Here is a 115,343-nt window from a genome sequence, read left to right on the forward strand (position 1 = left end):
GCAAGCGCCTGCATTCAAGCCTGGATTACCGCAGCCCTGCACAAACCGAAGAATTATTAATAACCCAACAGCAACAGGCCGCATGATCACCCTTAACTCACTGTCTACTTTTTTGTTGCAATTCCAACTCAGCATTGAGGGGTAGTCAGGGTGGGAGGCAATGAGTTTTTTACAGTATTTTTTTGCAATGGGGATATCAAGATCCGCCAGATATTTAACTACAATATTCTCCATAGCTCATTTGATGATTATGACAGCAATTACTTAGCTTCTGCTGTAAAATGGGGTTCATATTGAATCAACTGTTTGTACTATAAAAAATTCCCCCTTCCCTCGCTTAACAAATCACCTTAACATTTTCAGGACTGGCGGCGAAATTCCGACGGCGTGACTCCTTTCCGGCGTTTAAACGTCCGGCTGAAAGCGGAATGGCTGCTAAAACCGACGGCAAGAGCCACATGGAGTATGGGGTATTCTGTCGGTACTCTCTTTAACAGCCTGCATGCAGCGGCTATACGATGTTTTATTATATACTGCTTAGGTGAAAGGCCAACATAATATTTAAAGATTGCAGAAAAATTACCCTCATTAATAATGCACTTTTGTTTCAGCTTTCGAACCGTCATCCCTGCATCAAACTGATGGCTATGAATACAGTTTACCACTCGCTGTACTTTTTGAGGCCAATTAGAATTTGGCTCAGGTAGCTTATCAAAATAGATTGCCAGTATCTTTTCAACGTTATTAAACTCACTCATTATTTCCCTCAGATCATTTCTCTAATGATTTCAAAGATATTGATTACGTAGTTTTGTGTAATGGTCTCTCAATAAATACACTAAATGGCATATAGTATATTAAATATCACTCAAAACAATTTTTATAAAAAATAAAATATATAAAAATTATTTTTTAATACTATATATTTTCATGTAAGGGTATATAATATTTATCTCTTACTAAGAATATCATGCATTAAACCCAAGAACTAATTATTAAATATGTAAAAATTTAATACCATAAGGCAGTACAGAGAGATTACTCTCTCCTCCATTGTTCATAAAAATTTATCCCCACAACTTAAAATTCATACGCTCTTATCTCCGCCTCTTCCGTTACTACAAAAATCCGCTGGCTGTTGAAATCAATATCGAAAATAGGCACCAGATTTACCTCCTCTGATACTAACCGGATCCTTTGGTTAAGTTCTCCTTCATTTGTAAACTCATGGATCCACAGATCGTTGGATGAATCCATCATTCCATTCTTCCCTACCACCAAATATAGATCCCCATCCTCATTGGTTACTCCAGATAGGTAAGTATCAAGTCCTATTCTATTTTTACCACTCATATCAGCTGACACTTCATAAAAATGAGTGAATATAGAATCCATCTCCGCCGTATTGGGAACATCCTGCTCCCAAGTTTTTTCTCCGGATGTATGATATTTCACAATTTTCGGAAAGGCGGTGTAGATAAAATAAAACTCATTATGGTTGCTCCTATCATTGACCGGAAATACGTTGGGTCTGTAATAAGCCGGAACCTCGCCCTCGTCCACAGTCGCTTGGTATTGCTCGTAATCTAACACAAACGTACTTCCGTCTGGGATATCGCCTATCTCAGCCTTCTGATTTCCTTGCCAGTCCACTAAGGTATACAATTTATTGAAATCTTCTCCCGGAGCGATAGCCGACACCATTACCTGTCCGCTGGATGTTACAAAAGGTTGGTTAGCAATATCTTTTGGTCGCGGAATTAATGACTGCGGAGCCGGGGGCGGCATGGATTGGGAACCTTTCTGTCCATAATCCAGGGTAGCATCCAGCTCCCCGTCAAGTGTAAAGCTGGCAATACGAAATTGTAATTGATCAACTATATAAAGATAGTCATTATTAAGATAGAAGTTATTCACCAAGAGAAATTCTCCCGGTCCGCGACCCTGGCCACCAAATTCGCGTATAAACTGCCCGTTTTGATCCAATGCCAGCACCTGTTTCTTCTTTACATCATATACATAAAGAAGTGAATCGCCGTCATATCTTAGAATAGCCGGATTGATTAACGTACCCTCTTCATACGAAGCTATGGTATCATAGTCTTTAAGCTCAACTATTTCTATATCCGATGATGAATCCGGCATCCCCTGACAACCGAATATACCTATTAACATACATGCCACAGCGAAAATCATCTCCAGACGAATATTACTATACATACATCCCTATTTAGATTAAAATCTTAATGTTGGCCATTTTTTAGCATATAATCAAAAAGTTCTTGCTTATATCACTCACCTAATTTAACGTGATGAGTGGTTAAGATTGGAGTTTACAGGGTGGTGAATACCCGATATCTAAGTTCTAAAGCGGATTGCAATACGATGTCATCCCCCTACTCACGGCAAAAGAACCGTGAGTTTTCTCCCTTCGAAGGGGGACAGGGGGATGTGCCACTCCTAAATACAGCCTAAACCTGCACAATCGATCTTCTCGTTGTTTTTCTAACTGCTTTACACGTTTTACTTAATAAATACGAATTAATACTGCTTCTTTCTTCATATTATCTACCAGTCAAACTTTAACAACCAAATATTATTATTCCCGATGTTGCGTTCCCGTATATAAATATTCCCGTTGCTATCCATGGCTTCAGCATGCCAGCCAATAGTATTACCCCGTTTATGGGCTATCGGAATTCTTTTTATTGGCACGTAGCCTAATGGCTGCATTTGTGTATTAAATAATCCTACCCCAAACACCCGCTCCTCACGGTTATTATCAAACTCACACTGCGTAAAATGATAGATCTTATCTTGATGCATAAGTAGTCCGCGTGACTGATTATGTACCACGAACTCAAGCGGTTTATTGAGCCTGATAGAGCTTAATGTCAGATCAGGATAACGTCCCGAACTATTTTCTAACAGCGTATATGGATAGCGGTCCACATTCCCTTTGTAAGTATTTGTATTCTTCCATCGCCCATTTTCCTTTTCAAACTGATAGAGTTTTCCATTATAAAAATAGGGCGCATAAATAAATGTATAGTCATCCGTCATTAAAAAATGTCCGGGATAGAATTTTAGAACACCTTCCACATCCTCAAGTCCGGGAATAAGTTGAGTAAGCTTTAGAAATGGCTTTCCTCCCGTTGAAAAATCCCTGTCATGCTCTCGAGCATAGGTGGTATTTGAAGGTGATTCAGGTCCTGTATAACTGCTATAAATGCCCAGATGATGGTCTTTCCCCAACGGTTTTAAAATAACAGGTGCGGCTACATTCAAAGAATGCGTTGTTACGGCCTTGCCCGTGGTCGAAAATACGTTCAGTCGCTGCAATTTTTGATCAAAAGCATAAATAGAATCACGATAGACAAAAAAGCCGCTGTTGCTGATGAACTCGCCCGGTCCGCGACCACGGTTCCCCACTATTCGCAGTGGACGTCCCTCTTCAGAAAAAACTTTAATATCCATTTGGGCTTCATCAAATACGTAGACATTACCCGCCGAGTCGGTTTGGAGTTTATCAGGCTCGTAGATTATCATGCTATCTGCGAGGTTGTTATCCAAAAACTGCTCTTTCGTGATTTCCAGTCCATCAGGTGGCCCGGGGAATGACTGTTTTTCTACTTGAGAATGGCATCCCCAGCAGAGCATAACGACTCCTAAAAAAGTTAAAAAACGGATATTTTTCATACCCCCCCTGTTTATCTAATCTATATTCATAGAAAATTTACCACCCATTTATTGCAACCCAAACCGGTAAATATGCTCTTCAAAGATGGATCCGTAATAGACCCTGTTTTCATCCTGATCGATAATAAAATTTGAAATAGTAATGCCATAAGGCCGCTCTTCCCGAGTTTCGGGGTCACTATAGGTGAAAAACTTTGCCCACTCTGCCCGATATTTATCTTCTTCACTATCATAACTCAAATGATAAAGCCTGCTGCCGTGGGAAAAATATAACGAGCCGTCCTCCGTTAGAGAAGGTCTCCCAATCAAGCCCTTCACTCCAATAGCCTCTGATGCCGTTCGTGCCGGCTTATCAACAGGCGTCACCGGCGGATTATCGGGCAAATCCTCTTCAGGGAATTTTACATAGATCACATGCTGTAGTTGATGATTCTTATCATATAGGAAGATATACGGCAGACCCAAATAAGAGACAGCTATATCCCCCATCCTGTTTGAATCTATACTGTAATTATTATAAGGGCCCGGTTGCATGCCCGGGGGAATCAGACGCGGGTGAAAGGTTGCCAAAGAGTCAAAAGGCGGCGTTGCCCTGTAAACCGAAATTAAATTATTCTTTGCACCGGTTGAAAGATACAGCAGGGAATCGGTCACGCTCATCGATTTATTGCCTGATAAGCCAGAGCCATGAATAACATGTTTAAAGGTGGTTTCCAGGTTAAAACGTTGGTCAAACATTTGTAGACGAGCATTTGTTATATCGCCGGCAAAAATAAAGTCTTTATTTTCCATTAGGCCACTTAAATCGCCAAACTCTCTTGGTCCCCGGCCTTCCCGCCCTATTTTACGGCTTATGACTCCCTCTTGGTCGATGGCCCAGATACAGCCTTGCTGCCCGTCGGCTACATATAAACTGTCGCCCACTTTGACCAGCCCCGCTACTCGTCCCAGCCGTCCTGATGGAGACAATAAATCTACGCTACTGTCGGCCATCACATGATCTGGTTCGGCATAAAAAGTATCGACCGGGAGGTCTGCGAGGGGGACAATAGAGGCCGGAGCTGATCCCAACAGCGTATTTAAAGTTTCACTTTCTGTTTTCGGAATTTGCGGTCTCTCTGTTGAACAATTTGATAACAGCAACATACAAACGGATAGAAAACATAGAATGCGGTAATCCATAATCATATATTTAGCTTTATAGGTATCTTAATATGTTCAGCGGTTAGATTTAAATAGTTCTGTGCATGGTTTTTGATTTTAACCCCTATTTCCTGGTGGAATCTGGATGGAGTTGTTACATTTTGATTCTAAGTAATGAAATGGTGACATAGATATAATGACATCTCCCACTCACGGAAAAAGCACCGTGAAGTTGCCCGCTACGTCGCTAAAGCTATGAAGCGTCGGCGACCTTCGAAGGGGGACAGGGGGATGTGCCCATTCCTAAATATAGCCACAACCTCTGAAATCAAACTCCTTACTTGTTTACCCGTCTGACCGCAAGACCAGCGGTCGGACGGGGCAGTTTTGCCAAAGCTTAAAACTACTGTTCAACACATTGCAATTCTTCTTTAAATAAAGATAGCGGAGCTGGCAAAGGATAAACCTCACTCGTTTTATCCCTTGACCTTATCCTTGCTGAAACCGGAGCATTAAAACATCCATCACATCCTTTTCGATAGCTGAGTGCTCCCCACAAATCCCATTCCTTAATATTACTAAGGGTTTGAGGTTCAATCTCTTTTTCCCCAAGCCAGGAATCATCTTCCAAGACTAATTGTATCGGGATATTATTTTCCCGCGCATAATCGTACCATTTCATCAACGATTCTTGGCACTGTGTGCATTTCTCATCAAAAACGCCCTCGGTAAAATAAAAGGTTACCTCCTCATCTTTACATGAACCAATATCTGATAATGCATTTCTTATGATGTCTGCCCCATCCATCGTATAAACAGTATCTCCATCCACGGCCAGAAGCTCACCATTAGCTACTCGCAACTATCAGCTCTCACGATAACGCATGGGCCATGCCAAGATCTCAACATCACTCCATACGCAGAACCCTGAGTAATGGCGTCTCCTCCCTGTCAAATAGATATACGGAATTCCCATTGACCTCATGGATTATCTTATTAGGTGGCTGTATAGAATCAAGAACGGAATAATAGAGCGGCTCACCTTCTCGGCTGAATTTCTTAGCGATAAAGTCTAACCCGTCATCAGAGCTTCTTTCCTGAATTGTAAAGTGCATAAAGGTATCCTGACCGTTCCAAAATAGACCACTCGAGCGAGCATGAAATTGTGCGGCGAAGCGTCCCTCCGGTAACCTAAAAGGAGCATCCACTCGTTCTGCCTGGCTATACGAACTGAAGGTAACTGGATTATCATGCCGACTATACCCCTTGATTGTATCAGCTACTTGCCACTGCTGATTATTTTTTAACACATACTTGTATAAACTGCCTGTATAAATACTGGGCGAAAAAAGTATCACATCTTGTGCGAGAACAAGTATGCTTCCCGGCTGGTATCGGACCCACATCTCTTCTAACCTGTTTCCGGTACTGAGAATGCTCGAAACAGGACCCAGGCTTGTTTCAATACTGCTAAAGCTTGAATCAACAATGTGTATCAGCTTCTTTTCGTGATATCCCAAAAGAATATATCGTCCATCAGGCATTTGTTTTATTTTTCTAACACCTGTCAAAGGTAAATTATGCATAGAAAGAAATTTTCCCTCCAGAGAAAACACACCCACCCTATTCTGCTCTGGATCTAAAACAACCAACTGCTTCCGTTGATTGATAAAAAGTGTGCTAATGTCTTGAAATTCTCCCGGGCCTGATCCCTCTTTTCCAATATATCGCTCAAAAGAGCCCTCTTCGTCATAAACTCGAACCCGGAATTCTCTGGCATCCGCTACATACATCCTGTTCTTTTGATCCGTAACGATATCCACGATGAAGCTAAAAATCTCGTGGTCCTTTACATCCAGGCTATCCGTGCCAATACTCAGCTCCTGCGTTACCGTAATATCTTCCTCAGAAACCGAATGGTCTTCAGTACATTGGATAGTCATGAACGTGATAATGAAAATGATAAATGTCCTGGTAGTTGTCTGCATCATATCCTTTTTTTAAAATCACCTTATATTGTACATAGCCAGGCTCATCTCTAATCCATTGCAATATTATACCGTATAATTGTCGGGAGTTCTTCCGGGATTTGTGATATCCCATAGGCTTTGCCCTTTTGTACGGCATATAATTTGACATGGGTGGGCAGCGCAAACTCCCATCCCGGTTTTCCATCTTCGCTAAAGACAATCCATCTTTGTTGCTGTTTGCCCGGATCCACCAATTGTATCCAAGCCCGGTTGGCACCATCAAGCAAAATATGCTGAAAAGCCGGCCAATGAGTGGGACTTCCAACTTTCTGGACTACTTTACTGAATAGCTCTCCCTTTTCATCTGATATACTATCGATATCCGCTTGGTCAAGGAATGGTCCCTGAAAGGATCCTGTTAAGGTATCAGTAAGTCTTCCAGCATGATCATATCCACGCAACAGTAAGCTATCGCTGGTACCGATATAAAGGTGCCCTTGTCTATCGATCGCTGTCTCATAATCCGGATAAAATGGAGCTGTAAAAACGGACATGCTTGCTCCATCCATATGAATGAGCTTCTGATCCGTCGGGAATAAGGTATCGAATTGCAGGAAATCCTTTTCTACGAACTTCCCGGATTTGTCGATCACTGAAACCGTCGTCTTACGGGTAGCTCCGGTCTCTTTCGGGTCTTTAAGATGAGGCTTCACATATAAAACCATAATATCACCATTCGGCCGGGGCAGTATCTCTTTGGGGGATCCAAGGTCAGCACCATTAACTTTACTTTTGGGAACATCGATAGTGCCAGCCAGCACTTGGTCTGCCAGGCTAAACATCGTAATTCGCCAGTTTCTTCTATCCAGGGCAAATAGCGTATCCGACTGAATTTTTATTTGAGAATCCAGCCAGTTAAACTCTCCCGGCCCCTCTCCCTCCCGTCCAAGAGAATCTATATATTCACCTTCAGGTGAAAACAGATGGATTTTCATCAGTCGACTGTCGGCAGCATAAATATCACCTCTTGCATCAACGGCGAGACCGGAAAAATCACCGGCCAACGCTTCTGCAGAGTTTGCCGAGATCTGGAGCTCTTCTGTTAATTTTATCTGTTCAAGACTATTATTGGGCGACTGACTTTTGGAAGCACATCCTACAGCCAACATTAAGACAAGAACCAAGGTAACTAATGAATTATAACTCACTTTCCGAAAATTTATATTATAAAGAATACTGATGAATAGCTCTTAACTTGCATTATAAAAATGAAGTACCAGACTATATGTCGGTGATAGCAGCTCTATTATAGATCCGAAGAAAGTCATAGCAAGTAAGCCTATTCATTATGGGAATAACCTCAGACAGTATACTAATAATAAAGTATTACTACAATAGTATTTAAGAGCGCCTCATGGATCAATTGCTCTATTAGTCCTTGAATGGTATCACATTTTAATATCATAGCGAACAATCTCTTCCAGTCCGGTCTCTTTATCCCTCTCGCGGGTATAGAGCTTCCCACTTTTTATCACTTCGATCCGTTTTTCCCGCGGCCATTCGAACCGGGTCAGCAACTCTCCATTTTCAGCATCCAGCATCCACCACTTATATATCTTCGGGTCATCGGTAAAGACAGAAACCCATAGACGATGCTCATCATCCGCTTTTATGGTGTTGAAGGCCGGCCAGGTTTCGGGGAGGGTATCATTTCGTATGGCTCGGATGATGTTTTTGCCGGGATCTTGATACTGGGCAAGTGCATCTTCCACATTCAGTGGAATTTCAGGATTTGGATGATAAAATGCTCGCTGATACTCTCCTTCTTCATTACAAGTCTTGAACAGCAGATCTTCTGTCCACCCGTGTATCAGCTCTTGCCTCGAATAGGCGAATCGAGAACTCCGTTTATAGGGTACCCTAAACATTACAGTCATTTCCTCTTGATCTGTAAGTGTTTGTCCTGTCCACACAAAAGAGAGGAGATCATGCTTCAGATATTTTTTCTTTGTTGGATCATAAAGAGATACTTCATAAGTACGTCCTTCCACATTATTCATCGGGCCAACTCCTTCATCACCAAAAAATACCAAATAATTGCCGTCTGAACGGACATAGAAATCAATCGGTTTGTAAGACAGCTTTTTTTTACGGGTCCAATCTAACCAAGGCGGGGATTGATGCATCTCTTCGCTAATGGAAAGTTTCATATCATGGATATGCTTCATTGTTTGGAGATCAAATACCGATATCTTTTGAGAGGCATAGCCCAATACATGCAGAGTGTCGTCAGCAACTCTGATCCTCCAAATCATCTGGAACTCTCCCGGCCCTTTGCCTTCCCGACCGATACTATCAAGGTAGGAACCATCGGCATTATATACATAGATGGTTTTCGCCTGAAAATCGGGTATGTATACCCGTCCCCGGCTATCTACCACAACATTTCCCGAAATTATTCCGCGTGTTACTTCCTCTGTGTCCTCATAAGTAACCTCCTCGTCAAGTACGATCTGCCGGCTTGGTTCTGCATTCGGAGTATGAATGGTGACGTTTTCCAACGATTTGACAGTCTCAGGAACCTCAACCCCCGGTTTGGAGGCACAGCCCAATATTAGTAAAAGCACAACATATTCAATCCATTTTTTTGCCATTCTATTTTTCCTGACCCAAAGTATCTGTTCCTTTTGATTATGATTAAAACCGGCTGACCCGATAACTCACTACTCAAAACTCATTCAATTTGAGGCAGATACTTCTTCCTGCAATTCGAAAACAGGCTCCACCACCTGCAGGTGACTGAGGGCAAAATGGCGATCGGTGGCAATGGTATCGCCGGGAGCAATATTCTCGTGATTAATAATTGCCCACTCACCGTTTTGGGCTTCGGGCTCCACATAGACCCATTCGACCTCGTCATTCTCGGGATTCAATTTAAAAAGCAAGGTACGTCCGCCATCACGGGATAATATAGCTGAACGTGGCACCCGAGCCTTGCCACCCTCTTGCAACGTTTGGATACGCCCCTCTACCGTCATCCCCGGATACAGTAGCTGCTTGCTGTTATCAGCACTCACAATGACCGTACCCGTCTTGGTATCAGCATTAACTACCGGCTGGATCGCCTCCACCTGCCCCTGCAGCTGTTGTCCACCCGGAGCGGTGAGCTGCACGCTCATACCACTGTTTATATTACCCAACTCTGATTCCAGCACATCAAAACGAAGACGCACCGTGCGGTCATCGACCAGTTCTCCCACCGTTGTTCCAGCAGCGACATAAGTCCCCGATGCTAATCGTTTTTGGGTGGAAAGTACCCCTGAAAAAGGAGCGGTCATCACCGTATAGGATAGATCCAACCGGGCGCGTTCCAGCTTTAATTTAGCATTGGCCAGTCCGGAATAAATGCGTACCAAGCTATCATCTCTTGCAATAGCCTGCTCGCCACTGCTCAAACTTTCCATTACACCCTGCGATCGATTCTCGATCTTGTACTCGCTGAGGGCTTGCTTGTAATTATTCTGCGCTTCATCAACGGCCATGGCATATTCCCGCTGATCAAAAGTTAGCAGCTCCTGCCCTTTCTGTACCCGCTTTCCTTCGGTAATATACGACTGCCCCACGTATCCGCTGATCTTCGGCTTCAGCTCTACGGACTGGTTGGCTTCTACTACGCCTTGACTTTCGATATACTGGTAGATAGGCTCATCATCGGCCACGGCAAAAATCACTTCAGGACGTACTTCCGCCGATTCTTGCTCTTCTTCGGAAAGGGGGTTACCATCTTCTGGTTCGCTGCTCTGGCAGGCGCTTAAAAATAATCCCACACAGCATAAAAGAACGGCTACTTGATGAGATAGCGACAAATATTTAGTCATGAAAAATACATTAGGTTTTACCTCAATAGTATTTGTAATGTATTGAGAAGGATCGGATTAGGCAAATGTGAAGCATACCTAGATTACAATCCTGTTCCCCCTGCAACTCCAACTGCTGCCAGTTTTCTACCTGTTGGACTCGCGTCTGTGGCTCAGCGGGAAAAACTATCGGCGGACCACCAGCCCGATAATCACAAGGGCGCAAAGTACCAGTACTCCAGTAAAAGAAAGCGACAGAAGATCTTTAGTTTACATCACTGTTTATTAACTGTTGGAATTAACCTTATAACGCACTACTGACTGAACTCCCTCCTCATCCTCTCGGATGCCATAAGTGTAACCGTCGCTCACTTCTTTGAGCTCCACGGACTTCGGAAGCGTTGTTTGATCTACCAGATCGCCTTCTTGATCATAAATACGCAATGAATAATGTTGCCGGTCTTTCGTATTGACGGCGACCCAGATTCTACTCTTGTCATCAATAACAAACCAGTCGTACACTGGAAAGTTACTCCCATCCAATTTGTTTATAATAGAATCTATCTCCCTCGAGTTATACCCCAATTTTTTTGATTCCACTATCAAATCATTCTTATTTACGGCCTCCCTTTTCACATTTTTATGCACAATCTTTTTTATAGAATCCTTATCCAGCGAATATTTGAATATCTCCAATTTGTTAGTATCCCCATAATAAAACGATTGACGTGAATCATCAATTTGGAAGATTGGCTGCTTTCCAAAAGGTTTGGGACCTACGCCAAAACTTTGCCCCCTCGAAGACACCAAATATTCTTTAGCTGGTTTAACCATTATAAAATCCTGAATAATATTCCCCTCACCGTTTAGCAAAGCCACAACAACTTCCTTTTTTTCGTTCAAGTTCCTGTTTGAATAGGCGGTAGAATATACTCCCAAAAACCGTGTGGAATCAAGAGCAATAAGTTGGTCGGGAGTACCGTGATGTGTTTTTTTAAGAGTGATAGTATCCAGGATTTCTGTTTCATTTCTAACATCAAAAACAGAAATTCTAAGTAACTGATTATCAAAGATATAAAGGGTATTTCCAATAATAGAGAAACTCCTGGGTATTTGAAGCTCTCCGGGTCCCCTTCCTTTTTTTCCTATCTTTTTTTCCAGCGTTCCTGTAGGCAAAAATTGTTTTATATCTCCACCTATAATATCAGACACAAATATATTCCCGTATTGATCTATACCAAGGTCATGAATGTATCCCACTTCCTGAGACTCTATTTGCAGGTCTTTTTCCAGACTTATTTTCTGAGATAAACCAATATTGGTAATCAACAATAACTGAATGGATATTATAAATAAAATCTTATTGCGCATTGCGATGAAGGTTTATTTATGGTTTTTATATAATTGATAGATAGGTCCATCAACAGCCATGGCGAAATAATAACTTCGGAACATATTAGAACATGCCCTCTAGTCTCTGTGAGGGGTATTAAAATTCAACTCCTGCCAACCTGATCTTCTCTATAAATTTAGATTTTATAATTTCTGTTAATTAAGATTATATCTGAAGTACACTGTTCCTGTCATGACTTAGAATTGATTTCCATATCTATTTTGTTAAATCTGCCAAATTTATCCACCTCCCACCTCTTTTAGAGTTTATTCTGCTGCTACAAATTTATATTTAAAAATGGCATTTTCTTCTTCGGAGTAGACAAACAGGTATTCATCATTGGCCGTTATATCTTCGGCTTTAACACCCAAATCATGGGTAGCAACAAATTGCTCCTCTTTGAAATCATATTCGAGCAACTGATCTAATTCATAATCCCGATTCTCACTTTTACCTTTGGCAAGTAATAATATTCGGTTTGGCGAACCGGGAATATAGGCTACATCTTCATTAAGGATATCCACCTTTTCGGGAGGATACATGATTCTGGCCCCTTCCTCATTCGTCATTGCTTCCCTCTCTTTTATTTCCGATTCATCAAAAGTTATTTTTTTCACCATCTTCTTTGATGATAAATTATATACGTAAATCCGGGGATAGTACTTTATAAAGTGTATTAAATTAATTCCCTGGATAGTCATCCAGCCCTCTTTATGAAACGGACCCGGAAATTCCTCTGTAACCTTTGTGGTCCCCATTGTAAGAGGAGTATATGTCTCCTCATCATCCTGAAGATAGAAAACAGCCTTCTTGTTTAATCCATTCATTAAGATTCGATATTTCTCATTACTGACAATTCTTAAGGGTAGTAACGAAGATGGGGTGCGTAGATCCTCTAAAAAATTCCCTGATGCTGTAAGACGGATCAGTTTAACATTTATATTATCCACGAGATGGATAAATTTGCCGGAAATAGACAGCCCCGATATCTGTTGGTACTCATTGGGCCCCCTCCCTTCCTTCAAGTGAACCTCTTTCATATCCTTGTTGGCTATATCATAAATAAACACGGTCCCTGTATACCCTTCATACCAAACCAAAAAATCTTGGGATGTATCGAAAAAATAATAAGCATAATCTTGTTCTAAGGCCACATTAGGGACCTTATGGACAAGGTCCAAGGTTACACTTGCATTTGGCTGAGCGTGTAAATAGCCGTTAATGGATGCCCAAAGAGCAATAATAAACCAGAACTGATAAAGTAAACGCATATCATAAAAGTTAATATGGTAAAGAGCACTATTCCTAATGCTCTTTTACCATAAGTTTTCTTGTTGAACTATAATCATTAAGCCTACCTATTAGGGAGTAACCACAATTGGTTCACGTCCTCTCATTAGAACCTCCTGCACCTATATCCTTTTATCAAAGCTATAATTAGGAATACAGGGGGGGATATATCTATAATCATCTTCTCTTTTGATTGAATGAATTTTTGGTAACCTTTCATTACACATGAGTAAAAAGCGAGCTAATTGTTACAAAATAGTTTTAAAAAACTATTTTTTTCGGCGCGGATGTAGGCGAATTATCGTAAATAATAGCTGTTTTTATGAAAACCTTTACTCTACAATACTTATACCACTCAAAAATTCACCGGGACTATAAACGGGAAGATCACTGCTTTTAAAATCTCGTTGATTCCTGGTAAGAATAGCATCTAAGTTGGCATGGATAGCTGACTGATAAAGTACCGCATCTTGATAATCCTTAAAACCGCTTGTTAAGGCGTCTTCCAACACAACACGATTAATATTTGAAACATAGAAAATTTTAAGCACACTCTTGATATGCTTTTCTGCTTTCTCACGAGAAAGGGCTTTATTCAACAAATAATAAATCGTTGTGACGGTAGTACCACCAATCCATCCTTCTATTTTACCTTTTTCTGTTAGTCCCAAGACTTGGGATGATGACTCAAAGAAAGGGCGCCGTTCCAAGAAAACATCTAATAATACATTGGTATCAAAAAGAACTTTCATTTGAGGTGCTTGTCTTCCAGGTACGATTTGTAATCTTGCTCTTGGATATCTGTGTTCTTTAAAATACCCGTTAAAGAAGAGGTAATAGGAGGTAATTTTTTAGAGGGAGAGGTATCTTCTATTTCGATCAGGGCAAAATAATCGGCAACCATTTGCGATACAGACGTACCTTTTTGCTTGGCGTGCTTTTTAGCCCGTTTAATCAATGAGTCGTCTAAACGGAGCGTTAATTTATTTTTCATAACAGAGACGTATTAATTTATTTTAAATATACGTCATCCAAACGAGCAAATGCAACAAATATTTTGTCCCCCTCATTACCGTTAAAATTATGTACCTCAGGAAAGAATGTAATGTGATTCGTCCGACTGGAAAACCAGAATTCGGACGAATGTCTTCATTTACTCATTCCTAATTCTCTATTCTCCTCCCTTCTACCCACTGAAAAATAATGGGTGCCAGGTAGAGGGTCAGCAGCGTGCTGGTCACCATCCCGCCCATCAGTGCCAGGGCCAGTGACTGACGAAAGGCATAACCGTCGCCAAAGGGCAACAGCATGGGGATGAGTCCAAATATCGTGGTAAGACTGGTCATCACTACCGGACGAAACCGGTGCAACCCGGCCTGGGTTACTGCCCGGTGCAAGTCGCCCGTGTCGGCCAGATAGCGGCGCATGAAATCCACTTTTAAAATAGAGTCATTAACGGCAATACCGGTTAAAATGAGGATACCCATAAACGAAAGGGCATTCAGACTGATGCCGGTAATCCACAGAATGAGCACCGACCCTACCCAGGCGAAAGGCACCGCGGCCAAAATAATGAGCGGGTGCCGCAGGCTTTCGAACTGCACCGACAGGATAATATAAATAATGACCACGCTGATGAGCAGCAGTAATCCCATGTCCGACAGCAACGAAGCGATACTCAAGACCGATCCCCCGACCTTTACCTCCGTGCCGGTCTCGCGGGCGAAGCCAGTAAGTGCTTTCCGGATATCCGCTCCGTGCCACCACCAGTCGGTGAAGCTGATATCCGCCATATAACTCAGCACCGGGGTCTGGTTGACGCGCTCCAGCTGCTCCGGTTCGGAGGCCCGATCAATAGAAACGAGCTTTGTAAGTGGTATTTTTTGCCCTTTCAAATCCAGGGTAATGTCCTCGGGAGTAAAGATCTGCCGGTCATATCCAACGAGCCGGACGGGCACATTCTCATCCTGCCGGTTCCAGTCGGTGATCCAGCTGCCGCGGGTCAGCGACTCCAAATATTGAATTACTTCCTGTTCGCTGAGGCCCAGCTGTAGTAAGTTTTTGGCCTTAAACCGGAGCTGATACGTATCCAGCTCCTGCTCATACTGCTTGGTGAGGGCCATCTCCAGTCCTAACGATTGCAGGCTTTCCTGCAGGCGACCTGACAGCTGCTCGCTCTGTTGCCTGTTTTCATTAACCAGGCGAAAAAGAATGGGAGGCTCACTGGAAGACGGTAATACATTTAAAGCGTTTTCGGCAGCAAGAGGCTGAGCAGTCCACCCCGGCTGCTGCTCAAAATAATCCAGTATCTCTTCTCGCGCCCGGTCCGCCATGGCGTAGCCATCCACGGGGATACTCATTGTAAACTTGTTCATTCCCTCTTCCGACAGATTCGACAGGTTGGTCTGATCGGTATAGCCCCCCAGTATCCGGATGGGACGTCCCTCTTCTTTAACACTTTTTAGCTGTCCAAGAAGACTTCGGGCGGCCTGCTGCGTGGCGTGCAGCGAGGTATTACCGGGCAATCGTACCTGGTAACGCAGTTGTTGGGGCTTTGTCTCGGGCAGTACATTTTTATGAACCAACATAAATATATAGACAGCCCCGATTAGCAGTACCAACATGCTTCCCAAAAACAGCCCTTTGTGGCGGAGTGCCCATTGGAGGCTTCGTTCGTAGCGGTCGCGCATCCGGTCGAAAAAACGATTAAAGCCAAAGACGGACGATCCCTCCTCTCCCTTTTTCTGAAATTGGGTGACCAGTACGGGCAGGATCAACAGGGCTACCCCCAGCGAGACCAGCAGGCTAATAGAGAGCGTCCACGCCTGGTCCTGGAAAAAAGCACCTTCAAATCCACCCAAAAACACCAGCGGCAAGAAAACAGAAATAGTCGTTAAGGTGGAGGCCGTCACGGCCAGCGCAATCTCCCGCGTGCCCAAGTCAGCTGCTTCCAAAATAGAGGTCGACTCCGAACGGTGCCGGTTGATATTCTCCAGCACAATAATGGCGTTGTCTACGAGCAGGCCGATGCCGAGGGTCAGTCCGCTGAGCGAAACGATATTTAGCTGAATATCGGAGACAAACATCACAAAGAAGGTCAGGAAGATGCTCACCGGAATCGCCACCCCGATAGTGAAGGGCGTCCGCCAGTTATCCAAAAACAGGAAGAGCACAATAAAGGCCAGCACGGCGCCGTACAGCAGCGTCTGCAGCAGATTATTGATGGCATTGCGGATAAAGCTGGCATTTTCCTGGAGCACGGTGATGCCGATGTTGGGATTTTGTCCGCGTAGTTCCTCCAGCAACGGCTCCAGGGTATCATAGGCTTCGACAGTGTTGGCCCCGTACTCTTTTTTGACAAGGACGCTCAGCACTTCATGTTCATCCACCAGCGAAAAAGAGGTCGGATCCGATTCACCCAGCTGCACTTCGGCCACGTCGTTCAGCTTGAGCACGCGTCCCGTGCCCAGCGTTTTCAAAGGCACCGCCTCTACATCTTCAATCGACTGAATACGACTCTGGATCTTCAGCGAGTATCGGTACCAGCCGTCACGAAGCTCACCGGTGGCCGTAAACAGGTTGGCCTGCGACACAAGGTTCTCTACTTCGCTAAGCGACACGCCAAAACGGTTCAATGCCTTGGGACGATACCTAATTTGTACTTCCGGCTCGACGGCTCCAACCAGCACCGTCTGGGCGATGCCATCGGCCTGCTCTAAGCGCCGGGAAAGTACCTGCTCGGCCCATCGCTTAAGATCGAGACGGGTCCGGAAGTCGGGATTGCTCTCATCAAGACTGGTGATACCCAGTACGGCGATGGGTTCGTCGGAAGCGGTATTTTGCACCAGCTGGGGACGCTCGGCCTGCTCGGGCAAGGTAAAGCGAATTTGATCCAGCTTCTCACGGACATTCAGGAAGGACAAATCCATATTTTGTCCCCACTTAAAACGCAGGGATATAATACTCTGCCCCTGACGTGCAAAGCCGTGTACATCTTCCAGGCCTTTTACGGTACTTAATACGGCTTCCATCGGTTCGTTAATACGCTGCTCGATCTCCCGGGGGGCGGCCCCACTCCAGTCCGTACGCACCAGCAAAGCCGGTGAATCGACCTCCGGCAGCAGGCTCACCGAGAGCTCACCCAAGGCGATCGTCCCGAAGATGAGCGTCGCCAAAATAAGCATAAATGCTGTAATGGGCCGTTTTAGGAGCACCGTCTCTTAAAGGTTTATATCAAAATTATTAGAAATAGTGTAATGGTTATTTAGAATAGATACAAAAGAACATCTGAATTATTATCTAATAATAAAATGCTTGGGTGAAATAATGATCATAAAATAATAGTCGTTTCTTATTAGTTTACAACCTTGACATTTGAATAGGAACTCCCTTGGAACATTGGGTCAAATTAATTTAAACTGCTCTATCTGGTATAAAAAGAAAAGCATGACGAGGATTAGCCCGCCATGCTTTCAAAATATATCTAATAATTTGATAGGTTACTTAAGCCCGGTCTCAATCATTTTAAGGAGATCACGCTTGTCTCCATAGAAGCGATTGTTATAGTCCTCGGTACTTCGATTGATAACTTCGGCCGCCTCTTCCCTTCCGTAGATATGAGTAATCTCACATTCGCGTTTTTCATCACTAAAGGGCTTCTCCTTGTAGGTCAGGAAATAGTGCGACAGACGGTCAATCATATGGTTGGGTACCTCAGAAATATCACGCATATGTCCAAAAGTAGCATCACCGCTGAGCACTGCAATAATTTTATCATCGGCTTCTTCGCCATCAATCATGCGAAAGCCACCCACGGGTATGGCATCCAGAATCAGATTTCCGTGCGGGATATTCCGCTCGGTAATTACACAAATATCCAGGGGATCATCATCGCCTTTGATACCTGAACGCCCCGTTTTTTCCATGCAAAACTGGCCCACTTTCTTTGCACATAGCGTCTGCGGGACAAAGCCGTATGGCATGGGACAAATGTTGGAATAGCGCTGAGGGCGATCTACTTTCAAATAACCACTTTCTTTATCGAGCTCATATTTCATCGTATCCCCGGGTACGATTTCAACATATACTTTTACTTTCTCCGGTGCATCTTCACCGATATTAATGCCATGCCAGGGATGGGGCTTTGAGAATAGTTTTGTGGTCTTTAGAAAACGACGTATCTGATTTCTTTTCATGCTAAAGGTTATCAATAAAAAAATTACCAGTTAGGGCGGCTAAGATACGAATTTTTTAAGGCTTAATGAACTAAAAAGATAGGCTGAAAAATAAATGGAGCCGATATAGATTTTGGCTGTCTGCTGTTCTATTGAGTACAGCCATGCTGTTTTGTACAATTGATAAGAAACCGTACTATCCCGACCACAGTGAGAACCTACAGAAAGCAACTCGGGCAGGATTTAAGGCCCTGCCCTCAGAGCGTTATTAAGTCGAATTAGGGAGATGGTTTGGCTTCACTGTGTAACTCTATGACGTCAGACAGTACTTTATGATTAGTGTTTTATATTACTACTTATTGATGCTTGTATCATTTTAAGTTACTTTAATTAAACAATTAACATTATTATAAGTAATTTCAATTACTACAAAATAAATAATTAAAAACTATGAACGATCAAAAACTAAGTAAATATTTCAAGATCGGGGACAACATCCAGAGAGCAATAGACCATAGAGGCGAAACTCAAAAATGGTTAGCCGACAAAATGACCAAGAAGGCACATAAGGAAGGCTATCCAAACAAGTCATTTGATCGACAGCACATTAATAGATGGTGCAGAAATAGAAATGTTCCATCAACTACAAACATGAGCTGGATAGCTGATATATTAGACTGCACAGTAGAAGAAATCATTACTGGAAATTTCGAGTGGGACCCAAGCCATTCACTAATATCAGACCTAAAAGAAGATCCAATTGTAAATCAAGAAATAGAAGGGATACTAAATACTGTGGTCAATGTTTGCGAAGAGGGAGAGCTTGGAGAGGCCAAAACCAAAAGGTATCGATCACTTGTTGAGGACAAGATTGACTCAATTATTAATTACATTTCAAGCTGACTTCAACCAATACTTCAACCACTAAAATTATTATAAATGAACAATCACCCAAAATCACCGTTTAAAATACAGAAACCCGGCTTTCAACCGGGTATCTGTTGTACGTTGGCTTTTCGGGGTACAAATCAATGGTCATTTATAGAATAAATAACCAGGGATCAGTATGTTCACTAATAGATACTGACCTTTGGAGATTATGTTCCCGATATTTTCTGTGCTCCTGAAATGATTATATCATGAGGAAAGAAATGAAAAGAATCGCATAACTACTTGTGCCACAATCGGTCTGCCAGACCTGAGGCACGCCGAAGATTTTTGCTGATGCCCTCTTTCAGCACTTTTCGGGAAGCCCAAATCGATACTTGTGTGCGAGCACGTGTGACGGCCGTATATATAAGCTCCCGACTCACAATTCCGGAGGTCTCAGCAGGCAGAACAAACAGAATGTGATCAAACTCTGATCCCTGGCTTTTATGAACCGTCAATGCATAGGCCCGGTTGTGATCGGGCAGGCGACCTGGAGCAATAGCCCGAATGGAGCCATTTTGCTGGAAATAAACCCTGAGCTCTCCTTCCGCATTGGGATAACAGATGCCGGTATCCCCATTAAATAAACCTAACGCATAATCATTGACATTGATGATGATAGGTTTACCCGGATACCAGTGGGCATATTTGGGAATACGTCCCTTTTGCTGAAGAACCTTCTCAACATATTGATTGATATACCGGATGCCCCACGGCCCTTTGCGGTGGGCCGCCAGAATACGAAAGCCGGCGAGCCTATCAAAGGCTTCTTGGGGAGAGTTGCAATGCTGAAGCTGCTGAAAGTAACGTTCGGTCTTCTCTTTCAGTATTTTTTGAAAAGCCTCGATACCTTCATCATCAATTAATGATATATCACTAAAATTTTGGCTGACAACATGTTGTAATGATGAATCAACATCGCCGGCATTCACTGATTCAGACAGGCGGGCGATGCCGCTGGACTCGTCAAAGCGGTAGCTTTTGGTGAGTAAGGTAACATGATCGGTAAGCATTTTCGGGTCAGCTTCCACTTTATCATCAGGCAGACTAACCCCCACATTACCTAACCATTGAGCGGATGCAGTGGAAAATCTATTGCTTGCTTCCATACAGATATCTCCCAGCACTGAGCCCGCTTCTACCGAAGCCAGCTGATCTTTGTCGCCCAGCAGAATAAGCTTGGTGCCTTTAAGCAATGCCTCCATCAGCCTGCTCATCAGTCTTTGGTCGACCATCGATACTTCATCCACAATGACTACATCGTAGGGCAGTGGATTTTCTTTGTTATGCTTAAAGCGAGCGGTGTGTCGCCGGGCTCCCAAAAGCTGGTGAAGGGTCACGGCTTCATCGGGAATGGCCGTTTGGATGGACTCTGGAACGGGCAGATTCTCTTGGGCTGTACGAATTGATTCTTGTAATCTTGCCGCGGCTTTCCCCGTGGGTGCCGTTAAGGCTATGGAAGGAAGCTCCTCACGCAAGGTGCCCTGCTCTATCAGCAGTGCTAATATACGGACCACCGTTGAGGTTTTCCCCGTTCCGGGTCCACCGGATATCACCATAAGGTTTTGCTGCACCGCCAGTGCTGCCGCTACTTTTTGCCAGTTAATCTCGTCGGACTCTGCCTCCGGAAAAAGCCGACTCAATCCTTCTTTTAGCGCAGGGATATCGATATGCTCTGTTGAAGACTCACACCGCTGCAACAATGATTCCGCCAGTTCTTTTTCGTGGTACCATAACTTATGCAGGTACAACCGATTTTGATCATCCAGGATAAGCGGCTTAAAGGACCCTTCCGATCCAATGAAAGAGCTTTTTTGGAGTATGGAGAGCCACTCATCCAGGGCTGGAGCGACTATATCCAGAGCAAGGTCGGGCGCTGCTTCAAATCCATCGAAAAGCGGATGGCCGGCATACTCATCCAGCTGCAGGCATACATCCCCCTGGCGATAGAGGTGACTTACCAGGCAGGCGGCTTTCAGTACGTCATCAGAAACATCAGGATGCTGTTCGGCCAAAAAGCGACAGAGTTCCAGGTCAATTTCTTCGATAATGTCCTGCTTATGCAGTTGATTAAAAGCTTCTAGTATCTTATTCATGCTCCCCTCCTGCTAAAATGTACTGGTCTAATGCTTCAATAAGCTCTTCATCCGGGCGATCAAAAAAGATGCCCTCTGTTCCTTCTTCATTCATGCCGCGCAGAAAAAGGTAAAAGGCCCCGCCAAGATGGGTTTCATAGTCATAGTCCGACAATTTCTGTTTCAGGAAGCGGTGCAACGCGATGGTATAAATGTGATACTGCAAATCATAGGAAGCTTCCTTCATTTCCTCCTCCAGAGCGGACTCCTTATAATCCTCATAGGCATCACCAAGATAATTGGTCTTGTAGTCCAGAATATAGTATTTGCCCTTATACTGGAAGGTGAGGTCAATAAATCCTTTGAGAAAGCCCGCGGCTGCCTGCCCTTGTTGCCAGCCTACCTCTTGATCCGGACGAATGATCTCCAGTAATTCGGAAGTTTCAATATGACCGGTTTGGTAATAGAATTCCAGCTCCTGCACCTGGGCATGCTCCGGGATGGCGGCAAGCTTTATCCCTTCTTGTTCGTTAAGGAGTGGCTTGCCAACGGAGGTCGCCAGCATCTTCTTAACGATGGGCATCCACTCAACATCGATGCCATAGGTTAATAGGTTTTGGCGTATGATTTCGTCGGAAGCATCCAGGTCTTGAAAATCGATATCCTCAAAAATTTTGTGGATACAGGTACCCGGCTGTGGACCTTTGGGAAAGGAGAACATCGTACTTTCCTGACCATGCTCCTCTTCATCGGCATTTACTCCTTCATAGATCGATAAAAACTGGTCATAATCCGGGATGTCAGGATCGTGATCATCCATAACGCTGGTGAGGGCTGAAAAGCTCGAAATTCTGTAGCTGGGTTTTAAAGTACCTTTTCGATTAAACCGTCGCGTCTTCAGGCGCGGTTCGTCAAGAACTTCACCAAAGCTTAGTTGCTGGTCGGTCTCGCCCTGTTTTATTTCATCGCTAAATAACGAGGGATATGATTCACAAAGCTTTTGAATAGTCTGTTCAGCGGCTTGTGGCCCCAGGGGTTCGTATTTTTCGGATATTGTCTGCTGCAGGCTGTCTGTGGAAGCTTTGCCTCCATACAGCAGGTATCCAAGGGGTGAAAATTCGGACTTCTTTGCATAGCACCACCCCAGGTAACAGCGGTGCTCGGCCCGCGTGATAGCCACATAGGCCAATCGCATACTCTCGGCCAGCTCTTCGCGGCGGCTAAGCCATCGCTTGCGGCTGCGCTCTGAATCGTTCTTGCCCTGTAAATCCATATAGGCCTGGCCATTTTCATGGAACGTCAACGGTTGACCACTGTCGGCAATTCGTGGACCATACCACAGGAATGGGCAAAACACCACCGGGTATTCGAGTCCCTTACTGCGATGCATGGTCACAATCTTTACCAGTCCTTCGTCGCTTTCCAGTCGCAGCTGTTCTTCATCCTGGTCCCCCTGTTCTTCTTGTCGCTTGCGGGCCAGCCATTTCAACAAACCGCGGCCTCCTCCCTCCAGCCGCTGATCCTCTTGCTGTAACAACTCCCCGAGGTGCAGCAGGTTCGTCAACCGGCGTTCGCCGTTGGCATAGCGCATGACGTTAGTTGCAATCCCTGCCGTCTTCATGATTGAACCGAACATTGCTGCAAAGCCTTCCTCATTCCACTGCCGGTGCCAGTGAGAAAAACGATCCAAAAGGTCAAGCCATTGCTGCTCGTCTTCTTCAATCTGTAGCAATTCGGAGGCCTGGCACCCCATCAATGGAGTGGCCAGTGCAGCCATAACCGCAGACTCATTGGAGGGTTCAACCACTGCTTTCAGTAAGATCGACAAGTGGTCAGCCTCCTCACTTTTAAACACACTCTGTTGGCTGTATTGCACGCTTTTAATGTCTCGCTGCCGGAGAGCTTGTTTAATGATATCGCCCTGGTTATGGCTACGGACCAGCACGGCAATATCTTTGGCTTCCAGTGGATCCTCCCCAATGCAAACTTCCTTCTTCTTGGCTCCCTCTAACAGACGGTAAATTTCATCCGCCGTCTGTTTAGCGGCTCGTTCTGCCGCCTCACTTTTCGACCACTGCTGCTTATCATCAGAGCCCCATTTTCGAAACTGTATAGGCGCTTGTTGTTTACCATATTCTGTTAGCTGATCATACTCATCCGCCTCTTTTCCAGCCCGGACTGGCTCAAAGTGAATCTGATCGATAACAAAGGGATCTTCATGCTCCCCAAAAAACACGTTGATGCCCTCAATAAGCCCGGGAACCGACCGGAAGTTACGACCAAGGTTGTAGGTTTTCTCTTTTACAGCATCTTTCTTGGCTTCGAGATAAGAAAAGACATCGGCCCCGCGGAAACTGTAGATCGATTGTTTGGGATCCCCAATCATAAAAAGAGCTGAGGAGTCATCCTCTGGTCCACTATAAATCTTTTGGAAAATGCGGTACTGACTGGGATCAGTATCCTGGAATTCATCTACCATGGCGATCGGGTAGCTCTGCCGCAGATGTTGGGCTAACCGGTTGCCTCTGTCACCCTCGCACAGGGCCTTTTCGAGCTGCACCAGCAGGTCATTGTATGAAAGTACTTCCAACTCTTCTTTCTTCTGTGGGAGCTTGTCCTGAACGTAGTCTATTAACCGAAGCAGAAAGCTCGTCGGATAATCGGCCAGCAATACCGCAAGCCGTTGATATTGGTCAGCCACCTGGAAAAAGCGGTGCTGCGGCGGCTGAACGCCCTTCTTTTCTGCTTTCTTTTTTAGGCTGTTATTAATGCGAGATTGCGTAAAGCGATCAAATTGGTCAAATATTTTGATCGAGGGAATTTCGGAACTCAACAGCTCGTCCATCTTACTCATCCAGCCCGACAACCAGTCAGATCGGTAGTTACTCATCTCCTCTCTGCTTAACATTTCCAGGATCTTCTGCCGATCAGATTGCCATTCCTCCTGCAACACAGAATATGCCTCTGTTAGTTTTTCCAGCGTTTCATTTTGGTTAGCATTTGCGGACTCTTCAGGAAGCACTTTTAGATAAGGATTTCCAACCAGCTGTTGCAAGGTTGCGGCTAAGGATTCCGGTGTTGTGCCCCGATCAATCATCAGCTGTAGCAGCGGCTGTTTATATGGATGGTCTGACATCTCGGCCACCCAGTTGCGCCAGTAATCATCGATGACTTCCAGCAGTAACTCCGCATCGTCGCCGATCATCTCCATACCGTAAAGTGCCCGGCTTTCAAAGGCTTGGTCCTGCAGCACCTGCTGACAAAAGCCGTGGATGGTAAAAATAGCCGCTTCATCAAAAGTTCGCCGGGCCTGTTCAAGGCGTTGAACGGCCAGGGGCACATCCTCCACATGCTCGCATAGTTCCTTTAGAAACTGATCTTCTTGCTCTTTATCACTTAGGAGGGCCTCGATAGATTCATGAAGCCGGCTCAGTAAACGATCTTTGAGCTCCTTTGTGGCGGCTTTGGTAAAAGTCACCACCAGAATCTCGCTGACGCTCAACCCACCTTCAATGAGTGCTCTCACATAGATAGAAGCAATGTTATAAGTTTTGCCCGTACCTGCACTGGCTTCCACCAGGTTGATGCCCGACAACGATATGTCAAATGGTTTGAGTGGCTGCATCTTACCCCCGCTCCTTTTCAACATGTTCAAAGAATGGTGCCCAAAATTTGACCGCTTGCTTCTGGAATTCGGGTTCCTGAAGTGGCTGATCAGACCCTACAGCCAGCCGTATGTACCCATCATCACCTTCACCGGGATAGCCGTTGTAGCTCGGCTCCCACGCCCGGATCGCATTCTTCATAGCTTCAGCCTCTTCCTTCTTTTTCTGACAAAGCTGTTCCGCAAAGGCAAAGGCCGATTCCGGAAACAAATAACTCATCGATTGCTGGCCCTGCCAATATCCTTGTAACAACCGCTCAAGTAAAGAGACTGAATCTTCCACCGGAGAAAGCTCATATTCTACAAATGTCTTATATCGATCCTTCGCATAAAAAAGGCTATAATTTGGATAGGTGTCATCGCTAACTGTTTGCAATACAACGTGTTTTACCCAAAAACTAATGAGATCTTTAGCTCTTGGACTTCCAAAGCGGTAACTCAGTCTACATGGAGTATAGAGGTTCGACAGGTGCCCGACAATGTGGAAACCTCCAACCGATAGGTTAACTTCCAAGTCATCCAAAGGTTCTTCTTCGACGGCTCTGGAAATTGCTGTCGCAAAGTTTTGAACTTCTGTTATTTTTTTATCATAAGCCTGTTCACCCACCCAGCCTTCCGGAAGCTGGTCTCTGGACCGTAACACCTCGTGATATGATTCCAGTGGTTTCTTTTTGATATAGCGATCCAGCAACACCTGCCCTACCTGGTAGTTGTCCAATCCTTGCAACGCAAAAGGCTCCCGATCCTCGGTGATCACTTCTTCCGTTCGTAGATAAATACCCAATCGGTTTCGCATCACATATTGAATCGGATGCTGATAAAACGAGATTAGCTGGTTAAGAGAAAGTTGCTTTTTCTCCTCATCCGGCGGGGGAAGCCTTTCCTGTATAAAGGATGGTGGTGCCTCAGCTGAAGAAAGCATCTGCTGGCTGATTTTTCTCTGTAGTTTCGAATAGGAAAAGTAGCCCTCATCCTTAAAATAGCGGGAGCTAAACGCCTGCAGCGGATGTCGTGTAATCAACGAGTCCGTTGTTAAACCGTGATGTGTCTCCAGGTAGTCGAGGAATTCGGACAGTACGACCGACGGCGGGAAATCAGTATCATCACGGTTGCTTTGTCCTACATAACTAAAGTAGATATGGCTGCCGGCCGAAAGCAGGTTTTCAAGGAAGAGATAGCGATCCTCCTGGGCATTTATCGGGTCTCCCGGACGCTGCTCTTCGGACATCAGATCGAACGCCACAGGCTTCTTAGGACGCGGGAAGGCATCATCATTCATCCCAATGACGCCAATGACTTGAAAAGGAATACTCCGCATGGGCATTAGTGAACTGAAGGTTATCCCCTGCCCGATACGTCCCCCGCCCGTATGCTGTTCCTCCAGCTGGTTTTGAAACCAAGATCGTATAAGCCGATACGGTACCGTTCGGCCATAGCCCGAAACCTCTCCCTGCTCTTTAAGGGTATCAATGCGCTGTCTGATCTGGGCAACTTCACTGAATACTTCTTGGTTGTCAGGAAAAAAGGTCGATACCATGCTAGCTATACAGTTGGCCCAACCATCGATTGACTTGGACTGCTGGACCTCCTCATAGAGCTCAAAAAGGGACTGTAGGAAATACGCCAACTTGCCGGCAAGCACGGCATCATCGGAAGATGCAACCTCTTCATAGGGATAAATACTTTCAAACAACTGATCTTCTGTAGCTTCCATCGTGTAGCCCAATATCATGCGCCGGAGTCCCGCTTTCCAGCTAAAATTTGAGGTAGCCGGAAGACCTAACTTCTCCTTAAACGGTCCATCAATGCCCCACCGGATGCGATTTTCTTCCACCCATTGTTCAATTTGAGTTATTTCCTCTTCACGGATTTCAAAAGCAGAGCGGATTGGAGAGGTATCCAGTAAATCCAACAGTTCAGTCACTTTAAACCGACTTTCCAGCAGGGCCAGCAGACCCAGAAAAGCCTCGGTAACGGGGCGGCTTGCCCCTACTCCACGATCAGAGATATGAAACGGAATCTCCAGTTGACCCTCTTCCTGTGATCCAAATACGGCCCGTATCATAGGAGCATAGGTTTCAATGTCCGGCGTCATGATGAGCACATCATCCGGATGGCAATTGGGGTTTTCATCCAGAATCGACAGCAGCTGATCGTAGAGGATTTCCACTTCCCGCATCGGGCTGTGGCAAGAGTGCACGCGAATCGATCCATCTTCAGATAATCCTGTTTCCAGCCTGGAGGAAGATTGGTTTTTCTTCAGCGATTCTTGGACCTGTAGAAAAGTGGAAAAAGTGGATTGCCCATCTTTATTTCGGGCGTCAACAGATGTATAATTTGGTTCAACTCCATATCGTTTAACACTCTGCTGCAATAGGTTAGATAAATCAGACCCGACTTTTCCAAAGGACTGAAGCAGCGGATGGTAAAAGTCCGCGGCGTCAGTAACCAACCGGTCTGTGGTAAGTTGATAAAACGAAACATCAATAAGAGCAGATACCTGGACCAACGTCTGAACGAGGGCTGGCGGCATCCCGGAAACCCCAAACACACTGAGGCGGGCCGGCAGGGCTTCTCCATCTAATACACCTTCTTCGATTGCGTCAAAAAGCTCTTGCTGTAAGAGCGCGCGGTGCGGGGCATATTCGTCAGGCCAATCGACTTTCCAGTTGTCCTGCAGTTTTCGCCAGATTTCTGATTGCCAGCGCTCGGCCTCATTATCCTCAAAATAGGTTTTGCCTTGCTCCCACTTCAACAGTAAATCGGGACGGTAGACCAGGTACTGATCAAAGACGTCGGCAATTTTGTTGCTCAGCTTCCACTTACGCACCTCCTGTCGGCCGGGATCAGTATCCTCCATATAGAACCGAAGGGGGGCAAAGATGGGTTCATCAGCATACTCCTCCAGCAGCTGCATCAGGCTCCAGGCCATGGGTCCCCGGTCGGACGGCAACGTTTGCGGTAGATCAGGATGCAGTAAGCGCACCAGCTTCCACATACGCTCAGCGGGAAATTCAAAAACCATATTGGCTGCAACGCCCTCCGCACGAGCCCGATGCATGGTCAACCACTGTCCCATGCCATGATTTTGTACGATAAGCACTTCTTCGGCAAGTGGATTTCCCCCGGAAGCGTCTCGGCATTCTTTTAGCAGCTGGTCCGCCAGCGCTTGTTGATCCGTAGCATGAAAAATCGTGAGCATTGAGGTGTGTGCTAAAAAATTAAATCCAATTCCGGCAAACGTCTCGTATTGAATGATTGAAGCTTAGGTACGAATAAAAATGAAATCCAATTAAATAACAAGAGAACATGCAAAAAGTACTTGCATTGTTCGTTGTTCTTTTTGCAGAGCTCACCGGGATGACTTTTGAAAAAAGTCAGAATAGTCCAGTAGTTACTCTACTACTATCAATGTTCCTTTTACCACTTTTGTGTCGACAAAAGTGGAACAGAAGGTTCTAATTTATTGAATCTAAGTTCCTTTTGCCGTGTCCCGTCCATACGGGGGCGTGATCCTTCCGAAGGGTCGGAACCAGCAGAGCTAGGGCTTGTAAAAGATCTAGGGCCCACTACGCCGAAGTAGCATAGCTACGTAGGCTGTACTGGAAATTTCTTGGCGGCGCTCATGGCCTCCGTGCTGTATAAATTCAATGGTCCTTCTACTCCTTCAACCTCAAGTTGAGATCGAACCGGTATGAATTTATACGGTTCCACTTCGCCCCATTCGCTTTCCTCCGCCAACAAATTCAAGGCCAAGGGTATTCCAGTTCAAGAAACAGCCCTTCTATTCAACGATGATACCTCTTCCTCATGCCGGCGGTTAGGTTTCTTGGATGTCGAAAGGAGTCTCTCCATCCGGCCTTATAAATTCTGCTGGAAAAAGTAACCGTAGCCGAAGCGTAATAAATCATTTCCTGTCTGAAAGTTGCTGTTTTTGAGCAACTTGAGTTAAATGATTTTAGCGCAGGCGAAGGGAACGGCAGCAGGAATTTATTCAGCCGGCGACGTTTTTGGGTTCCGTTTTTGTGTCGTTTCAAAAATGGAACAAGTAATATATGTCTTTACTACCTTTTGCATCAAGGTAAAAGGTGCAAGCACAATAGATTCAGACAGTTTTTGTGTCGACATTCCGAAGGATCGGAACCAGACAAGCTGGAAGGGGCAAAACGACCGATTGTTCCTTGCATCCCTCCCACAAATTGCTAACTTATTGCGTCGGGGTTACCTAAACAACGCCACCACTTAAAATATTACATAAGCATAAAGTACTCTATTTATGGATAATCAAGAGGTTTACAGACAATCTGGTGATCAGCAACAGCATGTTATATCCGTCGGGGAATGGGTGCTCTACTTGTTTCTCTTCTCACTTCCTCTTATCAACATCATTATGCTCTGCATTTGGGCCTTCGGCAATGAGCCCAATCCTACTAAGTCTAATTTTGGCAAGGCCGGCCTCATCTGGATTGCCATCGGCATCGTCATCTACCTCATCCTTATGTTTACGGTCTTTAGCTTCTTTTCAACGGCCTTCAACGAGATGAACCAGATGCAGACGATGTAGAAAGAATTATCTCTAAAATCAAGACTCAACGGCGACCTTATGTAAAGGAATATGATCCTAAAAGAGATAACTTTCTCCGCGCTGGTTATGCGCAAGCATCATCAGGTAGTTATAATATTTAGAGGGTGTTTATGGAAGATAAAGTCAAACAAAAGTTTAGTTCATATCCGGATAAGATCAAGCCGAAAATGGAGATCCTTCGCGATTTGATTTATGAGGTGGCTAAGAATACAGAAGGCGTTGGCAAGCTGGAAGAAACATTAAAATGGGGCGAACCAGCATATTTACCCTCACAAACAAAAAGTGGAACAACGGTCAGAATTGACTGGAAACCTAAGAGTCCAGATCAAATTGGGATGTATGTAAGTTGCAATACTACCTTGATTAGCACCTTTAGAACCATGTTTGGTGATGACCTAAATTTCGAAGGAAACAGAGCCATAGTATTTCCAGTTGACAAACCAATACCTAAGAAGCAGCTCATGATTTGCATACAGATGGCGCTACGATATCACCTTGATAAAAAGACGTGAGCAAGTACCTCCTCATCTACGCCAGATCATTTGTGGTGCAGTCACCATACTCAATACACTTTTTTAACTCCCCTCCCCTTGGCCAGCGCTCCTTTTCCGGTATCCGTACTGCCTAAAACAGTACTGCTCACAAATAAAAAAGGCCAGGCAAAACTGCCTGGCCCGAATCGTTAATTTTCCGTACTCAGAACAAAATAATTCCTTAAGCTCTGGAAAGTTTCTTAATACGGTTACCGGAATGATCAAAAAACAATCGCTGCTTCATGCCATCTCGTTCTAAATCTACTTCATATTCCGTTCGCTGTGCATCGAAGTTACGAACAACGGTTTTATTATGGACCATTGTCCAATCCTTATAATCATCTGCTGCCAGGTAGTTCCTGATGGTTAATGGAACAGGCGCATCTTTTGAGGTAATGATTCCCTTAATCAGACTTCCATCTTCTCTATAAGTGGCAAAAAGTTTAAATTTTTTGCCCGTATTTTTTAGCGTAAAAGTTTTCGCTCCAGCAGATCCGGGGGCTAACCCGGTGTATCTGATATTCGAATATTTTTTTAAGCCACTAATATTCAAAAAGTTTGGATAGTCGTTCTCTCCAATCATTGTCAAAACAGTTGTCTTTTCTACTACTACTTCTTCCGGACATCTACAATCCTGTGCTTTAAGGGAAAGAGCCATCAAAAAAAGGACGCTTAGACTTACAATTATTTTCGTTGTTTTCATGGTTTACCTTGAGTCCTTAAACTCATTTTATGTTAGAATAAGAAGAAAGTGGTCTCATACAGTAATTTTTTTGGATCTAACTTCTGGGAGAGGCTTTCTTCTTATCTTGTATAAAGATACCCTCATTACCAATAGTAACCTATTGTTTTTATTAACTTAAATGGAATAGTCTTCGTCAAACCTACTACCCTTTGATCCTGATATTATTACTCTTCATCCCAAAAAAGAAAATATTAATCACACACTCTTCTCCGGTTTTTGTTCCGCATTGTGCGTGCTCCCGTTAAGAATCTACGTCGTATATCTCAGGATTCCTTCCTTAACCGTCCTGCTCCCTTGCCTCTGATCGGCACAAACAGTATCCTGTTATTGGATTGCATTGCCATATGATGCCGGCAAACGTTCGCGCGCATGCGCAGATCTGTAATACACGGAATAAGGATAAACAAGAAAAGAGAACAGATAACATAAATGGGGATTGTAGCCTTTTCTTTTGAGATATTCAGAATTATCAGTGCCAAAATGAGAGAGGGCATATATTTATCCACAAATAAATAAAGAGGACGATTATGAATTCACAAACCATCATTTCACTAACCACAATTGCTTTATTATGGATGTTTGGTGCGATTACCGCTTGCGCCCAGGAAGATACTTCAGAAAACGACATGAGTTTTTTCATCACCAGTGAAGGGCCCGGCAACGGGGCTGATCTCGGAGGACTTGAGGGAGCCGACGGCCACTGCCAGATGCTGGCCGAAGAAGCAGGCGCCGGGGAGAGTACCTGGCGCGCTTACCTGAGCACAAACGCAAATAAAACAGTGCATGCGCGCGATCGCATCGGGGCGGGCCCCTGGTACAATGCTAAGGGCGTCATGATAGCCGAAGATATCGAGCAGCTGCATGGAGATAACAATCTGAATAAAGAAACGGCCCTTACTGAAAATGGAGAACAGGTCAACGGACGCGGTGACAATCCAAATATGCACGATATTTTGACTGGCTCGCAGCTGGACGGCACTGCTTTTTCGGGTGATGAGGACACAACCTGCAGAGACTGGACCAGCAGCGGAGAAGGCAGTGCCCAGGTAGGCCATCACGACCGCGAAGGCGGCGGGGAAAACCCAACTTCCTGGAATTCTGCCCACGGCTCCCGTGGCTGTAGTCAGCAGGATCTCCAAGGCACCGGCGGCAATGGCCTCTACTACTGCTTTGCTATCGGCGAATAACGGTGAGTAAGTAACAAACATTTTGCCCTCCCCTCCTTTCAATCAAAATCTTTTACCCCGGACGAGCCGGTCCGGGGTCGTTGTTCAAGGCATTTCTCCAGCACTTTTTCGGCATTATCTGTACCTTACACTGGCACATAAAGCTGCCCCCCTTTCTAAATATGCTTACTATTTGTCACCTCTTTTAAGAATACCATAGTTATCATTAAAGATTAAAGTGTATAGTATTGTTAATCAGCTTTTAAGAAAAAATACTATGAAATATTACCTGTTTGTGGGTCTACTGATTATTGGATCGACTGCATACGGCCAAAATATGCCCTCCGGAGAAATGCAGAATAATAAGTTTCAATTAGGCTTCTTTTATTCAACAGATCAAAATCTGAGTGGTGATCAGGTTAAAATAGATGAATATATGGGCTATGAAACAGAATATGATCAATATAATTTTTTGGCAGGATTAACTACCACCTACTCTTGGCGTACCCAATGGGCTCTTCGTTCCGGCTTAACCTATGCTGACCGATCCTTTACGGGAACCTTTTATTGCCACGTCTGCGACTTCATCACATCCCCACAGCCGCAAAGCTTTGATCTCGCATTTGTGCAAGTTCCCATCGCGATAAGATATTATCCCTACCGTAAAAGAGTGAGCCTGTTTGGAGAGCTGGGCATCCTCAACCAGCTGATGGTTAAGGAACCAGTGATTTCCAGATTAGAAGCAAATACTTATTCCCTAAGCAGCCTCATAGCAGCAGGTATAGCGTACAATATAAGTCAACAGTTTTCAGCACAACTTTCCGTTCAATACAGCAATGGGTGGTCAAAATTGTTTAAAGAGACAGATTATTCTTACCAGATTTTAGGAATTGAATTGAGTTTGCTCAAACATTTTTGAGTGTTATAGACTAGGTTACGTCCTTCTTAGCCAAGCAAACTGTTTACGCTCTACTCCATCCCCACAGAGCCCAAAATTGCTTTTAAGCAGTATGATGGTTAAAATATTTTTACAAATAGATATAGGGATTAAAAATACAACCGTTATGAAAAAACTTACCTTCTCCTTCCTTGGGTTATTCCTCCTGTGTATTACCGTACAAGCTCAAGATAAGGGACAAAAGAAAACTAAAGACAAGCAACCTGTCATCATTAACAACGAGGCCGTCCAAGATGTTATCCAGTCTAAAAAGACGTTAAAGGTCAACACTCAAAAAAAGGTGGCTCTTTTTGACAATGTGCAAACAATCGATAATGACGATACCAACTTGATGATCAAAAAAAACCTGGCGAAGGATATTCAATTATCAAATTCCAAAGCAGTTGATCTCGTTACCCTGCCAGAGGTAAACATTCAGCCTGCTTCCGTCAATGGTTCACTGACGCCACGCAATAACTACCTAAACAGGATAGCCTACTTGGAATTCATTAATGTGGGTGTGCTGGACCCTGAGAACAATACGGCTCAATGTAACTGTGGTGGCACCAGTGGCCTTACTTATGTAAATGTGCTGTTTAGAGGAGAAGCCGATCAACGATATATGGTCACTATGGATGTGTCGCCATTTGATGATAGCGAGACACCTGGCATCAGCCTGTTTGTCGAGAATAGCGGGCAAGTCTATAATTTTACTATTTCCCAGCCTAATGATGAAATTGATGTGATCATTAGGCCCGATGAAACCGGAATGATTAAATTGTGGTCCCAATGTGCACGCCCTAATGACAATCCAATGAATTGGGTGTTTAACGAAGCAACCATCCAAAAGATTGATTAGGGGCTTATGATTCTGGCTTGGCACAATACTCCTGCCAAGACTTTAAGCTTAAAGTAAGTAGTGCCTGTTCCGTTTTTAAATAATGTTATTGGTTTGTCACTCCAAGTGTTGCGAGGAGTCTCAAGTAATCGATAGGTTTATACCACTCATCCGATGCGGATTGTTACCTTGCTATGAAATACCCCCTCTTTGCTCCTTCCCTCCAAGCAGGGAAGGGAGGTATTATTGGTCAAGATGATCAGTGTCATTATGCAGCAGCGTCCTGCAGAAACTGTTTCTGAACATGCTTCCAAATCACTAATTTCGTCTCTTTTACATTCCCTCAAGCACTTCCAGGTACTCCCGGATGCGGTGGGCATTCACCCCTATGTCACCACGACCAATACGAGAAACGGAACGGACATCTATAGCTGTTTGACCTGAAGCCTGGCTTGTATCCACGCGAATGACAATGTCATCCTTAAAACCAAACCACGGCACTTCATCCGTGGCTTCAATGCGTCCGGTGGCTTTGTCCGCTGCAACCATTTCTTCCCAGCCCATCGTCTGGGCAGCTTTGAGAGCTCGATCAAAGGCTTCCGGATAGTCCGTATCCAGGTAAACTGTTTCGATATCAGGATAAGCTTCTCGCTGCAGATTGGCCTTTTCCTGATCCCCATAAGTCGTATCATTCGGTGCATCGGCTCGCAGTGGTACCACAGCCTCAAAGGTCGGTGGATTCTGGATATCGGTTGAAATATCGTGGATGGGCGGGTATTGCTGGGCCTGTAGAAACCAGTAGCCGATCGTCCCAATGACCGCAAGACCTAATATCGTGCCGGTCCAGGCCCACCCCTGACCCTTTTGTTCGGGCTGTTTACGTCTGGAGAATCCAAAGGTGACCCCAAGACCTGTTGCCAAAAGCCCCAGTATCAGGCTGCCCGGTAACAGCCAGGTAAAGGCCGTGCCTAAGCCCCACCATCCCCACTGGTAGCCGTAGCCCGCCCCCAGAAGCATTAGTGCGGCGATGATACCAACGATAATCCCAAAAATTGCTAACAGTGACGTTCTTCTATTTTCCATGAATTACTTTGTTTTTAAAATATTAGCAGATGGCTTTGCAAAACCCGTACTTCTTGTCATTCTGGACCCCGACGGCAGTCGGGACAGGCTTTGTTTCAGAATATCAAATTATCTTGTGAGTATTTAAACGTAGATCCTGAACTAAATTCAGGATGACAAGTTTAGTTTTATAATGCCCTCTAACAGTCTTTTTGCCCCTACCCTGGAGACCGGATGTCCGCTTGCTTTCTTTTCAACTGGATTAATACAACGGCACTCAGGACCAGGATCATTCCAATGAGCTGAAACACGGTCAACACTTCCTTAAAGACCAGGACGCCAATGAGGGTAGCCACTACCGGCTCAATAGTAGCCGTTATAGAAGCACGGCTGCTTTCAATTTGAGCAAGTCCCATGGTATAGAGCAGATATGCCAGGGCTGTCGGTAAGAGTCCGAGTCCTGCGATCAGCATCCAGGTATGGGCGGACTGCAGCTGGCTGGCTTCGATCGTTGGCCCACTAAACGGCAACATGAAAGCCGAAGCAAAGACAAAAGTGTACGTTATTACGGTAAGAGCATGGTATTTTTTCAACGCATGCTTGCCAAAGATACTGTATAGGGCGTAGCCGAAACCAGAGCCTAATCCCACAAATAATCCAAAGAGAGAGATTTGCTGTTCCCCTGCCGGTACAATTTTGATGACCAACCCACAGCCGATGAGCGTCAACAGTAAGGCCCCCATTTTGCGCCGGGTCATGGGTTCTCCAAAGAAGATCCAGGACAGAATAGTTACAAAGGCTGGCCCTGTATAAAGCAGGATGACCGCTACTGAAAGTGATACCTCCTCTATGGCCGTAAAATAGCACCAATTGAAGAACACAATGCTAAAGATGCCCGCCCCGATAAAACTAAAGGCATCCTTGAACTCAATCTCAAGCAGCTTTGGATTCTTAAACCCGAGGTAGCCTACCAGTAGCACCGCAGCACTGACCACACGCAAGGTCACAATCTGCAGGGCCGAAAATCCTGCGCCCGTTAATCCATCTACAAACAGACCGATGATCCCCCACAGGGCTGCCCCTGTGAGTACATAAAAATATGGAAGACGATGATGGGATAACTTTCTATCCACTTAAGATTAAATTCGTAAATTAAAACCAGTTTTAGTTTCCTAAAGCCCCTAAAATAGGCTTTTTCAAGCAGAAACAAATTCGTTGCAACTGTATATCGTCCAGCCTATTTTCAGTCTTGCTTTTCATCAACAACTGTACCATGTTTGGCTTAAGTAATTATAGCATTCGGTCTACCTCCATGATTCAGCCACACCAAAACTATACCCGGCAACAAGCTATTGACCTGTATAAGCACTTGCTCCTGCCCCGCCGCATTGAAGAGCGAATGTTGAAGCTGCTGAGACAGAATAAAATCAGCAAGTGGTTTTCGGGTATCGGCCAGGAAGCCATCTCCGTGGGTGTCACAGAAGCACTGCATAAGCAGGATTATCTGCTTCCGATGCACCGCAACCTGGGACTTTTTACGACGCGTGGTGTGGACCTTTACAAACTGTTTTGCCAATGGCTGGGTAAGGCCGATGGTTTTACGGGCGGTCGTGATCGTTCTTTTCACTTTGGGGTGCCAGAGAAACGCATTGTAGGCATGATCTCGCATTTAGCCGCAACGATACCAGTAGCCGATGGACTGGCCCTGGCCTCACAGCTGCGGAATGAAGGATTTGTTGCCTGCAGCTTTTGTGGTGATGGTGCAACAAGTGAGGGCGAATTCCATGAGGCCTTGAATTTGGCCGCTGTTTGGAAACTTCCGGTCATCTTTATCATCGAGAATAATGGCTATGGGCTCTCAACGCCCACCAACGAGCAATATGCCTGTAATGATTTGGTTGATCGTGCCTTAGGCTACGGCTTAGGGGGCATGAAAGTGGACGGCAACAATATTTTCGAGGTTATGGATGCCATCCGCAAAGCCAGGAAGAGCGCCCTGAATGGAACCCCTACTCTTATTGAAGCAAAGACCTTCCGCATGCGGGGCCATGAAGAAGCCTCCGGAACCTTCTATGTGCCTGATGAAAAGTTCGAAGAATGGAAGAAAAAAGACCCTATCGACCGATTTAGTCAGTGGCTTCAGGCCGAGCAGGGTATCACAGAAAAAGAGTTAGAATCTATAAAGGAAGAAGTTGATTCCTCTTTTTTACCACAGCTTGATCGTGCGTTGGAGGCAGAGGACCCCAAATTTGATCTCAATGCCGAAAAACAGCGGCTATTTAGCCCCGTAATATTTCGCAATACAGCCGAGCCCACCTCCTCAACCTCCGAAAAACGCTTTGTTGATGCCATTCAGTTCAGCCTGCAACAGGCCTTTGAAGAAGATGACGACTTTCTAATCATGGGCCAGGATATTGCCGAATATGGCGGAGTCTTTAAAGTAACCGAAGGCTTTGTAGATCAGTTTGGCAAAGACCGAATTCGCAACACGCCCATCATTGAGGCCGGTGCGTTGGGCTGTGCCGTAGGACTTGCCCTCGAAGGACTAAAACCAATCGTTGAAATGCAGTTTGCTGACTTCATCTCATGCGGCTACAACCAGATTATTAACAATATTTCCAAGGCCCAGTACCGCTGGATGCCGCCGTTGAATATTACTGTTCGGGCTCCTCATGGTGCGGGCGTTGGAGCCGGTCCGTTCCACTCACAGTCCCCCGAAGGATGGTTTATGCAGCATCCCGGCTTAAAGATTGTTGTACCGGCTACGGTTAAGGATGCCCAGAACCTCCTTTACAGCTCGCTCCATGATCCCAATCCGGTGCTTTTCTTTGAGCATAAGAAATTGTATCGAAGTATCCGGGAAATGACGCCGGACCAATGTGTGCCTGAACCGTTGGGACAGGCCAAGGTGAGGCGAGAAGGCCACGATGCCACTATTGTGACCTACGGCATGGGTCTACATTGGGCTCAGGACATCGCCAGTGCCTATGCAGAAAAAGGATTTGAGCTTGAGGTGGTAGATCTTCGTTGTCTTGCACCCCTGGATTTTGAAACCGTTCAACAGTCCGTTGTTAAAACCAATAAGGTACTGCTTCTTCAGGAACCTTCTGCTACACTTGGACCGATGAGTGAGCTTTCTTCGCTTATCATGGAACAGTGTTTCGAGCATCTGGATGCCCCCGTCCTCCGTTGCTCTTCCCACGACATGCCCATCCCCTACAATCCAGAACTGGAAAAAGAATACCTGGCGGATGCCCGACTACAGGAGACGTTAGATAAACTGCTGGCTTATTAGCTTAAAAGCGGTCTTCTCATCCGAATTCTGGAGTTGAAGTCGAATGAGTGTAAGGTGCCCTTGATCTATTCACCGGACGACAACCCCAGTCGCCCGATGAGAGATCATAATCCCATTTTACAAGCTGTGGACTCTACATCGGGGGTACGCGGCCGTGCTTCGGTTTCACGATCATTTCTTCTACAACCGTGCGTGGAGAAAGTGAGGTAATGCTCAGGATGAGCCGCGCCACATCATCAGGATCGATCAGTAAAGAGCGGTCCATGGAGGATCCGTCCCACGAAGAAGACTCCGTCTGCCCCAGGTTAAGAGCCGTGACTGCCACTTCCGTATCCATCAGCTCCTTCCGAAGCGAACGGGTGTAGCCAAGCAGGGCATGTTTCGAGGCGGAATAGGCGCCGCTGTCTTTTCGCCCTTCTAAAGCACTCACTGAACAAATATTGATGATATAAGAATGCGGCTGCTGTTTTAAATCATCCAAAAAACGATTAGTCGTATTTACGGCAGACATAAGATTGGCCTGTATCTGCTGGCTAAACTCCACTGTGCTGGTTTCTTGCAGTTTCTTTAGTAGAAATGAACCGGCATTATTGATAATAATTTTAGAAGTCGGAAAGTCCTCAGGAAGCCTAGTACTACGAACCTTCTCGGCATTTGAAGTATCACAAGGTAATACTTCTATCTTATTGTTCCCCTTGCTATTACATAGCCTCCTTGTCTCTTCAAGATCATCTTTAGTTCTGGCTATAAGCAGCAAAGCATAATCGGTATGTTCTGCAAAAGCAAGCGCTATACGGCGACCGATCCCGCGACTTGCTCCGGTTATTACAACAGAATGATTACGTTCAGGTAGCATGAAATAATATGTTAGACAAAATATATTTGAGATCCTGAAACAAGTTCAGGATGACAAGAGAGTAGGTTTTCAGAATATATATCACTACCGAACTCCCATAAACTTGTGTGTTTGCAGGCTGATGCCCCACTCCGGATGTTCTTTCACATACTCAATGATCAGTTCAACAGCTCCCTCTTTTTCCCACTCCGGTTGCAGTAACAATTGTGTTTTATCGGGACATTTGGCCGCATTCTTTTCAGCGTATTCTAAATCTTTAGTAGTTAATACCACTACTTTCAACTCATCTACATGCGGAAATGCTTCATCCAGCGGTTCTTTAAAGCGCTTAGGTGAAAGAGTTACCCAATCCAGATGCCCGGACAATGGCGAGGAACCGCTTGTTTCAATATGCGTCTTTAAGCCGGCTTCCTTTAGCCGATGAGTCAACGGATCAAGATTGTGCAGCAGTGGCTCGCCTCCCGTAATAACGGCAAACTCTGCCCCACTGGCCTGGGCTCTTTGTACGATATCACCCACTTTATGAGATGGATGCGCCTCTTCGTCCCAGCTTTCCTGTACATCACACCACCAGCAATTAACATCACAGCCGGCAGTACGGATAAAGTAAGCCGGACGTCCGGTATGAGCGCCCTCACCCTGGATGGTATAGAAATCTTCCACCAACGGGTAAGTTACGTCATCAAAATTATCCGGTGCGGAAGCATTTTTCAGATTGGATTTTTCTACTACGTTAAACATACATCTATTCTTTGTCCTCGATGAGCAACTAAAAATAGCCATTTTTTGGCATAATTAGAACTCCTTCGTCAAATAGTGTATATAACCGAAGAAATACTGTTGCACATACCCATCTTACCCCCTGTATTGTTGTACAAGAGAAAGTAATCCTTTCCTACGATAAATCGCTGGCGGCAAATACCTGAGGACTCACCGTAACCGAGCCCCTTGTGTGATCTGCCTGCAAACGGACCGAGCCCCCGGATACCCCGCGTATCTCCACTGCATTCGGGAAAGCACTCTCACTTGAAAGCTCTGGTTTGATCCACCAGCATCTGAATAATAAAGCATACTGGATCCGCCAATGGCAATGCCAAGCAGATCTTGTATTATCCAGCCGGACTGAAAGTACCGGGGTGTTTCTACAACATAGTATTGGCTGTTATACTCAACCACCATGGCATAGACGCCCCCTCCCATACAGCGATCTTTAACCTTATACTCCTGGGCCAGTAAGGTAGTAGGAAGAAAAAGTATCAATATGACAACTGCCCATTTCATAACCCCATTCCTTTTTAAAGGGTTTGTATTATGTATGATACTAAAATCCATCCTTTAAATCACTTATTATGTGTTTTAAGATCAAAAAACAAGAGGCTATATTTGTCTTTATAATATGCTCTTACTATCATCCACTGGTAAATAAGCACTTTCATCACTTAGCTTTTCTTAAAAGATCAGAGGTACCATATATTATGCCCACCCAATCTCAAAACAATCTATTCATTGCCGTCATCATTACAGTTGGTCTTTCACTTGCCGGATGGTTTATTGGTAATGGTTTTATGGAAGCCCGGTCAGGCAACCGTTTTGTAACCGTAAAAGGTGTTTCCGAACGGGATGTAATGGCGGATGTCGCCCTCTGGCCCATCCGATTTGTAGCAGCTGGTAATGACCTCAATGCCGTACAACGTAAGATCACGGAAGACCGTAACCAGATTCAATCATTTCTGGAAGGCCATGGGATCGCTACCGATGCTATTGAGTTGCAGAACCTGGAAGTCACCGACCGAACCGCACAATCTTACCAATCGGGGTCATATACAAATCGTTTTATTCTCGCCCAAACCCTGATGGTTCGCTCTGAAGATGTCAGCAAAATTGATGAAGCCAGCCAGGATGTTGGTCAACTGGTGGAAGGCGGCGTAATCATTAATAATCAATATTCGGGCGGCGGACCCACTTATTTGTTTAACAGCCTTACCGAGTTAAAGCCTGAAATGATTGCGGAAGCTACCAAGAATGCCCGAAGCTCTGCCGAGCAATTCGCTCGTGATTCCGGCAGTGAACTGGCCGGTATTCGTCGCGCTAACCAGGGCGTGTTTGTTATCCTTGCACGCGATAAGGCGCCCATGCTGCAAGAAGAAAAACAAATTCGTAAGACCGTCCGCGTGGTCTCTACCCTCGATTATTATTTGGAGGAGTAACTTATTAGACCTGCCAAAGCCCTGCTCTATTTCAAAAAGCTCATATTCGTAGTCAAAGTTATGAATGGATCTGGGTTTACAACTATCTCCATTGACAAGTTTTTAAACAGGCGTTCATTCTTTTTGACCCTAGTTTCAATCTTGCGTCGGCATAGGTCTCCTTTCCTAAAGTATTATGAACCTCAAGCTTGCCCCCTTCCTCTATTCCTGTTCCTATTAGCTATTTCTTTGTAAAAAATGCTTTATAGGAACAATCCAGTAAGCATCTGTTGCATATCCTTACTGTTTCTGCCATAAATCCTTACTGTTTGTACGGCACATCCTTACTATATGTACACCATAAACAGTAAGGATTTTTATAATGCCCTTTATAGAGTGCTAACGGCCCTTATTAAATGTGGCCAATAAAATTTGGGCATAGCTTTAAATTTATATCGATATGATTCTTATAAAAGGATTGTAATTCTCCGTTAAACTGAGCTTGTGCCGACTCCTAATAGGGCTCTGGATGACAGAATTGTTAGCTTTATAGATCTCTTGGAAATAAAAATGGCGGACCGAACAAACGATCCACCATTAAAAAAACTGTAGGGGTGTTGAACTCTTAGTTCTTCTTGGCCCCTCGGTTCAGGTACTCGTCATTGAGCTGCGAGTGGCGGCTGACCATTGGAATCTTATAGCCTCGGATAAATACCTGCTCGATGTGGGTCATTGGTTCAAACGGATCGCCATCGGATAAAAACAGGTTGGCCTGTTTGCCCACCTCAATGCTACCAAGTTTATCCTGCACGCCGAATATCTCCGCCGCATTAAGCGTAATGGCTTTAAGCGCTTCTTCTTTCCCTAATCCATAGGTGGCAGCATAACCAGCATGATAAGGCGCATTCCTCACGTTCTCAGTATCCCCGGTAGAAATAGCTACTTTTACGCCTGCCTCGTGTAACAGCCCCGGGTTTTGATACGGTCTCTGGTAGTTATCATAGTCACGTTCTGGAGTGTAAAGCGTTGATACGAGGCATGGAAGTCCCGCATCAGCGATTTCATCGGCTACGCGCCATCCATCATGAACTCCGGCTAAGATAAACTGCGCATCAGGATGTTGTTCGGTCCATGCAATGGCGTTAAGGATGTCTTTCTTATTACCCACAGATATAATGACCGGTATATTTCCATTAATTACCTCGCTCATGGCTTCCATTTTCTTATCCGTATCGGGCATCTCCTGGTTAGCATTATTCTCATCGTATGAGGCCACCATTTTATCATAGAATACCGCTTTATCCCAGAACTTATTCAGTTCCTTCAGGTTTTTCTCATACTCTTTTTGAACCTTTTCGTCACTGCGATCGTCCCAATAGCCCCCTTTTACGGCGCTGGGCCAGTTAAGATGCAGGGCAGCATTGGGTGAGACGGCCATTGAATCCGGAGAGTAGCCGTATAAGTCAATAAGGGTTGCCTTACCCGAAAAGCGTCCAGATACCGGCATTGAAATGACATGAGTAACGCCGTTTACCCGCGTAACAGGAATGCTAACACTGCTGGGATTGATGGCGGTAAAAGCGCGAACATGAGGATTAAACTCACCCAGTTCTGCCTGATCATTTGTCACATCGACGGCGCCAATCTCTTTGAGTCCCAATTGGGTACCGGCATCCATAAAGCCAGGATAAAGGTGCTTGCCCTCGGCATTAATCTGTGTATAGCCGGGCTTTATCTTGGCCTTTTGACCTACAAACTCAATGGTCTCTCCATTGATAAGCACTATCCCATTTTCGATGACTCCATCAGAAACGGTGTGGATGGTTGCATTGGTAATAGCAAATTTGCCGAAGGTAGCCTTTTCGGTGATTTGGGCATCCACGCTGAGGGTTGTAACCAGCATAAGTGCGAGCCCGGTAACAAGTGATGATAAATACTTCATAGTCCGTTCTGCGTCTTTCATAGTGTCAATTATTTTGTGCTTTGCTGATATTTCATGCCCTGATTTGTAAACCTCATTTCGGCGCCACGCATGCAGCTTCCACCTTGGCGACCGTTGGCATCATACCACCTTTGTTGAGATCGCCCGAAGTCTTCTTCCGGATTAGCTTGCAAGCGCATATCATTGGCATCTTCACTGCGATCAAAATATTTTTTGCCGTCAATGAAGGTTGCTTCCGCAATGCTATAAATACTCAGTGGATCACCACTCCAGATTGCCACATCGCCTTGTTTGCCCTCTTCAATGCTTCCTACCTTGTCAGCAATGCCCAGCTGCCTGGCGGGATTAATGGTAATCATCTTAAGGGCATCCTGCTTAGAGGTTCCTCCATAGTGCACGGTCTTGGCAGCTTCATGGTTCAGGTGACGAATAAGCTCTCCACTGTCAGAGTTGATGCTGTTTGTTACTCCATTAGCATTGAGTATTGAGGCGTTGAAGGCCGTGGAATAATAGACCTCAAACTTATAGGCCCACCAATCCGAAAAGACGGAAGTATAGGCATTATTCTCGCGCAGTTCAGGGGCAATTTTAAAGGCTTCGTTCGCATGCTGGAACGTATAATCTTTGATTCCATAATCATTAAATACGCGCATCAGCATCATAATTTCATCGGCCCGGTACGAGTGGCAATGCACCCTTATTTCTCCGGCTATAATATCAGCAAGGGCGTCCATACGGGCATTCTTGGCCACCGGCACGGGGGGTTTGGAGAGCTGTCCCTTTTCATAGGCCTCTTTGGCTTCCAAATAATCCTTACGGTTGCGTTTGTAATCCAGGGCCGCATCAAAATGGTTACGGATAACCTGTTCTACGCCCATACGGGTTCGGGGCTTTACGTTAAAGTTCTGTCCGTGCACCCGCGTTGGATTTTCCCCAAGAGCAAATTTGATGGTCCGGGGTGCGCCTTTAAACCGCATTTCGTCCATACTGGACCCATAGCGCAGTTTGAGGGTCTCATTTTGTCCTCCAATGACATTCGCCGATCCGTGCATCAGGTGGATAGAAGTCACGCCGCCGGCCAGCGCCCAATAGATATTAACATCATTGGGATTAATGGACTCTTCCATGGAGACTTCCGCCGTCACAGGATTGGTCCATTCATTAATATCAACGCCAGCAATATGCGAATGGGCATCGATGATGCCGGGCATCACATATTTTCCCGAAGCATCAATGGTCTCAACGCCAATGGGAGCAGCCAAGTCTTGGCCTACCTCTGTGATGATACCGTCTTCAATAAGAACGTCCGCATTTTCTTTGTTGCCGTCGGTGATGGTAACCACTGTTCCATTGGTTATGAGCACCGATCCCTTATCCTGCGCTAAGCCGCTATGACTTAAACAAACTGCAAATAGTAAGAGTATGATCCTTTTCATAATATATCGCCAACTATTTAGATGATTCTGATTCAATTTCGGTAACTGTACCGTTTGTCACGGAGTACAGGCTTTGCGCTTTTTCTTCCATGAAGGGAGTATCATAGACCGTAAAACTGGCTACTCGCCCTTCTTTTATGTCGCCTAAGCGCTGTCCAAAGCCCAGAATGTCGGCTGTGGATTGGGTGAGCAGATTCAAAATTTGCGTATTATTAAGCCCCCCTTCTTCACTTAGCCTTGTAAGATTCTCCCGGATATCCGAAAGCTTCACTCCATTGGAGGCATAGCCCACTTCTACGCCTGCTTCTTTTAACTTCTGGATATTCTCAATGCTTGCCCGGTAGGCCTGCTCCTGCTTATCCCGAAAGATGCGCATCTCGTCCGTCACTTCCTCCGGTTCTTCTTTTTCTTCATCATCGGACATCCAATCGGGTTCCTCCGGAAGGTCAATGCTGGCCAAAACCGGAATGTTACGCTCTTTAAGTTCATCGGCTTTTTCATGGGCTTCCTTGCCGGACACCAGCACTACCTCAAAGTCAAATTCATCCTGTAACCAAAAAAGACGTTCAATATTTTCTTTGCTATCCACCACAAAGAAGAACGGCTGCTCCTGGTCCATGACCGGGTACAATGCTTCAAGCACTTCTTCTTTCTTTGGAGCCGGGTAATCTGATGCTACGGATGCAAAATATTCCTGCTGCTGGCGTTGGGCTTTGGCATCATAGAAGAGCTGGCGGAATTGGACCATCAGAGCCATCATCGTGGATGGGTATGTGGCTCCTTCAGCTTCTTCAAATTGCGCGAAGGCTCCCACTCCTTCTTTCAGTAAGTTATCAGCGGTATTGGGGCCATTAATAAAAAAGAGGTCTAACTGTCCGGGTAGCATTTGCCCTTTAAGCCCTAAAGCTGCAGTCGTAAAGCCATGTTCCGGAGCCTTTGCTAAGGCCTCATCCTTGGCATTAAGCAGGTCTGACGGCTGCCGGTGAGGTTGAATGCCCGCTCGTTTGTAACTGGGATCGCCCGGTTCTTCGGGCTGCCCGTCCTTTCCTTTATCCTCAGGGCTCCCCCAGAGAGCAAGCCCATCAATAAAGCCCGGATATACATGGAGGCTATCCCCTCCATCATGAACATAAGCATCAAAAGGGATAGCGACGTCTTTACCAACTGAGCTGATAATGCCATCTCTCCATACAATTGTGCCACTTTCTATCACCTGGCCGCTTGCCGTATGGATCGTCACATTGTCAAATGCTTCTGCAGGTGCCGTCTGTGCAGAAGCTTGAGCTACTCCCACCATCAGCACAGCAACACCTATCGAAAATATATGCGTTAGTTTCATAAGATGAATTATTGGTTAGATATTGTTATTTCGAAAACTTTCCTATTTAAATAAGGTGATAGACCCATTAACAACAGTTATCAAAAGCCAACTCCAGGCCAATTATTATTTTCTTAAACTACTGGTATCCAATAAGATGAATTTGCAGATCTTTCTAAAGGAGGAAATCAATAAAAAATGTAAAGGACAGAATGCTGTTTATTAAGCTGCCAGGCACTTAAAAAGTGCCTGGCAGCTCTGTGTTCACCTAATTATTCTATTCAAATAGATATTGCTCAATTTTTTGGGGAGATTTATAATCATCTACAAATTGTTTGTATTCTTCTGGAGATGAGAAATAGTGCTGCAGCAGATCGGGATTATAAAGCGACCCTTTACGTGCATTAATCCATTCGAGATAGTTCGAATACGGCCAGTCGTTAATATTTTTCACCAAATGAGCTTCCAAAGGATTACGATGAATATATCTACACAAATGGATAAGATAGTTTCTGTCATCTACATGAATAGCCCGATAAGGACCTTCAAACAAAGTGCCTTCACGACCATACTGCTTATTAACCGCTTTAGAATAGCTATTGAAGATTCGCTGAATAAAGGTTCCTGCTGTATAGTTGCCATCTTGACGAATTAAAAAGTGATAATGGTTTGGCATCAAACAATAGGCAATGAGCGAAATTGAAAGTGATGAAGTGTATTTTTTCACCTTCTTCAGGAGAAAATGATAATTCTTTTCCTCAAAAAATATTTCCCCTTTGTTAGCTCCTCGGTTATAAAGATGGTAATAGTGGCCTATTTGATATTCAGGTAATGTTCGACTCATATTTCGGTGTTCAGCTATAACTATTCTCAATTCTTAAACCTGCATGACACCGGTCTTGAATTCATCGATATCCGGATTGTGGTTGGCATAGCGAATAGATTGAGAAATACGATCCCGCGTTTTAATAGGATTGATAATGCCGTCCACCCATAGCCGGGCGGCCGCATACCGAACATCCGTCTGATGATCATAACGGCTGCTAATCTCCTCCATAATCTGTTGCTCCTCTTCCTCTGAAATCTCTTTCCCCTTTTTCTTAAGAGAAGAAACCCGAATCTGGGTCAGAACCTTTGCCGCCTGCGTTCCTCCCATGACGGCGATCTGGGCTGATGGCCAGGCATACATAAACCGGGGATCATAGGCGCGTCCACACATGGCATAATTGCCGGCCCCGTAGCTGTTACCGACTACAATCGTAATTTTGGGGACGGTGCTGTTGGAAACGGCATTTACCATTTTGGCTCCATCTTTAATGATGCCACCATGCTCGCTCCGCTTACCAATCATAAACCCGGTTACATCCTGCAGAAATACGATAGGGATTTTCTTTTGGTTGCAGTTCATGATGAAGCGGGCCGCCTTATCCGCCGAATCGGAATAAATAACTCCGCCTACCTGCATCTCTCCTTTCTTGGTTTTGGTAACCTGCCGTTGATTAGCTACAATCCCCACACTCCATCCATCAATCCGGGCATAACCGGTGATGAGCGTCTGCCCATACCCTTTCTTGTATTCTGTAAACGTATCGGCATCCACAATGCACTCCAGCACATTGTGCATGTCGTAGGGTTTGGACCGATCGTTGGGAAAAAGGTCCAGAATATCGGTGACGTCACGAGCTGGGGCTACCGTTTCTTTACGATTGAATCCGGCTGTTTCAAACGGCCCCAACTTATCAACCAGATCACGGACGGTTTCCAAACACTCTGTGTCGTCTTTCATCTTATAATCGGTGACCCCACTAATTTCGGTATGCGTAGTCGCTCCGCCGAGGGTTTCATTATCCACTTCTTCGCCGATGGCTGCTTTAACGAGGTAACTACCTGCTAAAAAGACACTTCCCGTGCCATCAACAATGAGCGCCTCATCGCTCATAATTGGCAGATAGGCCCCGCCGGCTACACAACTACCCATGATGGCGGCAATCTGTGGGATTCCCTGGGCACTCATCACGGCATTATTTCGAAAAATACGCCCAAAATGATCTTTGTCAGGAAAGATTTCATCCTGCATTGGCAAATAAACGCCTGCAGAATCTACTAAATAGATAATTGGAAGATGGTTTTCGAGGGCAACTTCCTGGGCCCGCAAATTTTTCTTTGCCGTTATGGGAAACCAGGCTCCTGCTTTGACGGTGGCATCGTTGGCAACAATCACACAATCCCGGTTCGATACCTCACCGACGCCCATAACTACGCCTCCCGCCGGACAGCCCCCTTCTTCTTCGTACATTTCATGGCCGGCCCATAGTCCCAACTCATTAAATTTACTGTCCTCATCGATAAGCGTTTCAATACGTTCCCGGGCGGTCATTTTGCCCTTGTCATGCTGTTTCTGGATGCGCCGCTCGCCTCCTCCCTTTTTAATCTCGGCTTCGGTCTTATTGATTTGTTTTATTAAAGATTTTAAATCCGGTTGCGCAGAATTCTTCGTACGATTAGAACTCATAGGCCATCAATATTTTATTGATAATAGTTAGCCGATTGTATCGTTTCCAAAATAACGATTTTTAGCAATCCCGAAAGTAATGATTATGTTTATTGTATATTCATTACCTTGGCTTTTGATGAGTGATATAATTATCCAACATTCAACCAACTGATAGTAACGTGAGATACCTAACCTACTGTACTTCGGCTATTTTACTTCTTTTACTTTCTATCTGCTCAGTAACAGAGGTGTATGCACAGCGGTTTTCGGAATACCAGAAACTTTCTATACGCGACCAGCGCCCACCGCTCTTTTTTGACTTCTTTGTGCTGCCTGGCGATTCAGAAGAATCTGTTCAATTAGTTTCAGCCTACAGTTTTTCCTATCGTTACCTTCCATTTAAAAAGCTCAATCAATCATCTTCAAACCAGGATCCCGCCAAAGCTTTTTTTAGTCCTATCAATTTAAGCATGGAGGTATTCAATGCCACGGAAAAACAGCTTCGTAAAAAAGGGCGTGATGTTTCTGTTGAGGGGCTGGAGACCGCCGGACGATCTTTTTGGGAGGATACCGCCTATGCGGAGACCTATGAAGAAAGCCAGTCAGAACTTAAATTTTTGCAAGGAAACCTCAAGGTAGATTTAAGGCCGGGCATCTACAGTTATGTATTGCAAATGAAGCGTGGCGAGGGAACAGATCCCCGAATGTCCAGAACACGGACGGTACGGGTTGAGTCCTATCCCCAAATGGAGACCGGCAATGTTCTTCTTGGAAACAGTATGTCTGAGGATTCGGGCTCCAAACAATTTAAGTTGGTAAGTATGGGGGAAAATGTGAAGTATGGAAGTGATTTCCAGGCACTGGCTTACATCCCAAATTATGACCCATCGGCAGAATATACGGTTAAAATAAATAGCCTTGAAGTCTCTGGGAAGGATACCAGCCAGACTAAAACTGTTTTCACACAAAAGCTGTCTGATGAAGATATTCATGCCAATATCCGCCCCACTCTAAAGCAAAATAGTGAGGCTGAAAATATTTTGGAGCTGTCACCTAACGATAATGGTTTTACGTATGCGCTGCTTAACATTCCGAACAGCACCTTCCCCAGCTCTTTTTATAGATTAAGTATCCATAAGGGGAGCAGTGAAAAACCCGCTTCTGAGACCACTTTCCGATCTATGTGGATTAATATGCCTCGAAGCTTGCTAAGCCTTGATGTCTCTATTGATATGCTTCATTACATTGTTAATGAAAAGACGTTAGATCAGCTTCGAAGCGGATCTGAGTCAGCGCGGGAACAGAAGTTCAGAGCCTTTTGGGAAAAGCGTGACCCTACCCCGGATACAGAGTATAATGAGCTGATGGCTGAATACTACCGGCGCATAGACTATGCTTACCAAAATTTCACCACAAACAATACCATAGGTTATGAAAGCGATCAGGGAGAAATCTATATCAAATTTGGTCCGCCTGAAAATAAAGAACGAAGGTTTCCAGCTAATGGCTCTACCATTGAAATATGGACTTATCCCAATCGCCAGTTCGTCTTTAGAGCAACCACTGGATTCGGAGATTTCAAATTAGTTACAGATCAAAGCCAATAAGTTTAATCTGTATTTTAAAATAAAGATACCCGCGTTGTAACTTTGATTATCATTGCTTTTGGATGGACAGTTTGTGTAGTTTAGCGGAACCATTTTTATGTAACTTTTAATGAACCACAGATATATTTTATGGGGCAACGCATTGCGATAAGCAGTGGAGACATCAATGGTATTGGACCTGAGATTATTCTTAAGACACTTAACAACCGAGAACTAAAGGATAATACCGTTATAATTCTTTCCTCGAAATCAGTTATCGATTTTTATGCCGATAAATTAGGTATTGACCTTAACTATAAGGTTGTTACTTCCATTGAAAACATCCAGGAGCAAGCAATCAACCTGCTCCATGCTTATGAAGATGATGCACCTGCTATTTCTCCCGGCACCCTTAATGAACAATCCGGGGCTTGTGCGATGCAGGCGGTTGAACAGGCATTAAAGCTTTGTAAAACCGGTCAGGCAGATGCCTTGGTTACCGCTCCAATATCCAAAGAGGCGGTCAACTTAGCAGGATATCATATCCCCGGCCATACCGAGTTTTTGGCTGAACATACAAATACTACCGACTTTCTGATGATGCTGGTCAATGACGGCCTTCGGGTGGGACTTGCCAGCATCCATATTCCCATCGCGGATGTCCCCGAAGCATTAACTGAAGAATCAATCATCCGTGATGCAACCATTATGCACCAAAGCCTGCAACAGGATTTTGGCATAGCAGCACCTCGCATTGCAATGTTGGGACTCAACCCCCATGCCGGCGATGGTGGTATTATTGGAAAAGAAGAGCAGCAATTAATAGCTCCGGCTATTAAAACCTTGACAGATCAAGGACTGGAAGTGACCGGTCCCCACGCTGCTGATGGTTTTTTTGGTAATCGCAAATACGAGCATTACGACGGTATTTTAGCGATGTATCATGACCAGGGACTTGTTCCTTTTAAAACACTCTCTTTCGGGACCGGGGTAAACTTTACTGCTGGCTTACCGATCGTTCGCACCTCCCCCGATCATGGTACCGCCTTTGATATCGCCGGAAAAGGCCAGGCTAATCCCTCTTCCTTTGAACAAGCTTTCGATTTGGCTCTTCAACTATCTGCCAACCGAAAGGTAAAAAATAATGATCATGAATATTAAAGAACGACCAGCCTATACGACGCTGGCCGAAATTTATGATGCAGTGATGCAGGAAGTGAATTACGACTTTTGGGCCGACTTCCTGGATGCGCTTATGCTCCAGCATCATCCCAATCCGGAAAGCGTTATGGAGCTGGCTTGTGGAACCGGATCGCTGGCACTCTCGCTGGATGAACTCGAGTGCTATGAAATGTGGGGCACGGACAGATCCCCGGAGATGATCGCCAAAGCACGCCAGAAGAATAAGGACCGAATGTGTTCGGTCAATTTTTCGGTCATGAACTTCCTGGACATTACGATTGATCGTACTTTTGATGTTGTTATTTGTGTCTTCGACAGTATTAATTATTTGCATGAGCCCAAGCAAGTTCTCCGTTTTCTGCAGGAGTGCCAAAAACTGCTCGGTCCAAAAAGTCTTCTTATATTTGACTTCACTACGCCTATAAATTCTATGGAGGCTATCGACTATCTAAATAATGAAGAAGATACTACCGATAATCATTTTCATTTTCTGCGGAGAAGTACGTATGATGCCGAGAAACAAATTCATACTAACAGGTTTGAGATACAGAAGCTATCAGCCGACCATCAAACCGTAGAAGAGGAGTTTGTGGAGGTCCACCGACAAAAAATATATACGCTACAACAAATGCTTGATATTATCGATCAGACCCCGTATACCGTAGTGGCGAAGTATAACGAATTTGAATTCGAAGAGGCCAATGAAGAAAGTTTAAGAATAACCATGGTGTTACAATGTCTACACACTCAGTCATAGAATTTAAGAACGTCTCGGTTACTTACGATCATCGTGCGGTGCTTAACAATATTAATTTCTCACTTGAAAATGGGGAGTTTGCCTATTTAATTGGACAAACAGGGGCTGGTAAAAGTTCTTTTTTACGACTTATTTACCGAGATCTCGTCCCCGATCATGGATCTATACAAGTCGCTGATTACGATGTGGCGTCTTTACCAAATAGCAAAGTTCCCTACCTTCGCCGGAGGCTGGGCATTGTATTTCAGGATTTTCAGCTTCTGCCTGATCGCACTGTTTATGAGAATGTTGCCTTTTCTATGAAGGTTATTGGTGCCAAAAGCAGCTATATTAAGCAACGCGTGCTGGAAGTACTCGGCATGGTTGGGCTCAGCCACAAGCGAAAAAGCATGCCCGAAGATTTATCCGGGGGTGAACAGCAGCGTGTTGTCATTGCCCGTTCTTTAGCCAATGAACCCCGAATTATGCTGGCCGATGAGCCCACTGGTAATCTTGATCCCGAAGCTTCAGCTTCTATCATGGAGCTTCTTCAGAAGATTAACAATCGGGGTATGGCCGTCCTTATGGTAACCCACGACTATGATACCGTTCGTGATTATCCCCACCGCACACTCAAACTTCAAGATGGAAGTATTGCGGAAGTTGAACCTCGTAAACTCGGCAAGGTTTAGTTATTTTGTTATCCAGTTAATAAAAACAAAGCTGTTAATGTTAACTGGATAACTGAGATATGTACTGAAATCTCAAAAGTGGTCGTCTTACCTTGGACCTTAATTTTCGGCCACTCTGGATCCTCAAGATTATGTGGTATTTATTCCGAAGACAGTGATTTTATATATTCAGTAATAGATGCTACTTCATTGGCAGAAAGGATACCCAAGAAAGAAGGCATCTCTCCTTCATATCCTTCTACAACTTGTTCGCTGGGCTCTAAAATGGCCTGTTCAATATAGTCTGCAGTCACTTTCGCCGATTCCCCGGATTTAAGTTGCCGGGTCGTACCAAAGATGCCATGGAGTGCTGGACCTACATTCCCTTCACCCGAACCTTCCACTGCATGGCAGGCAATGCAACCTGTTTGCTGGAAGAGTTTTTTCCCTCGTTCTGCAGTAACAGGCTTTTCTGTTTCCTTGGCACTGGCAACCGTAGCTGATCCGGTCAGTAATTCATCAACATTAATATTAGGGAAGCCCTGGGCCAGCAGATCGGCTTCTTCAACATCATTCACTGAAAACCAAAGTTGATCATTAATGAAAGTTCCATCATTACTTTCCAGGTTATAGCCAACTTCCATCTGCTGGACTTCTTGGATATCCGGAATAGCAATAAAGACGGACTTTCTATCTTCGGATAAGTGAGCCGAAAATACGGGCAGTACTTCTTCACCCGGACTTCCATCCAGTTTATAATGGCCAGATCCATATTCCTGGGTACGCTTATAATTCCAGCGCTTAACCTGGAAGTTAGCGGGATTGGTGGCGGCTGCTTCATGCAGTTCTGCACCGAAACTTAGAATAACGCCTCGTTTACGAACCTGAAAGTCACGGGGCTTTAGACTCTGCTCTCCCGTGTATCTCAGTCGTATGAGTGAACTAATCACATCCGAGTCAGAACCCCAAAGCGAGAAGCCGCCCACATACAGTTGCCCATCTTTGGGACTGACATCTCCCTTCATGGTTGGTGCCGGATAGTCAGCGTCTATAAAAGAAACAGCTCCCTGAACGGCATCACTGGTGCTATCCATCAGTACCTTAAAGATACCCGGTTTCCCATACGAAAGATGCACCATACTTCGACTGAGTGGTCCCATTTTATCGCTGGTAATCCAGGCCTGGCCCGAACCGGACCGATCTACGCTGTGTGGGATCCAGGTAAGCGGAGGTGTTGTTTCTGGCAGTGGATCGCGATAAGCGGTTGCCGACACGCCATAATAATCGCCTCTATCTATTAAATTAATGGGCGTGGAAGGCATTGAGTGACCCTGTTGATCTGAGGATGAAACCACACCTGTTTCAGGATTGATACCCAGATATGGACCGCGAAATCCGGTTGCATAGTATTCAATACTGCGTCCATCAGGAGCAATCTTAGTGATTGTTCCTCCATAGCGTGAGCCGGCCCGAAAGCCCATAATACTTTTGGGTGAGGATGTTTCAGGCCCCATATCCAGTGCTCCAAATTTGGAAACATAAAACGACCCATCAGGAGCGCCCACCATCCCGCTGGCCCATTCTCTTGTTTCGATGGATTGGTCCATCAGGTTAGAGAAATTTTCGTAATAATCGGCTGAGCCATCACCATTGAAGTCGTGAAAACGAGTAATACCACCTTTACCAAAAGTGTAGATGGATCCATCTACAATCTCGATACTTTGGGTCTCGTATAGTCCGGAAGCAAATCGTTTCCAGGTCAATTCTTGGAGCTTATCATCAATGCCTTCAATTAGCCACACATCTCCTTCAAAAGTTACGACGGCTGCTCTGTTATCCTCAAAGAAAGCCACATCTACAACCCGTACATTTCGCTTCCATGGATTGGGAATGGGCAGGGTCAGGCGGTCTACAACATAGGCCGATGTATCAGGCGCAATTTGACCACGAGTACGAACACGTTGGTTCCACTGGTCCGGACCGCCCTCCTGGTAATCAGGAAACTCACTATTTTCTCGAGCTTGGGTAACCAGTTGATCAAAAGAAGATATATTAGCAGCTGCCCCCTTCCAGAGCACCACCGTAAATTGATGCTCGGTTTGACTATCAGAAAGCTGGACAGTGACATATTGGTCATCCGTTACCTGTACCTGTTGCCCGCTATCTTCTCCAACAACGGCTACTGCCGTTACGGAGTCCTCCTCCGTGCCCTGATATAGGTAAGCCTGATTTCCTTCAATTTCGCTCCTTGCGCCATTGGCTACCTCTGCAGCAACCAGCGAGAGCGCTTGATTCAAATCATCAATGCGAAATGTACGCGTGAAGGCCCTTTGTTCGTCATCCATCACGCTACCGGGCGTTTCAAGAATTTGGGTACCGTGCATGGTGTAGTTTAACACCACTTGGTTGCCATCCAGGTACAGGCCATTCCAACGGCCAATTTCTTGTGGTATGGGTCCCCATGATGGTGCTTCGGGATTGGGCGACGGTGAACGCGGATCTTCAAATTGTGGCTCAGCTCCGGTCCAGCCGGGATATAACCCTGTGGCAATTTCAGGTTTGCCGGCGATTAATGGAATTTTATTGCTCTTATTGTGGAAATCCCGATAAGAGATTTGTGCCATTGTAACCATCGGCAAAAAATCGCCAGTCCAGGCCACCGACCAGCGGAGCATATCGGTATCGAAGCAGGTATAGGCATCCTGCCCAAGTTTGATGGCCACACAGCGAGGTGTAATATTGTCGTTTGGAAACCCCTCTCCTAACGCTCTTGCATCCACGGAGGTGGTAATAAAAGGAAAGTCTCGCTCAACAAATGAAGCGATACTGTCGGGATTGAAATTTTGCTCGGTAATAGGTGGCGGGCCTTCATCTACCGAACAGCCAGTAGCTATAATAAGCAGTGCCAGCAAAGAAAGCTGGAACCATTTTTGGGGATCATTAAATGAAACATTCTTACGGTTGGTAACACTCAAAAACATAGTACAAAATTAGGGTTCAGATACTTCTTATCTCAGGTTCTACTCCGCAGTAACTGTTACTCCCGGAGGATAGGCATAATCTTTCCATAGATGATTTAATGCATCCACATCTGGTTCACCATCGTAAGTTACAAAACGGTAGCGCATTAAATAAGGTGAACCGGGCTTAATTTTAAAATCCCCCAATTGCATGGGAGCATACACAAAATAAGGTGTACTGGGATTAATGCGTACCGGCTGGGGAGAACGAAAATTATCGGGGTGGCTCAGTATAGCTACGCCCACCTGTTTGCCATTAACCTGTCCTCCTACATGCACCCATCGTGCGCGGGTTTCGTTGCCATTGCTGCGGTCATAGCCCGCGGAAGTGAGAAAAGAAACGTTGTCCGGATTATCCCACTGTTGGTGACCTCGAAAAGCCAATCCCCCGTAATGGTAGGTTGGCAAGGTAAGCGGTTGACCGGAATTCGCAGTGTGCGTGAGTTTAAGATCGAAGAGGTTATACTCCTGCTTATCAGTACCGGAAATATTATATATTTTTGTCTGCCATTCCTCATTGAGGCCAATAACAGGTGCAGAACCTGATATATCCACAAAATAATTGGTTGCTTTGAGTCCTCCATACACCGGTCCCTCCCAGACCTTATCCAGAGAATCGGCATGATCGACTCGACCCGTTTCATCCTGCTGGTTCCAAAAGTCGGGTGAACGTCCCTGGAATTTGGTTTTTGTCCAGGCCGACCAAATACCATAATGGTGCGGATGCATTTGGGTATCCAGGTGATTGGTTAAAGAAACACCGTTGGGAGTGTAGGCCGGATGAATATAGCCCGCCCGCTTATACCGATGATCTAATTCCGTGGGCGGGTTATTAGAATCATAATAATACGACAATACCGGCTTGCCATCTTTTTGGAAAGTAAACGTATTTTCATCAGCGGTATAGTTGACCTGCGACGCTCCGACTGATGAAGCCGCTTCTCCGGAAAAATGATAGATCTCTGAATCGCCTGCGGAAAGCTTATCTATAATAAATAAGCCCATATTATGTTCGTTGACCTGAATGGGAACAGTATTTCCCGATCCATCTTCCAGGGCATATACGCCCGGGGCAACCGAATCCGGAAAGGTAACTGATACGACGCTTTCAGCTCGATCAATGCCCCCAGCCGTTACCGTAATTGAATATTGAGCCACGGTCTCCACTGGATGAAGTGCCAGCAGCAATACAGCCAAAAGCTGTGCAAAAAATATAGATGCTGATTTCAAATACATGAGTAATTGTTAACTTAAAATTGAACTCAGTCCTTCGGGAACAACTCCGATATCGATCCCCAAAATAAGGGTAAAAGCGAAATAAGTTAAAAGCGTAATAAGAATGGCAAAAAACATGTTTAGCACCAGTCCGGCACGGGCCATTTGAGGGATATCCATGATCCCACTTCCATAAACAATGGCATTAGGTGGCGTAGCGACCGGCAGCATGAATGCACAACTGGCAACCATGGTAACAGGAACGGCAAATAGCAAGGGATCTTGTCCTATACCAATGGCCACCGATCCGATAACCGGCAAAAAGGCTGCCGCGGTAGCAGAATTGCTGGCAAGCTCAGTAAACATGAGGATAATACCCGAAATGACGAATATAATCAGGATGACAGGCCATCCTCCCAGAATTTCAAAATAGCCGCCAACCCATTCGGCCAATCCCGTTTTCTGGATGGCTCCGGCTAACGATAAGCCTCCACCAAAAAGGATGAGCACTCCCCACGGCAGGTCTTCTGCATCTTTCCAACGCATCAGGAAAATGGATTTCTTTAGATTCACGGGAATGATGAAGAGCAGCAAGGCTCCAAAGATAGCGATACTCGCATCCGAAAGCCCCGGAATAAATTGTTCAAGCAGCGGCCGTGTCATCCAGAGCAGGGCTACCAGAATAAAAACCGTAGCCACCTTTTTCTCCGGATTTGATATTTGTCCCAACCGATTCATCTCATTCTGGATATACTCTTTACCGCCGGGCAACGATTTTAAGCGAATAGGAAAAACGATATTGGCTAACGTATAGAAAATGATCGGTAATCCTAATATCACAACGGGAATACCCAACGACATCCACTGGACAAAACTGATTTCTACCCCATAAGCATCATTTACAAAAGCAATTAACAGGGCATTGGTCGGCGTACCGATGACCGTCCCTAAGCCTCCGACATTGGCTGCATAGGCAATGGCCAGCATCAGGGCCACGGCAAAATTTCTATACTGGGCTGACTCTTTCGGATCCGTCTTATTGTCTTTTAGTAATTGAATAACCGAAAGGCCAATGGGCAGCATCATCATGGTAGCGGCCGTATTGCTTACCCACATGCTCATGAAGGCAGAGGAGACAATAAATCCAAAAATAATATTCCTCGGCTGCGCCCCAATGAAATTGATAATATTGAGGGCTATTCTGCGATGAAGGTCCCATCGCTGCATGGCAATAGCAATGATGAAGCCCCCCAAGAACAGATAGATCATCGGATCCGCATAGGGTGCGGCGGCAGCTCCTACATCGACCACTCCAAGGACAGGAAATAAAACAATAGGCAAAAGTGCGGTCCCTGAGATAGGGATGACTTCTGTAACCCACCAAATTGCCATCAGTGTAGCAACAGCAGCAGTTCGCCAACCTGCAAGGCTAAGTCCCTCTGGGGAGCTTGAAAACAACATCAGGAAAAATAGGAACAGGCCTCCGAAGAAGCCGCCCCATTTAACAGCACCTGGCGGACCGTTTTCTGCGACTTCAGGCCCCATCCCCTTTTTTTGCTCTTTGTTTTCCTCTTCTATTTCTTCTGTTTCATAATCCATAATGCTAATCTTTAGTAGTATCCAATTTGATATTAAATCTTAAATGCTCATAGCCGCTGCACTGACAATCCGCCGTCAACCATCATTACTTCTCCGGATGAGTATGGAAAATCCCCATCTGCCAAAGACAATACGGCTTTCCCAACATCTTCGGGTTGTCCCCAACGGCGCTGGACGGTCAATCCATCGGCAATTAGCTTATCATATTTTTCGGTGACTCCGGAGGTCATATCAGTGGCGATAATACCAGGTCTCACTTCATAAACCGGGATATCATATTCTGCCAGCCGAACCGCCCATACTTTGTTATGCATGGCGAGCCCCGCTTTGGAAATGCAATATTCTCCCCTATTGGGGGAGACAATCGTAGCAGATATTGATCCTATCGTTACAATGGTTGCATCAAAGTTGGCTTTCTCTTCCTTTTGCTCCACCATCCAGCGTGCGGCAAGTTGTGTCAGGAAATAAGGGCCCTTTAGGTTAATGTCCATTACCCGATCATAACTCTCTTCGGTGGCTTGCAATGGATCTTTACGCTCTTTAGGGGCTACGCCTGCATTATTGACAAGTACATTAAGCTGCCCAAACTCAGACCGTACTTTATCTATAATGGCGGTCCGGTCATCAGCTGAGCTAACATCGCCCTGGCAATAGATTGCTTCAGAGCCCGTAGCGCGAAGCTCTTCCAATGCATCCTGCACTCTATCTTCCGACCGCACTCCATTGATTGCTACATCATATCCATTCTGACATAATTTTGTAGCTATTGCAAACCCGATGCCTCGCGATCCTCCGGTAACTAATGCTGTTAATTTCATTCTTTCTTCTTTTTTAAGTTCCACTGAAAAAGGTGTAGTACGGTAAATCCTTTAAAAGGTGCGTTAAATACAATGCAAGCTCCCGCATGTGATAATCGCCCCACATGCTCGATTCTCCACAAGGAATCTGTTGTCCATCCGGGATATGATCCCAACCATTGGGTCGATGATACACTGAGTGGAGCAGTAACCCCTGGTGGTCCTCATCCGTACTTAAATAAGGCTCATCCAGAAGTGTTTGGGTGACCGTCAGGCCTGCTTGCCAATAACGCTCTCCTGTTTCATTTTCTCCATTGGATTTAAGGTAATGTCCCAGCCTAAGAAGTCCCTGCCCGGCAATAGCTGCCGCGGAACTGTCGACAGGCTCATATTTATTGTAGGGATCCGCTTCTTTGTCTTGGTAATTCCCCAACTGATGAAGATTAGGTGCACCGGTATCCCAATATGGAATACCATCTGATGAAGTGTATTCTATATAAAAGTCACAGGTTGCCCGAGCTGCTTTCAACATCATCTCCCGAATATCTTCATACCCCCCGAAAGGTGCCAGCTCCTCCTTATCAAGAGAATCAATGAACTCCAGCTGTTCGGCAAAACCACACATCGCCCAGGCCAACCCTCGGGTCCAGGTTGAAAATGGAGAGTAACCCTGTTGAGAGTTTGGGCATCGAAACTGTCCATCATTGGTATTAAAGACCGCTTCATGGGTGGTTCGTCCCCGGATATCATAGGCATCTCGGCCTTCTCCGTAATAGACGCTATATTTTGCCGTGGAACGAGCGTGTTCAATCAGTCGTCCCAGAAGAGAAACCTTCGCATCATGTTCCGCATACAGAGAATGCCCCAATTGGTGACTCAAGGCCAGTGCCCGAATAGTACGGATGGTGTCAACAAAGAGAGAATGAGGCCCGTTGAAAGAATAGATAAAGCCTCCCCCCTCTGCCGTGTTGGTCCAACGTGCAGCCTGTACCGCACCTGTGGACTTGAGTGCCAGATCGTAGAATTCTTTTTCCCAGCTTTCAGCCTCAAACCGATTATTAGTGAGCAGCCGTCTCAAAGCACCATAAGTACTCACATTGTTAAACCCGTGATCATGAACCCCGATATGTGTAATATGAGGCGCCATTTTTTCTACGGTTGCTTTTCGACCTTTCTCCAGATACTCTGAATTGTCGGTGGCATCAAACTGTATTATTTCGGATCCAAACTGGAATCCCTGGGTCCATTCGGTCCACCCGCGTGTGGTATATTTACCTTCCACGGTAAAGACCGGTGAGCCCTGCGTAGTATCGTATTCTTCGCGAATCAGGTTAATTTTTTGACCAGAAAGCTGCCAGAAATTATCCAGCAGCTGGTCAAGATGTTCAATACTGAGATCCTTCTGTATGTCCATTATTTAATTTCTATCTGCTATCCTATTTTTAGTTATAACTTTTATACCAGCGATGGCACGTCCTTCCAGGCACGCTCTTCGGAAGCTTCATAACCGATTTCTGCCAGCTGTACTCCCTTCGCAGCTTCCAGAAGGTTCCATCGGAAGGGCTCATCCTTTACTACATGCCGTAAAAATAACTCCCATTGAATTTTGAAGGCATTATCAAACTCCTGTTGCTCTGGCAACTCAATCCAGTCCTGACGGAAATTATCATCCGTATCAATATCGGGATTCCAGACCGGCTTGGGAGTTGCGGAATACGGCTGAACCCATACATCCCGAAGACCCGCTACTGCAGAGCCTTTTGTTCCATCGACCTGAAAAGTTACCAAATCATCGCGACGGACACGGGTAGTCCATGAAGAGTTAAACTGAGCGACCACCCCGTTATCTAATTCAAAAATAGCATAGGCCGCATCATCGGCGGTAGCCTCGTAAGGTGTACCATCATCTTCAAATCGTTTGTCAATATGCGTTGCCCCAAGGCAGGATACTCTTTTCACCTCTCCAAACAGGTTGTCCAGGACATAGCGCCAGTGGCAGAACATATCCAAAATAATACCGCCGCCGTCTTCCTTCCGGTAATTCCAGGCGGGGCGCTGAGCAGGAACGGTATCTCCTTCAAATACCCAATAGCCAAAATCTGCCTTCACAGAAAGGATATCTCCAAAGAAGCCCTGTTTTTTAAGCTGACGAAGTTTGGCAAGCCCCGGAAGCCAAAGTTTATCCTGAACAACCCCATGCTTTACACCTTTTGATTCGGCTATTTTGTGAAGTTCTACTGCATCCGAAGTCGTAAGTGCAGTCGGTTTTTCGCAATAAATATCCTTGCCGGCAGCTACCGCTTTCTCCACGCTATCAAACCGGAGGTCCGTACGTTGTGCATCGAAGTAAATCTGGTATTTATCCTGTTTTAATACGGAGTCAAGATCGGTAGTCCAATCTTCGATACCGGTTTCATCGGATAATTTTTCCAGCTTAACAGGATTACGCCCCACCAACACCGGATCGGGCATAATAACTTCGTTATCATTTATTTTAACGCCTCCTTGCTCCATAATAGGCACAATAGAGCGCCGCAGATGCTGGTTCGTTCCCATCCGGCCGGTAACACCATTCATGATAATGCCGACCTTGTGCGTTGTCAATTCGTTACTCATGCTTACTTTCTTTTTATTGCTCTTTTAGTCGTTGAGTGATTACTTATATTCTTCCGCCGGTTCCGTGCACTGTGGTTGAGCACCTTCAGGAAGTGGAGGGGCTTCTTCTCCAGCCTTTGGGAGTGTGCCCTTCAGTTCTTGCTTCCAATGGTCAACATCACCGGCCGGACCATAACAATAGATAAATTGGAGAGGAGTTTCACCAATATTTGTTAATTGGTGAAACTCATTAGACGGTATATAAACGGTTTGGCCTGAATAGATTTCGGAGCGTTCTGTTCCAAGACATATTTCTCCTACGCCTTCCAGTATCGTATATATTTCTTCTTCCGGATGATTATGCCAAGGCACTTGTCCGCCATTGGGTTCAAGCGTAACAAGTCCCATGCAAAAGTTTTCAGCTTGGATAGAAGAAACTCCTCCCGCGATATTCTTTGTGAGCCGACGTGCGGGATAGGTATTACCGTCGATTTTCTCCAAATCAGAAATATTCATTATTTCAGTTCTTGCGTTATCAGTTATTTAGTTAATTAGAATCCTTTCAGGAAAAGCCAAGAGGGATTGGATAATGGTTAGATATCTCAACCCCTAAAGACTTTAATTATAGTTTATTTGCATCATTTGCTAAAATTAATAGCCCCTATTTTGGGGAAAGGAATCGCTTCCGCCTTCTGTACGGTCAATTTGGCCCTGAGGTATGGGACGAAGCTTGTGATACTCCTGCAGATTTCCAAGTGGAGGCACTACATCCGGATTATGAGCCTTGGCTCGTTCCAGCAGCTTGTCGGTCCGAACCAAATCAAACCAGCGGAAGCCTTCACCCAGCAGCTCACGTCCTCGTTCATCCAGGATAAAATCTATACCATCCTCAGCGAGAGCAGTTGCAGTACGCGAAGTCATCGTTACCTCCTGACCTGGCCAAGCGGCACGTTCTCGTACGGCATTCAGATGATCAATTGCATTTACAGAACCTGCCCCATTCATCATGAAATAAGCTTCTGCTGCAATCAGATGGGTCTCAGCAAGGCGGAAGGCCAACCAATTACGTGAACCAGCCGTTACATTAACACTCGCTCGATTCGGGTCAGCGTGTTTCCACAGCGGTGGAAAATTAATAGAGTTATATTCTTCAGGGGTGATTACCTGCGTATCCTGCTGCTGTTGTTCTTCCAGCGGCATATTATAGCCCGGGAACCAAATGGCCGTATCACCTTCGGCAAAGTCTTTCTCTACGCCATCCACTTCATAAGTCCCAGGGTCAATGACACGGAAAGTCAGCTTGAAGCTTTTCTCATAACGAGAGTCTACATCTCGGTCATCAATATTAAACATTTCCTGAGTCGTAAAGAGCGTAGGTCGGAATCGTCGCCATGGTCGACCGAATTCGACTGTTCTAAACAGACCGGGCTCTTGGTCATAAGGGAAGTTGAAATAGAGATGAGAAGAGTTTCCATTTTTGTCATCGGCCGACTCATTTGCAAGCGGGTTGGGGGAATACTGTACCGCCCAGATGACCTCAGCATTTTGTTCATTACCCACAGCATGCACATCGCCGAAATCATCCAGCAGGGTGAAGTCATAGTCATTAATGACCGTTTCAGCCAGATCAGCTGCTTGCTGATAGTCACCCGATGCTCCTGCTTCGGAAGTAGCTTTGGTCAAATAAACACGGGCCAGCAGATGTTCGGAAGCAGGCTTTGTAGCGCGTCCGGCCTGTTCGGCCTCTACCGGTAAATTGGCAATGGCAAACTCCAGGTCTGAAATTATTTGCTCATAAACCTGTGGTACCGGTGTGCGAGAGGCCTCCAATTCTACGCCCTCAGTCTCTTCCGTGGTCAAGTGTACGGCCCCGAACATTTGGACGAGAATAAAATAGTATTGCCCTCTCAAAAACCGAGCTTCAGCGGATCTGCGTGTTACCACTTCCTGACTTATTCCTTCAACCCCGGATTCGGCCCGTGCCAGAACCGTATTGGCAATATTGATACCTTCATACATATTTTGCCAAATCCATTCGGTAATATAATCGAATGAATCGAGCTCATTGCTGTAGCGGTTCATGTATTTATATCCACCGTCAGCTCCTTCCCTATAGGTATCGGTTCCAAAGACGGTAGCCGTTAACCCCTGCTCGGTTCCATAAAAACTTCGCAATGGGTAGTAGGTTGCATTTACGGCCTCATTAAATCCATCAGGTGTACTATAGCGCGAGTCGGACACCTGGGTATGGACTTCTTCTTCCAACAAGTCTGAGCACGAAACAAACAGCCCAGCTATCATCACCAAAACAAATATTTTTCGATACTTAAACATAATATTATCCGGTTGCATTAAAATGTTAAATTGATTCCAAAATTCATTTGCCAGCGGGCAGGTGTACCCGTTCCAGGGTTTTCTGGATCTATACCACCATGTTCCTGAACATACGGTGAGTACATGAATGGCTGATCTGCACTGACATAGACACGAAGCGACTGAGCACCCAGTATCTCTTGCACGAATTGTACCGGCATGGTATAACCTAACTGGATATTCCGCACCTTAATGAAGCTTCCATCATAAAGAAGGCGTGCTTCGTTATAAATTGGGTATTCCCTGTTAATGGTAGGTCTGGGATGTCTGTTAACCGGATTGTCAGGAGTCCAATAGTCTACATCATGATTATTGTATCGTCCAACCATGGCTGTGTCATGAATTCCGCTATCAATAGTATTACCGAAGACCATATATAAGAAGAAAGAGAAATCGACCCCTTTGTAGTTAAAGCGATTGGTCATTCCTCCACTCCATTTGGGCATCTCCTGGCCAAGAATCTCACGATCATCAGCATTAATCTGCTCATCGCCATTGACATCTTCAACGCGAATTTCTCCGGGTATCTGGTTATAGCTGGAAGCCAAATCTGCTTCATCAGACTGCCAAATTCCAACCTGATCATATCCATAGAATACATTGATGGGTTTTCCGATAAACCATCCATTACCAACATCATCTTCGCCTCCACCGTAAAGCTCTACGATCTCTTCTTTATTGGATGCGATATTAAAATCGGTGGTCCATTGGAACCCATTATTATCATCAGATTGAACGTTGACGGTAGACACAGAGAACTCAATTCCGGTGTTTTTAGTGGATCCTACGTTTTCAAGAATACTGCCATAACCACTGGTCATTGGAAGCTGTCGCAACAGAAGAAGGTCTTTGGTATTCTGTTGATATACATCTACGCTACCGGAAATTCGGGAATCAAGAATTGCAAACTCCAATCCTAAATTTGTACTTGTTGTGGTTTCCCACTTTAAATCAGGATTGGCAATCTGATCGGGTTGATAACCATAGGCTAAATCGTCTCCGTAGTTATAGGTGGTTCGGTCCAACAGTGCCAGTGTTTGATAGGCATCAATACCGGTCTGGCCTGTTTTCCCCCAGCTTAAGCGTAACCTGAGATCATTTAAAAATCCATCACTATTAAAGAAATCTTCATTAGCAATATTCCAGGATAAGGCTACCGAGGGGAAGACTCCATATTTATTATTATCACCAAAACGAGAAGAGCCATCCACCCGACCTGTTGCTGTCAACAGGTATCGGTCATCATAATTATAATTAGCCCGGAGCATGGTTGAAAGCAAGTTCCACTTTTCGAAACTCGTCTCTGAATTCAAGATCTCCTGGGCAGCACCAAAATTGTGATGTTCCATAGACTGAATAGGTATGCCCCTTACTCCCATTGCAGAAGTTTCAAGCTGCCTTTCCTGTATACTAAGCAACCCGGTCAGGTCAATGGAATGACGCTCCGCCAGTGTTTGCTCATATTGAATAATATTTTCCCAAGTATATTCAAAAGTAAAATCCTCTTCCTTCTGGGCCGCTGATGGTCCAAGAAATTGGGATCTCGACCGTGAAGCCTGGAAGTCACTTCGGCGTTCATACTGAATGTCCGGTGCAAAATTCATCCTGAAACTCAGGTTATCGGTAAACCGGAATTCACCATAAATGTTACTTAACAGCCGCTGCCGTTTTTCTTCCTCAACATAGGTGTCAGGCAATACCTCAATAAGTGGATTTGAACGCTGGCCATCGTTTATAGGCTGGAATACTAAGTTCCCTTCTTCATCAAATGGACTGCCCAACGGACTGTTGGAAAGCGCTTCACCATAGTAGTTACGGTCGGCGCCATTACGCTCACTGTAACTGGCTAAAGTGGTAGTCCCGATAGTAAAGTTATCGGAAATATCCATATCAATATTGATCTGGGCATTATATCGGCTAAAATCTTCGGGCGCTAAAATGCCTTCTTCTAATAGGCCGCCAAAAGAGACGTGAAATTGTGTATTCTCGTTACCACCGGATATCCCCAGGTTATGATTATGGCGCACTCCTGTCTGTAATATACGACCTTGGTAGTCGATCCATTCGCCATTATTTAGCTTTTCAAGCTCAGCAGGATCGAGGAATTGAGAATCGTCCTCATATTGTCCTGCGGCACGATGGGCTTCTCGATTTAGCTCTGCATATTCTTCACCATTCATGCGGTCAACTTTCCCCAGTGCTTTTGAAAACCCAACAGAGCCGTTATAATTGACCGACAACTCTCCATTATAGCCTCTGTTGGTCGTTACAATAATAACACCGTTTGATCCACGTGCACCATAAATAGCCGTCGCGGAGGCATCTTTAAGAACTTCAATAGATTGGATGCTTGAAGGATTAATATCCCTGAGTCCACCGGAAATAGGGACTCCATCTACCACATATAAGGGATCGTTATTAGCTTCTAATGAACGGTTACCACGGATGCGGACATCACCGGTAGAACCAGGTTTGGTTCCAACAGAACTTACAACCACTCCTGCGGTACGTCCCTGCAGTCCTTGGTCAATCGAAGAAATTGCAACCTCATTTAACTCTTCAGCTGATACCGAAGATACCGAACCGGTAACATCGCTTTTTTCCTGGGTTCCATAACCCACTACGACCACTTCTTCGCCAATCTCCACACTCTGTGTTAATTGGATATCCAGTGTTAGATCTTCATCAGCGACTGTAATAGTTGTTTGATATTGTTCATAACCCACATAAGAAGCGGTCAGACTATAACTGCCCGGTTCTACATTGGTTATCTCATATTCGCCTTCAGCATTGGTGGCTGCCCCTTTTTGTAATTCTGATATATATACATTGGCTCCAGGTATCGTCTCACCTGTGGCCGCATCAGTAACGGTTCCACTTATCTGTTGTGCTTGCCCTACGATAACAGCACCAAAAACAATGCTGACCAGCAAACACAGTGTTCGAGGTAAAATTCGAATCATATTTCCCATATTATCACCCTATTATAGTTGTAGTTATTCATTATCAGATTGATTTAACCGGTAAAGTAACCTATGCATCCCCTTTTGCTTAATCGGTTAAGTATTGAGTCAAAAAAAGATCTGCCGTAGCAATTCTTCTTTGTAATCTTTTCTTAAGAAGCTTCGGTTAAATTAAAAAAAGTTACATGACTTGCAAATTATTACCTCAAATAATGAGAATTATATTAATATGGGTGACATTCAACCAAAACAATACAAACAAATCTCTCCCTCCCTGTTAACAAATAAATTTATACGTTCCCCCATATCGGTTTAGCCAGTTGCGACAAATGTCATTTACTGGCTAAATCTTTATCATTTAAAATATTTGACTCCAAAGAAATGATTTCCGGGTTCAATTTAGAATCAGATTCTATTTCTAAGATAAGTTGTCTAAATGAACGTTGTCCTAATTGAAAAGCCGGCTGATCAATACAGATGATGGGATGAGACAGATGGTGATTGAACTCACTACTTCCGAAAGAAAGCAACGCAACGTCATCGGGATTGATATTATGGTCTTTCATATATTGCAAGGCGCCCAAAGCCACAGGATAAGTAACACAAAAAATGGCTTCCGGTTGACCATATTGTCCAAGCATCTGAGCAAAACCATTATAACCATCATCTTCACTATAACCGGCTTCTACAACCGCTTTTTCATCAACCTCTATTCCAGCCTCCTCCAGTGCATCTCTATACCCCAAATTACGGTCCTTTCCAATACTTCCAATATTTCTCCTCACCGGGTGCGCATCATCAAGATAGCCCGACAAATGGGCAATATTTCGAAACCCTTGGTCAATCATATGCTTTACTCCTTTTCGAGCCCCTTCCCGGTCTTCAACCTTAACATAAGTGAACCCACTGTTCATGAAGCCCCGGTCATAGAACACAAGATCAACTTCCATATCTTTAACGATATCAAAATTGTCCAAATTCTGCGTTTGTTCAGAGATGGATATTAACAATCCATCAACTCTCATATTCAACATCGATTCAATATGCTTTTGCTCAAGATCCTCATCTTCCATAGTGACTCCCAATACAACCTCATAGTCACTTTCAAGCGCTGCCTGATACACCCCCTCGATAACAGAAGAAAAGAAAGGATGGGCCACTTTGGGAACAATAACGCCAATAGTATGCGTTTTTTGTGAAGTCAAAGATCGGGCTACAAGATTAGGTCTGTACCCCATTTCCTTAGCCATCTTTTTGACCTTTTCTTTGGTTTCTTCTGAAATATCAGAATGATCACGCAGTGCTTTGGAAATACTTACTTTCGTAAGGTCTAACCGCTTGGCGATGTCTTCTAATCGTACATTCTTCATTGATAAATATTTAGGTTAAGATTTCCCCGAATATAACTTTACTGAAAAAAAAAATGAAGCCCTGAAAACTTATTAATTTCGAGGCAATATAATTATTTGAATTTTTTTAAAAAATTTTCGCTCTTTTAATCCTTAAATTATCATTTACTGCAAAATATTTTAAATAAAGTGAAAATACCTGAATGTCTGGATAAATGGCAAAGCTTCTTTATCTTAGAAAAGCATCAATTATTTTCCAGTCTGACGTATGAATAAGTACAAGTTAACACAGTATGTCCGAGAAAAAGCCCTCAGTTTAGGTTTTAATGCCTGTGGGTTTTCTAAAGCGGGTCGCCTTGAAACTGAAGAGCGCCGTCTCCGGGAATGGCTCAACCAGGGGCGTCATGGAACCATGAACTGGATGGAAAACCATTTTGACAAACGAGTGGATCCAACAAAATTAGTTCCCGGGGCAGAATCAGTTGTTTCAGTAATTGGAAGTTACTACCACCCTAATCATAAAAGGCAACAGCAAAAAACCTCAAAGCCTAAGATTGCTAAATATGCGCAAGGCCGAGATTATCATAAAGTTTATAAGGGTAAACTGAAGAAGCTTTTTAAGGAAACAGAAACATTTCTTGGATCGGAATTAAATGGGCGTGTCTTCGTGGACTCTGCCCCTGTTTTGGATAAAGCCTGGGCTGTACGAGCCGGACTCGGCTGGATGGGCAAGAATTCGAACATCCTTAACAAAAATATTGGCTCTTTCTTTTTTATTGGTGAAATGATCACCGATGCTGAATTTAATTACGATCATCCTGTTACAGACCACTGCGGCAGCTGTACTCGTTGTATCGATGCCTGCCCTACTAATGCGATCTACGAACCCTACCGGGTGGATTCCAATAAGTGTATTTCATACTTGACTATTGAGCTTAAAGAACAGATTCCGGAAAAACATCGCAATGACCTGGGGGAATGGATGTATGGTTGCGATATTTGCCAGGATGTCTGTCCCTGGAACCGGGATGCCCAATACACCCAAATGAAAGATCTCTCCCCTCGCGACAAGATCCTTGATCATGATATCAATTTCTGGGAAGAACTGGATAATGATTTATACGATGAATTATTTGAAGGAAGTGCGATAAGACGGGCAAAATTTGAAAAATATAAAGATAACGTAGCTGCTGTAGCAGAGAATATTAACCAAAGGTAATATTTTAGGTAAACAAAACTTCATTTCTCCATGATGTGATAGACCTCAAGATCACTTTGCTTACCTTCTAACACCGTGACGATTTCCAATAGTGAATCAAAAAATCTGTGAGAGCTCATAGTATACTTAGCTGAATAGCTTGAGACTTGAGGATATTTCTTAAAGGCTGCTTTTTACTCTAATCTCGCTCCCAATCAATAAGTTCAAATCCATCTTCTCGCCATTGATTATGGCGATTGGTCCCATTTTTTATCACGATCAATCCTACAGGCTACTTGCGATAAAACCCATAATAATTAGCCACTGCTTCATAGTCAGAAACGTCCAGATGGTTGGGTAGGATGGATGTTTCCCCGGCTTTTATTTTCTCAAGGTTTTCGGTGCCGGAGGGTTCAATTTGAACAATAATAATATCAGAAAAGCTTTCTCCGGGACCACTTACTACTCTGATCCGGACATCAATAGCTGTACCACTATTAAATGATCCATGATACTGGTTATACTCAGTGTCGGTGCCTGGGCCATAACCTGGAACAGGAAACTTAAATCCACTTGTACCAAGATAAACGAGCCATATACTTTCCTCTGTTTTTTCAATATTGCGTAGGAATTTTTGGGTACTGCCTTCAGATGAAAAATCATGCCCTGGAAAGATGTATCGTGTAACATTGGCATTGCCATCAGCACCTTTGAGGTTGAGCGGACTCCCCCAACCACTTCCGGTTTTCGGGCCATATAACTCATAGCTGCTTTTGTCAAGATAGTAGTCCCCGACCTTACCAAGAGATGCATCCGGAGCCCCACTGCCGGAATGAATCTGGCTACCATCTTCACCGTCGGCTCCGTCCTGTCCATCTTCCCCCATCAATACGATAATCGGATTTCCCCACCCGTCGGCATCTTTGGGTCCATAAAGTTCACCAGTATTTTGATTCAAATAGTAATCACCATTTGCACCCATACCGGCCTCAAGATCTCCTTCGCCGGAATACATTGCGCTGCCATCTTCGCCGGCCGGGCCTACCGGACCTTGTGCTCCTTCGGGACCTTGAGGCCCCTGGTCGCCGATTGGACCTTCACACCCTATCAGAGATACACTGATGATCAGCATAAAAGTTAGCAGCAGATGGGAAAAGTGAGTTGTATTTATTCTGGAAATATGTGGTTGTTTTATTGATGGTTTCATAATCCCTTTTCCTTATTTATTTGATGTTCTATTGATAACAATTTATGAAAGTCAGGTTTAATTCTGCCTAGCTTTACAATCGGTTCAGATAAAGTAATAGTACCAACCAGTACATTAGTTCTTGGTCTCAGTTCCATGATCAATGGTTGAGTCTCTGCAAACAAGAAAAAACTACATTGTACCCCAACGACCCCCAATACAAATCATGCAGAATTATGTATTGTTACCTCTTTGGCAATAATTGAAACTTTCGCTGCCTGCATGAGCTTTATTATCGTATTGAATGCATGATAAAGGGAACGACCTCTTCTTCAGTACCTTCGTTGGTAGAATGACCAGCAATATTACCGGCTTTATGGTTAAGAGTCCGGCCTTCAAGCGAAATATGGGAACCACTCAAACCTTCAATTTATTACCAGCATAGGTTTTATCGGTTTTCTTCATTATTGTCATCATATTAGTCTCTCTTTTCGTGATGAGTTTTTAGATAAAGCACATCAATTGGAAATTTAATCTCGAATCCCAAAGTATTTTTTAGTTTGCTGGTAGTTTTTCAAATTTATTGGCAGGCTGTTTGTATTAGTACTGACACTTATATTTTCAAAGCCTGGGATAAGTACATAGCGAAAAGAATTGCGTTCAGCATTATAGTCCTCAGGATCCAAATCTTCGGTGAATGATCGTATTTGAATATAAACCTTGTCAAAATAAACATGTGAGCGATATACATGTGATACCTCTCCATTAGAAATATCACGAACAGTTAGAGGTAATTGGTAAACTACACCAATATCTCTATATGGCGTACTTCTGCGATAAGCTAATACGACCCCAGTCTCCTTAAATTCGTTTGTTAACCTACTTTCAGTTATTATCATTCTCTTGAGTCGTGGGCGGTCAACACTCCAATCCGGTTCAAACCATGTGGTATACATAACGTTCGTCTTAGCCTGCATATTGAGAGGAACTCCCCATCCACTGTCCGTTTTAGGACCATACAACTCAAAGCTGGATTTATTCAAATAAAAGTCATCTGTGTTTCCGAGTGATTCTGCAGGCGCCCCGCTTCCTGAGTATATCTGACTTCCATCTTTACCGTCTGCTCCATCTTGTCCATCTGCACCGTCCTCTCCATCCTGGCCATCTTCTCCCGGCGGGCCCTGCAGGCTGAAAGGCACGCCCCAACCATCCTGTGTTTTGGGACCATACATTTCTGCGGCTGTGGTATTAAGGTAGAAGTCTCCCAATTTACCGATATCTTCACCTGGAGTACCGCTACCGGCATGAATAATGCTGCCATCTTCGCCGGCCGGGCCTATAGGCCCCTCCTCACCTTCGGGACCTTGAGGCCCCTGGTCGCCGGTCGGACCTTTGCAACCGATCAAAATTATACCGAAAGCCAATAGTAGTGTCAGAAGCAACAGGTGTGCCTTTTTTATAGGTGTATTCATCATTATTGATCTTTGCGTTGTCTATTTTGTTAGTGTCTCTCTCTATTACTTTTATTCTTTGCTATCTTTAAGTAGAGATATCTTTCTTTTACCAGTCTATTAAGAACCTATGGTATAATTCTATTCTACCGGGCTCCAGACAGGACTATAATCATATAGTTCGGTATTCTGGGTGATATTTAAAGCTGGGGAAGTATTGCCGGTATTAATGACGTAAATATCCGGATCCCCGTCTCTTAGACTAAAGAAGGCCAACTGAGAACCATCCGGAGACCACGATGGAGCTCCATTACGGCCAGTTGCAATGGTTACCGGTCGCCTGTTGTCGCCATTTTCATCAATGATTATGATCTGCTCTTCGGTATTACGAACAAAGGCTATTTGGGTACCATCGGGTGACCACACCGGAGTGTTTTCCTCATCCTTAGTATTGGTCAGTTGCTGAACGGATGTTCCTTCAGGGTCCACTATATAGAGGTCTCTTCTTCCGTTGCTATCACGGGTGAAGAGAATCTTTTCGCCATCCGGCGACCAATCAGGATATAGTTCTTTATTCGGATCGTCTGTAATCTTCGTTTGCTCCGATCCATCGGCATTCATCACATAAAGATCATAATCTCCATCGCGATTACTTTGAAAGACAATCTGATTACCATCGGGCGACCAGGAAGGATGACTGTTTTTGCCGCCCCCTTCGGTCAACTGAACCGGATTGGAACCATTGGCATTGATAACCCAAATATTACGTTCGTCTCCCATCCGAGTACGATAAGCAATATATTTTCCATCTGGTGAAATGGCATGATAAGCTTCAGACTCATCGTTCTCCGTTATTTGTATCATGTTTGAACCATCCGGATTAATCGCAAACAGATCCCAGCTATCATCCTTCCTACTTCGAAACACAATTTTATTCTTTAGTATTGCTTCTACCGTAAAGTTTGGGCCTGTTGCTGTTTTTCCATTGATGGAAACAGCTATAGGACCCGTTGTGGCTCCTTCTGGTACTACGGCTATCAATTGTTCTTCAGTAGCTGATATTACCTCTGCCTCTACCTGATTGAATGTTACACTGTTTTCAGAAGCCGTAGCGTTGTATCCATTTCCAGTGACTACAACTTCGGTGCCAGCTGGACCTTTGATAGGATTAACAGAAATGACTTCCGGTGCTGACGTACTGCCACCCGAACTATTTTTACAACCAAAGGAAAAAGCCAGTAGTATTATCACAGCTGATATATTAGACATGATGTGATAGTATCGATTTTCCATAGCAAGCCTTAATTAGATGATTTAACTCTCCTTCTATTTACTAAGCGTATAGTTCATTTAAATAGTGACAAATCAGTCAAAAAAATCTGTATATTAGCTATAAATTATCTTAAGCGTGATTAATGGAAGCTGATGAGGGACGACATTACCCAGTTACTTATCGAGTTTAAAGATGGCTCGCGGAAAGCCTACAACCAACTTTTCCCGTTAGTCTATAACCGTCTGAAGCAAATTGCCGGGCGAGAATTGGCACGCGAGGATAAGGGGCATACCTACTCTCAAACTGACTTGGTTCATGAGGGGTACTTCCGACTCATCAACCAAAACAAGGTAAAATGGCAGGATAGGGCCCACTTTTATGCTATTGCTGCAAAGTCAATGCGCAGAATACTTATTGACCATGCCCGTAAAAAACGAGCTCAAAAACGTGGTGGTGATAAACGAGCTCAGACATTTATTGATGAAATAATGAATATTGATAAACAGGCTGAAGAACTCATCAATATTGATGAGGCCCTGGACAGGCTGGCCGCCCTGGATGAAAGAATGGCCAAAGTGGTTGAGTTCCGATATTTCGGAGAAATGACGTTTGAGGATATTGCTGAAGTAATGGATCTGTCTGCCAGAACAATAAAAAGAGATTGGGCCCAGGCCCGAGGCTGGCTATATAAAGAACTGAGAGGATAAGCCTGTCTTTACGACTCCAACAATTCGTAAGCTACCTTGATTTTTTAAGTCGCCACTGATAATGCTAAAAAGTCGACCAGCGTTAAATGTCTGCAATGCATCATTCGACTCTTAGCATTAAAATTTATAATATAAGAAAAGCTTTTAGTAATGATGGGATTATGGATCAAAAAGAGTGGGTGCAAATAAAGGAAATTGTAGGGCAAGCCCTTTCTTTAGAAGCTGACTCTCGTGATAGCTATATCCAGGAGGCTTGTGAAGGGAATGAATTATTACAAGCCCGGGTACAAGAACAGCTCCGATCTATTGCTCAATCTGAGAAAGAGAACTTTCTTGAGGACATAGGCTCAAAAAAAGGAGCGTTTATAGCGGATCTTAGTAATCGATGGACTTCAACTGACCCTGACAAATTAATCGGCCGACAAATTGGTCCCTATGAAATCACCCGCCTTATAGGTGAAGGCGGCATGGGAGTGGTTTATAGAGCCAGTCGTATCGATGGTGCTTTTGACCAGCATGTTGCAATAAAATTGATAAAAAAGGGAGTTGTATCAAAAGCAACCATCGAGCGATTTCACACAGAACGTGCGATCCTTGCTCGACTTCAACATCCACATATTGCTCAACTCTATGATGGAGGGTTAACACCTGAGGGAATTCCATATTTAATAATGGAATTCATTGATGGAGTTCCTATCGACCAATGGTTGGATGAACATCAGAGTACTACTGCAGAACGATTAGCCCTTTTTCAAGATGTATGCCAGGTTGTTCAATATGCTCATAACAACATGATTATTCACCGAGACCTGAAACCTCAAAATATTTTGGTTGATAAACAAGGCCATGTTAAAATTCTGGATTTTGGTATTGCTAAATTGCTTAAACAGAATCATTCTGATGATTCTAACCAAGAGACTCTTCCCAATAATAGATTCTGGACCCCTTATTATGCTGCACCAGAGCAATTTTCCGGTCTATCGACAAGCGTAGCAACAGATATATATGCCCTTGGCTCCTTGTTATATTTACTCTTGTCTGGAACCAAGCCCTATAATTTCGACAGTAAATCCATCCATGAAATTGAAGCTATCATTAAGGTAAATGATCCAGAATGTCCCAGTAATATGATAGCAGATTCGTACCCTGAAAAAAGCAAAATCCAGAAAAAGCTCCGGGGAGATTTGGATGCACTAATCTTAAAAGCCATGCACCGTCAACCTCAGCACCGATATCGTTCGGTAGGCCGTTTATTGGATGATTTACAACGGTATGAATCAGGGTTGCCTCTGAAAGCCCGAAAAAGTACGTTTTTATACCGGGCAGTTAAATTTGGTAAACGTCATGCCGTTGGGGTCTTAATTTTCTTAATGTTTTGTAGCACAGTCATCTATTATTCTCATCAGTTAAAGCAAGAAAGAGACCACGCTCAATTAGAATCAAAGAAGGCACAAGAAGTAACCAAACTTATTACCAATCTCTTTCAGGCTTCAGACCCTAACTATGCTGATGGGGCTGTAATTACAGCTCATGATTTGTTAGACAAAGGAGCTTTCCAAGTTCAAAAGATGACTAACCAGCCCCTTATTCAGGCTGATATGCTGCTTACTATCGGCCAGATGTATCAAAACCTGGGAGACTATGAAAGAAGTAAGCCCCTTTTTAAGCAGGCTTATGAAATCAATCAGCATCAGTATGGGTTAAAAGATCCTCGTACTCTCCAAACCCTGGTGGCACTGCTTGGCAGTTATCATTTTTTAAAAGAAAAGGCTCAAGCTGAACTCCTTTTTGATAAGATCCAGGAAGAAAACCTATTAGAGGTAATCCCCGACAATATCCAAATGGTCTTTTTACTTAATGAACGGGGGCTGATGGACCTAAGAGAAGGAAAATTTGGTTCTGCAGAAATTTGGCATCAAACAGCCTTAGAGCGGTATAAACAATTGCCTGAGGAAGAAAAGGATAAAGTATTTAAATCTTTATTGCTGAACAATATCGGATTTTCTCTTGAAAACAGGGCCCAATATGAAAGGGCATTATCCTATTACCGAAAATCAAGAGCAACTGTGGTTTCTGAAGTTGGCGAGCATCATACAATGTCCGCCGTGGCTTTTGGTAGCTTGAGCCGTGCGTATCGAGGATTAAATGTGATGGATAGTGCTAAATTTTATAACGAAAAGACGCTAAATATGAGACTGAATCTGCTTGGAGAGCAACACGAACAAGTTGCCGATAGCTATTTAAATGCGGCCCTCATAGCAAGGAAAGAAAAGAAATTTACCACTTCGGAAGAACTCTTTAAGCAGGCTAAACAAATATATTCACATACACTCTCAGACAGCAGTCGTTTTGTTGGGAAGCTCCAAATGGAGATGGGGCTTTTATACTTAATACAGAGAGACACCATCAACGCTCGACAATGCCTTAAAAAAAGTACTAAAATTCTTACCTCCACCCTTTCTGTTGACCACCCATGGATAAAACAGAACCAAAGGCTCCAGAATGCCATCAGGAAAGCATCAGGCAAGGCTTTAAATTAGAAAAAGATACTAATATACACCGCTTTGCATCTGTTTTGTCCCTAAATAACAATTTCTAGAGATAATTTGACCTACTTATCTAAAAAAATACGCATTTCTAATGTAATCAGGTAAAACAGTAGGTATTCTTTCATTAAGAGAGGTTTACTGTCAGCCGTTTTATCTGATAAACACTCACAAATACCATCAACAAACTACTATTATCTCATGAAGAAATTATTACTTTTTTCTTTGTCTATTTTCGGGTTACTCTTCATATTCAATACCTCAAGTCATGCTCAGGCATCCAGTGATTTCAAAGTTGGAGGCGGTATTATCTATGGATCAGAGGTTGAGGCCATTGGTATCCAGGCCGGAGCAAAATATGGTTTTACCGAGGAAATTAGCGGGGCCGCTGATTTTGCTATCTTCTTCCCAGAAAACTATGACTGGTGGGAACTCAATGCCAACGGTCATTACCACTTCTTGCAAGAGGATAATATCAGTGTCTATGGCTTGGCCGGACTTAATTACGCTACCATGTCTTTTAGTGCTGACCTTGGTGAATTTGGTACAGCTTCGGCATCAAATTCCGAAATCGGCCTAAACCTTGGCGGTGGTGCAGAGTTTGGATTAGACTTTGCCAACCTCTATACCGAGCTTAAATACATATTGGGTAATGCAGATCAGCTTGCTCTCTCAGCTGGACTTAGATTTGACATCTAACTTCTACTTGCTAACATAGCAAACAAAAAGGGTTCTCGAGTGAGAACCCTTTTTTATTTTTCTTTCAAAAAACCTAAAACCGATGGCGTTTATCCTTGAGACCTTTATACAGCATCTCCCGGGCCCGAAAGATATGAGCTTTCACGGTTCCCAGCGGTTTATCAAGAATTTCTGAAATTTCCTGGTAGCTTTTTTCTTCCATATGGCGTAGCTCTATCACTCGCCGATACTTCTTGGGGAGATCATCTATAGCCTGCCGTACCATCCTTTTGCGCTGTTTTCGTATCAGATCTCTATCGGTAGCGGCTGACTCATCCGGTAGCTGCATCTCCATTTCGCCGCTTTTGGTCTTTACCGGTTCATCAATAGAGAGTGTTTGCAATTTCTTTTTCCGCAGATAATCGATGGTATGATTCGTAGCAATACGATAGAGCCAGGTGGAAAAAGCGTAGTTGGTATTATAGCTATTTAGATTATCGAAGGCCTTAACAAAGGTCTCTTGCACTAAATCTTCAACCTGCTCCGGATCGTTAATCATTTTACGGATATGGAAATGCAGGGCCCGCTGGTATTTATTAACCAGCTTTTTGTAGGATTGCTCACTCCCACCCACCGCTTCTTTAACCAATACATCATCCTCTAAACTGCTTTCAGAAGCGTTCTCTCGAGGCGGATTGGATGTATGCGTATTGCTGCCGTTCGAATCAGACATTCCAGCGCTGTGCAGAAACTATGGTTTTGATTATGATGGACCGAAACTTACTGAATGTGATACATTATTCCCATTCTAATTTTTTAATTCAAAAATAGCTTTTTATTATCATTACAGTGTAACACCAGATAATAAAATCCGATATAAGTACAGGTTCATCAAACCATTCATTAATAACTACCAACATTAAACACTTATTAAAACTATGAAAAAAATAATATTTACAAGCTGTTTGTTATTCGGGTTACTATTAACATTTAATACCTCCAGCCATGCTCAAGAGGGTCGTATCCAGGCAGGTCCCGGACTTGCTTATGGAGGAGAAGCAGAAAACCTCGGGATTTCATTAGATGGTTATTATACCATTAATGAAGAGTTTCGTGCAGGAGCAGCTTTTACTTATTTCTTTGCTAATGACTTATATAGCTCTTATGCTATCGATTTAAACGGAAACTACATCTTCCACAATGAAGATGAACTCATGGCCTATGGAATAGCTGGATTAAATATTTTCACCTACAGCTGGGATTCTGATGTTGCAGGAGTCGATGATTCTGAGTCAGAAATTGGACTCAATCTTGGTGCTGGGTTAGAATATAATGTGGACTTTGCCAACCTGTTTGGTGAGCTAAAGTTTGCCGGACTTGGCAGTGATGCGAATCAATTAGTTCTCGGTGCTGGTTTACGCTTTGACATCCAGTAGGCTTTGACAGCTTACTATTTTCTTATAAAGCCCCGATAATAATTTCGGGGCTTTTTATTTATACTTACCTCTTTATGATATCTGGATTACTTCCATTTTCTTTTATACTCTGCTTCTATTTTTAAAAAAAATGTAAGGATTAACCTTTTAAAAGGTCTTACTAAACAGACGAGCTACTTATCACAGTAACTATCAAATAAATTTCAGAGAATTATGAAGAAAATAATAGTTTACGGATGCTTAATTTTCGGGATCATCTTCGCAACTCATTTTCAAGCTAAAGCCCAAGGCTTTCAAGAGGGAGATGTGGCAGTAAATGCTGGTATCGGTCTTGCTACTACTTATTCAACTCCTGTAGCAGATCTAAATATGCCCTTTGGAGGTGGATTTGAGTATGGAATTGCAGATTTAACTCCAGGTCTCATAGGGGTTGGCGGTGAAATTGGATACGTATCTGGCGGGGATTTGGATATCTTCTATATCGGTGGTAAAGGTTCTTATCATTTTAATGAATTACTTGAGCTGGAAAATGATGATGTAGATCTCTATGGTGGAATAGGACTCTACTATAGAAACTTTAGTTACTCAGAAGATAATATTAATTTTGGAAATGATGTGGTAGCCAGCTTCCATTTAGGAGGACGATACTATTTCGCTAATAACATTGGCGGTTATGCTGAAATTGGAAATAACTGGGCCTGGCTAAACATTGGGGCCGTAGTTAAGCTTTGAGCTGTACTACAAATTGAGTCATTCAAAGTCCGGCGGTTAACCGCCGGGCTTTCTTATTTTAGGATGCCTCGATAATAGCTCCATGTTGAATGCCCCCGGTGCTGGCCGTTATAATATTAAAGCCATAGCGGTCCATTATCCCTTTCAAAATAAGTAACCCAGCCAAGTAAATATCGGCCCTGCCTTCCATAACTACCGGATAGCGATGGAGCAGTTCATCAGAGCTCATATCACTTATCCATTCGATATATTGGTTAATAGTTTGTAAAGTGAGACCATATCCATCGATCTTATCATTCCGGTATTCCTCCAACTCTTGATCCATATAGGCCAGTGATGTTACCGTCCCGGAAACGCCCACAAGTTCCGTCTCTTCTGTAATATCGAACGAATAGGTAGCCAGCATTTTTTGAACTGCTTCTTGACAGTCCCCAACCTGATCTGCCGTAGCTTTGGGCTCACCAAGAAAACGCTCGGTAAATCGCACACAACCCATATCAAAGGAATATCGATCTAAGATCTCATGTCCTTTACCAAGCGCCATCTCGGTACTTCCTCCGCCAATATCCAACGCTAATAAGGGCTTAGTGCTGTATTGTTTCGGAAGCATACTTTGTGCTCCCTTGAAGGTGTATTCTGCTTCCTCCCTTCCACTCAATAGCTGAACGGTTAATCCTATTTCAGCTTTAACTTTCTCAAGAAAAGCAGATCGATTATTCGCATCACGGACTGCGCTTGTAGCGACAACAATAGGAATTAAAATTGAAGGATATTGTTGGGCTAGCAGCTTTTTATACTCTTCCAAAACATGAATCACCCGATTCATTGCTTCCTTAGAAAGGTTTTTATTTTTATCCACCCCACGTCCTAATCGTGGAATGCGCTGTTGCTCCTCCAATACATGAAGTGAGCGGTATCTTCGTTCTGCGACCAGCAGCAGAACCGTATTTGTACCAATATCAATACTTGCTTTCATCATCTTACGACTTGTGCATGTATTGCAATCCATTCATTCTCTTGCTTAACAGTTACAATATCAGCCATGGGCGTTAATTCATCTATAACATCAGCTTCATCAGTCTCCAGCAGGCCGGAAAGAATAATATTTCCTCCCTTCTTTGTCGACTTCATAAATACCGGTAGCAGCTCTAAAATTGTATTTCGTTCTATATTGGCGAGTAGCAGATCAGCTTTTAAGGCATCTGGAATAACTTCTGCAGAACCTTCTTTTACCGTTATCTGCTCATTAACACCGTTCAACAGAATATTCTCCCGGGTATTCTCAATACTCCACTCATCAATATCAAAGGCAAAAGCCTGTTGTGCCCCTAATTTTATAGCCGCGATGGACAGGATGCCCGTACCGGTGCCGGCGTCAATCACCTGATCGCCCTCTTCTACAACATCCGGTAAAAGTTTTAAAATGAGTCTGGTGGTTTCATGATAGCCCGTACCAAAGGACATTTTAGGATCGATCTCAAGCAAAATGCGCTCCTCGGGAACGTTAGCTTCAGACCAGGTAGGTTTTACAAAGAATCTCCCAATTTCCTGCGCTTTGATGGTCTGCTCCCACTGCTCATTCCAATTTTGTTCAGCAACTATTTCCTCGGTTTCAATGAAGCATTCCCCCGGAAATCCTGCTAACAGCTGGTCAATATGCTCCCGATCATCAATGTCAAAGTTTTCCTTCATAATATATGAGACCAGTTTGTTTTCCAACTGTTGAAACCCATCAAAATTCATTTCATTCAGTTCCGCAATAAGGGATTCTTGGTATTCATCAGCTATTACAATAACCAGCTTAATGTATGTCATAGATAGTTTTTAGGTTAAACGTTGCAGGTTGAATGTTGGATGAAACTTTAAACGTTTAACCTTCAACCTGAAACTAAATACGATTATAAATCAATTCGGTCAATACATCGCCCACGGCCTGCATCGTTGATGGGTCAATAATATCCATATTATCATGATGGGTGTGCCAATATGGGGCAAAGCCCGAGTCTTTTTGACTTGCATCGTGCCGAATAATATCAATAGTGGGGATACCCAGAATGCGATTAATGATGACGTGATCATCTGAAATAGCCTTTCCCTGCTGGTTCAGGAAAAGATCGCCCGCGCCTTCCTCCTCAGCAATAGACCAGATCTCGTTTACCAAAGTAGGTGCATATTGCATGGAATACTGCTCTTTGGGAAATTGAGCATTCTGTCCGCCCACCATATCCAATAAAATGCTAAAACGTGGTGAATAGCCCTGGACCGGTGGATTCTGTGCCCAATAACGAGACCCCAAGAAATAGTTGGCCGTATCTCCGGATTTACCGTAATCTTCGCCATCAAACAAGACGATATCTACGCCTATAGGGGGAGGGGTTTCATGAAACAAGCGGGCCAGCTCCAAAAGCAAGCCGACCCCACTGGCACCATCATCGGCGCCAAGAATAGGTTGATCTGCATTGACGGAATCTTCGTCGGCTCTTGGACGTGTATCCCAATGGGCGCAGAGCATAACCCGATCGGTTTTCTTTGGATTAAAAGCCGCAATAATATTGGTCAACGCTAAGCTGTCTCCATCATACCCTTCAGCTGTAAAATTTTGGGCATAAGCCATTCGGTTACCAGCATAACCCTTTAACTTTTGGCTGAGGTACTCTTTTGTCTTTTGATGACCTTCAGAACCAGGATTCCTTGGGCCAAATGACACTTGTTGTGCCACAAAATGATAGGCGCTATCTGAAGAAAATACAGGCACAGTGCGGCCCTTCTTTTCAAAGTTGAGTCGGTGTGAGTCGGTATCGTCGTTATTGCCACAACCGATCAACAATCCCAGGATTAGTAATAACAAAAGATAAGAAGACCTGAGGTCAATCATCATTGCGGTGGACCATAGTTGCAGACGACTGATCGGTCGGTAACACAATGGTATCCATTATGTTGACATGCGGCGGTCGATTAGCCGTAAAATGGATAATCTCAGCGATATCTTGTGCTACAAGCGGTTTCATATCCTCATAGACGTCGTCAGCCTTCTCTTTGTCGCCATGGTAGCGAACAATACTGAATTCGGTTTCTACCAGTCCCGGAGAGACCATACTAACTCTTACCCCGGTACCGTGCAGATCTTTTTTCGCTGCCTCCGTGAAGGCTTTAACAGCATGTTTGGTAGCACAATAAATTGATCCTCCGCCATAACTCTCATGGCTGGCGATAGAGCCCACATTGATAATATGTCCCTCTCCCCGCTCTTTCATTTTGGGAGAAAAGAATCGAGTCATACTCATCAACCCTTTGATATTGGTATCAATCATCGTATTCCAGTCATCAAAATCGGCTTGATCCACCGGATCGGTACCCCGTGCTAAACCCGCATTATTGATCAAGATATCAACGGGATGCTCCAAACCATCCACCATCCGGCGGCAGGCTTCAGTATCCCGAATATCAAAAGCTGCTGTTTCAACAGAAGTGGAGAAAGAGGAGGTCAAGTCCTCCTTTATCTCTTCAAGAGACTTTTCCCGACGCCCGGTAAGGATTAAATGTGACCCGGATTGGGCAAAGGCGTACGCCGTAGCTTTTCCAATGCCCGATGTGGCGCCGGTAATGACTACCCATTTCCCTGATAGTCTGTTTTTCATAACTGAATGATTTTTATTCGCCTAACTGTTCGACTAAACGAGCAGCGTTAAAGAGCTTTCCTTCTTCGAAGGTATTGGCCATAAATTGAAGCCCGTAAGGAAGCCCATTAGAATGGGTGCCTGCCGGTAAGCTAATTCCACAGATACCTGCCAGATTCGCTGAAATCGTATATACGTCGTTAAGATACATCTGCACCGGGCTATCGATCTCAGCTCCCACATCAAAAGCCGTTGTGGGCGCGGTTGGAGAGACAATAACATCAACGTCATTGAAGGCTTCCGTAAAGTCCTGCTTAATCAGGCGACGAACTTTCTGGGCCTTAGCATAATAAGCATCATAATACCCCGCACTAAGTACATAGGTACCAAGCATGATACGGCGCTTAACTTCTGCTCCAAATCCTTCGGTACGGCTCTTCTTGTACAAACGAATCAGTGATGAATCCATGTTATCGAGCTGAGCGCCCAGTTTGACTTTCTCCTCACCCTCGGCAAGCTTCATCTGCTCTTTAATAGCTTCTTCTTCCTGCTTTAAGTCAGCTTCTACTTCTTTTATATCGGCACGATGGCCATACCGGATACCATCATAACGCGCAAGATTACTGGAGGCTTCTGCCGTAGCCAGAATATAATACGTAGCAATACCATACTTCATATGAGGCAAATGAATGGGCACAAGCTCTGCGCCAGACTCTTCTAAGTCAGAAAGGCGCTGCTGGATGCCCTCCCGGATCTCATCGTCCAACCCTTCACCAAAATATTCCTCCGGAACACCAATGCGAATATTTGACTCCGGATTGGTAGCAAACTGCTGATAATCGGGCACCGTCCGGCTGGAAGTGGTATTATCATTTTTATCATAGCCGGCCAGCGTTTCAAGCATCAGGGCTGCATCGTTTACCGAATGCGTTAAAGGACCAATACAATCGAAAGAAGAAGCATAAGCGATAAGTCCATATCGGGATACCCGACCATAGGTAGGCTTTAGCCCCACTACGCCACAATAAGAAGCAGGCTGACGAATAGACCCCCCGGTATCAGACCCCAGCGAAGTCGTACAGAAGTCAGCAGCTACAGCGGCAGCACTTCCCCCAGAAGAACCACCTGGAACTTTAGAAGGATCAACAGGATTGCGGGCCGGACCGTAGATCGTATTTTCGTTTGAAGATCCCATGGCAAACTCATCCATGTTCAAGCGTCCCAACAGAATAGCATCATCTTCTTTCAACCGCTTTACGGCAGTCGAATCGTAAACACTTTCAAAATTGGCAAGAATGTTGGAGGCACAGGTGGCTTTCTTGTTCTTTTCGCAAATCAGATCTTTAATGCCGACAACCATACCGGCCAGCTTGCCGGCAGTGCCGTCATCAATGCGTTGCTGAATGACATTGGCCTTATTCAGGGCCTCTTCCTTATCATAGCTTATGACGGCATTGATCTCGTCATTTTTTTGATCAATATTCTGGATGTAGTTCTGTACAATGTCCGTAACGGTCAATTCACCAGACTCCAAAGACATACGAATCTGGCTAAAATCTGAAAAACTCAACGATATATATGGATTTTAATTAATCTTCCTTATTAGTCTTAGTGGTCGTCTCAGGCTGCTCGGTTTTCTCCCGTGTTTTCTCAGTAGAGGTAGTTGAGGTGGTAGAAGAAGGATCCATTCCTTCCTTCTCGCCTTGCTCAAGCTCTTTCTTTATCTGATCAGAAGCCTTGCGAAATTCGTTCATTCCTTGCCCAATGCCACGAGCTAACTCAGGAATACGTTTTGCCCCAAAGAATAATAAGATAACCATCAGGACGATGATAATTTCCATACCGCCAAAACTTCCCATAAAATATTCCTCACTTATTTGAGTTAATTGTTTAGAACTTCCAAGATAAGAATTATTTTGTAGATGTTTGAGTGATTGTTCGAAAAAATAATTGCATTTTCGTAAAAAATTGAGTTGAATTTAATGTGATGAATCTTTGTTAAGGTTCTAAAAGAAATTTTTAAGACTTAAAACGTATTTTTATCTATGATTTGGACTGTTGAATTAGCTGCTGCACTTGATGATGCCCCCTTCCCTGCTACCAGAGAAGAGCTTATTGAATGGGCAGTTCGAAATGGAGCACCGCAACAGGTGCTTGATAACCTTCATGACCTTGAAGAAATTGAAGAGGGTGAGGATGTAGTGTATGAAGACATGGAAGATATCTGGCCCGATTATATCGGCAAAGAGGATTTCTTCCATAACGAAGAAGACGAAGGTTTTGATTACGATAACGTCTGATTACTTTGTTAACAACATCTGAACTGTTAAACGGTTGCATGACAAGTTCGTGCAACCGTTTTTTTAAACCCTCAACTTCCTATTTATTGAATAAGCAGACTTTTACAGGTGGATGCCCCCGCTGGCTGTTACTCAGCTTTGTATGGCTGATCATTACAACCTCCGCTTACGCTCAACAAAATGAGACTTCTGCCGATACCACGGATAAAGTTGTACGGATTATCCGGTTTGCGGGCAATGACAACGTAGGCGACACGACCCTCGAAATGTTAATTCGCACCCAAACCAATCGCGAATTTTTAGGCATCTCTCGCTTTACCCCTTGGTACTTTATCTGGAAATTAACCAAAAAGTTCGGTGAGCCTCCCTCCCTTCTTAACAGAGAAACCGTAGCCAATGACATCCAGCGTATTAAACAATATTATAAGACGGTAGGCTTCCTTGATGCCACCGTAGATACAAACATCGTTGAGTTTAAAAAAGACCGAGTCGAAGTTTCTTTTCTAATAAAGGAAGGGCAACCTTCTACGATTGAGACCATCGCCTACACCGGTATGCCTGCCTTTGAGGATACAACCAGAATACCAAGATTTTATAATAGGAGTCCGCTTACCCGCGACCGCATCAATGACTCTACCTTTATCCATAACAGGCGTTACTCAGAAAATGCCCTCGTTAAAGAGCGCGATCGTATCATTACCTTTCTCAAGAACAACGGCTTTGCGGCCGTCCAAAACGATTCTGTTTCCGTTTTGATGAAGCGCGATCCTGCCAACAAACAGCAGCTGGATGCGCTTTTCACCATCAATCCGGGGCGTAAATATACCTTTGGGGATCTTCGTATAAGCCTTGCTGGTCCCGAGGACCCGGCTAATTTTGCTGATCAGGATACGGTCCAACGTCCGTCATTAACGACGGATAACCATGTAATGTACCTGGAAAAGGATCCGGCAACACAAACAAAGTTCAGCCTTCTTACCGACCAGGTTCTCTTTAAACCCGGTGATACCTTTAACAACTCACTGTATATTAAGACCGTCAATGAATTTCAAAACCTGGGTATGCTGACCGTTCGTCAATTCGGCCTTAGTGAGGATGGTTCATTACCAGACTACTCGAAAGAGGAACTTCCTGCGATGTTTGCCTTAAAGTCGTTGCCCAAGCACTCGGTAAACCTCAATGTATTTGGCATGCATCGCTATGGGTTTGGCTCTGGTGCCGGGCTCACCTATACCAATAACAACCTTTTTGGCAAAGCTGAAAACTTGAAGTTAAGTTTAAACGGAAGCTTTGAATATGTAAGCTCGGAAACCGTTCGTGAAATCAGTTCCGGTACCTCCGACTCTCCCATCGAGGGTAGTTTCTTTCAAAGTTTTGACTCCCGCATCGAGTATTCCTTACCGCGTTTGAACTTTCCCTTTTCCTTTTTGGATGACCGAACCTACTTTACCAACGCCTATACACGGTATGGCCTATCCTTCAGCCGGTCCGACCAGCTGCTGTTTGACATTAATTCGGATATTCGTTTCAACATCAGGTACGAAGTACAACACAACAATCGCTTTTCAAGCTTCCTTGATCTGATCGAGCTTAACCTGTTGGATACCAATCCATCTGCAGAATTTCGGCGATCACTGCAGGAAGAATTTGGAGAAGATTCTTTCGAGTATCAGCGTATCCTCGAAGACTTCCGTCCCCAGGTATCCTCTATTTTACGGTACACCTTCCAGAGCAAACGAACGGATCTCATCAAACGAAATTACGGTTACTTTAGCGAGTACTCCGCCGCTATAGGAGGGAATATTCCATACCTGAGCGACCGATTCCTGGTTACACCCGATACTCTCGAAGGCAATTTACCACCGCTTATACCGTCCAGCCAGAACAGTTTATCCTACAGCCGATTCTTTAAAGGCACCGCTGACTACCGGCGTTATGTCCCCATCTCCAATAGTGGTGTATTTTCATACCGTGGGTTTATGGGCCTTGCCCTGCCCTATGGCAACAGTAACTCTGTGCCTTTGAATCAGCGATTTTATGCCGGTGGGGCCAACGACATACGCGGATGGAGTATCTATAGCCTCGGCCCGGGCGCCATTCCCCTTGAAGATGTGACCATCAACGGGGGTGAAATAAAGCTACTTGCCCAGACCGAAGTACGCCAACGCTTTATAAGTAACTTTCTGTCAGCCAACTGGATTGCCGCCTTCTTTAGTGATGCCGGCAATATATGGTACGGACCTCGTACCCAGTTTCCTTCGGCTTCGGAAGGCGCCTCCAATATAACCCTTGAACAACAACGCACCCTGCAGCGCGGTAAATTCTATTTTGATGAATTTTACAAACAGATTGCCGTAGGCTCTGGCTTTGGCTTTCGGTTAGACTGGGAATACCTGGTAGCCCGGTTCGACTTTGCTTTTCGGGTTCACGACCTGCAGGATGGCTGGTTTAACAACAAGAAACTCTACTTCAGCTTCGGCATTGGCCATTCCTTTTAACCTATTCTTTTAAGCTCCCCTCTTAGTTTGTAAAATAAGCATATTACTGGCGCACCTGTTCACCTTGTGCCAGGTTTATTACAATAGTACTTTGCTATTAGATGCTATACCAAAGTACTAAGACCAACCACTCCCTGGACAATGAGCAGAAAATACAAGTTTTATGATTCATCAAAAGCGCACTTTGTAAGCTTTGCAACCATCTCTTGGTTGGATGTATTTACACGACGCCCCTACTTTAATGTGATAACCGAAAGCTTATCTTATTGTATCAATAGTAAAGGATTGGTTGTCAATGCGTGGTGTATTATGACGAATCATCTGCATCTGGTCATACGTTCTGATACCAATAAGCTTGGGGCTATCATCAGAGACATGAAGAAATTTACGGCTAAAAAGTTAATTTCTTGTATCCATAGTAACCCCCAAGAAAGTAGGAAAGAACGATAGCTACATATATTTAAGCAGTCTGGAAGCGCCAAAAGTAACAACAAAACATACCAATTTTGGCAATAACACAACCATCCAATTGAATTATCTACCACAGAAAAAGTAAGGCAACGTATTCAATATTTACATAACAACCCTGTAAAGGCAGGATACATAAGTAATCCGGAAGACTGGTTATATAGTAATGCAAAAAACTATGCCGGTTTGGAAGGGATGTTGGATATAGAATATATTAACTTAAATGATCTATAGTGCTGACCTGGCACAAGTTACAAACTTGCGCCAGTGAGTTGTTTATGTGTTAAAATCGTCTATGAGAACCCTCATCATAGCGCTTGTGTTACTATATAATTTTTAAGTATATCTGTTTAAAATTGTTAAAATAGCCTGTCGCACCTGTGCAACTTGTGCCGGTTATCATATAAATAAGATATCCTGATTAATCACATAAAACCGACTTGTGGATTTAGAAAACCATTACCATACCCTTTGGAAGAAGTCACTGCAACGCTTTAACACCGGGGACTTTGAATATGACGCCATGATTGATGCTGACCATGATCCCCGCTATGGTATCACCCTCATTGCCCGTCCATCTGAAGCTGTAACACAGTCCATTACCCATACCTTAAGTCAACTGACAGAAACAGCCCCGCAACAATATGCCTATCCGGCTGGTGACCTCCATCTGACGGTCCTCTCTATTATTTCCTGCTATCCCGGCTTTAGCCTGGGCGACATCCAACCGGAGCAGTACACCAATATTATTCGATCTGCGGTGGATACTATAGATCCTTTTCACATTCACTTCCGTGGATTAACGGCCTCGCCCTCCTCTATCCTGGTGCAGGGCTTCCCGGAAGACGATCAGCTGAACCAACTAAGAGATAGACTCAGAGACCAGTTTAAGGCCTCATCCCTGCAGCACTCCATTGACAAACGATACCGTTTGGAGACGGCCCACATGACCATCCTGCGGTTTAAACAACCGTTGCAAGAAGAACAGGTTTTTATTGACCGGCTCACAAAGCTAAAAGATATAGACTTCGGCTCGTGCAGAGTCGATCAACTTTCACTGGTAGCCAACGACTGGTACCAACGTCAGCAGAAGGTACAGCTTATTGAAAAATTTGATCTGTAGATCATGATTGAAATTAAAAATCAGCCTGTTACCCTGTCGTAAGTACAGAAATTTATTCCGGTACATGGGAAGTATTGCCGTTTCCTTAAGAAATAGTTCCCGATAACTTAATACTCTTCGCCAATAATATTTTAAGACTTATTCAGGGCATGAGTACAAATTTTGGCGATAAAAATAGTTGAACAATTTTGATTTATCTATATGTTCATAATACATTGATCACAAAATCATAACTTTTATTCTGTACATTTTTTATCAAAATGTGGATAAAAAAACAAATTAAACATGGGGTCAAAAAAAGGATTTAATACACAAGGTTGGAAACAATTTCTTACACAAAGGAAGCAAATCATTGATGCCTATGATCAAGCTAAAGCCAAAGGGGGTTTAAAAAAAGTACAGACTGATCATGGAAACGTTTTAGAGGCTGAGTTTAGAAAATGGCTTGAAAAGTTTCTACCAAAAAGATTTGCAGTAACTTCTGGATATATTATTTCTCAAGGTTTAGGAGGTAAAGAAAAAGCCCCACATTATGATGTAATAATTTATGATGCATTAAACTCTCCCGTGTTGTGGATTGATGAAAATCCTGACTCTTCATCCTCAGGAAAATCAAAAGCAATACCTGTAGAATATGTATTTGGAATATTGGAAATAAAATCATCATTTAATCCAAAATCAGTAAGAGATGCTCTAAAACATTTAAAAGAGTTGAAACCTTTAATGGAAGGTATTGATGATCCAAACGAAAGGTATAAAACTTATTTACCTCCAAATTTTTTCTGCGCAACAGTTTTTTGTGAAATAAGGAATGAAAATAAAAGAAGTAAAACTGCTTTTAACGCTTTTAATAAACACCAAGATTTGAGAAGATTTTATGGTGGTTTAATTTTGAGAAAAGAAACGGAAAAAACTCATTCTTCAGGTAAAATTATACCCAAATGGACAAATGAACCTCTCCCAAATCAAAGTATGGATAATCCTGAACGTAATTTGTTTGAATCTATTTGGTCAAAGTCATTTAAGGTGAAAAAGGATTTATATACTACTATGATGATTGATTGGTCACAAAAAAACTTTGCCGAATTTGCTTTTGATTTAATCGCATTGATGCAAGGAACATACAAACAGAATCAACTATCTAGTTGGCATGGGATTGGAATGTCTATTCATGAAGAATAAAATATTTACCTTTCTAAATAATTAAAGGTAATTGATGTATATCACTTCATACTAACTAATCTTAAAAATCCTTACTGTTTATGGTGTACATACAGTAAGGATGTGCCGTAGAAACAGTAAGGATTATTGGTACAAACAGTAAGGATTTTTTGCAGATCCTTACAGGGTGTTAACTTTTAACCACAATAAACATAAAATAAGCCCTGCTGCTTTCACACAACAGGGCTTTTATTATGCCTATATCAAGAAAGCATATCGTCAAGATGCTCCGCCAGAAACCGTTAGTTCTTCCGAAAGCACGCCTGACCGTATATCGTTGTTTCCATTCAAGATGGTTCGCACTTCCAGCCTGTAGGTCCCGGGATCGAGCGCTGGATTCATGAAGATCAGTTCCGAAGGCTTATTCTTCATCATTTTAGAATCCACACGAGTAGCAGATCCATCGTCAGTATTAATGAAAAATATACCCTGACTGTCATCGGTTTCATCAAACTTTAGCAGCGTTCCGGTGATACGAGCCCCGCCGCTAATCGTGATTTCCTCGTCTTTAGACTCCATAGTATTATCAAAGTAATGTAACAACTCTGGCTGACGCTCACGTGGACTTACCTTCTTGGTGTCGATATCTTCGGCTGATTTCCGCAAGCGCGAACCCGCAGAAACACTAATGCGCACCTGGTGGCGACCGAGGTCAAAGCGATCATCCTCGCCTATAAATACACCACTAATGGTTGGCATAAGGTTCACAAAGGGCGTAGATACCGAATCGCCCTGCTGTAGGATATTGATAATACCACGTGTAATTTCTTCAAAGCTGGCCAGCGCTTCTGCTTTGGTAAGCGTGGAGCCTTCGCGCGTCATATGGTCGTACACATCTTCAATGGTATAACTCTCTCTGTTGACACTTACGGCCATGTAGTCTTCGCTATCGGGAGTTATTCGATTGGGAGTTAAATAATATTCCAGGGGCATAAGTTACCTCTCTTTTAATTGAATGTTTGCCCGGCTATTATAACGGACAGTGTTGCTGACCGCTCAATACCGGCTGATCAGTTTATATTTATCTATGAGACCAATGGCCTCTGCCAACGTTATTTTGATGAACAGCAGCCATCTGTAATGATCCCTCTCTATTAGTAAGTACCTAAAACAAGGAAATCCTTACAAAATAATTTAATATTTTTAGATATAGATGGATATATAATACTCTTGGGGCCTATTATACCTGGAATCATTTATATAAAAATACCCCTTGAATTGGCTTTTACCCTGCTTAGGACCGTTACAGAAATAATACATATCTCAAATTGATGAATTGGTAAATGGTGCTGTCCTTCAACATATTAGCACTAAATTATGATGCTATTTTTCTGTAGTTTAGTGCGTTGCATTTAACATAAACTAACGAGCTATGTTTGGTTCCGACCGATTTAACAAGGCTAAAAACCGGGGCGATGTTGTCTTTAACTCCCGCTTCTTAAAAAATCTGACGCTGCTTGAACGATCTGAATTTTTACAGTATTGTCACCGCCGCCAATATAAAGAAGGCGAGTATATATACTACCAGGGCGACCCTGGTACCGGCATGTACTTTATTGAGGAAGGCAAGGTAGAGCTTATTGTAAAGCCTGAACCCGAACACGAAGGCACGGCGCACTCCTACTTTATAGAGGCCCCCGAAAGCTTTGGTGCTTTGTCAATGGGGTATGAAATTCGTCGTATCTCCAGCGTTAAATGCCTCACGGACTGTACGCTAATGGGTTTCTTCAAGCCTGACTTCGAAACCTTAAAGAAACGCCATCCTGTTATAGCCGTCAAGTTTATGGAAACCCTCGCTGAGGTTGCGATGAAACAGCTGGAAATTGTCACCAATGAACTTAAGAAGAAAAGCAGTACCGAAGATGCCCTCTCGCTGCGATTTGAAACCTATAAAGACCTCCGGGAAGAGACATAGCAGAATGTAGGCAACCGGCCTCTGCACTAACCTGGTACCGCATACTTTCTCACATAAGCATTCCATGAACAGGTTATACATAGTTTTGCCAGGTAGTTTCACCGGGGCTGCACTGTTTGCATAAGGCGGTACAATCAGTGTATCTTTAGACTAACGTTTGCTACAGAAAGTACGTACCTTCACGGGTCTTGATTCATGCTCTTCTCTATCATTATTTAAATAAAGGAATATTTTATGCCCTTAAAGAAAGGAACAGAAACAGAATTGACCATCCAGGCAGCAGCTTTTGAAGGCAAAGGCATTGCCAAGGTCGATGGATTGGCCGTCTTTGTGCCCAATACCGCTCCCGGCGATCGCATCAAAGCACTGATCACCAAAAACAAGAAAAGCTACCGCGAGGGCAAACTCCTTGAAGTACTCGAACCGGGACCACACCGTATTACCCCCAAATGCCAGCATGCCCAGGTTTGTGGAGGCTGTAGTTGGCAACATGTTGACTATGAGCATCAGCTGGAGTTTAAAGGCGAGCAGGTGCAAGATCATATGGAGCGCATTGGCAAGTTTGAGGGTATTGAAGTCAATGATACCATCGGTTGCGATCAACCTTTCTACTATCGTAATAAGATGGAATACTCTATTGGCCACCGTCGTTGGTTGAGTCCGGAAGAGATTAACAGCGAAGAGTATGTGAATGATCGTGGCTTTGCCGCAGGGCTACACGTACCGGGTCGCTTCGATAAAGTACTCGACCTCCAGGAGTGCCACCTGCAGGATCCTGTATCCTATCAAATTTTGGATTTTGTTCGTTCCTGGTGCAAAGAACACGACATCACCCCGTATAATCCACATAAGCGGAAAGGATTTATGCGCAACGTGGTCATCCGGATATCCAAATATACCGATGACCTGATGGTAAACCTGGTAACCTATGAAGAGGACACCAAAGTCATCCATCGGCTTTCTGATGAGCTCACAGAGGCTTTCCCCCGGATAACGACCATCGTTAATAATGTGAATGACCGGTCAAACCCTACGGCTGTAGGTCGGTATGAAAAGGTAATCTACGGCGACGGCTATATTGTTGATCGCATCGGGGACTATGATTTTGAGATCGATGCCAACTCTTTCTTTCAGACCAATACCCGCCAGGCAGAGCGGCTGTACGAAGTAGCCCGCAATTATGCTGATATCGAGGAAGGCGACACCGTCATGGATCTGTACTGTGGTGTAGGCACGTTGAGCCTCTTCCTCAGTGCACATGCGAAGCAGGTAGTCGGGGTTGAGTTATCTAAAGTGGCTATCAAGAACGCCCGAAAGAATACCGAAAAGAACGATGTAGATAATGTGCATTTTCTGCAGGGAGATATACAATCTATTATCAAAGAAGGGAAGCTTGATGAATTCCCTTCAGTGGATTGTCTGATCACGGACCCGCCCCGGGCCGGTATGCACGCGGATGTAGTTGACCACCTCAATAAGATGAAGGTGCCCAAGCTGGTGTATATCAGCTGCAATAGTTCAACGATGGCCCGAGACCTCAAGAAACTGAAGGAGGTCTATCGCATTGAAGAAATACAACCGGTCGATATGTTCCCCCAAACCTACCATATAGAAACGGTGGCAAAGCTACGGTTAAAAGAAGACTAACGCTTCTTTTCAGTATCTTTTCTATATTTATTATAAGGTGAGTTCAAAATAACGAAATGCGTAGGACTTCGTTTTGCTCCGCCCTTTTTGTCCCACTCCTATCCTCTCCCTACTGAGCAGGGAGAGAGACGCTTTAATGGCTATTCGGTATGTGATAAGGCGTCTCATCCCCTAATTCCTTCGGGGATGAATGAGAAGGGGCCCAACAAAGACCGTTATTGGGTTAAACTTTTATCTCGTACCCAAGTTAATTAACACTTTCTGCCCCCTCGTTTAGACAAGAAGGAACTTACAGGGAACGATTATAACATTTTATGGGGTTACAATGCCTGTAAATTTAATAATTGGCTATAATCCTGATCTTATGAAAGTTCTTCTTACGGGTGCTACCGGATACATTGCCCAGCGCCTGCTCCCTGTCTTACTGGATGCCGGGCACACCGTGGTTTGCTGCGTACGCGATAAACGGCGGTTTGATACCGCTAAGTTCCCGGAAGAACAGCTCGAAGTCATAGAACTCGATTTCTTAAAGCCTTCAACGCTTGAGGTTATCCCGGATGATATTGATGCGGCCTACTATCTTATACATTCAATGGCCTCATCGGATGATGACTTTGAAAGCCTCGAGCAAAAAACAGCCCGTAACTTTAGAGATCAGCTGAACCAAACATCCGTACAGCAGGTCATTTATTTAGGCGGCATCGTCAACAGTGAAGAACTATCGAAACACCTTCGCTCCCGCAAGCAGGTAGAAGAGGTACTCTCCGAAGGCCATTATCATCTGACGACCCTGCGGGCCGGTATTATCGTCGGTTCCGGCAGCGCTTCCTTCGAAATCATACGCGATCTGGTCGAGAAGCTGCCCGTCATGCTTGCCCCAAAATGGTTGAATACTGAAGCTCAACCTATTGCCATCCGGAATGTCATCGCCTATTTGAACGGCGTTTTGTTGAAAGGAACAACCTACGATCAAAGCTTTGATATCGGCGGACCCGAGATATTGACCTATAAAGAAATGCTTTTGGCCTTTGCCAAGGTGCGCAACCTTAAACGCAGAATCATTACGGTGCCGGTAATGAGTCCCCGGCTTTCCTCCTACTGGCTCTATTTTGTTACTTCCACTTCGTACCAGCTGGCGGTAAACCTGGTGAATAGTATGAAGGTAAAAGTCGTCTGCAGCGACAACCGATTGCAAGAGCTTCTGGATGTTAAACTTATACCTTACGAGAAAGCAATAAAGCTGGCGTTTGATAAAGTAGAACAGCAAGAGGTGCTCTCGAGCTGGACGGACGCGATGTCAAGCGGTGTGCTTGAGAAGGGAATCCCCAACCTTGTTGAGGTACCAACCTACGGCTGCTTTAAAGATAAACAGACGCATAAACTGGATAACCCGCAAGAAGCCCTTGACCGCATCTGGTCTATCGGCGGCAAAACAGGCTGGTATTATGGTAATAAGCTCTGGGCTTTGCGTGGATTACTCGATAAGATGGTCGGTGGTGTTGGCCTGCGCCGGGGACGAAAAAGCAATCATAGGATCTCAGCAGGCGACTCTTTAGACTTCTGGAGAGTACTCTATGCCGATAAAGAAGAGCAACGACTGCTGCTGTATGCCGAGATGAAGCTACCCGGCGAAGCATGGCTTGAGTTTAATATCATTGATAGTGTGCTGCATCAAACAGCTACTTTTCGGCCCTTGGGCGTCTGGGGACGTCTCTACTGGTATGCGCTTCTTCCCATTCATGCTTTCATTTTCAAAGGGATGATCAACAATATTGCAAAACCTTCATAACCATGGCCTTTTATCAACTTAAACGAACACAGGTGCTTCCCGCCTCTTTGGATGAGGTTTGGGCTTTTATTGCTGCGCCCCGGAACCTGCAACGAATTACTCCCGATTATATGGGCTTTGATATTACATCCTCAGACCTTCCGGAGCAGATGTACACCGGCATGATCATCAGTTATAAAGTGAGTCCACTGCTGGGCATAGAAATGGATTGGGTAACAGAAATAACCCATCTCAAGGAAAAGGCTTACTTTGTGGATGAGCAGCGCATTGGTCCCTACAGCATGTGGCACCATGAGCATCATATCAAACCGGTTAATCAGGGCGTGGAAATGCATGATATTGTGACTTATCAACCTCCTTTTGGTTTCCTGGGAGCTATTGCCCATCGTCTCATAATCCGTGATAAGCTGAATGAAATTTTTGCTTATCGCTGGAAGGCCCTTGAAGATGAATTTGGTAACATACCTGCATAATGTCTGCTATTACCCTCCTCTTTCCCCATCAGTTATTTGAAGAGAATCCAGCGGTCCAACCCGATCGAAAAGTATATCTCGTTGAAGAAGAGCTCTTTTTTAACCAGTATAATTTTCATAAGCAGAAGCTCGCTTTTCATCGTGCTTCCATGAAGTTCTATGCCCATCACCTGCAGTCAAGGAATATCAACGTAGAATATGTTGAAGCAAACCAAGATATGTCCGATGTACGCAACTTACTTCCGGAGTTAAAAAAACAAGGAATTGAGGCCATCCATCACCTCGATACCGCTGATGACTGGCTCCGTCAGCGGCTCAATAAATCAGCCGATGAAACAGATCTTACACTCCAGGCATACGATTCTCCCCTTTTTCTTAACCCACTGGATGATATAAAAACATATTTTGATCAGCAGGATGTCTACCATCACGCTGACTTTTATATCCACCAACGTAAAACACATAATGTCTTAATCACGGATGATGAGAAACCCATTGGGGGCAAATGGTCGTTTGATCCTGACAACCGATCCAAATATCCAAAGGACAAGACGCCTCCTGCCCTACAGTTTCCGCGGGAGAATGAATATCACCAAGAAGCTAAAAGTTACGTAGAGAACCATTTCAGCAAGAATTATGGGAACCTTCATGATACTATCCGCTATCCGGTAACCTATGAGCAAACGCGCCACTGGCTGGATGATTTTCTTCATCATCGTTTCCAGTTTTTTGGCGATTATCAGGATGCGATCGTCCGTAACGAACACTTTCTGAACCACAGCGTCTTAACACCGATGCTGAATGTAGGGCTTATCACGCCCAAACAAATTTTAGATAGAGCGTTGAAATATGCTGAATCACACGATATACCTCTCAATTCTCTTGAAGGATTCGTGCGGCAGATTCTGGGCTGGAGGGAGTATATCCGGGCGGTATATGAGCTGGAAGGACGGTACGAGCGCACGGCTAACTTTTGGGATTTCAGTCGTTCTATTCCCTCTTCTTTCTGGGATGGGAGCACGGGCATTGCTCCTGTAGATGATACTATACGCCGGGTGCTCGATACGGGATACTGTCATCACATTGAACGACTGATGGTGCTTGGCAACTTTATGCTGCTCTGTGAATTCGATCCTGATGAGGTTTACCAGTGGTTTATGGAACTTTTTATTGATGCTTACGATTGGGTGATGGTTCCCAATGTGTATGGTATGAGTCAATTTGCCGATGGTGGATTGATGGCAACCAAGCCTTATATCAGCTCAAGCAACTATATCCGGAAGATGAGCAACTTTGGAAAAGGCGATTGGCAGCCGGTTTGGGACGGTCTCTTTTGGCGATTCATGCATGTGCACCGGGACTATTTTGAGGAGAATCATCGTATGAAGATGCTGCTGGGTACCCTCGACCGAATGAATAAAGAGACCCGTGAAACGCATCTTCAGCATGCCCATACCTTTCTTGAAAAACTTTGACAGATAAATTCCAAAAGCTTTTATATTTTCGAATTCATTTTAAGCATAAAAGATAAAAAGTCGTTTTGAACATCCACTACTTGCAGCATGTTCCTTTCGAAGGGCCCGGATATATTAAAGAATGGACTGATAATACAGACCATCAGCTGACGGGCGCGCATCTGTATAAAGAGGAGAAACTCCCCTCTCCTGATGAACTTGACGCCCTGATTGTGATGGGCGGCCCCATGGGCGTTGGCGATGAGGGGTCCTATCCTTGGTTAAGTCCGGAGAAAGAGCTCATTAAGCGCTGCATCCAGGAAAAGAAGAAAGTGTTGGGCATTTGCTTGGGCGCCCAGCTCATAGCCGATGTACTTGGAGCTGGGGTTACCGCTATGTCTCAAAAGGAAATTGGGTGGTTTCCCCTGCATTGGAGCAAGGAATCGGGTGAGCATCCTCTACTGGATTTCCTCCCCGCCCGGCAAACGGTCTTGCACTGGCATGGTGATATGTTTGACATTCCGGCTGGAGCTCTGCCACTGGCTTCCAGTGATTGCTGCCCTAACCAGGGATTTGTAATCGATAATCAGGTTCTGGGGTTACAGTTTCACCTGGAAATGACACCCGAAGGCTTAAGTAAGCTGATCTCCCATTCTGAGGATAAATTATCAACAGAAGGAGATTATGTCCAGGATCCTGAGACGATGCTAAACAGCAGCAGCTTTAAAACAAATAACAAAACGATGGCTAAAATGTTAGATCAGTTCTTAGCTGCTGACTAAAGCAATTTATTTGACCGGCATCATCTTCAGGCACACCGGCATTGACACCTCCAGTTCCCTACCTGTATCTGTAAGCATTCCGGTTTCCTGGTTTCGTTTAAATACTACGATATTATCTGTATTACGATTGGCTACAAGCAGATAGCGTCCGGTGGGATCAATCATGAAATTACGCGGATGTACTCCGCCCGAGGCATGTTGTCCTACCCTAGAAAGCTCTCCATTATCCTGATCAATTGCATAAATAACAATGTTGTTGAGATCCTCTCGGTTAGAGGCATAAAGAAACTCACCGTCAGGAGAAACGTGGATATCAGCACCGGAAATGGCCCCGTCATATCCTTCCGGGAGTGTTGAAATATTCTGAATTTGATTCAGAGCTCCATCTTCATACTTAAAAGCATCAACGGTGCCGTTAAGCTCATTGACCAGGTAGGCATACTCTCCATTGGGATGGAAAGTTAGGTGCCTTGGCCCGGCGCCGGGTGTAGTTTCAAATGTTGAGGAGGCCGTAGAATCCAGCACAACCTCACCTTCTTCAAAGGCATAACCAGTGACCGTATCAGTCCCCAAGTCAGCAACAAAAAGTCGTTTGTTGTCCGGAGAAACATAGGTGCAATGGACATGCGAACTATTCTGCCGGCTTTCATTAACGCTGCTACCAGAATGTTGAATAATATTTTTAGCCTCAGCCAGCGAACCATCGTTTTGTACCGGCAGCATGGCGAGCGATCCGCCGGAATAATTGCCCGCAAATACGGCTTTACCTGTGGCATCCACCGAAACATAACAAGGGCCGGCCCCGCCGCTTGATTGCCTGTTTAAAAAAGTGAGCGAGCCATTGTCTTTATCAAAAGAAAATGCACTGACACCGGCTTTTTCTGCTCCCCCTTCACTGACAGCATATACATATTCCTGGTTGGGTGATATAGCTAAATAAGAGGGATTACTATGGCCCGTTGCTTCACTTACATACTCAGTCTCTCCAGTCTCAGCATCAAACTTATACACGTAAATTCCTTCACTTGACTCTGCGGTATATGTTCCCACAAAAAGATAAAATTCGGAATTGTCAGAATCACCAGGTTCATCAGCGCACGAAGGCAATATCATTGTCGCACTTAAAATTATAAGACAGCAAGATAGAAATTGGCTCATTTCACTTTGGTATATTAAAAAATTGAAATTCTTTGTTTAACAATCAGAGTATTCCTATATAACAGAAGAATTCATGAAAAAACAACCATAACTAACTTTTAATTAGCAGCTGTACAGAATCTGAACATTATATGAAGGTTATTACGATTGGTGGCGGGCTGGGCGGTCTTTCTGCTGCTTGTTTATTAGCTTCTGAGGGACACGAAGTTACCGTTCTGGAAAAAAACTCGTCCGTAGGTGGGAAAATTGGAGAAGTATCAGCCCAGGGCTACCGTTTTGATACCGGGCCATCTCTGCTGACCATGCCTTTTATCCTTAAAGATCTGTTTGATCGATGCGGAGTAGCATTATCTGATTATCTTACCCTGGATACCCTCGATCCAATATGTAACTATTTTTATAGGAATGGCACTGAATTTAACTGCCACAAAAGCTCCTGTGTCAATGTTGCCCAAATCCAGAAGTTTGCCCCTGATGATGTACAAGCTTATAAAGAGTTTATTGCCTATTCGGCAAAGCTTTATGAACGAACTAAAGATGCTTTTCTCTACAATCCTCTCTATGAACTTTCGGATGTGGGTTCTGTAAAGTGGCGTAACCTACTCCATATTGACGCCTTTCAAACCGTTGCCGAAAGAGTTGACAAATGTTTTCAATCAATAGAGTTACAGCAGTTTTTTAAGCGGTTTACTACTTATAACGGTTCCTCCCCCTATCAGGCCCCAGCTACCATGAACGTGATTCCCCATGTAGAAATCACTATGGGAGGCTATTATATTCGCGGCGGAATGTATCGGCTTATTGAAGCTTTGGTGCAACTAGCTAAAGACCTTGGCGTACAGTTAATAACCAACTGCTTTGTTAAAAATATTAAAACTGAGAACCAACAAGTTACCGGTGTTGAAGACCAAGATCATCAATGCTATCCGGCTGATGTTATTGTCTCCAATGCGGATGCTTATGAGACCTATCTGAATATTACTCATTCGACAGATATCTCAATCCAGAAAAAGAAACAGTTAGAACAGGTAGAGCCTTCTTGTTCGGGCTTTGTGTTACTATTGGGTATTGATACCAAATATCCAGCACTCTCTCATCACAATATATTCTTTACAGGTGATTATGAGCGTGAGTTTCAGCAAATTTTCCAAGAAAAAAGAATGCCTGAAGATCCCACTATCTATATTGCCAATACCTCTTATACCGATCCTCAAGATGCTCCTGAAGGCGGATCCAACCTTTTTGTACTGATCAATGCCCCTTATCTTACGCCCGGTGACAACTGGCAAGAACAGAAGCATCAGTATAAGTCATTTGTGGTTAATGAACTAGAAAAGCGTGGTCTTGATGGATTAGGTAGCCATATCCAATATAGTAACATAATAACTCCTGAAGATTTTCAGACTAAATACCGAAGCAACCGAGGCAGTATCTACGGAACTTCGTCTAACAATAAACTGTCTGCCTTTCTGCGCCCCCGCAATAAATCGCGTTCTTTAGAAGGATTATATTTGGTAGGTGGCAGCACCCATCCCGGCGGAGGCATTCCACTGGTAACGCTCTCAGCCTTCCATGCTGTGGAACTGATCAATCGATATGAGTAACCAAATAGAAACAGCGATGAACGGACCTTGGCTGCGCTCAAACCTCTCATAACTTTCGCAACCTGACCGAAGTTGTAGAACTACTGATAAACCTTGGTGGAGCCTGTTTTTACAAGCACCTTCAATACGTAAGGTTATAGGAAAGAGTAATAATCAGATAGAAATATCACTTTTCACCAAGATTAATAACTTCCATATTCTGAAATTGCCCCTCATCAATTTCAAATCGTACACAAGTTCGGTATACCTGAAGACCATACCGCCCTGCTGCACCGGGATTTATAAATAACATCTTGTCCTTTTCCTGATCTCGGCCAATCTTAAGGATGTGGGAATGGCCACAGATAAAAACATCTGGCGGATTTTTTTCCATTTCTTCGCGAATGGGAATGCAGTAACGCCCCAGAGTCCCCCCGATATGCGTCATCCAAATATCAATACCCTCTCGATTAATTCGCTGGTGGAGCGGATATTCCTGGCGAATATCCGTTCCATCAATATTGCCATAGACCCCTAAAACAGGTGCCAATTCACGAAGCTGATCTGCTATTTCAAGACTGCCAAAGTCACCGGCGTGCCAAATCTCATCCCGATCGGCAAAATAATCGGCTATCTGAGGATCGAGATAGTTATGTGTATCAGAAATTAAACCAACTTTAATCATGAGCTCATCTGTGGACCCTGTTATTTTGAACTTCAAATTTTCGAAGGTGCAAAATTTTGATCTCTTTAAGTTATATCAATAAATATGAGCAGACAAAATAATTTCTATGTCCAATAAAATTAATCCTCGGCTTTAATAAAAGAAATTTCAATAAATAAGTGATTTAACTCCCCGGCTGCTCTGCCTTATTTCTCATTTCTGCTAATTATGAACATCCCCGGTCGCTGATATAAATGGCAACCATAGTACCAACTTTTGATGTTTCGTCCCCATCTTCCGGATATTTATATTCCCTGATAATGATCGCATTACCACCCACAGCAGCAGTCTCTTTCTTGGCTGCATTTATACTGCTTGTATTATCCATTTCGAAGGCTGTTTCAGTGTTAATTAAAGCAATACGCTCAAAATCACAGGGCACATCTTCCGGCTCCAGATAGAGTTCCACCTGCTGAGGAGATGTGGGCCTATATTTATACTTCGTATTTAACTTGGTTACACTTGTACTAACACAAGAAGACAAAATTAAGGACGAAAGAATGGTGGTAATAATATATCGCGTATCGACGTGATTTTTCATAATGATGATTGTTTTTACTCAAGCCAAAAGGTTCGTGTGGAAATTATAATAGCTTATTCAAGCATGGAGCAACATCACATATTGATGTTAAAAGGAAATTCCGGTTGGCTTTTTGTATACTAATAGCTTTTGTCAATTGATTGTTAACAGCACTACTTATGCCTTCTTTTAGTATTATCATTGTTTCCTGGAATGCATTGCATCATCTCAAAAAATATTTACCCAGTGTCATTGCCACAGACTATCCAAACTTTGAAATCATTTTAGCTGATAATGCCTCAACAGATGGGTCTAAAGCGTGGGTCCGTGAGCATTATCCCAAAGTTAAAATTGCCGCCCTTGAAAAAAACTATGGCTACTGTGGGGGGAACAATAAAGCCGTTCCCTATGCCGACGGTGATATTCTCCTTTTTCTTAATAATGATGTCCGGGTTGAGCCTGATTGGCTGCATGGACTAGCCCGCTGCTTTGAAGATCCTGGTATAGGAGCAGCCCAGCCAAAGTTTCGATCCGATGAAGAACCCGAATATTTTGAGTATGCCGGAGCGGCCGGTGGTTTTCTGGATAAATATGGCTATCCTTTTTGCAGGGGACGTATTTTTGATACGGTTGAGAAAGATTATGGACAGTATGATAATGCCCGGGATGTCCTTTGGGCCAGTGGCGCTGCTCTTGCTATCCGCAAAGAGCTTTTTATAGAACAAAAAGGCTTTGATGAAGCATTTGAATTCCATATGGAGGAAATTGACCTCTGCTGGCGTTTGTGGAATGCTGGCTACCGGGTTCGTTATTGTCCCGATAGCATTATCTACCATCTGGGCGGCGGTTCACTGCCAATGGATTCTCCCCGAAAGGTTTATTACAATTATCGCAATAACCTGAAGATGATTTGGAAAAACTGTAGTGCCGGGAGTTTGGTCCGGCGATTTTGGATTCGTTATGGCTTAGATATCATCGCAACCCTTCGGTCACTTAGCACCGGAAACTGGAAAGAAGCCCAAGCTATTATCCGGGCTCACTACCACTTTTGGCAATCTTTTCCGTCTGTTCACCGCCAGCGGCAAGAGCTTCAACAGCGTCGAACTGTAGCAGATGACCCTGTCACTATCATGCCGGTAAATATCATTAAAGAATACTTTTTGAAGAGTAACAAGATGTTCCGGGAATTACCATAACACTAAAGCAGATGGATACTCCAAAGCTCAAAAATAGCGCTGTTGACCTGTTGAAAAAATGGTGGTGCTCCCTTTTCATCCTGCCGTTTATAGCCTTTTCTATTCATCAAATATACCTAGCGCTAAATTATAATATTTTTTTTGCCGTTAACTATGACTATCCATTTCCACTGGGGGTCATTCATCTATTTATAGATAACTTTCTGCTCATAGTCCATGAAGCGGGTCACACATTCTTTTCAATACTCGGAGTGCGTTTTATCACCATCTTAGGAGGTTCCCTTTTCCAAATACTGCTTCCACTGATGATTCTATCCTACTTCTGGGTCAATCACCAAAAAATAGGAATACAGCTTTCCCTCTGTCTGGTAGGATACAGCTGGTTGGATGTTGCATGTTACGCAGCGGATGGAAGTGCCCGTCAATTACCACTTATCGGTGGACTTGGTGCTAAATCCCATGACTGGTATAATTTGTTACATCAAGTAAATGCTTTGGAACATGATATTACGTTCGGAGTAATATTCAGTGTTTTGGGCATTCTCTGTTATACTGCGGCCCTCAGTTATCCTCTGTTCTTTAAGCGCTATAAAACCATATCGTTAGACCTGAACCTTTGAGCAACTGAGCTTTAGCCAGTTGCTATTTTTCACATTGTTGATCAGGTAGTTTAATCTTCCAGCCCAGCGTATAGTATTTCGTTTTACCCCATTAATTCCGTTATCTTTTACGTTTTTAGTCTGCTATCTTTTAGTAACTTAATCTGAAGAAATATTTTCAACGTATTTACAATCCATCTGCGGAGCTATGAAAGAAGTCAAAACAATTTTATTTCCAACTGATTTTACTGAAGATGCCGCGCAGGCCTATACCTACGCCCTGAAAGTAGCTGCACAAACAGGGGCCGACCTACATCTTTTGCATGCTATTGAAGAACCTTTTGACTTTGCAACTCGTGTGGAAGAAACCGTGGATGCCATCAAGGAGGAAGCGGAAGAACATTTCGAGCAGCTGATTTCTGAAGCACAACAGGATGAAGCCTATGATAATGTGCAAATTGAATATCATATTGTCCGCGGTAAACCTTATGGAGTGATTAATCAAAAGGCCGAAGAATTTGGAGCCGACTTATTAATTATGGGTACCAAAGGCGAATCAAGCATCAAGCGTATTCTTTATGGCAATGTAACCTCTGATGTTATCCTGGATGCCAAAATTCCGATTATGACGGTGCCTATCAACAGTAAAAAGCCCTACCTTGACCGGTTTTTATTTGCCACGGATTTTCGATCCAAGGATATGGAAGCTTTGGAATCTACAGTAATGCTTGCACGGGCTTTCGGTGCCGAAGTGCATGTACTCCATGTTTCCGAAGAAAAAACGATGGACGTTGACATCCGGTTTCGAGGGTTTAAAGACCTGATGAAAGAGCAAATAGGTTATGACAAGATGTTCTTCCATCACCTGGAGGCCGAACGATTTTCAAAGGGGGTATCTGATTTCCTGGATGAACATCCTATTTCACTGATGGTGCTCATTCGTTATAAGAAGGTTTTCCTGCGCACTTTGTTGTGGGCCAATAATACCCAGGAGCTGACCTATCACACGCATGTTCCCATGCTGGTTTATGTTCCCGAAGCACTCTAACCTTACATTAAGTTTCTGCTTTTCTATATTAATTACTTATGCCTTTTACCCTTCTGTTTTCAAGAACAAGAACGCTAATCTTGCTGTCAAGTCTCCTCATCTTTTCATGTGGAATAAATGAAGACCAAATTTCTGAAAAAAAACACCAGCAGCAGATTAACCAATGGCATGAGGAGCGCATTGCCGATCTGGAAGAAAAAGATAGCTGGCTCAGCCTGGCTGGGTTACATAAACTGGAGGACGGGACAAATACCCTTGGTTCAGATTCCTCCAATACCATCATTTTTCCTCCCGTAGCTGCCCCGGATATAGGAACAATCACTGTCTCGGACAGCTCCTTTGTATTCACCGTTGAACCCGGGGTAACGGTCACGAAAAATGGACTTAAAGTTTCTTCTCCTCAAGAACTGCAGACCGATGCCAAAGGCACAGCAACCATTCTAAAACAGGGGCGATTCCTGTGGCACCTTATAGAAAGACGGAATGCTACATATGTCCGTATTAAAGATATCAATCATCCCAACTTCGATTCCTTTACTGGCATTGAACGCTTCCCGGTCTCCCGGCATTGGCGTATAAAGGCTACCTACCATCCTTTTGATACTCCTAAAGCTATAACCATACCGGATGTGTTGGGTGAAGGATTACAGGATTCTCTTTATGGTGAACTTCGCTTTACATTAAATGGACAGGACTATACCCTCTCCCCACTTGGCAATCCTGAAGCGGAGGCAGAATTCTTTATCATCTTTGGTGACCAAACAAATGGCGAATCAACCTATTCCGGCGGTCGATATCTGTATGCTAATACCCCGGCCAATGATAATATAACCTATATAGATTTTAACAAGGCCTACAATCCACCCTGTGTATTTACCTCTTTTGCCACCTGTCCTCTGCCCCCCGCTCAGAACCGACTGGATATCAACATAGAAGCCGGAGAGAAGATGTATCAAGCTACCACTAAATAGGTTTTCTGTCTTTAAATAGACATTGATATAGCACAAATATGCTATTTATCCTCCAGGTATATCTATTCTTATTGAGGTAACTAAGTAAATAAGAGTAGACTATTATGAAGAACCAACCAAAACATTACTTGCAGGCATTCATAGTCGTTATCATAGCTATAATATTTTCCGCCTGTTCACACGGACAACTTCTTATTGAGGGTGAACGTGGAGCAGCAGCGATAGAAGTTCATCAGAATGAACGCCACCATGATAATGAATATTACAGAGAGCGTGCTCCACGCATACCTCCCGGACATATGCCGCCTCCGGGAAGCTGCCGTATCTGGTATCCCAATACGCCACCAGGCCATCAACCTCCGCCGGGTGACTGCTACCAGCTCTCCCAACGGGTTCCTCCAGAAGCCTGGCTAATCCGTGGTTAATATTCCCCATAACATTATTCTAATCATTAAGTGGTCTGTCCAAAAGACAGACCACTTTTTATTTCTAAAAGTACCCAGTGTTCATTATTTTCATGGCTTGCGCTTGTTCATACAGCTATAGATCTACACACATCCACTATGACCTATCTTTCAACAGAAAATCTCTCAAAGAACTACGGTATAAAAGTACTTTTCGAGGGACTTTCTTTCGGCATTTCAGAAGGCAATAAAACGGCTCTCATTGCCGAAAATGGCACCGGAAAATCTACGCTTCTGCAAATTTTAGCAGGTAAAGAAGAGCCGGATGAAGGAAAAGTAATGGTCCAGAATGGCGTCAACATCGGCTTTCTGGAGCAAGAGCCCGATCTGGATGAAAACCTGACCATCCGCGAGTATATAGCGCAGGATGATAATGAGGTGGTACAAATTATTCGCCGATACCACCAGGCGCTGCAGGCTCAAGCCGAAGATTTTAACCAACAGACTCAGGAAGCTTTTGAGAAGGCATCGAACGCTATGGATGTAGCCGGAGCCTGGGATTATGAACAGCGGATGGAGCAAATATTGGGCAAGCTAAGTATTCATGATCTAGACCAATCCATCTCCACCCTTTCCGGTGGCCAACGAAAGCGGGTAGCCCTGGCTTTTGTACTTTTGGACAATCCCGATCTGCTCATCCTTGACGAGCCCACCAACCACCTTGATATTGAAATGATCGAGTGGCTGGAAGAGTATCTCACAACCTCGAGCATGACGCTGCTGATGGTAACACACGATCGCTATTTTTTGGACCGTATTTGCGACCATATCCTCGAGCTCGATGGTGGTACCCTTTACCATCACGAGGGCAACTACGAATACTTTCTGCAGAAGCGGGCCGAACGCCGAGAAGTTGAACGCAAAGCCGCCTATAAAGCCAACCAGCTTTTTAAAAAAGAGCTGGAATGGATGCGCCGCTCGCCTAAGGCACGAACGACCAAATCTAAATCACGTATTGACCGGTTTTATGAAACCAAAGAAAAAGCAGATCCTGGTCAGGATGATCCTGAATTAAAACTCAGCATCGATATGCCTCGGCTGGGCGGTAAAATTCTGGAACTAAAAAATGTTACCAAAAGCTTTGATGACCAATCCATTGTAGACAGCTTTTACTATACGTTTGAGGCAGGTGAGCGTATTGGCATTATCGGCAAAAATGGAGCTGGTAAGAGTACCTTCCTGGATATGATTACCGGCAAACAGTCCGCCGACTCCGGCAAAATAAGGATCGGTAAAACCATCACCTTTGGTCATTATGAGCAGCAAGGCCTGGAGTTCAATGATGACGAACGCGTCATTGATATCATAGAAAAGGAGGCCAAAGTTATTAAGCTGGCCAATGGAAAAAAAATATCTGCTTCCCGTTTTCTCGAGCACTTCATGTTTACCTCTGAGATGCAATATACCTACGTAAGAAAACTGAGTGGTGGTGAAAAGCGTAGGTTAGCCCTAATGAAGGTGCTTATCGAAAATCCCAATTTCCTGATCCTCGACGAACCGACTAACGACCTGGATCTGCTGACTCTTAATAAGCTGGAAGAATTCCTGCTCGACTTTGGAGGCTGCCTGATTATTGTTTCTCACGACCGCTTTTTTATGGATAAGTTGGTGGATCATTACTTTGTCTTTGAAGATGATGGTAAAATCCGTGACTTCAACGGCACCTATGAAGAATACCGAAGTCAAAAATTGGAAGAAGATCTCCAATCAACTAAGAAGACAAAAAAACAAACTGAAAAAAAACAAGAGACGCCCACTGAGTCTACCTCCTCTTCTGAGAATGAAAAACTCAATTATAATGAGCGTCGGGAGTACAATAAACTGGAAAATAAAATTGCCCGGCTGGAAGAACAGAAGGAACAGCTTGAGGCTGAGATCAGCGGCGGTGGCTTAGAGCGCGAAGAGCTACAAGAGAAGTCAGAACGCTATAGCAAACTTTCCGAAGAAATAGAAGAACATACTACTCGCTGGTTTGAGCTTGCCGAACGGGCATAAAACATTTATTCTATAATTAATTTGGGTCAAATACTGATCCACTTTCTAGAAAATTGCCATATCTTTTATGCAACAGTAAAAAACAGCTGGATTTATTATCCTGCTCTATTCCCTCCTACTCCTCTGTTTGGGTCTGCTTTTTTATAGGGAGTTCTATGTTATATATAACATCACATTTTACGTCCTTCCTGTACTAATACAAAAATAGATTATATCATTACCAAGGATACACTTTATGAAAAGTAATCTATATCATAAGTTATCTTCATAATAAAAAAATAAGGGATTTCATAATGTCACCGGCACAGCAAGCTTGAGCTTAGTTCTAATTGATCAAATACCAGCCCGAAAAACAGTAAACTATATACGCTAAACAGCCTATTAATAACTGATCAACATTAATTTTAAAGTAATTAAAATTTGTTTGTCCAATTTCTGCAGTTTCAATCATTATATAGGTGAAAGGCGAATCCTAAAATCAAATAAAGACGAAAAGTGAAAGAATTTATTATTAGAAACAGAAATAAAATCATCTATTGGATTGCTACCGTCTGGCTTGCATTGGGAATGGTAGCAGGGGGCGTACAACAGTTGCTGCAAATAGGAGGCTATGTTGAAATTGTCAGTCAATTGGGGTATCCGCTATATTTATTATCCATACTTGGATTTTGGAAACTTCTGGGAGTTATAGCCGTACTGGTTCCAAAATTCCCCCTGCTGAAAGAGTGGGCCTATGCAGGCTTTTTCTTTGCTATGTCGGGAGCGGCAGCATCGCATATTATCGGAGGTACTTCTCTAAGTGAGGCTGTTCCCTCATTGGTGCTTCTGATTTTAACGCTGACATCCTGGTATTTCAGACCTGCAAACAGAAAAATCATTCCTGTTAACCAAAAATAGCCATTATGTCTAAACCCAAAGACGTTGATTCTTATATAGCAAATTCACCCTCTAAAGCCCATTCAATACTCGAAGAACTCCGGGAAATAATAAAATCGACTGTTCCGGAAGCAGAAGAAGGCATAAGCTATAACGTGCCGTTCTATAAATTTCACGGTGTTCATGTTGGATTTTCCGCCTTCAAAAATCACGCTACTTTCGGCATAGGAGCAGACGTACTTCGAAGCAAAAATCGCAAAATACTTGAAGAGAAAGGTTATAAAACCGGAAAGGAAACTATACAAATTAAGTATGGCCAAGAAGTACCGACTACAACGATAGAGCAACTTCTAAGAGCAAAAGTAAATAAAGCCAAGAAAACGACAAAAGATGAATAGCATGAACCCCAAGGTCGATGAATATGTAAGAGAAGCTGATCAATGGCAGCAAGAAATAGAGCAGTTGAGAATGGTCTGCCTCGAAGCCGACCTAACCGAAATGTTGAAGTGGGGCAAACCCTGCTACTCCTTTCAGGAAAGTAACATAGTGATCATACAGCCCTTTAAAGAATCTTGTGTCCTTATGTTCTTTAAAGGGATTTTGTTAGAGGATCCCCACGATGTACTGGAAAAGCCCGGAAAGAATTCGAGGATAGCACGCCGGATTCCATTTACCAGTGTTCAGGAAATTATTGATCATGAATCCATCCTTAAATCCTATATCAAGGAAGCCATTGAAGCAGAAAAGGCGGGATTAGAGGTAGATGTAGAAGAAAAAAAAGAACCTGTTCCGGAGGAACTGCAAAATAAGTTTGATGAGAACCCTGATTTTAAAACTGCTTTTGATGCCTTGACGCCAGGACGGCAACGAGGATATATACTCCACTTTTCCGATGCAAAACAATCCAAAACACGACAGCGAAGGATTAAAAAATATATTCCGAAGATTCTAGATGGAAAGGGACTGAGGGAATGAAATTCTCATTGAGAACGCTCAATGGGGTTAAATTCCCGCTTATGTCAAAATGTTCAGGAGTGCAACTCCTTGACAGCTGGTTATTTCCACAGTCTCAATCATTATAAGGATATAAGGCAAACACTCACATCAAATAAAAAGAATATGAAAGAATTCATGTTATTATTTCGGCAACCAAGTTATGATTATAGCGATGTTTCAAAAGAAGAAATGGCAGAACTTTCGAAGAAATGGAATGACTGGTGGAAAGGCATCGAGAAACAGGGAAAATTAGCCCGTCGAGGACCCCTCCTTTCTATGGAGGGCAAAGTGCTAAAACCCGGAGGGGTAGTCACCGATGGTCCGTTTGTTGAGATCAAAGAAAAGCTGGGTAGCTTTATTGTTGTGAAGGCCGAAGATTTGGAAGAGGCTACCACATTAGCGCACGGCTGTCCGGCACTGGATCAGGGCGGGAGTGTTGAAATCCGTCCCTTTGGAAACCCATGGACAGGGACGAAAGCATAGTAGGATAACATAACGGCTGTACCTTTCCATGCAACACGAACAACAAACTATAAAACGGCTATTCCACCAGGAATTTTCAAAAATGGTGGCGGTTATCAGTAAGCGATATGGGTTGTCTAATATTCAGCTTGCTGAAGATGTGGTAAGTGAAACTTTTCTTCAGGCAGCAGAATCGTGGGGACTTGAAGGGCAGCCGGAAAACCCTACGGCCTGGCTCTATGTAGTGGCCAAGCGAAAAGCGTTGCACCATTTCCGCCGGGAAAAAATATTTGATAATAAAGTATCTCCGGAACTGAGGTTACGACGGCAAGAAGATGATGGAGTCGCAGAACCGGATTTATCGTTGCAAAATATCAAAGACAGCCAGTTGCAAATGCTCTTTGCCATCTGTCATCCCGCCATTGCCAGCGAAGCCCAGATAGGATTGGCCCTGCGTACCCTTTGTGGTTTTGGTATCGATGAAATTTCGGAGGCTTTTTTATCCAATAAAAGTACCGTTAACAAAAGATTGTACCGGGCAAGAAAAAAACTTCGGACTGAAAATATCAGGATGGAACTGCCACCTGAGGATGAAATTCCCGCCCGCCTCGACAATGTCCTGCGTATTATTTACCTGCTGTTTAATGAAGGGTATTACTCGAACACACAAAATAAAATTTTGCAGAAGGACCTTTGCCTCGAGGCCATGCGGCTGGGACTTTTGCTGACCGAATATGCAAAAACCAATGAACCAAAAACAAATGCGCTGGTGGCCCTCATGTGCTTTCATGCTTCCCGATTTGAGGCTCGTGAATCCGCTGAGAGTTCTATCATACTATATGACCAGCAAAACTCAGAATTATGGGATGCAGCGTTAATTAAGCAGGGTATGCGGTTTTTGGATCGGTCGGCCCAAGGTAACGAAATAAGCACATATCACTTGGAGGCACGTATCGCATACTGGCATTGCATCGAAGAAGACACCCCAGAAAAGTGGGAGGAGATTCTTCAGCTCTATAATCAACTCTTGGATATCAACTATTCTTCGAGTGCTGCACTTAACAGAGTTTATGCGCTTTACAAAGTGGAGGGAGCAAAAATTGCCATTAAAGAGGCTGAGGAATTGAGCCTGCAGGACAATCATTTCTATTTTGTTCTCTTGGGTGAGTTCTACCAAACCACCAATCCGGATAAAGCAAAAAATCATTTCCAAAAGGCTTGGTCCTTAGCTAAGTCTCCGTCGGAAAAGCAACTCATTCAAGAAAAAATTAACAAAATTAGTTTGTAACCCCTGTAATGAATAGCTCTATTACGATTATTTCAGAGATCATGGACTGAAGTGTCAGACCTTTTACCCCTACCCCTGACCCAGAGTGTTAGACTGTTTGACCTGAGGCGTCAGAAACTCTGAGTAAAGCACAAACACATCGGATGAGTAACAAGAGCTCTTATTCGATACTGAACTAAATCACTCATCCGATGAGTGATTCCAGCCTATTTACCATTTGAGATTCCTCCTCACATTCTCCTCGGAGTGACAGAGCAGGTTCCCTCTATTAATTTTTCCGCCAAGAAGTGTAAAGCCAATGATAGCTTAATATGATGCTCCTTTTAGTATTCAAGCCTTTCTAATCATAAAAATTTGCATTTTCAAATTTTATTTCTACATTTGTAGAAACAGTTCTAATAATGTAGAATAACATGAAGCTATCAAAATCCGAAGAGCAGTTAATGCAGTATATCTGGGAGCTTGGAAAGGCCTTTCTGAGTGACCTGCTCGAAAAATATCCTAAGCCCAAACCAGCCAGCAGTACCGTAGCAACGCTGCTGAAACGTATGAAAGATAAAGGATATATAGACTATGAGCAGATGGGGCGTTCACGCAGATATTATCCCCTGGTGGAGAAATCAGACTACTTTTCTCAACATCTAAACAACCTGATCAAGAAATACTTCAATGATTCTCCGTCCACCTTTGCTTCTTTCTTTACAAAAGAGACCAATCTTTCTGATGAAGAATTGGAAGAACTCCAGGAAATTATCAACCAAGAGCTTAAAAAGAGAGACCAATGATTACCTATCTCCTCTATTCGACTGTTTGTATGGGACTGATACTCCTGTTCTACCATGCCGTTCTGGCAAAGGAAAAGATGTATCAGATCAACCGCTGGTACCTGCTCTTTGGCCTGGCTTTTTCTTTAATAGTCCCATTTTTGCCCATAGGCATGGCTGACTCTTATTTAAATCTCGACCGTGGCCCAGAACTCCCAATTGTTTCTGAGTATACAATAGGAACTGACATGCAAACCAAAACAGAAAAGCCTGTATCTACTACAGCTGAGAGTGGAGAACAGCCACCCCTTGGCATTGCATGGATTTCACCATTGCTTGTCCTTCTTTACGGTGTAGTTTCCCTTTTCCTGTTTGTCCGAATGGCCTGGCACTTTTGTCGCATGCAGCTGCGATCCATGAAAAATCCGGCCGTATTTTTTCAAGGCCATAAAGTTGTTTTGCTGGATGAAGAGATTGCCCCTCATACTTTCTGGTCGACGATATTTGTCAATAAGCAGCAGTATGAAAATGGTCAGATCAGCAATGAGATACTTATTCACGAACTAACCCATGCCCGGCAGTATCATACACTGGATATTCTTATTCTCGAATTTTTGAAAACCATCTTTTGGTTCAACCCGGTTCTCTACCTTTACAAAACGACTATCCAGCTCAACCACGAGTTTATAGCAGACGAGAATGTCCTATCAAAAGGTACAGACATTACGCAATACCAGGCCTTACTGCTTAGCATGCGGAAAGCGCAAACCGTTAACACTTTAAGCACCAGTTTACATTTTAAAATCACAAAAAAGAGGTTCCAGATGATGACTCAACACAATTCACCCTATCGTACTTTTTTGAAGACAGCAACCATCCTTCCATTGTTCCTGGTTCTTGGTATGCTTTTTGGCTGTGAGCCGGCCAGCATGGAGGAAGATCACTCAGATCAGGCACAGGTAATCACCCTGGAATTAATAGACGACGAAACCATTAAGCTTAATGGAGAAAAGGTTTCTCCTACTGATTTTAAATCCCGGTTTGCCAAAGCCGTACCTGAGCCGAAAAATTCCATTCTCAATTTTAAGGTTCACCCGGACACCCCATTTGGTTTGGTAACTGATATCCAGAAAATAATGCGCGAGCACGGAGCTCTGAGAATTAATTACTCGACGACACAACTAAGTGAATCTCAGTCAGAGGAAACTTGGAGGACAAAGTTAGATAACAGAAATATCTTGGACATACTTATTAATAATCAGGGAAATATTTTAATTAATGAAGAACCCGCATCACTTTCTTCAATTAAAAAATTAGCCAGGGATTTTATAACCAACAACGGTGAAAAAGAGCATTTATCGGAGAATCCCAGAGAAGCTATTATTGCCATTGAAACTGATAAAAGAACACCTCATGACACCTATACCAATGCCTTAGATAAAATAATGGCAGTATATGATGAGTTAAGGAACCAGGCATCACTTCAGAAATTTGGTAAGCCATTCCAGTTGCTGGAAGAAGGAAGCAAAGA

At 44.0% G+C, this 115,343-nt stretch carries 98 protein-coding genes and 1 pseudogene (1 of these 99 running past the window's edge); 43 read left to right on the top strand and 56 right to left on the bottom strand.

Features of this window, described 5'->3' with window-relative positions:
- The 16 genes from J6I44_RS15045 to J6I44_RS15120 all read right to left on the bottom strand — a co-directional run.
- A partial coding sequence (locus tag J6I44_RS15045) for a hypothetical protein (RefSeq protein WP_265766977.1) occupies nucleotides 1-234 on the bottom strand: 234 nt, incomplete at its 3' end.
- Between the two features lie 125 nt (nucleotides 235-359).
- A complete protein-coding gene (locus tag J6I44_RS15050) occupies nucleotides 360-758 on the bottom strand; it encodes a helix-turn-helix domain-containing protein (protein WP_265766978.1) in 399 nt (132 codons plus the stop codon).
- Nucleotides 759-1,080: 322 nt separating this feature from the next.
- The gene (locus tag J6I44_RS15055) at nucleotides 1,081-2,220 is read right to left on the bottom strand and encodes a 6-bladed beta-propeller (protein ID WP_265766979.1); all 1,140 of its coding nucleotides are present in this window, start codon (nucleotides 2,218-2,220) and stop codon (nucleotides 1,081-1,083) included.
- Between the two features lie 348 nt (nucleotides 2,221-2,568).
- Complete coding sequence (locus J6I44_RS15060; protein WP_265766980.1) at nucleotides 2,569-3,699, bottom strand: 6-bladed beta-propeller; 1,131 nt, start codon at nucleotides 3,697-3,699, stop codon at nucleotides 2,569-2,571.
- Between the two features lie 48 nt (nucleotides 3,700-3,747).
- Nucleotides 3,748-4,881, bottom strand: a complete 1,134-nt coding sequence (locus J6I44_RS15065; protein ID WP_265766981.1) for an NHL repeat-containing protein — start codon at nucleotides 4,879-4,881, stop codon at nucleotides 3,748-3,750.
- A gap of 364 nt (nucleotides 4,882-5,245) precedes the next feature.
- The gene (locus J6I44_RS15070) at nucleotides 5,246-5,650 is read right to left on the bottom strand and encodes a hypothetical protein (protein WP_265766982.1); all 405 of its coding nucleotides are present in this window, start codon (nucleotides 5,648-5,650) and stop codon (nucleotides 5,246-5,248) included.
- A gap of 100 nt (nucleotides 5,651-5,750) precedes the next feature.
- Complete coding sequence (locus J6I44_RS15075) at nucleotides 5,751-6,833, bottom strand: 6-bladed beta-propeller (RefSeq protein WP_265766983.1); 1,083 nt, start codon at nucleotides 6,831-6,833, stop codon at nucleotides 5,751-5,753.
- Nucleotides 6,834-6,880: 47 nt separating this feature from the next.
- Nucleotides 6,881-8,020, bottom strand: coding sequence for a 6-bladed beta-propeller (locus tag J6I44_RS15080; RefSeq protein ID WP_265766984.1), 1,140 nt, complete (start codon nucleotides 8,018-8,020; stop codon nucleotides 6,881-6,883).
- Nucleotides 8,021-8,260: 240 nt separating this feature from the next.
- On the bottom strand, nucleotides 8,261-9,466 hold the full coding sequence (locus J6I44_RS15085; protein ID WP_265766985.1) for a 6-bladed beta-propeller: 1,206 nt from the start codon (nucleotides 9,464-9,466) through the stop codon (nucleotides 8,261-8,263).
- Nucleotides 9,467-9,550: 84 nt separating this feature from the next.
- Nucleotides 9,551-10,690, bottom strand: a complete 1,140-nt coding sequence (locus J6I44_RS15090) for an efflux RND transporter periplasmic adaptor subunit (protein WP_265766986.1) — start codon at nucleotides 10,688-10,690, stop codon at nucleotides 9,551-9,553.
- Nucleotides 10,691-10,954: 264 nt separating this feature from the next.
- Nucleotides 10,955-12,040 (bottom strand): 6-bladed beta-propeller, encoded by a 1,086-nt coding sequence (locus J6I44_RS15095; RefSeq protein ID WP_265766987.1) that lies wholly within the window; start codon nucleotides 12,038-12,040, stop codon nucleotides 10,955-10,957.
- Nucleotides 12,041-12,328: 288 nt separating this feature from the next.
- Nucleotides 12,329-13,333, bottom strand: a complete 1,005-nt coding sequence (locus J6I44_RS15100; RefSeq protein ID WP_265766988.1) for a 6-bladed beta-propeller — start codon at nucleotides 13,331-13,333, stop codon at nucleotides 12,329-12,331.
- Between the two features lie 351 nt (nucleotides 13,334-13,684).
- A complete protein-coding gene (locus J6I44_RS15105) occupies nucleotides 13,685-14,104 on the bottom strand; it encodes a PIN domain-containing protein (RefSeq protein WP_265766989.1) in 420 nt (139 codons plus the stop codon).
- On the bottom strand, nucleotides 14,101-14,346 hold the full coding sequence (locus tag J6I44_RS15110) for a DUF6364 family protein (protein WP_265766990.1): 246 nt from the start codon (nucleotides 14,344-14,346) through the stop codon (nucleotides 14,101-14,103). Before J6I44_RS15110 ends, J6I44_RS15105 begins: the two co-directional genes overlap by 4 nt.
- A 169-nt stretch (nucleotides 14,347-14,515) precedes the next feature.
- A complete protein-coding gene (locus tag J6I44_RS15115) occupies nucleotides 14,516-17,566 on the bottom strand; it encodes an efflux RND transporter permease subunit (RefSeq protein WP_265766991.1) in 3,051 nt (1,016 codons plus the stop codon).
- 285 nt (nucleotides 17,567-17,851) lie between these two features.
- Nucleotides 17,852-18,547, bottom strand: coding sequence for an inorganic pyrophosphatase (locus J6I44_RS15120; RefSeq protein WP_265766992.1), 696 nt, complete (start codon nucleotides 18,545-18,547; stop codon nucleotides 17,852-17,854).
- Nucleotides 18,548-18,976: 429 nt separating this feature from the next.
- Here J6I44_RS15120 and J6I44_RS15125 point away from each other — a divergent pair, with 429 nt between their 5' ends.
- Nucleotides 18,977-19,429, top strand: a complete 453-nt coding sequence (locus J6I44_RS15125) for a helix-turn-helix transcriptional regulator (protein ID WP_265766993.1) — start codon at nucleotides 18,977-18,979, stop codon at nucleotides 19,427-19,429.
- A gap of 266 nt (nucleotides 19,430-19,695) precedes the next feature.
- Here the strand turns inward: J6I44_RS15125 and recD are convergent, their stop codons facing one another.
- The 4 genes from recD to J6I44_RS15145 form a co-directional block, all read right to left on the bottom strand.
- Nucleotides 19,696-21,552: an exodeoxyribonuclease V subunit alpha gene (gene recD, locus J6I44_RS15130; protein ID WP_265766994.1), complete on the bottom strand. Its 1,857-nt coding sequence runs from the start codon at nucleotides 21,550-21,552 to the stop codon at nucleotides 19,696-19,698.
- Entirely contained in the window at nucleotides 21,545-25,156 is a 3,612-nt protein-coding gene (recB, locus tag J6I44_RS15135; RefSeq protein ID WP_265766995.1) for an exodeoxyribonuclease V subunit beta, read from the bottom strand. The genes recD and recB overlap by 8 nt, the downstream gene beginning before the upstream one ends.
- 1 nt (nucleotide 25,157) lies before the next feature.
- Entirely contained in the window at nucleotides 25,158-28,397 is a 3,240-nt protein-coding gene (recC, locus tag J6I44_RS15140; protein ID WP_265766996.1) for an exodeoxyribonuclease V subunit gamma, read from the bottom strand.
- A gap of 386 nt (nucleotides 28,398-28,783) precedes the next feature.
- Complete coding sequence (locus J6I44_RS15145) at nucleotides 28,784-28,951, bottom strand: hypothetical protein (protein ID WP_265766997.1); 168 nt, start codon at nucleotides 28,949-28,951, stop codon at nucleotides 28,784-28,786.
- A 520-nt stretch (nucleotides 28,952-29,471) separates the two neighbouring features.
- On the opposite strand from J6I44_RS15145, the gene J6I44_RS15150 reads away from it, so the two are divergent.
- Nucleotides 29,472-29,759 (top strand): hypothetical protein, encoded by a 288-nt coding sequence (locus tag J6I44_RS15150; protein WP_265766998.1) that lies wholly within the window; start codon nucleotides 29,472-29,474, stop codon nucleotides 29,757-29,759.
- A gap of 131 nt (nucleotides 29,760-29,890) precedes the next feature.
- The gene (locus tag J6I44_RS15155; RefSeq protein WP_265766999.1) at nucleotides 29,891-30,292 is read left to right on the top strand and encodes a DUF1801 domain-containing protein; all 402 of its coding nucleotides are present in this window, start codon (nucleotides 29,891-29,893) and stop codon (nucleotides 30,290-30,292) included.
- Nucleotides 30,293-30,494: 202 nt separating this feature from the next.
- Here the strand turns inward: J6I44_RS15155 and J6I44_RS15160 are convergent, their stop codons facing one another.
- Nucleotides 30,495-31,016, bottom strand: coding sequence for a hypothetical protein (locus J6I44_RS15160; RefSeq protein ID WP_265767000.1), 522 nt, complete (start codon nucleotides 31,014-31,016; stop codon nucleotides 30,495-30,497).
- 569 nt (nucleotides 31,017-31,585) lie between these two features.
- On the opposite strand from J6I44_RS15160, the gene J6I44_RS15165 reads away from it, so the two are divergent.
- The 3 genes from J6I44_RS15165 to J6I44_RS15175 all read left to right on the top strand — a co-directional run bounded on the left by J6I44_RS15165 (nucleotide 31,586) and on the right by J6I44_RS15175 (nucleotide 34,020).
- Entirely contained in the window at nucleotides 31,586-32,245 is a 660-nt protein-coding gene (locus J6I44_RS15165) for a hypothetical protein (protein ID WP_265767001.1), read from the top strand.
- A gap of 256 nt (nucleotides 32,246-32,501) precedes the next feature.
- On the top strand, nucleotides 32,502-33,143 hold the full coding sequence (locus tag J6I44_RS15170) for a hypothetical protein (RefSeq protein WP_265767002.1): 642 nt from the start codon (nucleotides 32,502-32,504) through the stop codon (nucleotides 33,141-33,143).
- A gap of 145 nt (nucleotides 33,144-33,288) precedes the next feature.
- A complete protein-coding gene (locus J6I44_RS15175) occupies nucleotides 33,289-34,020 on the top strand; it encodes a hypothetical protein (RefSeq protein ID WP_265767003.1) in 732 nt (243 codons plus the stop codon).
- Nucleotides 34,021-34,332: 312 nt separating this feature from the next.
- Here J6I44_RS15175 and J6I44_RS15180 read toward each other — a convergent pair whose 3' ends face one another.
- The gene (locus J6I44_RS15180; protein ID WP_265767004.1) at nucleotides 34,333-35,082 is read right to left on the bottom strand and encodes a DUF1499 domain-containing protein; all 750 of its coding nucleotides are present in this window, start codon (nucleotides 35,080-35,082) and stop codon (nucleotides 34,333-34,335) included.
- Nucleotides 35,083-35,279: 197 nt separating this feature from the next.
- Nucleotides 35,280-36,194 carry a DMT family transporter gene (locus J6I44_RS15185; protein ID WP_265767005.1) on the bottom strand — a complete coding sequence of 305 codons (915 nt, stop codon included), beginning with the start codon at nucleotides 36,192-36,194 and terminating at the stop codon, nucleotides 35,280-35,282.
- 179 nt (nucleotides 36,195-36,373) lie between these two features.
- Here J6I44_RS15185 and J6I44_RS15190 point away from each other — a divergent pair, with 179 nt between their 5' ends.
- Nucleotides 36,374-38,356, top strand: coding sequence for an alpha-ketoacid dehydrogenase subunit alpha/beta (locus J6I44_RS15190; protein ID WP_434084236.1), 1,983 nt, complete (start codon nucleotides 36,374-36,376; stop codon nucleotides 38,354-38,356).
- Nucleotides 38,357-38,489: 133 nt separating this feature from the next.
- Here the strand turns inward: J6I44_RS15190 and J6I44_RS15195 are convergent, their stop codons facing one another.
- From J6I44_RS15195 to J6I44_RS15205, 3 genes are all read right to left on the bottom strand, one after another.
- Nucleotides 38,490-39,212, bottom strand: coding sequence for an SDR family NAD(P)-dependent oxidoreductase (locus tag J6I44_RS15195; RefSeq protein WP_265767007.1), 723 nt, complete (start codon nucleotides 39,210-39,212; stop codon nucleotides 38,490-38,492).
- 84 nt (nucleotides 39,213-39,296) lie between these two features.
- Complete coding sequence (locus J6I44_RS15200; protein ID WP_265767008.1) at nucleotides 39,297-39,953, bottom strand: 7-carboxy-7-deazaguanine synthase QueE; 657 nt, start codon at nucleotides 39,951-39,953, stop codon at nucleotides 39,297-39,299.
- A 189-nt stretch (nucleotides 39,954-40,142) separates the two neighbouring features.
- The gene (locus J6I44_RS15205; RefSeq protein ID WP_265767009.1) at nucleotides 40,143-40,493 is read right to left on the bottom strand and encodes a hypothetical protein; all 351 of its coding nucleotides are present in this window, start codon (nucleotides 40,491-40,493) and stop codon (nucleotides 40,143-40,145) included.
- A gap of 194 nt (nucleotides 40,494-40,687) precedes the next feature.
- On the opposite strand from J6I44_RS15205, the gene J6I44_RS15210 reads away from it, so the two are divergent.
- Nucleotides 40,688-41,419: an SIMPL domain-containing protein gene (locus tag J6I44_RS15210; protein ID WP_265767010.1), complete on the top strand. Its 732-nt coding sequence runs from the start codon at nucleotides 40,688-40,690 to the stop codon at nucleotides 41,417-41,419.
- Between the two features lie 604 nt (nucleotides 41,420-42,023).
- On the opposite strand, the gene J6I44_RS15215 is transcribed toward J6I44_RS15210, so the two are convergent.
- The 5 genes from J6I44_RS15215 to J6I44_RS15235 all read right to left on the bottom strand — a co-directional run bounded on the left by J6I44_RS15215 (nucleotide 42,024) and on the right by J6I44_RS15235 (nucleotide 48,606).
- Nucleotides 42,024-43,361 carry an amidohydrolase family protein gene (locus tag J6I44_RS15215; protein ID WP_265767011.1) on the bottom strand — a complete coding sequence of 446 codons (1,338 nt, stop codon included), beginning with the start codon at nucleotides 43,359-43,361 and terminating at the stop codon, nucleotides 42,024-42,026.
- A gap of 8 nt (nucleotides 43,362-43,369) precedes the next feature.
- A complete protein-coding gene (locus J6I44_RS15220; protein ID WP_265767012.1) occupies nucleotides 43,370-44,776 on the bottom strand; it encodes an amidohydrolase in 1,407 nt (468 codons plus the stop codon).
- Between the two features lie 13 nt (nucleotides 44,777-44,789).
- Complete coding sequence (locus J6I44_RS15225; RefSeq protein ID WP_265767013.1) at nucleotides 44,790-46,115, bottom strand: amidohydrolase family protein; 1,326 nt, start codon at nucleotides 46,113-46,115, stop codon at nucleotides 44,790-44,792.
- Nucleotides 46,116-46,371: 256 nt separating this feature from the next.
- Nucleotides 46,372-46,938 (bottom strand): transposase, encoded by a 567-nt coding sequence (locus J6I44_RS15230; protein ID WP_265767014.1) that lies wholly within the window; start codon nucleotides 46,936-46,938, stop codon nucleotides 46,372-46,374.
- A gap of 33 nt (nucleotides 46,939-46,971) precedes the next feature.
- The gene (locus J6I44_RS15235) at nucleotides 46,972-48,606 is read right to left on the bottom strand and encodes an acyl-CoA carboxylase subunit beta (protein ID WP_265767015.1); all 1,635 of its coding nucleotides are present in this window, start codon (nucleotides 48,604-48,606) and stop codon (nucleotides 46,972-46,974) included.
- 161 nt (nucleotides 48,607-48,767) lie between these two features.
- Here J6I44_RS15235 and J6I44_RS20925 point away from each other — a divergent pair, with 161 nt between their 5' ends.
- From J6I44_RS20925 to ftsE, 4 genes are all read left to right on the top strand, one after another.
- Nucleotides 48,768-50,195: a GWxTD domain-containing protein gene (locus J6I44_RS20925; protein WP_265767016.1), complete on the top strand. Its 1,428-nt coding sequence runs from the start codon at nucleotides 48,768-48,770 to the stop codon at nucleotides 50,193-50,195.
- 129 nt (nucleotides 50,196-50,324) lie between these two features.
- Nucleotides 50,325-51,335, top strand: coding sequence for a 4-hydroxythreonine-4-phosphate dehydrogenase PdxA (pdxA, locus tag J6I44_RS15245; protein WP_265767017.1), 1,011 nt, complete (start codon nucleotides 50,325-50,327; stop codon nucleotides 51,333-51,335).
- The gene (locus J6I44_RS15250; protein ID WP_265767018.1) at nucleotides 51,325-52,113 is read left to right on the top strand and encodes a class I SAM-dependent DNA methyltransferase; all 789 of its coding nucleotides are present in this window, start codon (nucleotides 51,325-51,327) and stop codon (nucleotides 52,111-52,113) included. The genes pdxA and J6I44_RS15250 overlap by 11 nt, the downstream gene beginning before the upstream one ends.
- Entirely contained in the window at nucleotides 52,092-52,784 is a 693-nt protein-coding gene (gene ftsE, locus J6I44_RS15255; protein ID WP_265767019.1) for a cell division ATP-binding protein FtsE, read from the top strand. Before J6I44_RS15250 ends, ftsE begins: the two co-directional genes overlap by 22 nt.
- 140 nt (nucleotides 52,785-52,924) lie before the next feature.
- On the opposite strand, the gene J6I44_RS15260 is transcribed toward ftsE, so the two are convergent.
- From J6I44_RS15260 to J6I44_RS15305, 10 genes are all read right to left on the bottom strand, one after another.
- Nucleotides 52,925-55,744 carry a DUF6797 domain-containing protein gene (locus tag J6I44_RS15260; RefSeq protein WP_265767020.1) on the bottom strand — a complete coding sequence of 940 codons (2,820 nt, stop codon included), beginning with the start codon at nucleotides 55,742-55,744 and terminating at the stop codon, nucleotides 52,925-52,927.
- A gap of 39 nt (nucleotides 55,745-55,783) precedes the next feature.
- On the bottom strand, nucleotides 55,784-57,019 hold the full coding sequence (locus J6I44_RS15265) for a DUF6807 domain-containing protein (protein ID WP_265767021.1): 1,236 nt from the start codon (nucleotides 57,017-57,019) through the stop codon (nucleotides 55,784-55,786).
- A gap of 9 nt (nucleotides 57,020-57,028) precedes the next feature.
- On the bottom strand, nucleotides 57,029-58,597 hold the full coding sequence (locus J6I44_RS15270) for an SLC13 family permease (protein WP_265767022.1): 1,569 nt from the start codon (nucleotides 58,595-58,597) through the stop codon (nucleotides 57,029-57,031).
- Between the two features lie 47 nt (nucleotides 58,598-58,644).
- The gene (locus J6I44_RS15275; RefSeq protein WP_265767023.1) at nucleotides 58,645-59,415 is read right to left on the bottom strand and encodes a 3-ketoacyl-ACP reductase; all 771 of its coding nucleotides are present in this window, start codon (nucleotides 59,413-59,415) and stop codon (nucleotides 58,645-58,647) included.
- Nucleotides 59,416-59,428: 13 nt separating this feature from the next.
- On the bottom strand, nucleotides 59,429-60,808 hold the full coding sequence (locus J6I44_RS15280) for a hypothetical protein (protein WP_265767024.1): 1,380 nt from the start codon (nucleotides 60,806-60,808) through the stop codon (nucleotides 59,429-59,431).
- A gap of 41 nt (nucleotides 60,809-60,849) precedes the next feature.
- The gene (locus J6I44_RS15285) at nucleotides 60,850-62,010 is read right to left on the bottom strand and encodes a Gfo/Idh/MocA family protein (RefSeq protein WP_265767025.1); all 1,161 of its coding nucleotides are present in this window, start codon (nucleotides 62,008-62,010) and stop codon (nucleotides 60,850-60,852) included.
- Nucleotides 62,011-62,049: 39 nt separating this feature from the next.
- Entirely contained in the window at nucleotides 62,050-62,505 is a 456-nt protein-coding gene (locus tag J6I44_RS15290) for a dimethylsulfonioproprionate lyase family protein (protein ID WP_265767026.1), read from the bottom strand.
- A 135-nt stretch (nucleotides 62,506-62,640) separates the two neighbouring features.
- The gene (locus tag J6I44_RS15295) at nucleotides 62,641-64,323 is read right to left on the bottom strand and encodes a RagB/SusD family nutrient uptake outer membrane protein (RefSeq protein ID WP_265767027.1); all 1,683 of its coding nucleotides are present in this window, start codon (nucleotides 64,321-64,323) and stop codon (nucleotides 62,641-62,643) included.
- Between the two features lie 17 nt (nucleotides 64,324-64,340).
- Complete coding sequence (locus J6I44_RS15300) at nucleotides 64,341-67,325, bottom strand: SusC/RagA family TonB-linked outer membrane protein (protein ID WP_265767028.1); 2,985 nt, start codon at nucleotides 67,323-67,325, stop codon at nucleotides 64,341-64,343.
- 332 nt (nucleotides 67,326-67,657) lie between these two features.
- Nucleotides 67,658-68,695, bottom strand: coding sequence for a LacI family DNA-binding transcriptional regulator (locus tag J6I44_RS15305; RefSeq protein ID WP_265767029.1), 1,038 nt, complete (start codon nucleotides 68,693-68,695; stop codon nucleotides 67,658-67,660).
- 247 nt (nucleotides 68,696-68,942) lie between these two features.
- On the opposite strand from J6I44_RS15305, the gene queG reads away from it, so the two are divergent.
- Nucleotides 68,943-69,893: a tRNA epoxyqueuosine(34) reductase QueG gene (gene queG, locus J6I44_RS15310; protein WP_265767030.1), complete on the top strand. Its 951-nt coding sequence runs from the start codon at nucleotides 68,943-68,945 to the stop codon at nucleotides 69,891-69,893.
- Nucleotides 69,894-70,164: 271 nt separating this feature from the next.
- Here the strand turns inward: queG and J6I44_RS15315 are convergent, their stop codons facing one another.
- The 4 genes from J6I44_RS15315 to J6I44_RS15330 all read right to left on the bottom strand — a co-directional run bounded on the left by J6I44_RS15315 (nucleotide 70,165) and on the right by J6I44_RS15330 (nucleotide 73,802).
- A complete protein-coding gene (locus tag J6I44_RS15315) occupies nucleotides 70,165-71,079 on the bottom strand; it encodes a collagen-like domain-containing protein (protein ID WP_265767031.1) in 915 nt (304 codons plus the stop codon).
- Between the two features lie 271 nt (nucleotides 71,080-71,350).
- Nucleotides 71,351-71,479, bottom strand: coding sequence for a hypothetical protein (locus J6I44_RS15320; protein ID WP_265767032.1), 129 nt, complete (start codon nucleotides 71,477-71,479; stop codon nucleotides 71,351-71,353).
- Nucleotides 71,480-71,588: 109 nt separating this feature from the next.
- Nucleotides 71,589-72,533 (bottom strand): collagen-like domain-containing protein, encoded by a 945-nt coding sequence (locus J6I44_RS15325; protein ID WP_265767033.1) that lies wholly within the window; start codon nucleotides 72,531-72,533, stop codon nucleotides 71,589-71,591.
- Between the two features lie 117 nt (nucleotides 72,534-72,650).
- Complete coding sequence (locus J6I44_RS15330) at nucleotides 72,651-73,802, bottom strand: DPP IV N-terminal domain-containing protein (RefSeq protein ID WP_265767034.1); 1,152 nt, start codon at nucleotides 73,800-73,802, stop codon at nucleotides 72,651-72,653.
- A 132-nt stretch (nucleotides 73,803-73,934) separates the two neighbouring features.
- Between J6I44_RS15330 and J6I44_RS15335 the strand changes: the two genes are divergently transcribed.
- From J6I44_RS15335 to J6I44_RS15345, 3 genes are all read left to right on the top strand, one after another.
- Nucleotides 73,935-74,489, top strand: coding sequence for a sigma-70 family RNA polymerase sigma factor (locus J6I44_RS15335; RefSeq protein WP_265767035.1), 555 nt, complete (start codon nucleotides 73,935-73,937; stop codon nucleotides 74,487-74,489).
- Between the two features lie 161 nt (nucleotides 74,490-74,650).
- Entirely contained in the window at nucleotides 74,651-77,029 is a 2,379-nt protein-coding gene (locus J6I44_RS15340) for a serine/threonine-protein kinase (RefSeq protein ID WP_265767036.1), read from the top strand.
- A 207-nt stretch (nucleotides 77,030-77,236) separates the two neighbouring features.
- Nucleotides 77,237-77,734 (top strand): hypothetical protein, encoded by a 498-nt coding sequence (locus J6I44_RS15345; RefSeq protein WP_265767037.1) that lies wholly within the window; start codon nucleotides 77,237-77,239, stop codon nucleotides 77,732-77,734.
- A gap of 73 nt (nucleotides 77,735-77,807) precedes the next feature.
- Here the strand turns inward: J6I44_RS15345 and J6I44_RS15350 are convergent, their stop codons facing one another.
- Entirely contained in the window at nucleotides 77,808-78,446 is a 639-nt protein-coding gene (locus J6I44_RS15350; protein WP_265767038.1) for an RNA polymerase sigma factor, read from the bottom strand.
- 205 nt (nucleotides 78,447-78,651) lie between these two features.
- On the opposite strand from J6I44_RS15350, the gene J6I44_RS15355 reads away from it, so the two are divergent.
- Entirely contained in the window at nucleotides 78,652-79,149 is a 498-nt protein-coding gene (locus J6I44_RS15355) for a porin family protein (RefSeq protein ID WP_265767039.1), read from the top strand.
- A gap of 213 nt (nucleotides 79,150-79,362) precedes the next feature.
- On the top strand, nucleotides 79,363-79,881 hold the full coding sequence (locus J6I44_RS15360; RefSeq protein WP_265767040.1) for a hypothetical protein: 519 nt from the start codon (nucleotides 79,363-79,365) through the stop codon (nucleotides 79,879-79,881).
- A 58-nt stretch (nucleotides 79,882-79,939) separates the two neighbouring features.
- Here J6I44_RS15360 and J6I44_RS15365 read toward each other — a convergent pair whose 3' ends face one another.
- The 6 genes from J6I44_RS15365 to J6I44_RS15390 all read right to left on the bottom strand — a co-directional run bounded on the left by J6I44_RS15365 (nucleotide 79,940) and on the right by J6I44_RS15390 (nucleotide 85,357).
- Nucleotides 79,940-80,890, bottom strand: a complete 951-nt coding sequence (locus tag J6I44_RS15365) for a Ppx/GppA phosphatase family protein (RefSeq protein ID WP_265767041.1) — start codon at nucleotides 80,888-80,890, stop codon at nucleotides 79,940-79,942.
- Nucleotides 80,857-81,696 (bottom strand): 50S ribosomal protein L11 methyltransferase, encoded by an 840-nt coding sequence (gene prmA, locus J6I44_RS15370; protein ID WP_265767042.1) that lies wholly within the window; start codon nucleotides 81,694-81,696, stop codon nucleotides 80,857-80,859. Before prmA ends, J6I44_RS15365 begins: the two co-directional genes overlap by 34 nt.
- Before the next feature lie 73 nt (nucleotides 81,697-81,769).
- On the bottom strand, nucleotides 81,770-82,759 hold the full coding sequence (locus J6I44_RS15375; protein ID WP_265767043.1) for a M28 family peptidase: 990 nt from the start codon (nucleotides 82,757-82,759) through the stop codon (nucleotides 81,770-81,772).
- Nucleotides 82,749-83,519 carry an SDR family NAD(P)-dependent oxidoreductase gene (locus J6I44_RS15380; RefSeq protein WP_265767044.1) on the bottom strand — a complete coding sequence of 257 codons (771 nt, stop codon included), beginning with the start codon at nucleotides 83,517-83,519 and terminating at the stop codon, nucleotides 82,749-82,751. The genes J6I44_RS15375 and J6I44_RS15380 overlap by 11 nt, the downstream gene beginning before the upstream one ends.
- Before the next feature lie 13 nt (nucleotides 83,520-83,532).
- A complete protein-coding gene (locus J6I44_RS15385) occupies nucleotides 83,533-85,038 on the bottom strand; it encodes an amidase family protein (protein ID WP_265767045.1) in 1,506 nt (501 codons plus the stop codon).
- Nucleotides 85,039-85,087: 49 nt separating this feature from the next.
- Nucleotides 85,088-85,357 (bottom strand): Sec-independent protein translocase subunit TatA/TatB, encoded by a 270-nt coding sequence (locus tag J6I44_RS15390; RefSeq protein ID WP_265767046.1) that lies wholly within the window; start codon nucleotides 85,355-85,357, stop codon nucleotides 85,088-85,090.
- 186 nt (nucleotides 85,358-85,543) lie between these two features.
- On the opposite strand from J6I44_RS15390, the gene J6I44_RS15395 reads away from it, so the two are divergent.
- From J6I44_RS15395 to J6I44_RS15415, 5 genes are all read left to right on the top strand, one after another.
- Nucleotides 85,544-85,798: a DUF2795 domain-containing protein gene (locus J6I44_RS15395; RefSeq protein WP_265767047.1), complete on the top strand. Its 255-nt coding sequence runs from the start codon at nucleotides 85,544-85,546 to the stop codon at nucleotides 85,796-85,798.
- 86 nt (nucleotides 85,799-85,884) lie between these two features.
- Nucleotides 85,885-88,296, top strand: coding sequence for a BamA/TamA family outer membrane protein (locus J6I44_RS15400; protein WP_265767048.1), 2,412 nt, complete (start codon nucleotides 85,885-85,887; stop codon nucleotides 88,294-88,296).
- A 141-nt stretch (nucleotides 88,297-88,437) separates the two neighbouring features.
- Nucleotides 88,438-88,746, top strand: coding sequence for a transposase (locus tag J6I44_RS15405; RefSeq protein WP_265767049.1), 309 nt, complete (start codon nucleotides 88,438-88,440; stop codon nucleotides 88,744-88,746).
- Between the two features lie 460 nt (nucleotides 88,747-89,206).
- On the top strand, nucleotides 89,207-89,887 hold the full coding sequence (locus tag J6I44_RS15410; RefSeq protein ID WP_265767050.1) for a 2'-5' RNA ligase family protein: 681 nt from the start codon (nucleotides 89,207-89,209) through the stop codon (nucleotides 89,885-89,887).
- A gap of 285 nt (nucleotides 89,888-90,172) precedes the next feature.
- Complete coding sequence (locus J6I44_RS15415; protein ID WP_265767051.1) at nucleotides 90,173-91,069, top strand: DUF6602 domain-containing protein; 897 nt, start codon at nucleotides 90,173-90,175, stop codon at nucleotides 91,067-91,069.
- 258 nt (nucleotides 91,070-91,327) lie between these two features.
- On the opposite strand, the gene J6I44_RS15420 is transcribed toward J6I44_RS15415, so the two are convergent.
- Nucleotides 91,328-92,041 (bottom strand): DNA-binding domain-containing protein, encoded by a 714-nt coding sequence (locus tag J6I44_RS15420; protein WP_265767052.1) that lies wholly within the window; start codon nucleotides 92,039-92,041, stop codon nucleotides 91,328-91,330.
- Between the two features lie 439 nt (nucleotides 92,042-92,480).
- Here J6I44_RS15420 and J6I44_RS15425 point away from each other — a divergent pair, with 439 nt between their 5' ends.
- The 6 genes from J6I44_RS15425 (at nucleotide 92,481) to J6I44_RS15450 (ending at nucleotide 99,168) form a co-directional block, all read left to right on the top strand.
- Nucleotides 92,481-93,023: a cyclic nucleotide-binding domain-containing protein gene (locus J6I44_RS15425; protein WP_265767053.1), complete on the top strand. Its 543-nt coding sequence runs from the start codon at nucleotides 92,481-92,483 to the stop codon at nucleotides 93,021-93,023.
- Between the two features lie 234 nt (nucleotides 93,024-93,257).
- A complete protein-coding gene (rlmD, locus tag J6I44_RS15430; protein ID WP_265767054.1) occupies nucleotides 93,258-94,670 on the top strand; it encodes a 23S rRNA (uracil(1939)-C(5))-methyltransferase RlmD in 1,413 nt (470 codons plus the stop codon).
- A 364-nt stretch (nucleotides 94,671-95,034) separates the two neighbouring features.
- Nucleotides 95,035-96,459 (top strand): SDR family oxidoreductase, encoded by a 1,425-nt coding sequence (locus J6I44_RS15435; protein ID WP_265767055.1) that lies wholly within the window; start codon nucleotides 95,035-95,037, stop codon nucleotides 96,457-96,459.
- A gap of 2 nt (nucleotides 96,460-96,461) precedes the next feature.
- Nucleotides 96,462-96,932, top strand: coding sequence for an SRPBCC family protein (locus tag J6I44_RS15440; protein WP_265767056.1), 471 nt, complete (start codon nucleotides 96,462-96,464; stop codon nucleotides 96,930-96,932).
- Nucleotides 96,932-98,407: a cryptochrome/photolyase family protein gene (locus J6I44_RS15445; RefSeq protein ID WP_265767057.1), complete on the top strand. Its 1,476-nt coding sequence runs from the start codon at nucleotides 96,932-96,934 to the stop codon at nucleotides 98,405-98,407. The genes J6I44_RS15440 and J6I44_RS15445 overlap by 1 nt, the downstream gene beginning before the upstream one ends.
- Before the next feature lie 65 nt (nucleotides 98,408-98,472).
- Nucleotides 98,473-99,168 carry a type 1 glutamine amidotransferase gene (locus tag J6I44_RS15450; protein WP_265767058.1) on the top strand — a complete coding sequence of 232 codons (696 nt, stop codon included), beginning with the start codon at nucleotides 98,473-98,475 and terminating at the stop codon, nucleotides 99,166-99,168.
- Between the two features lie 6 nt (nucleotides 99,169-99,174).
- Here the strand turns inward: J6I44_RS15450 and J6I44_RS15455 are convergent, their stop codons facing one another.
- Entirely contained in the window at nucleotides 99,175-100,281 is a 1,107-nt protein-coding gene (locus tag J6I44_RS15455; RefSeq protein WP_434084235.1) for a lactonase family protein, read from the bottom strand.
- A gap of 176 nt (nucleotides 100,282-100,457) precedes the next feature.
- Between J6I44_RS15455 and J6I44_RS15460 the strand changes: the two genes are divergently transcribed.
- A complete protein-coding gene (locus tag J6I44_RS15460; RefSeq protein WP_265767060.1) occupies nucleotides 100,458-101,930 on the top strand; it encodes a phytoene desaturase family protein in 1,473 nt (490 codons plus the stop codon).
- Between the two features lie 166 nt (nucleotides 101,931-102,096).
- Here the strand turns inward: J6I44_RS15460 and J6I44_RS15465 are convergent, their stop codons facing one another.
- Together J6I44_RS15465 and J6I44_RS15470 are read right to left on the bottom strand one after the other, a co-directional pair.
- Nucleotides 102,097-102,594 carry a metallophosphoesterase family protein gene (locus J6I44_RS15465; protein WP_265767061.1) on the bottom strand — a complete coding sequence of 166 codons (498 nt, stop codon included), beginning with the start codon at nucleotides 102,592-102,594 and terminating at the stop codon, nucleotides 102,097-102,099.
- A 205-nt stretch (nucleotides 102,595-102,799) separates the two neighbouring features.
- Nucleotides 102,800-103,174, bottom strand: a complete 375-nt coding sequence (locus tag J6I44_RS15470) for a hypothetical protein (RefSeq protein WP_265767062.1) — start codon at nucleotides 103,172-103,174, stop codon at nucleotides 102,800-102,802.
- 158 nt (nucleotides 103,175-103,332) lie between these two features.
- Here J6I44_RS15470 and J6I44_RS15475 point away from each other — a divergent pair, with 158 nt between their 5' ends.
- The 13 genes and pseudogenes from J6I44_RS15475 to J6I44_RS15535 form a co-directional block, all read left to right on the top strand.
- Nucleotides 103,333-104,349 carry a glycosyltransferase family 2 protein gene (locus J6I44_RS15475; RefSeq protein WP_265767063.1) on the top strand — a complete coding sequence of 339 codons (1,017 nt, stop codon included), beginning with the start codon at nucleotides 103,333-103,335 and terminating at the stop codon, nucleotides 104,347-104,349.
- Between the two features lie 11 nt (nucleotides 104,350-104,360).
- Nucleotides 104,361-104,969: a hypothetical protein gene (locus J6I44_RS15480; RefSeq protein WP_265767064.1), complete on the top strand. Its 609-nt coding sequence runs from the start codon at nucleotides 104,361-104,363 to the stop codon at nucleotides 104,967-104,969.
- 187 nt (nucleotides 104,970-105,156) lie between these two features.
- Nucleotides 105,157-105,996, top strand: a complete 840-nt coding sequence (locus J6I44_RS15485; protein ID WP_265767065.1) for a universal stress protein — start codon at nucleotides 105,157-105,159, stop codon at nucleotides 105,994-105,996.
- An 80-nt stretch (nucleotides 105,997-106,076) separates the two neighbouring features.
- Nucleotides 106,077-106,967 carry a DUF1684 domain-containing protein gene (locus J6I44_RS15490; RefSeq protein ID WP_265767066.1) on the top strand — a complete coding sequence of 297 codons (891 nt, stop codon included), beginning with the start codon at nucleotides 106,077-106,079 and terminating at the stop codon, nucleotides 106,965-106,967.
- Nucleotides 106,968-107,251: 284 nt separating this feature from the next.
- Nucleotides 107,252-107,392, top strand: a pseudogene (locus J6I44_RS21015) (tetratricopeptide repeat protein); the annotation flags it as partial.
- A 138-nt stretch (nucleotides 107,393-107,530) separates the two neighbouring features.
- Entirely contained in the window at nucleotides 107,531-109,426 is a 1,896-nt protein-coding gene (locus J6I44_RS15500; protein WP_265767068.1) for an ABC-F family ATP-binding cassette domain-containing protein, read from the top strand.
- A gap of 510 nt (nucleotides 109,427-109,936) precedes the next feature.
- Nucleotides 109,937-110,323, top strand: coding sequence for a DoxX family protein (locus tag J6I44_RS15505; RefSeq protein WP_350356714.1), 387 nt, complete (start codon nucleotides 109,937-109,939; stop codon nucleotides 110,321-110,323).
- Between the two features lie 5 nt (nucleotides 110,324-110,328).
- On the top strand, nucleotides 110,329-110,700 hold the full coding sequence (locus tag J6I44_RS15510; RefSeq protein WP_265767070.1) for an iron chaperone: 372 nt from the start codon (nucleotides 110,329-110,331) through the stop codon (nucleotides 110,698-110,700).
- Nucleotides 110,693-111,277, top strand: coding sequence for a YdeI/OmpD-associated family protein (locus tag J6I44_RS15515; protein WP_265767071.1), 585 nt, complete (start codon nucleotides 110,693-110,695; stop codon nucleotides 111,275-111,277). Before J6I44_RS15510 ends, J6I44_RS15515 begins: the two co-directional genes overlap by 8 nt.
- Before the next feature lie 144 nt (nucleotides 111,278-111,421).
- On the top strand, nucleotides 111,422-111,781 hold the full coding sequence (locus tag J6I44_RS15520; RefSeq protein ID WP_265767072.1) for a YciI family protein: 360 nt from the start codon (nucleotides 111,422-111,424) through the stop codon (nucleotides 111,779-111,781).
- Nucleotides 111,782-111,809: 28 nt separating this feature from the next.
- Nucleotides 111,810-113,048, top strand: coding sequence for an RNA polymerase sigma factor (locus J6I44_RS15525; protein WP_265767073.1), 1,239 nt, complete (start codon nucleotides 111,810-111,812; stop codon nucleotides 113,046-113,048).
- Nucleotides 113,049-113,461: 413 nt separating this feature from the next.
- Nucleotides 113,462-113,833, top strand: coding sequence for a BlaI/MecI/CopY family transcriptional regulator (locus tag J6I44_RS15530; RefSeq protein WP_265767074.1), 372 nt, complete (start codon nucleotides 113,462-113,464; stop codon nucleotides 113,831-113,833).
- Nucleotides 113,830-115,343 carry the 5' portion of a M56 family metallopeptidase gene (locus J6I44_RS15535; protein WP_265767075.1) on the top strand. 58 nt of this gene lie beyond the right edge of the window, so the window shows 1,514 of its 1,572 coding nt (coding positions 1-1,514); its start codon is at nucleotides 113,830-113,832; the stop codon falls past the right edge of the window. Before J6I44_RS15530 ends, J6I44_RS15535 begins: the two co-directional genes overlap by 4 nt.

Source organism: Fodinibius salsisoli, assembly GCF_026229185.1.
In the GTDB taxonomy this organism is placed as follows: Bacteria; Bacteroidota; Rhodothermia; order Balneolales; family Balneolaceae; genus Fodinibius; species Fodinibius salsisoli.

What these genes read in the sequence shown, in the direction of transcription:
- J6I44_RS15455 (WP_434084235.1), bottom strand. Translation starts at nt 100,281, where the DNA reads ATGATATTGCCTTCGTGCGCTGATGAACCTGGTGATTCTGACAATTCC.
- prmA (WP_265767042.1), bottom strand. Translation starts at nt 81,696, where the DNA reads ATGACATACATTAAGCTGGTTATTGTAATAGCTGATGAATACCAAGAA.
- J6I44_RS15110 (WP_265766990.1), bottom strand. Translation starts at nt 14,346, where the DNA reads ATGAAAAATAAATTAACGCTCCGTTTAGACGACTCATTGATTAAACGG.
- J6I44_RS15260 (WP_265767020.1), bottom strand. Translation starts at nt 55,744, where the DNA reads ATGTTTTTGAGTGTTACCAACCGTAAGAATGTTTCATTTAATGATCCC.
- J6I44_RS15235 (WP_265767015.1), bottom strand. Translation starts at nt 48,606, where the DNA reads ATGAGTTCTAATCGTACGAAGAATTCTGCGCAACCGGATTTAAAATCT.
- J6I44_RS15065 (WP_265766981.1), bottom strand. Translation starts at nt 4,881, where the DNA reads ATGGATTACCGCATTCTATGTTTTCTATCCGTTTGTATGTTGCTGTTA.
- J6I44_RS15190 (WP_434084236.1), top strand. Translation starts at nt 36,374, where the DNA reads ATGATTCAGCCACACCAAAACTATACCCGGCAACAAGCTATTGACCTG.
- J6I44_RS15515 (WP_265767071.1), top strand. Translation starts at nt 110,693, where the DNA reads ATGAATAGCATGAACCCCAAGGTCGATGAATATGTAAGAGAAGCTGAT.
- J6I44_RS15405 (WP_265767049.1), top strand. Translation starts at nt 88,438, where the DNA reads ATGAGCAGAAAATACAAGTTTTATGATTCATCAAAAGCGCACTTTGTA.
- J6I44_RS15250 (WP_265767018.1), top strand. Translation starts at nt 51,325, where the DNA reads ATGAATATTAAAGAACGACCAGCCTATACGACGCTGGCCGAAATTTAT.
- J6I44_RS15230 (WP_265767014.1), bottom strand. Translation starts at nt 46,938, where the DNA reads ATGAGTCGAACATTACCTGAATATCAAATAGGCCACTATTACCATCTT.
- J6I44_RS15170 (WP_265767002.1), top strand. Translation starts at nt 32,502, where the DNA reads ATGAAATATTACCTGTTTGTGGGTCTACTGATTATTGGATCGACTGCA.
- J6I44_RS15275 (WP_265767023.1), bottom strand. Translation starts at nt 59,415, where the DNA reads ATGAAATTAACAGCATTAGTTACCGGAGGATCGCGAGGCATCGGGTTT.
- J6I44_RS15355 (WP_265767039.1), top strand. Translation starts at nt 78,652, where the DNA reads ATGAAAAAAATAATATTTACAAGCTGTTTGTTATTCGGGTTACTATTA.
- J6I44_RS15510 (WP_265767070.1), top strand. Translation starts at nt 110,329, where the DNA reads ATGTCTAAACCCAAAGACGTTGATTCTTATATAGCAAATTCACCCTCT.
- J6I44_RS15415 (WP_265767051.1), top strand. Translation starts at nt 90,173, where the DNA reads ATGGGGTCAAAAAAAGGATTTAATACACAAGGTTGGAAACAATTTCTT.
- J6I44_RS15075 (WP_265766983.1), bottom strand. Translation starts at nt 6,833, where the DNA reads ATGATGCAGACAACTACCAGGACATTTATCATTTTCATTATCACGTTC.
- J6I44_RS15335 (WP_265767035.1), top strand. Translation starts at nt 73,935, where the DNA reads ATGAGGGACGACATTACCCAGTTACTTATCGAGTTTAAAGATGGCTCG.
- J6I44_RS15060 (WP_265766980.1), bottom strand. Translation starts at nt 3,699, where the DNA reads ATGAAAAATATCCGTTTTTTAACTTTTTTAGGAGTCGTTATGCTCTGC.
- queG (WP_265767030.1), top strand. Translation starts at nt 68,943, where the DNA reads ATGAATAAGTACAAGTTAACACAGTATGTCCGAGAAAAAGCCCTCAGT.
- J6I44_RS15090 (WP_265766986.1), bottom strand. Translation starts at nt 10,690, where the DNA reads ATGACTAAATATTTGTCGCTATCTCATCAAGTAGCCGTTCTTTTATGC.
- J6I44_RS15180 (WP_265767004.1), bottom strand. Translation starts at nt 35,082, where the DNA reads ATGGAAAATAGAAGAACGTCACTGTTAGCAATTTTTGGGATTATCGTT.
- J6I44_RS15525 (WP_265767073.1), top strand. Translation starts at nt 111,810, where the DNA reads ATGCAACACGAACAACAAACTATAAAACGGCTATTCCACCAGGAATTT.
- recC (WP_265766996.1), bottom strand. Translation starts at nt 28,397, where the DNA reads ATGCTCACGATTTTTCATGCTACGGATCAACAAGCGCTGGCGGACCAG.
- J6I44_RS15105 (WP_265766989.1), bottom strand. Translation starts at nt 14,104, where the DNA reads ATGAAAGTTCTTTTTGATACCAATGTATTATTAGATGTTTTCTTGGAA.
- pdxA (WP_265767017.1), top strand. Translation starts at nt 50,325, where the DNA reads ATGGGGCAACGCATTGCGATAAGCAGTGGAGACATCAATGGTATTGGA.
- J6I44_RS15155 (WP_265766999.1), top strand. Translation starts at nt 29,891, where the DNA reads ATGGAAGATAAAGTCAAACAAAAGTTTAGTTCATATCCGGATAAGATC.
- J6I44_RS15290 (WP_265767026.1), bottom strand. Translation starts at nt 62,505, where the DNA reads ATGAATATTTCTGATTTGGAGAAAATCGACGGTAATACCTATCCCGCA.
- J6I44_RS15420 (WP_265767052.1), bottom strand. Translation starts at nt 92,041, where the DNA reads ATGCCCCTGGAATATTATTTAACTCCCAATCGAATAACTCCCGATAGC.
- J6I44_RS15220 (WP_265767012.1), bottom strand. Translation starts at nt 44,776, where the DNA reads ATGAAAAGGATCATACTCTTACTATTTGCAGTTTGTTTAAGTCATAGC.
- recD (WP_265766994.1), bottom strand. Translation starts at nt 21,552, where the DNA reads ATGAATAAGATACTAGAAGCTTTTAATCAACTGCATAAGCAGGACATT.
- J6I44_RS15315 (WP_265767031.1), bottom strand. Translation starts at nt 71,079, where the DNA reads ATGAAACCATCAATAAAACAACCACATATTTCCAGAATAAATACAACT.
- J6I44_RS15375 (WP_265767043.1), bottom strand. Translation starts at nt 82,759, where the DNA reads ATGATGATTGACCTCAGGTCTTCTTATCTTTTGTTATTACTAATCCTG.
- J6I44_RS15205 (WP_265767009.1), bottom strand. Translation starts at nt 40,493, where the DNA reads ATGAAATGGGCAGTTGTCATATTGATACTTTTTCTTCCTACTACCTTA.
- J6I44_RS15395 (WP_265767047.1), top strand. Translation starts at nt 85,544, where the DNA reads ATGATTTGGACTGTTGAATTAGCTGCTGCACTTGATGATGCCCCCTTC.
- J6I44_RS15305 (WP_265767029.1), bottom strand. Translation starts at nt 68,695, where the DNA reads ATGAAGAATGTACGATTAGAAGACATCGCCAAGCGGTTAGACCTTACG.
- J6I44_RS15210 (WP_265767010.1), top strand. Translation starts at nt 40,688, where the DNA reads ATGCCCACCCAATCTCAAAACAATCTATTCATTGCCGTCATCATTACA.
- J6I44_RS15465 (WP_265767061.1), bottom strand. Translation starts at nt 102,594, where the DNA reads ATGATTAAAGTTGGTTTAATTTCTGATACACATAACTATCTCGATCCT.
- J6I44_RS15165 (WP_265767001.1), top strand. Translation starts at nt 31,586, where the DNA reads ATGAATTCACAAACCATCATTTCACTAACCACAATTGCTTTATTATGG.
- J6I44_RS15350 (WP_265767038.1), bottom strand. Translation starts at nt 78,446, where the DNA reads ATGTCTGATTCGAACGGCAGCAATACGCATACATCCAATCCGCCTCGA.
- J6I44_RS15435 (WP_265767055.1), top strand. Translation starts at nt 95,035, where the DNA reads ATGAAAGTTCTTCTTACGGGTGCTACCGGATACATTGCCCAGCGCCTG.
- J6I44_RS15150 (WP_265766998.1), top strand. Translation starts at nt 29,472, where the DNA reads ATGGATAATCAAGAGGTTTACAGACAATCTGGTGATCAGCAACAGCAT.
- J6I44_RS15425 (WP_265767053.1), top strand. Translation starts at nt 92,481, where the DNA reads ATGTTTGGTTCCGACCGATTTAACAAGGCTAAAAACCGGGGCGATGTT.
- J6I44_RS15530 (WP_265767074.1), top strand. Translation starts at nt 113,462, where the DNA reads ATGAAGCTATCAAAATCCGAAGAGCAGTTAATGCAGTATATCTGGGAG.
- J6I44_RS15280 (WP_265767024.1), bottom strand. Translation starts at nt 60,808, where the DNA reads ATGGACATACAGAAGGATCTCAGTATTGAACATCTTGACCAGCTGCTG.
- J6I44_RS15470 (WP_265767062.1), bottom strand. Translation starts at nt 103,174, where the DNA reads ATGAAAAATCACGTCGATACGCGATATATTATTACCACCATTCTTTCG.
- J6I44_RS15500 (WP_265767068.1), top strand. Translation starts at nt 107,531, where the DNA reads ATGACCTATCTTTCAACAGAAAATCTCTCAAAGAACTACGGTATAAAA.
- J6I44_RS15440 (WP_265767056.1), top strand. Translation starts at nt 96,462, where the DNA reads ATGGCCTTTTATCAACTTAAACGAACACAGGTGCTTCCCGCCTCTTTG.
- recB (WP_265766995.1), bottom strand. Translation starts at nt 25,156, where the DNA reads ATGCAGCCACTCAAACCATTTGACATATCGTTGTCGGGCATCAACCTG.
- J6I44_RS15390 (WP_265767046.1), bottom strand. Translation starts at nt 85,357, where the DNA reads ATGGGAAGTTTTGGCGGTATGGAAATTATCATCGTCCTGATGGTTATC.
- J6I44_RS15460 (WP_265767060.1), top strand. Translation starts at nt 100,458, where the DNA reads ATGAAGGTTATTACGATTGGTGGCGGGCTGGGCGGTCTTTCTGCTGCT.
- J6I44_RS15125 (WP_265766993.1), top strand. Translation starts at nt 18,977, where the DNA reads ATGAACGATCAAAAACTAAGTAAATATTTCAAGATCGGGGACAACATC.
- J6I44_RS15175 (WP_265767003.1), top strand. Translation starts at nt 33,289, where the DNA reads ATGAAAAAACTTACCTTCTCCTTCCTTGGGTTATTCCTCCTGTGTATT.
- J6I44_RS15085 (WP_265766985.1), bottom strand. Translation starts at nt 9,466, where the DNA reads ATGGCAAAAAAATGGATTGAATATGTTGTGCTTTTACTAATATTGGGC.
- J6I44_RS15265 (WP_265767021.1), bottom strand. Translation starts at nt 57,019, where the DNA reads ATGTATTTGAAATCAGCATCTATATTTTTTGCACAGCTTTTGGCTGTA.
- J6I44_RS15345 (WP_265767037.1), top strand. Translation starts at nt 77,237, where the DNA reads ATGAAGAAATTATTACTTTTTTCTTTGTCTATTTTCGGGTTACTCTTC.
- J6I44_RS15520 (WP_265767072.1), top strand. Translation starts at nt 111,422, where the DNA reads ATGAAAGAATTCATGTTATTATTTCGGCAACCAAGTTATGATTATAGC.
- J6I44_RS15160 (WP_265767000.1), bottom strand. Translation starts at nt 31,016, where the DNA reads ATGAAAACAACGAAAATAATTGTAAGTCTAAGCGTCCTTTTTTTGATG.
- J6I44_RS15340 (WP_265767036.1), top strand. Translation starts at nt 74,651, where the DNA reads ATGGATCAAAAAGAGTGGGTGCAAATAAAGGAAATTGTAGGGCAAGCC.
- J6I44_RS15475 (WP_265767063.1), top strand. Translation starts at nt 103,333, where the DNA reads ATGCCTTCTTTTAGTATTATCATTGTTTCCTGGAATGCATTGCATCAT.
- J6I44_RS15285 (WP_265767025.1), bottom strand. Translation starts at nt 62,010, where the DNA reads ATGAGTAACGAATTGACAACGCACAAGGTCGGCATTATCATGAATGGT.
- J6I44_RS15200 (WP_265767008.1), bottom strand. Translation starts at nt 39,953, where the DNA reads ATGTTTAACGTAGTAGAAAAATCCAATCTGAAAAATGCTTCCGCACCG.
- rlmD (WP_265767054.1), top strand. Translation starts at nt 93,258, where the DNA reads ATGCCCTTAAAGAAAGGAACAGAAACAGAATTGACCATCCAGGCAGCA.
- J6I44_RS15300 (WP_265767028.1), bottom strand. Translation starts at nt 67,325, where the DNA reads ATGATTCGAATTTTACCTCGAACACTGTGTTTGCTGGTCAGCATTGTT.
- J6I44_RS15360 (WP_265767040.1), top strand. Translation starts at nt 79,363, where the DNA reads ATGAAGAAAATAATAGTTTACGGATGCTTAATTTTCGGGATCATCTTC.
- J6I44_RS15295 (WP_265767027.1), bottom strand. Translation starts at nt 64,323, where the DNA reads ATGTTTAAGTATCGAAAAATATTTGTTTTGGTGATGATAGCTGGGCTG.
- J6I44_RS15445 (WP_265767057.1), top strand. Translation starts at nt 96,932, where the DNA reads ATGTCTGCTATTACCCTCCTCTTTCCCCATCAGTTATTTGAAGAGAAT.
- J6I44_RS15330 (WP_265767034.1), bottom strand. Translation starts at nt 73,802, where the DNA reads ATGGAAAATCGATACTATCACATCATGTCTAATATATCAGCTGTGATA.
- J6I44_RS15380 (WP_265767044.1), bottom strand. Translation starts at nt 83,519, where the DNA reads ATGAAAAACAGACTATCAGGGAAATGGGTAGTCATTACCGGCGCCACA.
- J6I44_RS15070 (WP_265766982.1), bottom strand. Translation starts at nt 5,650, where the DNA reads ATGGATGGGGCAGACATCATAAGAAATGCATTATCAGATATTGGTTCA.
- J6I44_RS15195 (WP_265767007.1), bottom strand. Translation starts at nt 39,212, where the DNA reads ATGCTACCTGAACGTAATCATTCTGTTGTAATAACCGGAGCAAGTCGC.
- J6I44_RS15385 (WP_265767045.1), bottom strand. Translation starts at nt 85,038, where the DNA reads ATGTCTTTGGAGTCTGGTGAATTGACCGTTACGGACATTGTACAGAAC.
- J6I44_RS15095 (WP_265766987.1), bottom strand. Translation starts at nt 12,040, where the DNA reads ATGCGCAATAAGATTTTATTTATAATATCCATTCAGTTATTGTTGATT.
- J6I44_RS15215 (WP_265767011.1), bottom strand. Translation starts at nt 43,361, where the DNA reads ATGAAAGACGCAGAACGGACTATGAAGTATTTATCATCACTTGTTACC.
- J6I44_RS15480 (WP_265767064.1), top strand. Translation starts at nt 104,361, where the DNA reads ATGGATACTCCAAAGCTCAAAAATAGCGCTGTTGACCTGTTGAAAAAA.
- J6I44_RS15120 (WP_265766992.1), bottom strand. Translation starts at nt 18,547, where the DNA reads ATGAAAAGAAATCAGATACGTCGTTTTCTAAAGACCACAAAACTATTC.
- ftsE (WP_265767019.1), top strand. Translation starts at nt 52,092, where the DNA reads ATGTCTACACACTCAGTCATAGAATTTAAGAACGTCTCGGTTACTTAC.
- J6I44_RS15365 (WP_265767041.1), bottom strand. Translation starts at nt 80,890, where the DNA reads ATGGATTGCAATACATGCACAAGTCGTAAGATGATGAAAGCAAGTATT.
- J6I44_RS15270 (WP_265767022.1), bottom strand. Translation starts at nt 58,597, where the DNA reads ATGGATTATGAAACAGAAGAAATAGAAGAGGAAAACAAAGAGCAAAAA.
- J6I44_RS15055 (WP_265766979.1), bottom strand. Translation starts at nt 2,220, where the DNA reads ATGTATAGTAATATTCGTCTGGAGATGATTTTCGCTGTGGCATGTATG.
- J6I44_RS15100 (WP_265766988.1), bottom strand. Translation starts at nt 13,333, where the DNA reads ATGCGTTTACTTTATCAGTTCTGGTTTATTATTGCTCTTTGGGCATCC.
- J6I44_RS15050 (WP_265766978.1), bottom strand. Translation starts at nt 758, where the DNA reads ATGAGTGAGTTTAATAACGTTGAAAAGATACTGGCAATCTATTTTGAT.
- J6I44_RS15485 (WP_265767065.1), top strand. Translation starts at nt 105,157, where the DNA reads ATGAAAGAAGTCAAAACAATTTTATTTCCAACTGATTTTACTGAAGAT.
- J6I44_RS15325 (WP_265767033.1), bottom strand. Translation starts at nt 72,533, where the DNA reads ATGATGAATACACCTATAAAAAAGGCACACCTGTTGCTTCTGACACTA.
- J6I44_RS15225 (WP_265767013.1), bottom strand. Translation starts at nt 46,115, where the DNA reads ATGAAACTAACGCATATATTTTCGATAGGTGTTGCTGTGCTGATGGTG.